77 protein-coding genes are annotated in these 81,549 nt (G+C 64.5%); 45 read left to right on the forward strand and 32 right to left on the reverse strand.

Annotated features, from left to right (window positions below; genetic code table 11):
• Positions 1-258: 258 nt before the first annotated feature.
• The 11 genes from XF30_RS19710 (at position 259) to fabZ (ending at position 12,195) form a co-directional block, all read left to right on the forward strand.
• On the forward strand, positions 259-1,254 hold the full coding sequence (locus tag XF30_RS19710; protein WP_036010040.1) for a 30S ribosomal protein S2: 996 nt from the start codon (positions 259-261) through the stop codon (positions 1,252-1,254).
• A 133-nt stretch (positions 1,255-1,387) separates the two neighbouring features.
• On the forward strand, positions 1,388-2,311 hold the full coding sequence (gene tsf, locus XF30_RS19715; RefSeq protein WP_109143611.1) for a translation elongation factor Ts: 924 nt from the start codon (positions 1,388-1,390) through the stop codon (positions 2,309-2,311).
• A 59-nt stretch (positions 2,312-2,370) separates the two neighbouring features.
• On the forward strand, positions 2,371-3,087 hold the full coding sequence (pyrH, locus tag XF30_RS19720) for a UMP kinase (protein ID WP_109145781.1): 717 nt from the start codon (positions 2,371-2,373) through the stop codon (positions 3,085-3,087).
• Positions 3,088-3,152: 65 nt separating this feature from the next.
• Positions 3,153-3,716, forward strand: a complete 564-nt coding sequence (gene frr, locus XF30_RS19725; RefSeq protein WP_025036556.1) for a ribosome recycling factor — start codon at positions 3,153-3,155, stop codon at positions 3,714-3,716.
• Between the two features lie 104 nt (positions 3,717-3,820).
• Positions 3,821-4,579 carry an isoprenyl transferase gene (locus XF30_RS19730; protein ID WP_036010029.1) on the forward strand — a complete coding sequence of 253 codons (759 nt, stop codon included), beginning with the start codon at positions 3,821-3,823 and terminating at the stop codon, positions 4,577-4,579.
• Positions 4,576-5,418 carry a phosphatidate cytidylyltransferase gene (locus tag XF30_RS19735; RefSeq protein ID WP_109143612.1) on the forward strand — a complete coding sequence of 281 codons (843 nt, stop codon included), beginning with the start codon at positions 4,576-4,578 and terminating at the stop codon, positions 5,416-5,418. Before XF30_RS19730 ends, XF30_RS19735 begins: the two co-directional genes overlap by 4 nt.
• 4 nt (positions 5,419-5,422) lie before the next feature.
• A complete protein-coding gene (gene dxr, locus XF30_RS19740; RefSeq protein WP_109143613.1) occupies positions 5,423-6,646 on the forward strand; it encodes a 1-deoxy-D-xylulose-5-phosphate reductoisomerase in 1,224 nt (407 codons plus the stop codon).
• 44 nt (positions 6,647-6,690) lie between these two features.
• Positions 6,691-7,842, forward strand: coding sequence for an RIP metalloprotease RseP (rseP, locus tag XF30_RS19745; protein WP_036010021.1), 1,152 nt, complete (start codon positions 6,691-6,693; stop codon positions 7,840-7,842).
• 176 nt (positions 7,843-8,018) lie between these two features.
• A complete protein-coding gene (gene bamA, locus XF30_RS19750) occupies positions 8,019-10,544 on the forward strand; it encodes an outer membrane protein assembly factor BamA (protein WP_036010019.1) in 2,526 nt (841 codons plus the stop codon).
• Positions 10,545-10,669: 125 nt separating this feature from the next.
• The gene (gene lpxD / locus XF30_RS19755) at positions 10,670-11,737 is read left to right on the forward strand and encodes a UDP-3-O-(3-hydroxymyristoyl)glucosamine N-acyltransferase (protein WP_109143614.1); all 1,068 of its coding nucleotides are present in this window, start codon (positions 10,670-10,672) and stop codon (positions 11,735-11,737) included.
• A complete protein-coding gene (gene fabZ / locus XF30_RS19760) occupies positions 11,734-12,195 on the forward strand; it encodes a 3-hydroxyacyl-ACP dehydratase FabZ (RefSeq protein WP_036010015.1) in 462 nt (153 codons plus the stop codon). Before lpxD ends, fabZ begins: the two co-directional genes overlap by 4 nt.
• 12 nt (positions 12,196-12,207) lie before the next feature.
• On the opposite strand, the gene XF30_RS19765 is transcribed toward fabZ, so the two are convergent.
• Positions 12,208-12,528: a KTSC domain-containing protein gene (locus XF30_RS19765; protein WP_109143615.1), complete on the reverse strand. Its 321-nt coding sequence runs from the start codon at positions 12,526-12,528 to the stop codon at positions 12,208-12,210.
• 176 nt (positions 12,529-12,704) lie between these two features.
• On the opposite strand from XF30_RS19765, the gene lpxA reads away from it, so the two are divergent.
• Genes lpxA through lpxB form a run of 3 tightly spaced genes read left to right on the forward strand, consistent with a single transcriptional unit; the run spans position 12,705 to position 15,574 of the window.
• Positions 12,705-13,496 (forward strand): acyl-ACP--UDP-N-acetylglucosamine O-acyltransferase, encoded by a 792-nt coding sequence (gene lpxA / locus XF30_RS19770; protein ID WP_109143616.1) that lies wholly within the window; start codon positions 12,705-12,707, stop codon positions 13,494-13,496.
• A gap of 18 nt (positions 13,497-13,514) precedes the next feature.
• Entirely contained in the window at positions 13,515-14,384 is an 870-nt protein-coding gene (locus tag XF30_RS19775) for an LpxI family protein (RefSeq protein ID WP_109143617.1), read from the forward strand.
• Positions 14,384-15,574, forward strand: coding sequence for a lipid-A-disaccharide synthase (gene lpxB, locus XF30_RS19780; RefSeq protein ID WP_109143618.1), 1,191 nt, complete (start codon positions 14,384-14,386; stop codon positions 15,572-15,574). The genes XF30_RS19775 and lpxB overlap by 1 nt, the downstream gene beginning before the upstream one ends.
• A gap of 103 nt (positions 15,575-15,677) precedes the next feature.
• Here lpxB and XF30_RS19785 read toward each other — a convergent pair whose 3' ends face one another.
• The 5 genes from XF30_RS19785 to XF30_RS19805 all read right to left on the reverse strand — a co-directional run bounded on the left by XF30_RS19785 (position 15,678) and on the right by XF30_RS19805 (position 18,905).
• Entirely contained in the window at positions 15,678-17,213 is a 1,536-nt protein-coding gene (locus XF30_RS19785; RefSeq protein WP_158284393.1) for a PAS domain-containing sensor histidine kinase, read from the reverse strand.
• Positions 17,214-17,521: 308 nt separating this feature from the next.
• The gene (locus XF30_RS19790; RefSeq protein ID WP_036010004.1) at positions 17,522-17,848 is read right to left on the reverse strand and encodes a GcrA family cell cycle regulator; all 327 of its coding nucleotides are present in this window, start codon (positions 17,846-17,848) and stop codon (positions 17,522-17,524) included.
• Between the two features lie 39 nt (positions 17,849-17,887).
• Positions 17,888-18,073, reverse strand: a complete 186-nt coding sequence (locus XF30_RS38175; RefSeq protein WP_036025247.1) for a hypothetical protein — start codon at positions 18,071-18,073, stop codon at positions 17,888-17,890.
• Between the two features lie 148 nt (positions 18,074-18,221).
• The gene (locus tag XF30_RS19800; protein ID WP_057030484.1) at positions 18,222-18,533 is read right to left on the reverse strand and encodes a hypothetical protein; all 312 of its coding nucleotides are present in this window, start codon (positions 18,531-18,533) and stop codon (positions 18,222-18,224) included.
• Positions 18,534-18,689: 156 nt separating this feature from the next.
• A complete protein-coding gene (locus tag XF30_RS19805; protein ID WP_035699963.1) occupies positions 18,690-18,905 on the reverse strand; it encodes a dodecin family protein in 216 nt (71 codons plus the stop codon).
• A gap of 258 nt (positions 18,906-19,163) precedes the next feature.
• Here XF30_RS19805 and XF30_RS19810 point away from each other — a divergent pair, with 258 nt between their 5' ends.
• The gene (locus XF30_RS19810; RefSeq protein ID WP_057030485.1) at positions 19,164-19,826 is read left to right on the forward strand and encodes a phytochelatin synthase family protein; all 663 of its coding nucleotides are present in this window, start codon (positions 19,164-19,166) and stop codon (positions 19,824-19,826) included.
• A gap of 313 nt (positions 19,827-20,139) precedes the next feature.
• Here XF30_RS19810 and XF30_RS19815 read toward each other — a convergent pair whose 3' ends face one another.
• From XF30_RS19815 to gltX, 9 genes are all read right to left on the reverse strand, one after another.
• Entirely contained in the window at positions 20,140-20,457 is a 318-nt protein-coding gene (locus tag XF30_RS19815) for a hypothetical protein (RefSeq protein ID WP_141697647.1), read from the reverse strand.
• Between the two features lie 130 nt (positions 20,458-20,587).
• Positions 20,588-21,355 carry an SDR family NAD(P)-dependent oxidoreductase gene (locus XF30_RS19820; protein ID WP_036025234.1) on the reverse strand — a complete coding sequence of 256 codons (768 nt, stop codon included), beginning with the start codon at positions 21,353-21,355 and terminating at the stop codon, positions 20,588-20,590.
• Complete coding sequence (locus XF30_RS19825) at positions 21,352-22,461, reverse strand: ABC transporter ATP-binding protein (RefSeq protein ID WP_109143620.1); 1,110 nt, start codon at positions 22,459-22,461, stop codon at positions 21,352-21,354. The genes XF30_RS19820 and XF30_RS19825 overlap by 4 nt, the downstream gene beginning before the upstream one ends.
• Positions 22,462-22,471: 10 nt before the next feature.
• Complete coding sequence (locus tag XF30_RS19830) at positions 22,472-23,329, reverse strand: carbohydrate ABC transporter permease (RefSeq protein ID WP_036010046.1); 858 nt, start codon at positions 23,327-23,329, stop codon at positions 22,472-22,474.
• Complete coding sequence (locus XF30_RS19835) at positions 23,322-24,227, reverse strand: carbohydrate ABC transporter permease (protein ID WP_085972169.1); 906 nt, start codon at positions 24,225-24,227, stop codon at positions 23,322-23,324. The genes XF30_RS19830 and XF30_RS19835 overlap by 8 nt, the downstream gene beginning before the upstream one ends.
• A gap of 14 nt (positions 24,228-24,241) precedes the next feature.
• Positions 24,242-25,528 (reverse strand): ABC transporter substrate-binding protein, encoded by a 1,287-nt coding sequence (locus XF30_RS19840; RefSeq protein ID WP_109143621.1) that lies wholly within the window; start codon positions 25,526-25,528, stop codon positions 24,242-24,244.
• Between the two features lie 60 nt (positions 25,529-25,588).
• Entirely contained in the window at positions 25,589-26,767 is a 1,179-nt protein-coding gene (locus XF30_RS19845; protein ID WP_192893426.1) for an ROK family transcriptional regulator, read from the reverse strand.
• Positions 26,768-26,945: 178 nt separating this feature from the next.
• A complete protein-coding gene (gene gltA / locus XF30_RS19850) occupies positions 26,946-28,247 on the reverse strand; it encodes a citrate synthase (RefSeq protein ID WP_036009984.1) in 1,302 nt (433 codons plus the stop codon).
• Positions 28,248-28,391: 144 nt separating this feature from the next.
• Positions 28,392-29,819 carry a glutamate--tRNA ligase gene (gltX, locus tag XF30_RS19855; protein WP_109143623.1) on the reverse strand — a complete coding sequence of 476 codons (1,428 nt, stop codon included), beginning with the start codon at positions 29,817-29,819 and terminating at the stop codon, positions 28,392-28,394.
• A gap of 165 nt (positions 29,820-29,984) precedes the next feature.
• Here gltX and XF30_RS19860 point away from each other — a divergent pair, with 165 nt between their 5' ends.
• The 3 genes from XF30_RS19860 (at position 29,985) to XF30_RS19870 (ending at position 34,468) form a co-directional block, all read left to right on the forward strand.
• Positions 29,985-31,661, forward strand: coding sequence for a glutamine--tRNA ligase/YqeY domain fusion protein (locus tag XF30_RS19860; protein WP_109143624.1), 1,677 nt, complete (start codon positions 29,985-29,987; stop codon positions 31,659-31,661).
• 17 nt (positions 31,662-31,678) lie between these two features.
• Positions 31,679-32,065 carry a nuclear transport factor 2 family protein gene (locus XF30_RS19865; RefSeq protein ID WP_109143625.1) on the forward strand — a complete coding sequence of 129 codons (387 nt, stop codon included), beginning with the start codon at positions 31,679-31,681 and terminating at the stop codon, positions 32,063-32,065.
• Between the two features lie 123 nt (positions 32,066-32,188).
• On the forward strand, positions 32,189-34,468 hold the full coding sequence (locus XF30_RS19870) for a ComEC/Rec2 family competence protein (protein ID WP_109143626.1): 2,280 nt from the start codon (positions 32,189-32,191) through the stop codon (positions 34,466-34,468).
• 6 nt (positions 34,469-34,474) lie between these two features.
• Here the strand turns inward: XF30_RS19870 and XF30_RS19875 are convergent, their stop codons facing one another.
• The 4 genes from XF30_RS19875 to XF30_RS19890 form a co-directional block, all read right to left on the reverse strand.
• Positions 34,475-35,416, reverse strand: coding sequence for a GAF domain-containing protein (locus tag XF30_RS19875; protein WP_109143627.1), 942 nt, complete (start codon positions 35,414-35,416; stop codon positions 34,475-34,477).
• A 217-nt stretch (positions 35,417-35,633) separates the two neighbouring features.
• On the reverse strand, positions 35,634-36,068 hold the full coding sequence (locus tag XF30_RS19880) for a hypothetical protein (RefSeq protein ID WP_025036527.1): 435 nt from the start codon (positions 36,066-36,068) through the stop codon (positions 35,634-35,636).
• 385 nt (positions 36,069-36,453) lie between these two features.
• Entirely contained in the window at positions 36,454-37,155 is a 702-nt protein-coding gene (gene lexA, locus XF30_RS19885) for a transcriptional repressor LexA (RefSeq protein WP_036009965.1), read from the reverse strand.
• Positions 37,156-37,331: 176 nt separating this feature from the next.
• Entirely contained in the window at positions 37,332-38,540 is a 1,209-nt protein-coding gene (locus XF30_RS19890; protein ID WP_109143628.1) for a molybdopterin molybdotransferase MoeA, read from the reverse strand.
• A 131-nt stretch (positions 38,541-38,671) separates the two neighbouring features.
• Here XF30_RS19890 and XF30_RS19895 point away from each other — a divergent pair, with 131 nt between their 5' ends.
• Together XF30_RS19895 and XF30_RS19900 are read left to right on the forward strand one after the other, a co-directional pair.
• Entirely contained in the window at positions 38,672-38,899 is a 228-nt protein-coding gene (locus XF30_RS19895; protein WP_109143629.1) for a hypothetical protein, read from the forward strand.
• Complete coding sequence (locus XF30_RS19900; RefSeq protein WP_109143630.1) at positions 38,896-39,189, forward strand: type II toxin-antitoxin system RelE/ParE family toxin; 294 nt, start codon at positions 38,896-38,898, stop codon at positions 39,187-39,189. Before XF30_RS19895 ends, XF30_RS19900 begins: the two co-directional genes overlap by 4 nt.
• A 102-nt stretch (positions 39,190-39,291) precedes the next feature.
• On the opposite strand, the gene XF30_RS19905 is transcribed toward XF30_RS19900, so the two are convergent.
• From XF30_RS19905 to XF30_RS19915, 3 genes are all read right to left on the reverse strand, one after another.
• Positions 39,292-39,495, reverse strand: coding sequence for a hypothetical protein (locus XF30_RS19905; protein ID WP_109143631.1), 204 nt, complete (start codon positions 39,493-39,495; stop codon positions 39,292-39,294).
• 158 nt (positions 39,496-39,653) lie between these two features.
• On the reverse strand, positions 39,654-40,277 hold the full coding sequence (locus tag XF30_RS19910; protein ID WP_036044305.1) for an HAD family hydrolase: 624 nt from the start codon (positions 40,275-40,277) through the stop codon (positions 39,654-39,656).
• Positions 40,278-40,305: 28 nt separating this feature from the next.
• Complete coding sequence (locus XF30_RS19915) at positions 40,306-41,439, reverse strand: alpha-hydroxy acid oxidase (protein ID WP_109143632.1); 1,134 nt, start codon at positions 41,437-41,439, stop codon at positions 40,306-40,308.
• A 304-nt stretch (positions 41,440-41,743) separates the two neighbouring features.
• Here XF30_RS19915 and XF30_RS19920 point away from each other — a divergent pair, with 304 nt between their 5' ends.
• On the forward strand, positions 41,744-43,078 hold the full coding sequence (locus tag XF30_RS19920) for a S41 family peptidase (protein WP_036009952.1): 1,335 nt from the start codon (positions 41,744-41,746) through the stop codon (positions 43,076-43,078).
• 81 nt (positions 43,079-43,159) lie between these two features.
• Here the strand turns inward: XF30_RS19920 and XF30_RS19925 are convergent, their stop codons facing one another.
• The 5 genes from XF30_RS19925 to XF30_RS19945 form a co-directional block, all read right to left on the reverse strand.
• Positions 43,160-45,892, reverse strand: a complete 2,733-nt coding sequence (locus XF30_RS19925; protein WP_109145782.1) for a bifunctional diguanylate cyclase/phosphodiesterase — start codon at positions 45,890-45,892, stop codon at positions 43,160-43,162.
• Positions 45,893-46,069: 177 nt separating this feature from the next.
• Complete coding sequence (gene moaC / locus XF30_RS19930; protein WP_109143633.1) at positions 46,070-46,603, reverse strand: cyclic pyranopterin monophosphate synthase MoaC; 534 nt, start codon at positions 46,601-46,603, stop codon at positions 46,070-46,072.
• A gap of 1 nt (position 46,604) precedes the next feature.
• On the reverse strand, positions 46,605-47,426 hold the full coding sequence (gene trpC / locus XF30_RS19935; RefSeq protein ID WP_109143634.1) for an indole-3-glycerol phosphate synthase TrpC: 822 nt from the start codon (positions 47,424-47,426) through the stop codon (positions 46,605-46,607).
• Positions 47,427-47,434: 8 nt separating this feature from the next.
• Positions 47,435-48,448: an anthranilate phosphoribosyltransferase gene (trpD, locus tag XF30_RS19940; protein WP_036025193.1), complete on the reverse strand. Its 1,014-nt coding sequence runs from the start codon at positions 48,446-48,448 to the stop codon at positions 47,435-47,437.
• A 14-nt stretch (positions 48,449-48,462) separates the two neighbouring features.
• On the reverse strand, positions 48,463-50,361 hold the full coding sequence (locus XF30_RS19945) for a SurA N-terminal domain-containing protein (RefSeq protein WP_109143635.1): 1,899 nt from the start codon (positions 50,359-50,361) through the stop codon (positions 48,463-48,465).
• Between the two features lie 224 nt (positions 50,362-50,585).
• Here XF30_RS19945 and tpiA point away from each other — a divergent pair, with 224 nt between their 5' ends.
• The 3 genes from tpiA to pyrG all read left to right on the forward strand — a co-directional run bounded on the left by tpiA (position 50,586) and on the right by pyrG (position 53,663).
• Positions 50,586-51,341, forward strand: coding sequence for a triose-phosphate isomerase (gene tpiA, locus XF30_RS19950; RefSeq protein ID WP_109143636.1), 756 nt, complete (start codon positions 50,586-50,588; stop codon positions 51,339-51,341).
• A 140-nt stretch (positions 51,342-51,481) separates the two neighbouring features.
• Positions 51,482-51,865, forward strand: coding sequence for a preprotein translocase subunit SecG (gene secG / locus XF30_RS19955; protein WP_036009912.1), 384 nt, complete (start codon positions 51,482-51,484; stop codon positions 51,863-51,865).
• A gap of 166 nt (positions 51,866-52,031) precedes the next feature.
• Positions 52,032-53,663, forward strand: a complete 1,632-nt coding sequence (gene pyrG / locus XF30_RS19960; RefSeq protein ID WP_109143637.1) for a CTP synthase — start codon at positions 52,032-52,034, stop codon at positions 53,661-53,663.
• Positions 53,664-53,705: 42 nt separating this feature from the next.
• Here pyrG and XF30_RS19965 read toward each other — a convergent pair whose 3' ends face one another.
• Complete coding sequence (locus XF30_RS19965; protein WP_204524512.1) at positions 53,706-55,121, reverse strand: tetratricopeptide repeat protein; 1,416 nt, start codon at positions 55,119-55,121, stop codon at positions 53,706-53,708.
• A 458-nt stretch (positions 55,122-55,579) separates the two neighbouring features.
• Here XF30_RS19965 and XF30_RS19970 point away from each other — a divergent pair, with 458 nt between their 5' ends.
• The 3 genes from XF30_RS19970 (at position 55,580) to XF30_RS19980 (ending at position 58,076) form a co-directional block, all read left to right on the forward strand.
• Positions 55,580-55,906 carry an NIPSNAP family protein gene (locus XF30_RS19970; RefSeq protein ID WP_057030503.1) on the forward strand — a complete coding sequence of 109 codons (327 nt, stop codon included), beginning with the start codon at positions 55,580-55,582 and terminating at the stop codon, positions 55,904-55,906.
• A 113-nt stretch (positions 55,907-56,019) separates the two neighbouring features.
• Positions 56,020-56,868: a 3-deoxy-8-phosphooctulonate synthase gene (gene kdsA / locus XF30_RS19975; RefSeq protein ID WP_109143639.1), complete on the forward strand. Its 849-nt coding sequence runs from the start codon at positions 56,020-56,022 to the stop codon at positions 56,866-56,868.
• Positions 56,868-58,076, forward strand: coding sequence for an MFS transporter (locus XF30_RS19980; protein WP_057030505.1), 1,209 nt, complete (start codon positions 56,868-56,870; stop codon positions 58,074-58,076). Before kdsA ends, XF30_RS19980 begins: the two co-directional genes overlap by 1 nt.
• Positions 58,077-58,133: 57 nt before the next feature.
• On the opposite strand, the gene XF30_RS19985 is transcribed toward XF30_RS19980, so the two are convergent.
• A complete protein-coding gene (locus XF30_RS19985; RefSeq protein ID WP_109143640.1) occupies positions 58,134-59,207 on the reverse strand; it encodes a CobW family GTP-binding protein in 1,074 nt (357 codons plus the stop codon).
• A gap of 116 nt (positions 59,208-59,323) precedes the next feature.
• Here XF30_RS19985 and XF30_RS19990 point away from each other — a divergent pair, with 116 nt between their 5' ends.
• Together XF30_RS19990 and XF30_RS19995 are read left to right on the forward strand one after the other, a co-directional pair.
• A complete protein-coding gene (locus XF30_RS19990) occupies positions 59,324-60,412 on the forward strand; it encodes a cyclase family protein (RefSeq protein WP_036025182.1) in 1,089 nt (362 codons plus the stop codon).
• Positions 60,413-60,472: 60 nt separating this feature from the next.
• Positions 60,473-60,718, forward strand: a complete 246-nt coding sequence (locus XF30_RS19995; protein WP_225140012.1) for a cyclic nucleotide-binding domain-containing protein — start codon at positions 60,473-60,475, stop codon at positions 60,716-60,718.
• Positions 60,719-60,917: 199 nt separating this feature from the next.
• On the opposite strand, the gene XF30_RS20000 is transcribed toward XF30_RS19995, so the two are convergent.
• A complete protein-coding gene (locus tag XF30_RS20000) occupies positions 60,918-61,805 on the reverse strand; it encodes a helix-turn-helix domain-containing protein (RefSeq protein WP_109143641.1) in 888 nt (295 codons plus the stop codon).
• Between the two features lie 312 nt (positions 61,806-62,117).
• On the opposite strand from XF30_RS20000, the gene XF30_RS20005 reads away from it, so the two are divergent.
• Positions 62,118-63,758, forward strand: a complete 1,641-nt coding sequence (locus XF30_RS20005; RefSeq protein WP_036009884.1) for a flavin-containing monooxygenase — start codon at positions 62,118-62,120, stop codon at positions 63,756-63,758.
• A 55-nt stretch (positions 63,759-63,813) separates the two neighbouring features.
• Positions 63,814-65,007, forward strand: coding sequence for a methyl acetate hydrolase AcmB (acmB, locus tag XF30_RS20010; protein ID WP_109143642.1), 1,194 nt, complete (start codon positions 63,814-63,816; stop codon positions 65,005-65,007).
• Between the two features lie 78 nt (positions 65,008-65,085).
• On the opposite strand, the gene queF is transcribed toward acmB, so the two are convergent.
• Both queF and XF30_RS20020 read right to left on the reverse strand, forming a co-directional pair.
• Positions 65,086-65,562, reverse strand: a complete 477-nt coding sequence (gene queF / locus XF30_RS20015) for a preQ(1) synthase (RefSeq protein ID WP_192893427.1) — start codon at positions 65,560-65,562, stop codon at positions 65,086-65,088.
• A 110-nt stretch (positions 65,563-65,672) separates the two neighbouring features.
• Entirely contained in the window at positions 65,673-66,650 is a 978-nt protein-coding gene (locus XF30_RS20020; RefSeq protein WP_109143643.1) for a Vgb family protein, read from the reverse strand.
• A gap of 174 nt (positions 66,651-66,824) precedes the next feature.
• On the opposite strand from XF30_RS20020, the gene eno reads away from it, so the two are divergent.
• The 14 genes from eno to XF30_RS20090 all read left to right on the forward strand — a co-directional run bounded on the left by eno (position 66,825) and on the right by XF30_RS20090 (position 81,460).
• Positions 66,825-68,108: a phosphopyruvate hydratase gene (eno, locus tag XF30_RS20025; protein ID WP_109145783.1), complete on the forward strand. Its 1,284-nt coding sequence runs from the start codon at positions 66,825-66,827 to the stop codon at positions 68,106-68,108.
• Positions 68,109-68,154: 46 nt separating this feature from the next.
• Positions 68,155-69,288 (forward strand): zinc-binding dehydrogenase, encoded by a 1,134-nt coding sequence (locus XF30_RS20030; RefSeq protein ID WP_109143644.1) that lies wholly within the window; start codon positions 68,155-68,157, stop codon positions 69,286-69,288.
• Between the two features lie 203 nt (positions 69,289-69,491).
• Entirely contained in the window at positions 69,492-70,043 is a 552-nt protein-coding gene (locus XF30_RS20035) for an NADPH-dependent FMN reductase (RefSeq protein ID WP_036009870.1), read from the forward strand.
• Positions 70,044-70,221: 178 nt separating this feature from the next.
• Positions 70,222-70,539: an FtsB family cell division protein gene (locus XF30_RS20040; RefSeq protein ID WP_025036496.1), complete on the forward strand. Its 318-nt coding sequence runs from the start codon at positions 70,222-70,224 to the stop codon at positions 70,537-70,539.
• 220 nt (positions 70,540-70,759) lie between these two features.
• Positions 70,760-71,719: a helix-turn-helix domain-containing protein gene (locus XF30_RS20045; protein WP_192893195.1), complete on the forward strand. Its 960-nt coding sequence runs from the start codon at positions 70,760-70,762 to the stop codon at positions 71,717-71,719.
• Between the two features lie 267 nt (positions 71,720-71,986).
• Positions 71,987-73,504: an aldehyde dehydrogenase gene (gene adh, locus XF30_RS20050; protein ID WP_036009864.1), complete on the forward strand. Its 1,518-nt coding sequence runs from the start codon at positions 71,987-71,989 to the stop codon at positions 73,502-73,504.
• A gap of 265 nt (positions 73,505-73,769) precedes the next feature.
• Positions 73,770-74,792 carry a pyruvate dehydrogenase (acetyl-transferring) E1 component subunit alpha gene (gene pdhA / locus XF30_RS20055; protein WP_036009862.1) on the forward strand — a complete coding sequence of 341 codons (1,023 nt, stop codon included), beginning with the start codon at positions 73,770-73,772 and terminating at the stop codon, positions 74,790-74,792.
• A gap of 30 nt (positions 74,793-74,822) precedes the next feature.
• Positions 74,823-76,205: a pyruvate dehydrogenase complex E1 component subunit beta gene (locus tag XF30_RS20060; RefSeq protein ID WP_036009859.1), complete on the forward strand. Its 1,383-nt coding sequence runs from the start codon at positions 74,823-74,825 to the stop codon at positions 76,203-76,205.
• Positions 76,206-76,208: 3 nt separating this feature from the next.
• Positions 76,209-76,511 carry a DUF5076 domain-containing protein gene (locus XF30_RS20065; RefSeq protein ID WP_008547332.1) on the forward strand — a complete coding sequence of 101 codons (303 nt, stop codon included), beginning with the start codon at positions 76,209-76,211 and terminating at the stop codon, positions 76,509-76,511.
• A 2-nt stretch (positions 76,512-76,513) separates the two neighbouring features.
• Positions 76,514-76,966, forward strand: coding sequence for a nucleoside deaminase (locus XF30_RS20070; protein ID WP_109143645.1), 453 nt, complete (start codon positions 76,514-76,516; stop codon positions 76,964-76,966).
• 63 nt (positions 76,967-77,029) lie between these two features.
• On the forward strand, positions 77,030-78,379 hold the full coding sequence (locus XF30_RS20075) for a pyruvate dehydrogenase complex dihydrolipoamide acetyltransferase (RefSeq protein WP_036009848.1): 1,350 nt from the start codon (positions 77,030-77,032) through the stop codon (positions 78,377-78,379).
• Between the two features lie 49 nt (positions 78,380-78,428).
• Positions 78,429-78,635 (forward strand): hypothetical protein, encoded by a 207-nt coding sequence (locus XF30_RS20080; protein WP_225150577.1) that lies wholly within the window; start codon positions 78,429-78,431, stop codon positions 78,633-78,635.
• A 17-nt stretch (positions 78,636-78,652) separates the two neighbouring features.
• Positions 78,653-80,074, forward strand: coding sequence for a dihydrolipoyl dehydrogenase (lpdA, locus tag XF30_RS20085; protein ID WP_109143646.1), 1,422 nt, complete (start codon positions 78,653-78,655; stop codon positions 80,072-80,074).
• A gap of 144 nt (positions 80,075-80,218) precedes the next feature.
• Positions 80,219-81,460 (forward strand): threonine synthase, encoded by a 1,242-nt coding sequence (locus tag XF30_RS20090; RefSeq protein WP_109143647.1) that lies wholly within the window; start codon positions 80,219-80,221, stop codon positions 81,458-81,460.
• Positions 81,461-81,549: the final 89 nt, after the last annotated feature.

Consider the following 81,549-nt stretch of genomic DNA (forward strand, 5'->3'; position numbering starts at 1 on the left):
CCGGCCCGCCACCGAAGAGCTGCCCCCCGGGCCAGCCCAGGTGTTAGGAGGCGCGAGGGGCAGGAGATGCCGGGATGCGACAGCAGCCTAGAGGCGTCCCCAAAGGCCGTTATTTCCTTGCTTCTGGCCGAAATGGCGCTATATAGCGCGCCATCTCACACGGAAACATGGCTCACAAGGCCGTCCGGTGGCAACCGGGGCGTGAACGCTCCGTTTTGCTCACACGTTTCCGGAGGAACCAACCGGAGAATTAGAACGATGGCACTGCCCGATTTCACTATGCGTCAGCTGCTCGAAGCTGGCGTGCACTTTGGTCACCAGTCTCACCGCTGGAATCCGAAAATGGCTCCGTTCATTTTCGGCACCCGCAACAACATCCACATCGTCGACCTCGCCCAGACCGTGCCGATGCTGCACCAGGCCCTCCAGGCCGTCAGCGACACGGTGGCCAAGGGCGGCCGCATCCTGTTCGTCGGCACCAAGCGCCAGGCGCAGGACGGCGTTGCCGACGCGGCCAAGCGCTGCGCGCAGTATTTCGTCAATTCGCGCTGGCTCGGCGGCACGCTGACCAACTGGAAGACGATCTCGGCCTCGATCAAGCGCCTGCGTCACCTCGACGACGTGCTCTCGGGCGGCGAAGCCAATTCCTACACGAAGAAGGAGCGCCTGACGCTGCAGCGCGAGCGCGACAAGCTCGACCGCTCGCTCGGCGGCATCAAGGACATGGGCGGTCTGCCCGACCTGATCTTCGTGATCGACACCAACAAGGAAGACATCGCGATCCAGGAAGCCCAGCGGCTCAACATCCCGGTCGCTGCGATCGTCGACACCAATTCGGACCCGAAGGGCATCACCTATGTGGTGCCGGGCAATGACGACGCCGGCCGCGCCATCTCGCTGTACTGCGATCTCGTCGCGCGTGCGGCGATCGACGGCATCTCGCGCGCGCAAGGCGATTCGGGCATCGACGTCGGCGCCTCGGCCCAGCCGGTCGCCGAAGAGCTGCCGGCGGCGTCTTCGAGCGGCTTCCAGGGCCTTGCGGGTCCCCGCGGCACTGCCGACGACCTCAAGAAGCTCCCGGGCGTGTCGGGCGCGATCGAGAAGAAGTTCAACGACCTCGGCATCTTCCACTATTGGCAGCTCGCCGAGCTCGACCACGACACCGCGCACACGATCGGCGAAGAAGTCGGTCTGCCGAGCCGTGCGGATGCCTGGGTGGCCAAGGCCAAGGCGCTGACCGCGGAAGCGGAATAGTCAAAAAGAGCGATGGGTTGGCCGGATGGGATCCGGCCACCATTTCAGTTGACGCGAATTCCTGAGATGGACCGCGGCGGGGCGATTCGATGCCGCGCCGCGGCAAACCGGCAGGCACAAAGGATTTTCAACGATGGCAACGATCACAGCTGCGATGGTCAAGGACCTGCGCGAATCAACCGGCGCGGGCATGATGGACTGCAAGGCCGCGCTCACCGAAAACGACGGCAACATGGAAGCGGCGCAGGACTGGCTGCGCAAGAAGGGCCTGTCCAAGGCCGCCAAGAAGTCGGGCCGCGTCGCCGCCGAGGGCCTGATCGGCGCGCTCACCAAGGGCACCAAGGGCGTCGTGGTCGAGGTCAACTCCGAGACCGACTTCGTTGCGCGCAACGGCCAGTTCCAGGGCCTGGTCAAGATGATCGCCCAGGTCGCGTTCGACGTCGGAGCGGACGTCGAGAAGATCAAGGCCGCCAAGGTCGGCGACGTCACGATCGAAACCGCCATCAATGATGCGATCGCCACCATCGGCGAGAACATGACGCTGCGCCGCGCCGCCCAGCTCGAGGTGAGCCAGGGCGTGGTCTCGCACTACGTCCATGGTGCCGTCATCGAAGGCGCCGGCAAGATGGGCGTGATCGTGGCGCTGGAATCGCCGGGCAAGGCCGATGAGCTCGCAGCGCTCGGCCGTCAGATCGCGATGCACATTGCGGCCGCCAACCCGCTGGCGCTCGATCCGTCCGGCCTCGATCCGGCCGTGGTCAAGCGCGAGAAGGACGTACTGGCCGACAAGTACCGTCAGCAGGGCAAGCCCGAGAACGTGATCGAGAAGATCGTCGAGTCCGGCCTCAAGACCTACTACAAGGAAGTCTGCCTGCTCGAGCAGGCCTTCATCCACGACACCGGCAAGTCGGTGGCGCAGGCGGTGAAGGAGGCCGAGGGCAAGGTCGGCGGGGCTGTGAAAATCGCGGGCTTTGTGCGCTATGCTCTCGGCGAGGGAATCGAGAAGCAGGAAAGCGACTTCGCGGCCGAGGTCGCCGCGGCCAGCGGCAAGAAGTAAGCGCCGGAAGTTCCTTCCGGCGTGCCGCCGGAAGCGGCGCCCGGACAAGGAAAGTGCTCATGACTGATCCGGTCTATCGTCGCGTCGTGATCAAGTTGTCCGGCGAGTATCTCGCGGGACGGCAAGGCTTTGGCATCGATCAGCCGACCGTCGACCGGGTTGCGGACGATCTGATCGCGGCCCGCCATCTCGGCACTGAGGTCGCGGTCGTGATCGGTGGCGGCAACATGGTCCGCGGCGTCGAGGTCTCATCCCGCGGGGTGTCGCGCACCACCGGCGACACCATGGGCATGCTCGCCACCATGATGAATTGCCTCGCGCTGGAAGCGGCGATCGAGCGCAAGGGAACGCCGGCGCGGACCCTGTCGGCCTTCGTCATGCCCGAGATTTCCGAGCTGTTCACCCGCACTGCGGCACACAAATACCTGGCCGAGGGCCGCATCGTGCTGCTCGGCGGCGGGACCGGCAATCCGTTCTTCACCACCGACACGACCGCGGTACTGCGGGCCGCCGAGATCGGCGCGCAGGCGGTCCTGAAGGCGACGAATGTCGACGGGGTCTACTCGGCCGATCCGAAGCAGGATCCGACCGCGACGCGGTTCGACCGCCTGACGCATTCGCAGGCGATCGAGGGCGGTTACAAGGTGATGGATGCGACCGCCTTCGCGCTTGCCCGCGAGACATCGCTGCCTATCATCGTATTCTCGATCGCGGAGCCGAGCTCGATCGGCGCGATTCTGCGTGGCGTCGGCCACGGAACCATCGTCGCCGGCTGACGGCTCATCTGGCGCGCCGAACGGACGGTGCGGAGCGGTCGCCGGGATTTTGAAGGAGAAACGTGATGGCCACGGGTAATTTCGATCTCAACGAAGTGAAGCGTCGCATGCAGGGCGCCGTCGCCTCGCTCAAGCACGAGCTCGGCGGCCTACGCACGGGACGCGCCTCCGCCTCGATGCTCGATCCGGTGCAGGTCGAGGCTTATGGCAGCCACATGCCGCTCAATCAGCTCGCCACCGTCAGCGTGCCGGAGCCGCGGCTGATCTCGGTGCAGGTCTGGGACAAGTCGATGGTCAAGGCCGTCGAGAAGGCGATCGTGGATTCCAATCTCGGCCTGTCGCCCGCGACCGAGGGCCAGGTGCTGCGCCTGCGCATTCCCGAGCTCAACGAGGAGCGCCGCAAGGAGCTGGTGAAGGTCGCGCACAAATATGCCGAAGCCGCCAAGGTCGCCGCGCGCCATGTCCGCCGCGACGGTCTCGACGTGCTCAAGAAGCTCGAGAAGAATCACGAGATGTCGGAGGACGACCAGAAGCGTCACGCCGACGAGGTGCAGAAGGCGACCGACGGCACCATCGCCGAGATCGACCAGTTGCTGGCCGCCAAGGAAAAAGAAATCCTCACCGTCTAAAGCGCGATGAGTATCATCATCGCGCTTTAGACTATTGTTCGCGCATGATCTTGTCGGAAAACCGCTTCGCACTTTTCCGGATCATGCTTTAAGGCATCGCCTTCATGTCCAACGCCGCCGCGCCCGCAACGGAAGGACCCGACAGGTCCGAGGCGCCTGCGCATGTCGCCATCATCATGGACGGCAACGGGCGTTGGGCGGCCGCGCGCGGTCTGCCGCGTGCGGAAGGGCATCGCCGCGGCGTCGACGCGCTGCGCCGCGTGGTGCGCGCCTCGCACGAGCTCGGCATCCGCTATCTCACCATCTTCTCGTTCTCGTCGGAGAACTGGTCGCGCCCGGCAAGCGAGATCGGCGACCTGTTCGGCCTGCTGCGGCGCTTCATCCGCAACGACCTGGCGAGCCTGCATCGCGACGGCGTCAAGGTCCGCATCATCGGCGAGCGCGAGGGGCTCGAGAGCGACATCTGCGCCTTGCTGAACGAGGCCGAGGAGCTGACGCGCGACAACACGCGCCTGACGCTGGTCGTCGCCTTCAACTACGGCTCGCGGCAGGAGATTGCGAAGGCGGCGCAGAAGCTGGCCCGCGAGGTCGCCGAGGGCAGGCGGGATCCTGCCACGATCGACGCCGAGACGCTTGGCGCGCATCTCGATGCGCCCGACATCCCGGACCCTGATCTCATCATCCGCACCAGCGGCGAGCAGCGCCTGTCCAACTTTCTGATGTGGCAGGCCGCCTATAGCGAGCTCGTGTTCGTGCCGATCCATTGGCCCGACTTCGACAAGGCGGCGCTGGAAAGCGCGATCGCCGAATTTGCCAGGCGCGAGCGCCGTTTCGGCGGCCTGGTTGCGAAGACCGCCTCGTGAACGAACCCGATCCTGCATCGGCGGGCGCCAAGCCTGCCCCGAGCAATCTGGTGATGCGGGTCCTCGCAGCGCTGGTGCTGGCGCCGCTGGCCATCGCGATCGCCTATGCCGGTGGCTGGTTGTGGGCGCTTCTCGTCACCCTGGTCTCGATCGGGCTGTTCGCGGAATGGCTGATGGTGGTGGGCGCAGCATCGGCCGCGCTGACCGGGGCAGGGACGGTCGTGATCGCCATGATGGGAGCCTCCGTCGCTTTCGGCGCGCTCAAGACCTCCGTCGTCACCGGCCTCATTGGCGGTGCCATCGTGACGCTGATCGCCCGGGGCAAGTTCTTGTGGGCGGCGAGCGGGTTTGCCTATGCGGCGGCGGCGCTGCTGGCCTCGATCCTGGTGCGCAAGGATCTCGTCAACGGCTTCTCCGCGCTGATGTTCGTGCTGCTCGTGGTGTGGGCGACCGACATCGGCGGCTATTTCGCCGGACGCAGCATCGGCGGCCCGAAATTATGGCCACGCGTGAGCCCGAAAAAGACCTGGGCCGGCGCGCTCGGCGGCTTTGCGGGGAGCCTTGCGGTCGCGGCCGGCTTCGCCGCCTGCGGGATCGGAAAGCTGGTTCCGCTGCTGCTCGTCGGCGCCGTCCTGTCGGTGGTGTCGCAGCTCGGCGATCTCTTCGAATCCGCCGTGAAGCGGCGCTTCGGTGTCAAGGATTCCAGTCACTTAATTCCCGGCCATGGCGGGCTTATGGACCGCCTGGACGGTTTTGTCGCCGCCATCCTGGCGGCCTGGTTTATCGGCTTTTTCCGCCATGGTGTGCATAGCGCCGGAAGCGGTCTTATGGTTTGGTGAGGATATGAGCGCCGTTCCCTTGCGTAACAACAGGCTTGCTGCGTCCGAGATTCGCAGCGTCACGGTCCTCGGTGCCACCGGCTCGATCGGCGACAGCACGATGGATCTCTTGCGCGCCTCGCGCGAGCGCTACCGTGTCGAGGCGCTGACGGCGAACGGCAATGTCGCGGCGCTCGCCAAGCTCGCCAAGGAATTCAATGCACGCTATGTCGCGATCGCCGACACCTCCAAGCTCGCCGAGCTCAAGGCTGCGCTCGCGGGCACCAGCACCGACTGCGGCGCCGGCGAAAGCGCCGTGATCGAGGCCGGAGCGCGTCCGGCCGACTGGGTGATGGCCGCGGTCAGCGGCGCTGCCGGGCTGAAGCCGGCGCTCGCCGCGGTCGATCGCGGCGCGCATGTCGCGCTCGCCAACAAGGAGTGCCTGGTCTGCGCCGGCGACTTCTTCATGCAGCGTGCGGCAAAAGCCGGCGCCTGCATCCTGCCGGCCGATTCCGAGCACAACGCGCTGTTCCAGGCGCTGAGCTCAGGCAATCGTGACGAGCTCGTCCGCGTCATCATCACCGCCTCCGGCGGCCCGTTCCGGACCTGGAAGCCCTCAGACATCGAGCAGGCGACGCTCGAGCAGGCCCTGAAGCATCCGAACTGGAGCATGGGCCAGAAGATCACGATCGATTCGGCCTCCATGATGAACAAGGGGCTCGAGGTGATCGAGGCGTCCTACCTGTTCGCGCTCTCACCGGACGAGATCGACGTGCTGGTTCATCCGCAGTCGATCATCCACGGCATGGTCGAGTTTTCCGACCGCTCGGTGGTGGCCCAGCTCGGCGCGCCCGACATGAGGACGCCGATCGCCCATTGCCTCGGCTGGCCCGATCGAATCAAGGGCCCGGCGGCCAAGCTCGACCTTGCCAAGATCGGCCAGCTGACCTTCGAAGCGCCGGACTTCGAGCGCTTCCCCGGACTGCGGTTGGCCTACGAATCGCTCCGGACCGGGAAGGGCGCGACCACCGTCTACAATGCCGCCAACGAGGTCGCGGTGGCCGCCTTCATCGGCGGCAAGATCCGGTTCGGGGCGATTGCCCGGCTGGTCGAGGCGACCCTCGAGGATTGGATCAAAGGCGGCAACCAGGCGCCCCTGACCTCCGCAGACGATGCAATCTCTGTTGACCATGTTGCGCGAAATAGGGCTGCCGCCCTATTGCCTCAAATTGCCTTAAAGGCATCCTAGTTGGTTCGGGACCAGGGCCTTGCGGCGCTGGGTGAGGGAATTCGATGATCGACTTTTTCGTCCATAGTTTCAATACTTTGAGCCATGGGCTCCTCGGCTACGCGGTTCCCTTCCTGTTCGTCCTGACCATTGTCGTGTTCTTCCACGAGCTCGGCCATTTCCTGGTCGCGCGCTGGGCGGGCGTACGCGTGTTAACCTTTTCGCTCGGCTTCGGCCCCGAGCTGGTCGGCTTCAACGACCGCCATGGCACCCGCTGGAAGATCTCGGCGATCCCGCTCGGCGGCTACGTCAAGTTCTTCGGCGACGAGAGCGAGGCCTCGACCCCGTCGGCCCAGACGCTGGCGGCTATGTCGGCCGAGGAGCGCGCCGGCAGCTTCCACCACAAGAAGGTTGGTCCCCGGGCGGCGATCGTCGCGGCCGGACCAATCGCCAATTTCATCCTGGGCGCGCTGATCTTCGCCGGAATGGCGCTCTATTACGGCAAGCCCAGCACGATCGCCCGGGTCGACGGTGTCGTCGCCAACGGCGCGGCGGCTGCCGCCGGCTTCAAGGTGGGCGACGTCGTCATCCAGATCGACGGCAAGCCGATCGAGAGCTTTGCCGACATGCAGCGAATCGTTGCGATGAACGCCGGTTCGGCTCTTACCTTCCAGGTGAAGCGCGACGGCGCCGTCGTCTCGCTGACCGCGACCCCGGCGCTGCTGGAGCGCAAGGACCCGTTCGGCAACAGCCACCGTCTCGGCGTTCTCGGCATCGAGCACAAGTCGCAGGCCGGGGAGGCCTCGACCACCCCGGTCGGCGTCGGCGAAGCGCTCAAGATCGGCGTCGAGCAGGTCTGGTTCATCATCACCAGCACTTTCAAGTTCCTGGGCTCGCTGTTCGTCGGCCAGGGCAATCCGAACGAGGTCAGCGGCGTCCTGGGAATCGCGAAAATGTCGGGGCAGGCGGCCAGCGCCGGGTTCCAGTTCGTGATCAATCTCTGCGCGGTGCTGTCGGTGTCGATCGGCCTTTTGAACCTGTTCCCGATCCCGCTGCTCGATGGCGGCCACCTGATGTTTTATGCGGCCGAGGTGGTCCGGGGCCGGCCTTTGTCCGAGCGGACCCAGGAAATGGGGTTCCGAATCGGGCTTGGCCTGGTGCTGATGTTGATGGTGTTTGCGACCTATAACGACATCCTGCGGATGGCAGCTTCCTGATAGGGGCTTTTTTGTGGCGTTGCTGTTGAGCAACGTCTTGGAATGAAATTGAAATTACGGCGCTTTCGGCCGTTTGCGGCGTCGGCGAAATTGGCTACAAGCGGCCTGAACTTGGGGAATCTCCGGACCGGCGTTGGGGTTGGGTCTGGCAGGGAATGATAAGGGCGCGTTGCGCGATGAAGTTTGGACTGCGACTCCGGGGGGGCTTGCTCGCGACCCTGATCTTGTTCGGCGCGCCGGTGGTTGCCCCGGTTGGGGCTGTTTTCGTGTCTTCGTCTGCGCTCGCCCAGACCGTGCAGTCGATTTCCGTCGAAGGGAATCGCCGCGTCGAGGTGGAGACGATCCGCTCCTATTTCAAGCCGGGTCCCGGCGGCCGGCTGGATCAGGCCGCCATCGACGACGGCCTCAAGGCGTTGATCGAGACCGGCCTGTTCCAGGACGTCAGGATCAACCGCGGTTCCGGCGGCCAGCTCATCGTCTCCGTGGTGGAAAACCCGGTGATCGGCCGTATCGCCTTCGAGGGCAACAAGAAGATCAAGGACGAGCAGCTCACTGCTGAAGTCCAGTCCAAGGCCCGCGGCACCTTCTCCCGCGCCATGGTGCAGTCGGACACGCTCCGTATCGCCGAAATCTATCGCCGCTCCGGCCGCTACGACGTGCGCGTCACGCCCGAGATCATCGAGCAGCCGAACAACCGCGTCGACCTGATCTTCACGGTCGAGGAGGGCGTCAAGACCGGCGTCCGGTCGATCGAGTTCGTCGGCAACAATGCCTTCTCGTCCTACCGCCTCCGCGACGTGATCAAGACGCGCGAGACGAATCTGCTGAGCTTCCTCGGCAGCGGTGACGTCTACGATCCCGACCGCGTCGAAGCCGATCGCGACCTGATCCGCCGATTTTACCTCAAGAACGGCTTCGCCGACGTGCAGGTCGTCGCGGCGCTGACCGAGTACGATCCGGAGAAGAAGGGCTTCAACGTCACCTTCAAGATCGAGGAAGGTCAGCAATACCGCGTCGGCGCGGTGGATTTCCGCAGCAGCATTCCGAACTTCGATCCGAGCTCGATGCGCGCCTATTCGCGCCTCAATGTCGGCTCGCTCTACAACGTCGAATTGGTCGAGAAGTCGGTCGAGGAGATGCAGATCGAAGCCTCCCGCCGCGGCTATGCCTTTGCCGTGGTCCGGCCCGGCGGCGACCGCAACTTCGAAGCGCACACCGTGTCCGTCGTGTTCAACATCGACGAGGGCCCGCGCACCTATATCGAGCGCATCAACCTGCGCGGCAACACCCGCACGCGCGACTACGTGATCCGCCGCGAGTTCGACATCTCGGAAGGCGACGCCTACAACCGCGCGCTGGTCGACCGTGCCGAGCGGCGCCTGAAGAACCTCGACTATTTCAAGAGCGTGAAGATCACGACCGAGCCGGGCTCGTCGAGTGACCGCGTCATCCTGATCGTCGACATGGAAGAAAAGTCGACCGGCGACTTCTCGGTCTCGGGCGGTTACTCCACCACCGACGGCGCGCTGGCCGAAGTCTCGATCTCCGAGCGCAACCTGCTCGGTCGCGGCCTGTTCGCCAAGGCTGCGGTGACCTATGGCCAGTATGCGCGCGGCTACTCGCTGTCGTTCGTCGAGCCGTACCTGCTCGACTACCGCGTCGCGCTCGGCCTCGACCTCTATCAGCGTGAGCAGAAGTCCAACAGCTACATCTCCTACGGCACCAAGACGCTCGGCTTCTCGCCGCGCCTCGGCTTCTCCTTGCGTGAAGATCTCTCGCTCCAGGTGCGCTACTCGATCTATCGGCAGGAAATCACCCTGCCGGGCTACCTGGCGAACTGTAACAACGTGGTTGGTTCGGCGGCCTTCAATCCCAGCCCGGCCTTCTCTGCTGCCACCGGTATACCTCTGGATCCGTCCACCAACGGCCTCGGCTGCTACAACGATGGCGAAGCCTCGCTGCCGGTGCGCAAGGAGCTCGCCAACGGCAAGACGCTGACTTCGGCGCTCGGCTACACGCTGACCTACAACACGCTGGACAACAACAAGAACCCGACCGACGGTCTGCTCGTCGACTTCCGGCAGGACTTCGCCGGCGTCGGCGGCGACGTCTCCTATCTGAAGTCGGTCGTCGACGCGAAGTACTACACTCCGCTCGTGTCCGACATCGTCGGCCTCGTCCGCTTGCAAGGCGGCATGCTGAACAAGATCGGCACCGATCTGCGCATGCTCGACCACTTTCAGATGGGCCCGAACCTCGTCCGCGGCTTCGCCCCGAACGGCATCGGTCCGCGCGACTTGAACCCGTTCGGCACGCAGGATGCGCTCGGCGGCACCCAGTATTGGGGTGCTTCGTTCGAATTGCAGATGCCGTTCTGGTTCCTGCCCAAGGAAGTGGGTCTGAAGGGCGCCGTCTATGCCGACGCCGGCGGCCTCTACGACTACAAGGGACCGACGAGCTGGACCACCACCAACGAGGTCAATGCGCCGGGATGTATCCCGTCGAGCATCAATCCCTCGAGCACGGGGACCTGCACCGGTCTCGTCTATGACGACAGCAAGGTCGTTCGCTCGTCGGTCGGTGTCGGCGTGATCTGGCAGTCGCCGTTCGGACCGCTGCGCTTCGACTACGCCGTGCCGCTCAGCAAGGGCAAGTACGACCGCACGCAGGAATTCCGGTTCGGCGGCGGCACCACGTTCTAATTCGATCAGCACGGCACGATCCGGATCACCGGAACCGGTTTCGGAAAGGGATCGTGCCGATCCAGGACATGAGGCATGATGCGGCCTGACCGCTTCATGCCGAAGCCGGACCGCGACGGGGTGGAATGGCGCAGCCGATCTTCTTCACAAAGCCGCCTGCCGCAGCGTTGGCCGACATTGCCACGCTGACAAAGGCGCAGCTGGTCGACCCCGCGAGGGGCGGCCACGTCATCACGGGCCTTGCTTCGCTCGACGAAGCTGGCCCGATGCATCTGGCGTTCTTCGACAACCTCAAATACGCCGATCAGCTCAGGGCGACCAAGGCGGGGGCCTGTCTGGTCAGTCCGCGCTTCGAGGCCGAGGTGCCCGAACATGTGGCCGTGCTGCGGGTGGCGCAGCCATTCCGCGCCTTTGTCCGGATCGCGCGGGAATGGCACGCCGACGCGCTGCGGCCGCAATCCTGGGTCGGCAACGACGGTATCGCGCCATCGGCCATCATCGATCCCACGGCCCGGCTCGAGGACGGCGTGGTCGTCGACCCCCTGGCCGTGATCGGCCCGGACGTCGAGATCGGCAGTGGCACTGTGATTGGCGTCGGGGCGGTGATCGGTCCCGGCGTCAAGATCGGCCGGGATTGCAATGTCGGCGCCCGGACCGCTATCCAGTGCGCCCTGATCGGCAACAACGTGCTGATCCATCCCGGCTGCTCGATCGGCCAGGACGGCTACGGCTTCATCTTCTTCGGCCCGGAGGGCCATCTGAAGGTGCCGCAGACCGGGCGCGTGCTGATCCAGAACGACGTCGAGGTCGGGGCCAACACCACGATCGACCGGGGGTCCTTGCGTGACACCGTGATCGGCGAGGGGACCAAAATCGACAATCAGGTCCAGATCGGCCACAATGTGACGATCGGCCGGCACTGCCTGCTCGCGGCCCAGATCGGGCTCGCCGGCAGCCTGACCGTCGGCGACAACGTGGCGCTCGGAGCGAAGGTTGGCATCAACAATCACCTCAAGATCGGCGACGGGGCGCAGGTGACGGCGATGAGCGCGGTCAAGGACGACATCCCGCCGGGCGGCCGCTGGGGCGGGCACTTCGCCAAGCCGACCAAGCAATGGTTCAAGGAGATCATCGCGGTGGAGCGGCTGGTACGCGACAGCAAGGCCGATCCGAAGGACGAGGGACGGGAATGACGGCGGAATCACCTGTTAAGTTCGAGTTGGTGGACATCAACGCGATCCTCCAGACACTGCCGCACCGCTTTCCGATGCTGCTGATCGACCGCGTGATCAACATCCGCGCCGATTACAGCGGCATCGGCATCAAGAACGTCACCTTCAACGAGCCGGCGTTCCAGGGACATTTCCCCGAGCGTCCGGTCTATCCCGGCGTCATGATGATCGAGGCGATGGCGCAGACCGCGGGCGTGATCGGCATCAAGTCGGTCGAGGGCACCGAGAAGCCGCGGGCGGTCTATTTCCTCACCATCGACAAGTGCAAGTTTCGCAAGCCGGTACTGCCGGGCGACACGATCGAGTATCACATGCGCTCGCTCGGCCGCCGCAAGACCATGTGGTGGTTTCACGGCGATGCAAAGGTCAACGGTCAGGTCGTTGCCGAAGCCGACGTCGGCGCCATGCTGACCGATTGAGCGGCACTGGGCTCAGGTGCAATCGTAGCGGCTGCCGGTCGTCTCCCGCCTGATAGTCCGGTTGAAGAACTGGCCCATGGAGGGCGCGCCGAGGAGGCGCTCGACGGTGTCGGCCGTCACGCCGCAATAGCGGTGATAGGCGCCGTTGCTCGCGACGATCAGGTCCTGCTGCGCGCGATCGTAACAGACCCGCTGAAGCATCGTGCTGCGGGTGATGTCCCGGCACTCGAATGTCCGCAGATCGACCAGGCGGTGTTCGCCGGTCTCGACCGCCTCCGACACGATCGGAGTATCCGCGAGCTGCGCCAGCAGAAGGATCAGGGCTCTGACCACGATCGTTGAAGCTCCGCATGAACCTGACGACGGGACGGGAAGGCCGCCTCATCCGGCACTTGAAACACGGCGAGATGATACGTCACTGGACAGATCGGGCATAGTCGCGCTAACCAGCCGAAAACCGAGCGACTTCAATACATAACCCGACCTTCTTGACGAGTAAGATTGGCTTGATGAGCAAGATTGATCCCACCGCGCGGATCGCGGACGGCGCCGTGATCGGCGAGGGCACCGAGATCGGACCCTATTGCATCATCGGCCCGAACGTCGTCATCGGCGCGAACTGCAAGCTGATCGGGCATGTGCACATCACGGCGCAAACCACGATCGGCGACGACTGCACCATCTATCCGTTCGCTTCGCTGGGCACGCCGCCGCAATCGCTCAGCTATCGTGGCGAGCTGACGCAGCTCAGGATCGGCGCGGGCTGTACCATCCGCGAATCCGTCACCATGAACGCGGGTACCGTCGCTGGCGGGGGCGTCACCTCGGTTGGCGACCGCGGCTATTTCATGAACTGCAGCCACGTCGGCCACGACTGCCATCTCGGCAACGACGTGATCTTCGCGACCTCGGCAACGCTCGGCGGCCATTGCGAGATCGGCGACTTCGTCTTCATCGGCGGGCTGTCCGCCGTGCATCAGTTCACCCGTATCGGACCGCAGGTCATGGTCGGCGGCGTGTGTGGCGTGCGCGACGACATCATTCCGTTCGGTCTCGTCAACGGCCAATATGCCGTGCTCGAAGGCCTCAATCTGATCGGCATGAAGCGTCGCAAGTTCACCAAGCAGCGCCTCGCCACCGTGCGCGCCTCCTACCAGAAGCTATTCCATGGCGCCGGCACCTTCGCCGAGCGGCTGGAGGCGGCGCGGCCGCTCGCGGGCGAGGACCCCGCGATTGCCGAAATCCTCGACTTCATCGGCAAGGGCAAGCGCCCGCTCTGTCTTCCCGCCATCGCGAAGTGATCTTGGAGTGATCTTGGGATGGCCGCGGGCACGACATCGGCGGCTTTGCAGGTTTCGTCACCGGTCGGCATCGTCGCCGGCGGCGGTGCCATGCCGTTCGCGGTCGCCGAGTCGCTCGCCGCGCACGGCATCACGCCGGTGCTGTTTCCGCTGCGCGGGGCCTGCGATCCCCAGCGAGTGGAGAAGTTCCGGCATCGCTGGATCTCCGTCGGCCAGCTCGGACGCGCGATGCGGCTGTTCCGCGAGGAGGGCTGCCGCGACCTGATCTTCATCGGCACGTTGGTGCGGCCTTCGCTGTCCGAGATCCGGTTCGACTTCACGACGCTGCGCCTGCTCGGCAATGTCATCCGCGCCTTCCGCGGCGGCGACGATCATCTGCTGTCGGGTGTCGGCCGCATCCTCGAGCAGGACGGCTTCCGGATGGTCGGCATCAAGGACGTTGCGCCGGATCTGCTGATGCCCGAGGGCTGCATCAGCCGCGCCTGGCCGAGCGATGCCAGCAAGGCCGACATCGCACGCGGCCGGGCGGTGCTGACCGCGCTCGGCCCGTTCGACATCGGCCAGGCCGTGGTCGTGATCGATGGCCACGTGGTGGCGGTCGAGGACATCGAGGGCACCGACGCGCTGCTCGCCCGCGTCGCGAGGCTGCGCGAGGAGGGCCGCATCCGCGCCGCCACCGGACGCGGTGTGCTGGTGAAGGCGCCGAAGAGCGGCCAGGACCTGCGCTTCGACCTGCCGACGATCGGTCCGCGCACCATCGAGGGCGTCGCGGCTGCCGGCCTTGCCGGCATCGCCGTCATCGCGGGCAACACCATCGCCGCCGAGCCGCAGACGATGATCGCGCTTGCCGATGCCAAATATCTCTTCGTCATCGGCCTGCCCGCGTGATGTCGCGTGATCCCAAGCGGAAGATCTTCCTGATCGCGACGGAGGAGTCCGGCGACAGGCTCGGCAGCGCCTTGATGAAGGTGCTGCGCCAGCGCCTCGGCGACGGCGTGCAGTTCGTCGGCGTCGGCGGCCGCACTATGGCGCGCGAGGGCCTGGAATCGCTGTTTCCGATCGAGGAGCTCTCGATCGTCGGGTTTGCCGCGGTGGTGCAGCAATTGCCGAAGATCCTGCGGCTGATCCGGCAGACCGCCGACGCAGTGACCGAGGCCGCGCCCGACGTGCTCGTCATCATCGACAGCCCCGACTTCACCCATCGCGTCGCCCGCCGCGTGCGCGCGCGCAATCCCGCGATCCCGATCGTCGACTACGTCTCGCCGCAGCTCTGGGCATGGCGGCCAGGACGGGCGCGGACCATGCTCGGCTATGTCGACCACGTGCTCGGCCTGCTGCCGTTCGAGCCCGAGGAATACCGCAAGCTCGGCGGCCCGCCCTGCAGCTATGTCGGCCATCCCCTGATTGAGCAATTGGGCTCGCTGCGGCCGAGTGCGGAGGAGCAGGCGCGCCGCGACAGTGAGCCGCCGGTGCTGCTGGTGCTGCCCGGCAGCCGCCGCAGCGAGGTCAGGCATCATCTCGACGTGTTCGGCGCAACGCTCGGTCGCTTAAGGGGTGAGGGCTGTGCGTTCGAACTGATGCTGCCGACCATGCCGCATCTCGAAGCCACCATCCGCGAAGGCATCGCGAGCTGGCCGGTCAAGCCTCAGATCGTGATCGGCGAGAACGAGAGGCGTGCGGCCTTCCGCATCGCTCACGCCGCGCTGGCGAAATCCGGCACGGTGACGCTCGAGCTCGCGCTGTCGGGCATTCCGATGGTGACGGCCTATCGCGTCGGCGCGATCGAGGCGTTCATCCTGCGACGCGCGATCCGTGTCTCCTCGGTGATCCTTGCCAATCTCGTGATCGGCAAGGATGTCATTCCCGAGTATTTGCAGGAGGAATGCACGCCGGAGAAGCTGGCGCCGGCGCTTCGGGACGTGCTGACGGAGTCTCCGCTGCGCCGGCAGCAGGTCGAGGCCTTCGCCAGGCTCGATCAGATCATGTCGACCGGCAACACATCGCCGAGCGTGCTCGCCGCCGACATCGTGCTCGCAACGATGCGCCAGGGTCGGCGAACGAGCCAGGGTGTTTCATAGAAGTCTGCTTGAGCCGCCCCCTCCAAAGCGTGAGCTGCCCTCCAAAGAGCAGACGCCAAGAAACGCAACAGCGAAGGCGTGAGTTACGCTAAAGCGACGTGGATCACTCCTGTTGCGAAGGCAGACTAAAGTGAAACGCCGCCCCCTGTGGTTCATTGGCACCAGTCCAAAGTCGTCCTCCGTGCGCCTCGATGATCGATTGGCAAATCGACAAGCCCATGCCGGTTCCGTCCGGCTTGGTGGTGTAGAAGGGCTCGAACAGGCGGTCAACGATTGCGACGTCAAGTCCAGGTCCGGTATCCCGTACGGCGACAACAACGAGATTTGAAGCATCTGCAGCCGTGCTGATCCGCAGCTCTCGTCCGCCAACGTCGACACAGTTCATTGCCTCGATCGCGTTGAGGATCAAATTGAGAACCACCTGTTGCAGCTGAACGCGATAGCCCTTCACGAGCGGCAAGCCCGGAGCGAGGTCGGTCTGGATCGAGACATCATGTTTGAGCAGCTCGCTACGGGCGATGGTGATCACGTCCAGGATTGCACCATTGACATCGACGCTCTCCTTCGGCGCCGGAGCTTTCTTGATCAAGGAACGGATCCAACTGATGATCTCGCCGCCTCGCTTGGCTTCTGTGACGATGGATACGAGCGCCTGCTGTGCCTTTTCGAAATTCGGAGATTGTGTTCCTAGCCAGTTCAGTGCGGCCTCTGCGTTGCAGAGCACCGCGGTGATTGGTTGGCTTAGTTCGTGTGTCACCGAAGCCGTGACCTGGCCCATTGCCGCCGCGCGATTGGCGTGTGTTAGTTCAGCTTGCATCTCGCGGAACGTCTCGGCGGTTCGCTTGCGTTCGGTGATGTCGCGGCTCAGACAAATGATTCGTGACTGTCCGACTTCGCAGAACTCGCGCATACGAACTTCGACGGGAAACACAGTGCCATCCTTTCGGCAATAGCGCCTCTCGAGCGTAGCGATGCCGCCGGCCTTGAGACGCTCGCGGTTGCGACGCCAAGTCGCTTCATCCATCTCCAGATCGAACAAGGCCGCAGTTGCCCCAACCAGTTCGGTCCGGCTGTAGCCGAGACTTTCGCAGGCATTCCGATTCACATCGAGAACGTGACCATCTTCACTGTGCAGCATGAACGTATCGGTCGCGTGGTCCACGAAGGTACGGAAACGGGCCTCGCTCTCGATCAGCGCCTGTTCGGCGCGCTTGCGCTCCGTGATGTGGCGCCCCACACCTCGGTAACCCACGAAGTTCCCTGTCTTGTCAAAGATGGGCAGCCCAGAGACGGAAATATAGCGCTTGCCGCCGTCGGGCATCGGCCGCGCGAGCTCGAAATCGCGAAACGGGAGGTGAGCGTCGAGTATCTCCCGGTGTTTGTGCCAGCCATCTGCGTCAGGTTCGAGATACGGGATCTCCCATCGTGTCCTGCCGATCTCGGAGACCGGCGGCTCGGGAAGCGTCTCGGCGAACTCTTGGCGGATGAAGCGATGCTCCGCGTCCGTTTCCCAGTACACATCGAAGGAGAATTGCACCAGCGTGCGAAAGCGCTCCTCGCTCTCGCGCAGTGCCTCCTCGGGGCGCTTGCTCTCATTCGAATCGAGGGCGACCGACGGCACTTCAATCGCATGTTGCATGATCATCTCTTGCTCACGCGTGATGGATCAATCGACAGATTTCTCGTGCCGGATCGCGTCCCCCCCCGGAGCCGATCAAGATCGATCGGGAGTATGCCTTTGGCGACTATACTCCCGTATACAGGGCTTCTCTATAGCGACATGGCTGTGACGACCCCGAGCCGAAACAACGCGAGCTAAAACCCGGTTCCATCAACGTATGCGTGTGAGGTGGGCCCTGTTTCTGGCTCGCGGGTGGCCGACGCTCATTTGCAAAGTAACGACGCGGCCGACATGGACGGGAGGGCAAGGACGTTCGTGGTGAGCTCTTAACCAGTGTTTCTGACCGCCTCAGCCAGAATGGCGTAAAGCTGCTGCCGGCTGAATTCCTTTGGCAGCTCCCTCTCTGCTGTACTCGGCGACACCCTCCGCGCGATGGGACGGGCGCAGGCGGCCGACGACGGCCTCAGCTTCGGGGCCGGCCTTATCTGGGGCTGCGCTGTGGGCGGCTTGTGGCCGCGCTTCAGGCCCAGACGGTTCAGCATACCGCATACCGCGTTACGACTGCAGCCGAGATGGCGCGCAATCTGCGCCGCGCTCTGCCCCGCGGACCAGAGCCTTTTGAGAAGCGCTATGTCTTTCGCATCCCAGCCCATGAGAGATAGTATAACGGCGACTGCCAGACACCGGCTAGTCTAGTCTTCGTCCGGCTCGCGCACGACCGCCGGTTCATCGGCATCATCTTGCTCATCCTCGTCTTCGTCCTCCTCGTCTTCATCCTCCTCGTCTTCATCGGGATCCCTGGGTGGCATCACGATGCGCATCCGCATGAGCAGTTTCCTGGCTGTGGTGGAAAATGCTTCGGAGGTGTGTTGCTTCATGGCATTGTGCTCCTCGAAAATTAGCGCAGTCGCCAGATTCTTGGCCGGCATATGCCGGTGCCGGGGCGCGACCGCCGCAAACGCGATGCAGGTCGGGTAGACTGCACGATCAGCGGGCGGCGGGCCATGCAACAGGCAGCGTTTTCGGCTACTTGATGCCCGAGGACCCATTGGGCTCTAAGTTCACCAAAACCTCGCCGGCAGCGATTTCAGGAACTCCAAGATCGAGGTCGGGTAGACTGGCTTGAACAAATGCCAGTATCTTGGCGTTCGCTGCGTTGGCGCTTTCGCGGTCGTCAAATATCATCACCGCGATACCGACACCGTCGCCCGCATCCAGCACATGGTAAGATTTGAATCCCCGCGATTGTCTTAGGATCTCACCGACGCCGCTCTTGGCGCGACGAGCGGCGTCGGCGACCGAACGAACCTTACTGTACTTGCGAATGACCATGTACATGGGGCCACCACGCGCCATACGCTCCTTCGCATCAAAGCATTTCGGTCCCGCTCGGACTAGTGCCAACTTCCGGGATGGGCCACAGCGTCCGGCTGGCGGACCGCAACGCGCCTGTCCAATGAGCCGTCCTCGCCCGAAGCGGCGAGGTGCTGAGGCTCAGGAGCCCTCGAACTTGAACGATACGTTGAGCTTGGCGCGATAGGCCTCAACTTTTCCCTTGTCATCCAGTTGCATATCGAGCTTGACGACCTCTGCAATGCGCAGATCTCGGAGAGATTTAGCAGCTTGCTCGACTGCGTTAGCGGCCGCCTTCTCCCATGAGTCGCTGCTGGTACCGACCAGTTCAATGACCTTGTAGACGCTATCGGGCATGTCCGTCCTCCCAATCGCTAGGAGCAGGAAGTCTAGCACTGGGATCTCGACGCTGATACATCTCGGGATGCCGCGGAAAGGGTCCGATTGGCTGTCACTTTCCTGTTCGACCCAAAAGAAGAACTCGGGTCGTCCTGTCGGAAATTATGTTCGCATTTTCAGCCCGAACGAACGCGGACAGGTATCTTCTTCGCGCTCTCCGGCTTCCGAGTATAATTTTGCGCGCCTAAGTCGTCATTGCCGCCAAGGTTCCGATCCATGAAGCGATGGCACCGCGTAAGCATCAGCAGCTTGGTGATTGCCCTGAGTCTGGTGTGTGCCGGGGCCCTGGTGGTCAATCAATCGCACGTGCCATCAGAAGCCATAGCCTCATCGGTCACACGTACTCCGGAGCTTATTGAGCGTGCGTGGCACCTGCCCGTGGCAGCAACATTTGAACGACACGTTGATTGGCAGTCAAATGGCTCTCGCTGCGGACCTGCCGCTGTTGCTAACGCGTATCGGTCCCTTGGCGAGGCGGCAAGGACGGAAGGCAAGGTGTTGGCCGGGACGTGGAGTTGCTGGACAGGCGTATGCATCATGGGGCTCACGCTTGACGAACTGGCCAACGTCGCCCAGTCCAACACCAGCCGGAAAGTTACTGTCTTGCGCGATCTCAGCGAAAACGAGTTTCTGGAGCATCTCCGTCGCTCCAACGATCCGCGGCGACGCTACATCGTGAATTTCGATCGCGCTCATATTTTTGGTGCTGGTAGTGGACACCATTCCCCAATTGGGGGCTATTTCGAAGCCGAAGACCTCGTTTTCGTGCTCGATGTCAATTTCGATTTCCAGCCGTGGCTAGTCGAACGGAAGCGGCTGTTCGACGCTGTAAATACGTTTGACGGCGATAAGAAGAGGGGACTGCTGTTCATAGAGTAACATCCCGCTCCAGGTCTCGCACCGTGGCCCTTAGCCGGATAATTTGAGGCAGCTTGGATGTCGGCTATCGGCGGTGGACAGAACGCGGAGGCCGTCCTTGCCTCGACTGACGCTTGTGCGCCCTATGACGGCCCGCCACTTGCCCCCGGGGTCTCGCTCCACGCGTACACTGAGCGCGACATACTGACCCCGGGAGGACATTTGGGCGGCAACCAGGCGGACGACACGCTAACCCGGGACCGCATGCGACCCGTGAATTGGCCACTTCCGGCGCCCGCGCAACTCGCCGTAGACGCAGAGCAGGCTGAGTGTTCTATTTCGGAGTGCCGGTCTGGCTACCCGAACCCGTGGTCTGCTCACTTCCCGGTCGGCCCGGAGGATGCGCCGAAGCGGCCGGCTTGTCTTGATCGGCCACGTATCCGGACTCTCCGGAGTTGCGGGTCTTGATCCCTTTGTCCGCATCGCGCTGCATCTGCTCGTTGGGCTGGCCAGCCTTGAGCTCCCGGTCCACGTCGCGCTTCATCTCCTCCTTGGTTTGCTCACTGGGTGCGGCCTTTTGCTGTTGGGCCGTTGCTTGGAAGCTCATTGCGCTTCCGGCAACTACAATCAATGCGAGAATTGCTGTTCGCATGCTTCTCCTCCACGGCTTGCTCCGGCCCCTAAACGCGCGAACCTCCCAAGGTTTCCTAGTTCCAATCACTATTGTCGAACGTCACGTAGGGCTAAGCAAAGGGCACTCGAACGGTCTTATGCGCACCGGCCTAGGCGAGTCCGCCATCAACCCTGAAACACTGGCTGGTGATGCGCTGGCTTTCGTCGGAGGCGAGGAACAGTGCCATATTGGCAATGTCTTCGGGCGTTACCGCATCGGGCACCGCCTGGCGCGAGCGTATCTCGGCGATGACCCGATCGTCCGGATACCACAGCCTGCGCTGGCGCTCGGTGATGACCATGCCCGGCGCGATCGCGTTGACGCGAATGCGGTCGGGACCGACGGAGCGCGCCAGCGAGTTGGTGAAGCCGACGATCGCCGCTTTCGCCGCGGCGTAGACCGGCAGTGCCGGCGCGCCGCGCATCCAGGCGATCGACGACATGTTGATGATCGAGCCGCCGCCGCGCGCCTGCATCTGTGGCACCACCGCTTGCGCCGCGAAGAAGACGTGCTTGAGATTGACGCCGATCATCCAGTCGAACTCGGACGGCGTGACCTCGGCGAGAGCCTGGCGCTGATCGTTGGCGGCGTTGTTGACGAGAACGGCGGCGTCGCCAAGCGAGCGGCGGGCCTCTGCCATCGCGCTGCGCAGGGCATCGATGTCGAGGAGATCGCAGGGCACGAACAGCGGCGCGGGCCCGGACGAGGCCGCTATTTCCCGCACCAGGGCTTCGCCGGCGTCCTTATCGATGTCGAAGAAGGCGACCCGGGCGCCTTGGCCCGCGAAGGCCCGGACGAAGGCGGCGCCGATGCCGCTGGCGCCTCCGGTGATCAGCACCACGCTGCCGGCTAGGCTGGAATAGGTCGTCTTCGTCATGCGATCAGGCGCTCCGTCTCGGGGTCGAACAGGCAAATGCGGCGGGTGTCGAGCGCGAAGGCGGCGGACGTGCCGGGCGCGGGGCGGATATCCGGCGAGACTCGTGCCATCGCGGGCTCGCCGCCGAGCCGCAGGAGCACCATCGTCTCGGCGCCGGTGGGCTCGACCAGCTCCACCGGCGCCTCGACGAGGACAGGCGCTTCGCTGGAAAACGTGCGGCTCCCCTCAGCGATGCATTCCGGCCTGATTCCGAACACCACCTTGCGCCCGACAAAGGGTGCTGCGGCGTCGTACCCCGTAAGGCGCAGACGAAGCTCGTCGGGCCTTCCCGCGCCGATCACGACGACCGGACCGTCATTTTCGGCCTCGAGCCGCGCCGGCATGGTGTTCATCGGCGGCGAGCCCATGAAGCGTGCGACGAACAGATTGGCGGGATAGCGGTACACGGTGTCGGGATCGGCGAATTGCTGCACGCTGCCCTGATGCATCACGGCGATCCGCGTCGCCATCGTCATCGCCTCGATCTGGTCGTGCGTGACATAGACGATGGTGGCGCCGATGCGCTGATGCAGGCGCTTGATCTCCATCCGCATCTCGACGCGCAGCTTGGCATCGAGATTGGAGAGCGGTTCGTCGAACAGGAAGAGCAGGGGATTGCGCACCAGCGCGCGTCCCATCGCCACTCGCTGGCGCTGGCCGCCGGACAATTGCGAGGGCTTGCGGCCGAGCAGCGGCTCGATTTGGAGCAGTTTTGCGACATTGCTGACCGCAGCGTCCTGCTCGGCTTTGGGAACGTGACGGCATTCCATGCCGAAGGTGATGTTCTGGCGCACGGTCATCGAGGGATAGAGCGCGTAGGATTGGAACACCATGGCGATGTCGCGGTCCTTCGGCGCGACGTCATTGACGACGCGGCCGCCGATTTCGATCGTTCCCGCGCTCGGGCGGTCGAGCCCGGCGACGATGTTGAGCAGGGTGGACTTGCCGCAGCCGGACGGGCCGACCAGCACGGTGAACTCGCCGCTCTCGATGTCGAGCGCGATGTCCTTCAGCACCTCCAGATTGGCGTAACGCTTGGACAGGGCGCGAATGCTCAGTGCTGCCATGACAACTCCATCATTTCACGGCCCCGGCAGTCAGGCCGCGGACGAAGTACTTGCCGCCGAGCAGGTAGATCAACAGCGTGGGCAGCGCGGCGATGATCACCGCTGCGCTCTGCACGCCATGCTGCGGGATATCCGCGACGGCGGCGGACAGCGCGATAAGCGCTGCGGTGACGGGCTGCTGCTGGCCGGTGGTGAACGTCACGCCATAGAGGAACTCGTTCCAGATATGGGTGAACTGCCAGATCACCGTGACGATCAGGATGGGACCTGAGAGCGGCAGGATGATGCGCCAGAAGATGCGGAAGAAGCCGGCGCCGTCGATGCGGGCGGCCCTGATCAGTTCATGGGGAATGGCGACATAATAATTCCGGCAGAACAGCGTGGTGAATGAGAGCCCCTGAATGGTGTGAATCAGCACGAGGCCGGTCAGGGTGTTGATGAGGCCGACGTCCCGCAGCACGATGGTCCAGGGCAGCAGGCGCATCTGCTGGGGGAGGAACAGGCCAAGCGTCACGATGCCATAGATCCAGTTGTCGCCTCGGAAGCGCCAGAGCGACACGGCGTAACCGGCGATTGCGCCGAGCAGGGTGGAGAAGATCGTGGCGGGAATCGTGACCAGCGCGGAGTTCAGCATGTAGGGCCGGATGCCGGCGCAGGTCTCGGCGACACAGAAGCCGCTCCAGGCTGCGGCGTAGTTGCTCCAGGCCAGATGCTGCGGCCAGCCGATCATCGATCCCTGCGCGATCTCCTCGTTGGTCCGCAGCGAGTTCAGCACCACGACCACGAGCGGCGCGAGCCAGGCCGCGGCGATCAAGAAGACGGCGAGATAGATCAGGATCCGGGTCGGTGCGAAGCTGCGGTCAGGCATGGGCGCCTCGCCGTCGCTGGATGTATCGCCACGCCGCATAGGGCAGCAGCACCGCGAGAAGAATGAGCAACATCAGCACGGCCGCCGCCGCGCCGCGGCCGAGCAGGCTGCGCTGGAACATCAGGTCGTAGACGACGAGTGCCGGCAGCTGGGTCGCGATTCCCGGTCCGCCGTTGGTGAGCGCGCGCACGAGGTCGAAGGTCGAGATCGCGAACTGCAACTGGATCACCACGACGGTGACCGTGATCGGCCACAGCGACGGCAGGATGATACGCCGGTAGGTTCGGACCGGTCCCGCGCCGTCGATCTGCGCGGCCTTGATGATGTCGGGATCGACCGAGCGAAGGCCGGCAAGGAACAGCGCCATGGCAAAGCCGCAGGATTGCCAGATCGCGGCGATGACAATGGTCCAGATCGCCATGTCGCGGTCGATCAGCCAGTCGAACTTAAAGGAGGTCCAGCCGAGGTCGTGCACCAGCTTCTGGATCCCGAGACCGGGATTGAGCAGCCAGCTCCAGACCGTGCCGGTGACCACGAAGGACACCGCCAGGGGATAGAGGAAGATGGAGCGCAGCACGTTCTCGCCACGAATGCGCTGATCGAGCAGGATCGCGAGGATGAGGCCGGTCGCTGCGCTCAGCAGCACGAAAGCGCTGCCGAACAGCAGCAAATTGTCGAAGGCGATTTGCCAGTTGCGCGATGCCGTGACCGCCGTGTAGTTGCGCAAGCCGACCCAGCCCGCAACGGGAACGAGGGTGGACGGCGTGAACGAGATCCAGATCGTCCAGAGCGAAAACGAGACGAGGTGCGCCGCCGACAGCAGCAGCGGCACCCAGATCGTCAGATATTCGGGCAGCCGGCGCACCCATTCGGGAAGCGCCGGCCGGCCCGGTCTCATCGTGGCGGCATTGCTCAACGCGCGCCCTCGACGGCCTCGGCGAGGCGGGTGGCTGCCTGCTCCGGCTTGATCGTCTTGTTCTTCACGTACTCCGTGATTACGTCGATCATCGCCGCGGTCATTCCGTTTTCCTGCGCCATGTTGTGCGCCATGCTGAGGACGGCCTGATTGCTGGCGATGGCCTCCTTCAAGGCCTTCGAGGTTGTTCGTTGCCCGTCCGACCAGCCTTCGCCTGATAGATCGACGTCAGTGCGCACGGGGATAGAGCCGGTGATCTGCGAGTACATGGTCTGGATCGCCGGATCCATGACGAGCTGAGCCATCAGGGTCTGGCCGGCTTGCAGGTCCGCCTCCTTGCGCTGCCAGAAGATGAAGGCGTCGGCATTCAACAGGAAGACCGGCTTGCCGTTGTCGCTCGGGCCTGGCGCAATCATGAAGTCCTCGAGCTTGAATCCGGCATTGCGCAATACGCCCTGCGCCCATCCGCCCATGATCATCATGCCCATGTCGCCGTCGATGAAGCGCTTCAGGTTGGTCGAGAAATGCTGGGCGCCGACGTTGGGGTCCATCCAGTCGGCGATCTTGCGCACCTGGGCGAACGCGGCCTTGATCTCCGGACCCTCGAGGGCCTTCTTCTCGAGATTCATGATGGCCGCGCGATAGGCGAGCGGACTGATGCCCGCGAGAGCCGCCTCGAATTTCTGTCCGTCGTCCGGGCGGGTGCCGCCATTGGCGATGGGAGAAGCGACTCCGCCCGCCTTCATCTTTTCGGCGAGGTCGTTGAAGTCGGCCCAGGTGACGGGGACCTTGTCCGCCTTCGCCTTGTCCATCGCGCGCTTGGACAGGAAGAGCATGTTGGTGCTGTAGATCTGTAGCGGCAGCGCAATCCATTTGCCGCCGGGCTTGTGCAGCTTTGCAAGATCCGGAGCGACAACCTTCTCGTAGCCGGCGGCCGCGACGAGGGCATCGAGATTTACGGTGGGCGCAATCTTCGACCAGGCCGCAATCTCGGGCCCCTTGAGCTGCGAGCAAGCCGGCGGATCGCCGGCCATGATCTGCGCGCGCAGCTTGTTCATCATCTCGGTGGTGAAGCCGGGGACGGGCGAGTGCTGCCAAACGCCGCCCTTCTCCTCGAATTTCTTGCCGAGCGCCGTAATGGCCGCCCCGTCGCTGCCCGCCGACCATTGCGAGATCGCGGTCAGTCGCGGCTTGGCCGCGCCTTGCGCGCGGGCAAGGTGCGGAAATGCGAGCGCGGCAGCAGAGCCAGCGAGCAGACGACGCCTTGTTGTTGTGATCGGCATGGCAGTTCCTCCCGGTGTGAAATCGTTCGCGCTTTATAGGCCGTTTGGGCTCAGCGCATGTCAGGCCGCCTCCGTCGATGCCGCGGGCATGCCGCCACGACTGGCGAGACAAAAGGCGGCGAAGGCGAGCGCAGCCTGCGGATCGCTGCCGGTCGACGGCGGCACGAAAGCGAGGGAGACCTGCGCCAGTTTGCGTCCGCCCAGCAGGCAGGCATCGATGCCATCGACCAGTGCTTGCCGATCCTCTTCAGCGAGAAGCGACGGCCAGCCGCTGATCGCAACGCCGCCGCACGGCTTGACGTTCAGCGTATTGCCGATCGCAAGGCCGAGCCGGAACAGCCGACGGCGCAAATCCTGCCGCACGCGCGATGAGATCGGGACCGTGTTGACCCATTCGTTGCCGAGCTGGAGCAGCTCGGTCTCGGAAACGCCGAGAAGCGCAGCCAGCGCGGGAATCGACGTATAGGCCTCGACGCAGCCGTGATGTCCGCAGCGGCAGCGCGGTCCGTCAGGCCCGAACACCATGTGGCCGAGCTCGATCGGCTGCAGAGCATCGGTCTCGGCCGGATCATCCATCCAGGCGCCGGCGACGCCGTGGCTGACGAGCACGAACAGATGCGTGTCGTTGAACGGGTAGTTTTCCGTGCGGCAGCGGTGAAAGGTGGCATGCGCGACGACCGAATTGGTGAATTCGAGCGGCACGCCGGCGAACATCTCGCCGAACATGTCGCTGATGCGAGCGACGTCGCAGGGAATGATCGGATTGGCCGATATGCTGAGACGGCCGAGGCCGGGAATCGAGACGCCGATCTGCGAGAGGGTGATCCGGCGGCGCCGCGTCCAGTCGCGCAACAACGTCATCGCTTCGCGAAATGCCCGGCCGACGGTCTCGACGTCAGGCGTCTTCGGGAGCGGCACACGCTCGGTGTAGTGCAGCTCACCCGACAGGCCGCCGACCCCGACGCTGAGCCGCTGCGTCGTCAGCTCGAAGGCTGCCAGCGCCACCGCGCCGTCCAGCGACACGAGACCGGTCGGGCCGCCGACGTAAGGGGCAGGGCGCCGCACTTCCTCGATCAGACCCTCGGCCTTCAGGTCGAGCAGGATGCGCGACAGGCTCGCTTCCGACAGACGCACGGCCTTGGCCAGCGGCGGACGAAACGAGCCGCCCGACTGAAGCAGATGAGTCAAAATGGCAGCGCGCGTCTGCCGCCGACTTCTCGGCTGCTCCGGCATTTCCATCCCTGTCGTCATTCTTACTTAGAGTAAGAATGCGCGCGGAGCATTTAGGCTGTCAAGGCGCTTGCCGCCGTGAGCATGGACTTGTTGTTGTGCGTGGCAGCACGAGGGAAAGTGCGGGCGCAAACAAAACGGCGCCATCTTGCGATGGCGCCGCTGCGAAAGGCGTGATGGCCTGACGTTAGCGCTTGTCGATCGGCACGTAATCGCGCTTGGCGACGCCGGTGTAGAGCTGGCGCGGGCGGCCGATCTTCTGCTGGGGATCCTCGATCATCTCGCTCCACTGGCTGATCCAGCCGACGGTGCGGGCGACCGCGAACAGCACGGTGAACATCGAGACCGGGAAGCCCATCGCCTTCAGCGTGATGCCCGAATAGAAGTCCACGTTCGGGTAGAGCTTGCGGTCGATGAAGTACTGGTCGCTGAGCGCGATCTTCTCGAGCTCCATCGCCACCTTCAGCATCGGATCGTCGCCATGGCCGGTCTCCTTGAGCACGGCATGACACATCTTCTGCATGATCTTGGCGCGCGGATCGTAGTTCTTGTAGACCCGGTGGCCGAAGCCCATCAGGCGGACTTCGGAATTCTTGTCCTTCACCTTGGCGATGAACTCGGGGATCTTGTCGACCGTGCCGATCTGATAGAGCATGTTCAGCGCGGCTTCGTTGGCGCCGCCATGGGCCGGGCCCCAGAGGCAGGCGATGCCGGCCGCGATGCAGGCGAACGGGTTGGCGCCCGAGGAGCCGGCGATGCGCACCGTCGAGGTCGAGGCGTTCTGCTCGTGGTCGGCGTGCAGGATGAAGATCTTCTCCAGCGCGTCGGCGAGCACCGGGCTGACCTTGTAGTCTTCGCAAGGCACCGCGAAGCACATGTTCAGGAAGTTCTCGGCAAAGCCGAGGGAGTTCTTCGGATAAACGAAGGGCTGGCCGACGGTGTATTTGTAGGCCATCGCAGCCAGCGTCGGGATCTTCGCGATCATGCGCATGGAGGCGATCATGCGCTGCTTCGGATCGTTGATGTCGGTGCTATCGTGATAGAACGCGGCGAGGGCGCCGACGGCGGCAACCATGATCGCCATCGGATGGGCATCGCGGCGGAAGCCCTGGAAGAAGCGGGCCATCTGCTCGTGCACCATCGTGTGATGGGTCACGCGGTAGTCGAAATCCTTCTTCTGCGCGGCGGTCGGCAGGTTGCCGTAGAGCAGGAGATAGCAGGTCTCCAGGAAGTCGCCGTGCTCAGCGAGCTGCTCGATCGGGTAGCCGCGGTATTCCAGCACGCCCGCGTCGCCATCGATATAGGTGATCTTGGACTGGCAGCTCGCGGTCGAGGTGAAGCCCGGATCGTAGGTGAACAGGCCGGATTGGCCGTAGAGCTTGCCGATGTCGATGACGTCAGGCCCGACGCTGCCGCTGAGGATCGGAAGATCGAAATTCTTGTTTCCGACCGTCAGCGTCGCGGTCTTTGGGCTTTCTTTTGCGTCCATCAGAGGTCCCCGATGTGTGGTGAGACGGGCCGGAGCCGGAGACCCCCAGGGCGACCATGGGGGCAGGCCGGATGTTCCAGAATGTGGGGGAGATGGGTATATTATTGCTATGTGCGCTGCAAGATCGCCGCACGCATGGTCGACTTACGTCGTAGACTGATCCCTAAGCCGGCCGAGGCTTTCCTGGCGTCCAAGCACCTCCAAAACCTCAAATATACCAGGGGACGTCGTCCGTCCGGTGAGCGCCGCCCTAAGCGGCTGGGCGACCGCGCCGAGCTTGAGACTATTTTCCTCGGCAAAGGCGCGCAGCGCCGCTTCCGTGGTGGCGCCGCTCCACGTCTCGACTTTCTCCAGCGCGGAATGAAGCTGGCCGATCAGCTTGCGGTTCTCGGGCGTCAACAGCGCCTGCGCCTTGGGATCCGGCGCCAGCGGCCGGTCGGCGAAGATGAAATGGGCGCCGTCGATCAGCTCGATCAATGTCTTGGCGCGCTCCTTGAGCGCCGGCATGGCCTTGAGCAGCTGCGCGCGCGTGGTGTCGTTTAACTTGGCCTTGATCTCGTCGCGGCTCGGCACGACGTGGTCGAGCACGTCCTCGAACATCTTCACGAGCGATTGATCGTCGGCGTGGCGGATGTAGTGGCCGTTGAGGTTTTCCAGCTTGGCGAAATCGAAGCGGGCGGCGGCGCGGCCGACGCTGCCGAGATCGAACGCGTCGATCATCTCCTCGGTCGAGAAGATCTCCTGGTCGCCGTGGCTCCAGCCGAGCCGGACCAGGTAGTTGCGCAGCGCAGCCGGCAGGTACCCCATCGCGCGGTAGGCATCGACGCCGAGCGCGCCGTGCCGCTTGGAGAGTTTCGAGCCGTCCGGGCCGTGGATCAGCGGAATATGGGACATGCTGGGCAGCTCCCAGCCCATCGCATCGTAGATCTGCTTCTGGCGCGCGGCGTTGATCAGGTGGTCGTCGCCGCGGATCACATGGGTGACGCCCATGTCGTGGTCGTCGACCACCACGGCGAGCATGTAGGTCGGGTTGCCGTCTCCGCGCAGCAGGACGAGATCGTCGAGGTTCTCGTTCTGCCAGACCACGCGGCCCTGGACCTGGTCCTCGATCACGGTCTCGCCGGTCTGCGGCGCGCGCAGGCGGATGGTGGGCTTGACGTCGCTCGGAGCCGTCGCCGCGTCGCGGTCGCGCCACATGCCGTCATAGAGGCGGGTGCGCCCCTCGCTGCGCGCCTTCTCGCGCATGGCGGCGAGCTCTTCGGCGGTGGCGTAGCAGCGGTAGGCCTTGCCATCGGCGAGCAGCTGCTCGGCAACCTCGCGGTGCCGGGCGGCGCGGGCGAACTGGTAGATGACCTCGCCGTCCCAGCCGAGCTCGAGCCACTTCAGCCCGTCGAGGATGGCGCCGATCGCCGCCTCCGTGGAGCGTTCCCGATCGGTATCCTCGATCCGCAGCAGCATCTTGCCGCCGTGCTTCTTGGCATAGAGCCAGTTGAACAGCGCCGTGCGGGCGCCCCCGATATGGAGGAAGCCGGTCGGCGAGGGAGCGAAGCGCGTGACGACGGAATCGGACATTCTTGGCAGGGCCTATGCATTGGAGGCGGTGGTGTATAGCAGGAACGGGACATAACTAAAGGGCGACGGCGGACCCGGCAGGCCTTGCTTAAGCTCTTGTAAGCTCTTGGCGCGGCCACGCGAATTTGGCAGAAGGACCGCTGATTTCCCTACAGGATTTTCGTAATGACAGAACCGGTGGCATCTGAGGTTGGGCGCGATTTCATTCGTGACATCATCCAGGCCGACCTCGATCAGGGCAAATACAAGGAGATCGTGACCCGGTTCCCGCCGGAGCCGAACGGCTACTTGCATATCGGCCACGCCAAGTCGATCGCACTCAACTTCGGCGTCGCCCAGGAGTTTCCGGGCCGCTGCCACCTGCGCTTCGACGACACCAACCCGGTCAAGGAAGAGCAGGAATATATCGATTCAATCCAGGCCGACGTGCGCTGGCTCGGCTTTGACTGGGGCAAGAACCTGTTCTTCGCCTCGGACTATTTCGACCGCCTGTACGAATGGGCGGAGCAGCTGATCCGCGACGGCCTCGCTTATGTCGACGACCAGACCCAGGAGGAGATCCGCCTCTCGCGCGGCACGTTGACCGAGCCCGGCAAGAATTCGCCGTTCCGCGAACGCTCCGTGGAGGAGAACCTCGACCTGTTCCGCCGCATGAAGGCGGGCGAATTCCCCAACGGCGCGCGCGTGCTGCGGGCCAAGATCGACATGGCCGCGGGCAACATCAATCTGCGCGACCCAGTGCTGTACCGCATCCTGCATGCGCACCATCCGCGCACCGGCAACGCATGGTGCATCTACCCGAGCTACGACTATGCCCACGGCCAGTCGGATGCCATCGAAGGCATCACGCATTCGATCTGCACGCTGGAGTTCGAGGACCACCGACCGCTCTACGACTGGTTCATCGAGAAGCTGCCGGTGCCCTCACAGCCGCATCAGTACGAATTCGCGCGGCTGAATCTCACCTATACGCTGCTGTCCAAGCGCGTGCTGACCCAGCTCGTCCGCGACGGCCATGTCGCGGGCTGGGACGATCCGCGCATGCCGACCATGGCGGGCATGCGTCGCCGCGGCGTGCCGCCGGCTGCACTTCGCGAGTTCGTCAAGCGCATCGGCGTCGCCAAAGCCAACAGCGTGGTCGATGTCGGCATGCTGGAGTTCTGCATCCGCGAGGAGCTGAACCGCACGGCGCAGCGGCGCATGGCGGTCTTGAAGCCGCTCAAGGTGGTGATCGAGAATTATCCGGAAGGGCAGACCGAGGAGCTCGAGGCGATCAATCATCCCGACGATCCCTCGGCCGGCACGCGGAAGATCACGTTCGGCCGTGAGCTCTATATCGAGCAGGACGACTTCATGGAGAACCCGCCGAAGAAGTTCTTCCGCCTGTCGCCTGGCAACGAGGTGCGGCTGCGCTATGCCTATTTCGTCAAGTGTACCGGCGTGATCAAGAACGACAAGGGTGAGGTGGTGGAGCTGCGCTGCACCTATGATCCCGCGACCAAGGGCGGCAACGCGCCCGACGGCCGCAAGGTCAAGGCGACCATGCACTGGCTGCCGGCGGCGGCCTCCAAGCCGGCGGAGATCCGCATCTACAACCAGCTGTTCGCCAATCCGAGCCCGGATGCCTCGAACTTCGCGACCGATCTCAACCCGAACTCGCTGGAGATCCTCGCCGATGCGCGGGTCGAGGCGTCCGTTGCGGAGAGCAATTCGACCGAGCCGATGCAGTTCGAGCGCCAGGGCTATTTCGTGCGTGACAAGGACTCGACGCCCGGCAAGCCGGTGTTCTCGCGCACGATCGGTCTGCGCGACACGTTCGCGAAGGAAGTCGCCAAGGGTTGAGAAGGGCTGAGCAGGACATGAGCAGCGAGGCCGACGCCATCGTTTCCGCCATCATCGCGAAATGGTGCGCCGGCTTCGCGGCGCTCGATGCGGCCGCGCTGTCCTCGCTCTATGCGAGGAACGCGTTCTTCTTCGGCTCCAATCCGAAGCTCTATCGCGGCCGAGATGGCGTCGCCGACTATTTCAACGGCCTGCCGCGCTGGGGGAGGCCGAGCGCGACCTTCTCCGACGTGCACGCCGCGCAGGCCGGCCCTGATCTGATCAACATGGCCGCGACCATCACGTTCGATCTCGCGGGCGAGCGGGATGATCTCGTCGTCAAGATGAGCTGGGTCATCATCCGCGAGGACGGCGGCTGGAAGATCGTCAATCACCACGCCTCGTCGCAGGCGCCGCTGATCTAGCAACGGGCGCCAGCCCGGAGAAAAGTAGGGCGCTCTTCGCCTGTTCCCGATCCGTACCGCTATTCGTGCAGCCGCACGGTCCGGTAGCCTCCGCAGCCGTCGCGTATCGTAAGGTGCAGGGGAATGGCGGAGCCGGGCCGGCCAGGACGGTCCCAGGGAGTTGCCGGGACGTGGCCGGTCGGCCGCGCCGCCCCGGCCGGCGGCTTGGCGCCAGCGGGCCTCGGCATCTGGCCGGCGATCATCGAGACGCTGCGCCAATGGGCTCGGGGCGAGGCCGGGCCTGGCCGGCTGTTGCCGTGGGTGCCGGTCGCCTTCGGCGGCGGCATTGCGCTTTATTTCGCCGCCGATCATGAGCCGGTGCTGTTGGTGGTTGCCGCCACAGCCATCGCGCTGATGCTCGGCGCGGTGCTGCTCCGGCGGAGCCGGCTGTTTGCGCCCGCCATCATGCTCGCGGCGGTCGCGGCTGGTTTTGCCGTGGCGACCTGGAAGACCGCGCGTATCGCGCACACCGTTTTGGCAAAACCGCTCTATTCGGTGTCGCTGTCGGGCTTCGTGGAAGCGCGCGACATCCGCGAGCGCACCGATCGCTTCGTGCTGCGCGTCAGCGCGATGGAGGCGCAGCGCAGCGACGTCAAGCTCGAGCGCGTCCGCCTCTCGGTGCGCAAGGGCACGGCGCCTGAGGTTGGCAGCTTCGTGCAGCTGAAGGCGCGGCTGCTCCCGCCGATCTCGCCGGTGCGCCCCGGCAGCTATGATTTCTCGCGCGACATGTTCTTCCAGGGCATCGGCGCCTCCGGCTTCGTGATGGGCGCGATCACGGCGTCCACACCGCCGGATGGCGGCGGCCTGCGGCTGCGCTATGCCGCCTTCATGCAGGGCCTGCGCGACGCGATCGACGCGCGCATCCGCGCAACGCTCGAAGGCGACAACCGCGCGATTGCGACGGCGCTGCTCACGGGGCGGCGCGATGCGATCACCGCGCCCGTGAACGATGCCATGTTCGTCTCGGGACTCGGCCATGTGCTGTCGATCTCCGGCTATCACATGGCGGTCGTCGCCGGCGTCGTCTTCTTCGCGGTGCGCGCGCTGCTGGCCTTGATCCCGGGGCTGGCGGCCGGCTCTGCCATCAAGAAATGGTCGGCCGCCGCGGCGCTGGTCGCGGCCGCGTTCTACCTGTTGCTGTCGGGCGCGGAGGTTGCGACGCAAAGATCGTTCTTCATGACGGCGGTGGTGCTGATCGCAGTGATGGTCGACCGCCGCGCCATCACCTTCCGCACGCTGGCGGTTGCCGCGCTGATCGTGCTTGCGGTCGCGCCGGAGGCGTTGGTGCATCCAAGCTTCCAGATGTCGTTTGCGGCAACGCTCGGGCTGGTGGCGCTGGTGCAGATCGGCATGCCGAACCTGCTCGCCTCGCCCGATCATTCCGCGACGGCGCGGATCGCGTTGTGGGGCGGCCGCGAGATCGCGATGCTGTTCCTGGCCTCGCTGATCGCGGGGCTCGCGACCACGCCGTACGCCGCCTTCCACTTCCATCGCGTGACCCCATACGGCGTGCTCGCCAATCTCGGCGCCATGCCGGTGGTCTCGGCGCTGGTGATGCCGGCCGGGCTGTTGGGGCTGCTCGCGGCGCCCTTCGGGCTCGACGGCGTGTTCTGGTGGTTGATGGGGATCGGCATCGAGTGGATGGTCCTGGTCGCGCGCTGGGTGGTGGCCCTGCCGGGCGCCGTCGGCCGCATTCCCGCCTTCGGGATCGCGCCGCTGATCGCAGCGAGCCTCGGGCTCATCGTGATGGGCCTGTTGCGCACGCCCTTGCGCTGGTCCGGCGCCCTGGTGCTGCTGGCAGCGATCCTCTGGGGACTGTCGGTGCGGCAGCCCGATATCCTGATTGCCGGGGATGGCGCGAGCGTCGCCGTCCGGGGCGGGGATGGGCGCTTGCAGGTGATCCGCGCCAGCAAGGACAGCTTCCTGCTGAAGGAGTGGTTGGCTGCCGATGCCGATCCGCGCGATGCCGGCAACGCCTCGTTGGCGAGCGGGGTGTCGTGTGACGAGTCCGGCTGCGTGGCGCCGCTCGCGGACGGACGACTGATCGCGTTGGCGACGCGTATCGACGCGCTGGCCGATGATTGCAGCCGCGCCGCGCTGGTGGTGACGGCGCGGCCTGCGCCACCCGATTGCGCGGCGATGGTGGTCGATCGGGCGCGTCTTGCCAGTCAGGGCGCACTGGCTCTGACGAGACGCGGCGAGGGCTTTTCGGTGCAGGCGGTGAGGACGAGGGGAGCAAGCCGTCCCTGGCTGCCGGCCGGCGCCGGCGAGGGAGATTTCGACGGCAGCCTCGTGCCGAAGGCGGCCGTGCCCCGCAACCGGGACGCAACGCCATCGGAGGCCGACTTGCAGGCCGACGATTGACGCGGATCACAAATACCAGGCCAGCACGGCGTCAAGCCTTCCGTTGCCGATAACCGGCAGGGCCACCATTCGGCTCAGCCCGGCTGCGCAGGCTTCGGAGCCGGCGATCGAGCCGTCAGAGGTGAGATCGTCGTTGAGCGCGGGCATGCCGGCGGCCCAGGCGCCGCCGATGCTGCCTTCGCCCCTGGCGATGGACTGCGCCGCATAGCGTGCGGCGAGGTCGGTCTGCGCGCTGCAATCGCCGGCGCGAAAGACCAGCGCCGAACGGTCCTCGTTCGGGACCCAGATCTCGAAGCGTCGTGCAATCGGCGTTGCCTGCGCGGAGAGGAATGTCAGAACCCAGGTCTGGTCGGTACCGGTTCGGTAGGGCACGCCGACGCCGAGATTGATCCCGACCTTGGCGGCGTCCTCCCAGCGCAGGAAACTCTTGGCGTCGTGCAAGTCCTTGATGATCAGCGGCAGGCCCGCCTTCCAGGTGCGTCCGGGCAGGCCGAAGCCGCGTGGAAATCTGGTGTGGCGGGAGTTGAATTCGAACATGTCCGCGGTGCCGTAATAGCCATCGACGAGCCCCATCTCATGCGAGAGATCAGGATCGTTGTGCCAGAGTTCGATCGCGCCGACGTGCGCCTCGTCGTCGCCACAGAACAGCACCAGCACGGCTTGCAGGAATTCGCCCGCGAACACCGGCACCGCCACGCCGCAGGTGAGGCCGGCCGCAGCGGCCTGATCGGTCCGCTTGAAATAGGAGTTGGCGAATTTCGTGAGGATGACGGGGTGGCCACAGGTCCAGGCCTTGCCGGGAAGTCCCTCGTCATATCCGAAGTGCAGCTCTTCGCTGACGGCTTTGAACGCGGACAGCCCATCGTCGTAGAGGCCGCCGCCGAATTCCAGCCGCATGCGCGTCCGGTCGGGTACCCAAAGTTCAACGACGCGAATGAAGGTCTTCATCGAGCGTGTCCGCCGCCTCAAACCACGACAGCATCGGTCATTTGGCTGCGGAGCGGACGTTCAAAATGCGGGCAGCACGGCCCAAACTTCGTGCGACGACGAGGCGCGGCGGTGGGCTCGCCGATCGAATGTCCTGAAACACAAACTTACCGGGCTCGCCGGCCTCGGCCGGCGACGGCAATTTCAATCCCGGGCTCGGCCTGTCGGCCGAAGGGCGTCAGCCGATCGGCAGGCGCGTGATCGTGGGCCGCGTGTCGGCGACGATCTGCGGCTTGTGCTCGCGCTCGGGGGCTGGCTGCGTCACCGGCAATTGCAGCACGGTCGCGCGCTGGCCTTCGACGAGCTGCGTCACCAGCACGTATTTGCCGTCGGGGAATTCGATCGCGTCATGATGGCGATCGGGAATGTGCGGGTCGATCTTGCCGAACTTGCCGACGCGAGAGTTCACGGTGCGCGTCCAGATCCAGCGGTTGTCGTAGCGGACGTTGTCGGCGAAAGCGAGCTCCGTCCCCGGCAGCAGACAGACCGCGACGGAGGGATCGGCTTCGGAAGCGAAACCGCGCGTCGAGGTGCCGCGGAAGGTTGTCGTGACGATCGTCTCGCCGACTTCGGCGGGGCGCGTCGCGACGGCATGCAGGCTGTAGTCACACATCGGGTGCTCCTCATGCTGGGATAGCGACCCGCGTCTCTTTCGAGGCGCAGGCCTCTATCAGAGTGGAAGCATACAACGCTCTGCTCGGTTATGGGCAAATCTGCGGCTCGCGTCCGCAGCGCGCGATCACATTATCTTTCCCGGATTCGATAGGAACAAACCTCGCGTCCTTGCATTCGGCCGGAGCTATCAGCACTGCCGGCACAACTCTACCGGCGAAGCAGAAATGGCTGCGCGCCTGCGCGGGGGAATGTCGCGCGGGAAGATGGACCGGACAGCCGGCGCAGAACCAGAGAAACCGTCCAGCCGGAGCGGACAAGTATCCGCTCCGATCCTGGATCGCCGATGCCGATCGAAACGCGCGCGGCGCTTGATGTTTCCCGTATCAGTACTTCCGGTAAAGCCCGATCAGCTTGCCCTGGATCTTCACGCGGTTCGGCGGAAGAATGCGGACCTCGTAGGCGGCATTGGCGGGCTCGAGCGCGATCGAGGCGCCGCGGCGGCGGAAGCGCTTGAGCGTGGCCTCCTCGTCGTCGATCAATGCCACCACGATGTCGCCGGTATTTGCGGTCTCGTTGCGCTGGATCAGCGCCATGTCGCCGTCGAGGATGCCGGCCTCGACCATCGAATCGCCGCGCACTTCGAGCGCGTAGTGTTCGCCCGAGCCGAGCATGTCCGGCGGTACGCTGATGGTGTGGCTGCGGGTCTGCAGCGCCTCGATCGGCGTGCCTGCTGCGATGCGGCCCATCACGGGCACCGCGACCGGGCGCTCGCCCTCGTCGGCGGGCGGGCTGGAGCTCGCGCGCACCTTGCCGAGGTTGCCCTCGATCACGCTCGGGGTGAAGCCGCGGCGATTGCCGGCGGCGGCCTGCAGCTCGGGCAGCTTGATCACCTCGATGGCACGGGCGCGGTTGGGCAGGCGGCGAATGAAGCCGCGCTCCTCGAGCGCAGTGATCAGGCGATGAATGCCTGACTTCGAGCGCAGGTCGAGCGCATCCTTCATCTCGTCGAAGGACGGCGGCACGCCGCTTTCCTTCAGACGTTCGCTGATGAACCGCAGAAGCTCGTATTGTTTGCGCGTCAACATCTCGACCAAAGTCCCCCGGTTGATGTCGTTCGATTCCGACACGATGAAGCCGGCACTAAGCCGCTACATCCTCGAAACAAATCATGAACGGACACTATATGTTCGATATGTGTTCCGCAACTGCTTAATTTATGGTGAACGCGGCCAAGCTCGCGGAATGCGTGTGGCTGGGCGGCTCAGACGGGCAGCCGGAGCACCTCGCAAGGCGTGCCGGCCTCGGCCTTCGGCGCGAACGGTGCGCGCAACAGAAGTACCTGTGCCGCAGCGAGATTCGCAAGAAGGGAGGAGTCCTGATGGCTGACCGGAAGGGCGACGCGCGTGCCGTCGTCGCGCTCCTCCAGCCGCGCACGCAGATAGTCCTCGCGCTGGTCGTTGGCGGCGAGATCGCGGCCCAGCACGGCGCGCTCGCGCCGATGATGAATCGCTGAACGGCCCGACAGGGCGCGAATCAAGGGGACCATGAACAGGAAGGCGCACACGTAGGACGACACGGGATTGCCGGGCAGGCCAATCACGCGCATCGCGCCTATCCGACCGTGCATCATCGGCTTGCCCGGCCGGATCGCGATCTTCCAGAACGCCATCGCGATGCCTTCGCCCTTGAGCGCCTGCTGGACCAGGTCGTGGTCGCCCACCGAGGCACCGCCGGTCGTGATCAGGATGTCGGCGCCGCTCTCGCGCGCGCGGCGGATGCCGGCGGACGTCGCCTCCAGCGTATCGGCGGCAATTCCGAGGTCGATGGTCTCGGCGCCCTCGCTGCGGGCGAGCGCATGCAGGGCATAGCCGTTGGAATAGACGATCTGGCCGCGACCAGGCGTGGTGCCCGGCATCACGAGCTCGTCGCCGGTGGCGAGAACGGCAACCCTCGGGCGGCGGATGATGGCGAGATGCGGATGATTCATTCCGGCGGCGAGGGCGAGATCGCGCTCGGTGAGGCGGATTCCCTTGCGCAGCAGCACGTCGCCTTCGCGGAAGTCGACGCCTGCAGGGCGGATGTGCCGGCCGAAAATGGCGGCTTCCTTGATCGTGACATGTTTGCCGTCGGCAGCCGTGTCCTCCTGGATCACGACGGCATCGGCGCCGTCGGGAACGACGCCGCCGGTGAAGATCCGCACGGCTTCGCCGGGGCCGACGCTTCCCGCGAACGGCCGGCCCGCCGCGACCTCGCCGACGACGGTCAACCTCGAATCGTATGCCGCGTCGGCCGTGCGCACGGCATAGCCGTCCATCGCCGACATCGCCTCCGGCGGCTGCGTGCGCCGCGCCGCGACATCGCGGGCGAGCACACGATGGTAGGCCTCGTCGAGGCAAACCATCTGTTCAGCCAGCGGCTCGACGCCGGCCAACACCGCAGCAAGCGCGTCAGAAACCGGCATCAGGGCCACGGGCGAACTCCGCAACAAATCAGGACTGGGTCGGCAAGTTCTAGCCGAGCGGAGGAGCTGAAGCAAAAGGCCTCCCTTGCCAGCCAGGAATCACACTTCCTTTTGGTCTCGACCCGGCTTATCTTCTGCCAATGACAGAACTGCTCGAAAAGGCGCTGAAGGCCGTGCGGCGGCTTCCTGCGGATAGCCAGGACGAGATTGCACGCGCCATGTTGGCGTTGAGCGACGCCGGAGAGGAGGCTGAGGAAGTCGATCCCGGTCATCTTGCGGCGGTCCTCGAGGGGCTCACGCAGGCGAACCTCCGGCAATTTGCGTCTGACGCCGAGATCGAAGCCGCCTTTCGCCGCTTCGAGCGATGAAGCTCAGATTTACGCAACGCGCGGCCAAGGATCTGATTGAGATTGCCGATTATGTTAGGGAGCACAGCCCCAAAGGCGCATTGCGCGTGCGCGCTGCGATCCTTGAATCCCTTCGAGATCTTGTTCGCTTTCCGCAACTTGGACGACGACAGGAGGTCGAGGGCGTGCGCAAGCTGGTAACGCGGCGGTACCGTTACCTGGTTTACTACCGGCTGGAGGTAGAGGCCGGCGAAATCGTCGTTCTTGCGATCAAGCATCCCGCACAGGAACGCGAGCACTCTGACGTCTGAGCGGGCTCAACTCCGCCGCGGCATGATGCGGAAGGCGAGACAGACCGGAACGAGGATTGCCATGGCAAGGACGAGAATGACCAGCGCCACGGCCAACATCGTTCAACGCCCCGTCGGATCGCCCGGACTGAAATCCGCGACGTCGGGCGGCTTGGGACCCTGATCCTTGTCCGGCAGCGGGTCCGCCTGGGATTTCAGGTCGGCGGCCTTGCTGATCAGCTTGGCGGAGAGGTCAGAATCCGAGGTGGTTCTGGCGAATTCGAGCAGGAGAGAGGCTTGCTTGGTGAGATAGGTCTTGCCCAGCACGTCGATCAGTCCAATGTAGAAGTCCCAACGGACTCATGAGTCCGAAGGGTGGTATTCCGTTCCCGGAACTCTGTATAAAAATGCACAAAGTGATCAGGTTCCACATCTTCAGCAGTTTTTGTTCCGGCAAGTGAGCGCGCTCCGGGCTTTCCCGCGGCTCAGATCCCCAGTGCTTTCAATGCGTTCCCGACATCACGCGGCGAGGTGACATGCACGGCGGTCAAGCCGCGCGCCCGTGCTCCCTCGATGTTCTCGGCGAGGTCATCGAAGAACACGATGCGCTCGGCCGGCACGCCGATCGCCGCCACGACATGGTCGAAGGCCTCGGCATCCGGTTTGCGCAGGCCGATGCTGGAGGACAGATACAGCTCGCGGAAATGGCCGAGCAGACCGGCATATTCCTTCGAGAAATGGTCGACGTGCGGCCGATTGGTGTTGGAGAAGGCGTAGAGCGGCATCTGCTTCGCCGCGCGCGGCAGCAGCTCGGCGATATCAGGCATCTCGCCGGCGAAAATCGCGTTCCAGCCTTCCAGGAATTGCGCATCCGAGATGCCGATCCCGAGCGAGGACCGCAGCGAGGCGAAATAGTCCGCATCGCTGATCTTGCCCATCTCATGCAACCGGTAGGCCTCGTCGCGCACATAGCGCGCGATGATGGCCTCGGGCTGGCAGCCGGCATGTCCCGCCCAGCAGGCGATCGCCTTGGAGAAGTCGATGTCGAGCACAACGCGCCCGAGGTCGAACAGCAGCGCATCCGCGCTGCCGGGAGAGAGCGATGTCATTGCGTCCTTTTCACTTCAGTATGGCGCGTCAGTAACGATAGGGCTCGTGGTCGAACAGCGGGAACGCGCTGAACACGCTGGGCGCGTTGGTGGCGGCCGCCGGATGCAGGCAGGATTTGTCGAGCTCGGCGAATGAGGTGGCGCCCAGGAGGCCGAGGCAGCGCAGCACCTCGTCTTCGAGCAACTCCAGCATCCGCGCGACGCCGGCTTCGCCGGCTGCCGCCAGCGCCCAGCATTGCAGCCGGCCGATGCCGACGAGGTCGGCGCCCGCCGCGATCGCCTTGACGATGTCGGTGCCGCGGCAAAAGCCGCCGTCGACCATGATCCTGGCGCGGCCCTTCACGGCGTCGACGATCTCCGGCAGCACGTGCATGGCGCCGCGGCCGTGGTCGAGCTGGCGTCCGCCATGGTTGGAGACGTAGATCCACTCGACGCCGTGATCGAGCGCGATCTGCGCATCCTCGGCCGTGGCGATACCCTTGAGGATCAGCGGAATTTTGAACGTGTCCTTGATCATCTTCACGGTCCGCCACTCCAGGCCCTTCTGGAAATCGCCGCCGGTGGCGCGCAGGCGGCTCTCGCGAACGTAGCGCTTGGCGATGTCACGTTCACGACGGCTGTAATGGGCGGTGTCGACGGTCAGGCAGAAGGCGGCATAGGCGTTCTTCTCGGCCCGGCTGACGACGTCGGCGACGAAGGCATCGTCGCCGCGGACATAGAGTTGATAGAGACGCAGTGCATCGGGGGCAGCCTCGGCGGTCGTCTCGAGGCCGGGCTCGGACACCGAGCTCAGCATGTGCGCCGCGCCGAACCTGCCTGCAGCGCGCGCGACGCTCGCCGCGCCATCCGGATCAAAGATCTCGAGTGCGCCGACGGGAGCCAGCACCACCGGCAGACGCAGCTTGCGGCCGAACTGCTCGACGCTGCCATCGATCCTGCGCACGTCGCGCAGCACGCGCGGGCGGAAGGCGATCTCGTCGAGCGCCATGCGGTTGCGCCGCATCGTGGTCTCGGTCTCGGCGGCGCCGACGATGTAGTCCCAGGCATTCTGGTTGAGGTTGGCGCGCGCCTTCTGGATGAATTCGTGCAGGTTCTGGAACGGCTCGTCGCTGGCGCCGAGCTCGACGTTCCGTTCCGGCCGGATGCGGGGCGCTTCATTCATTGTTGTCCTCCCGAGAATTTGAAGTCTTGTCGCCATCGCCTATCGCGTCCGGCCCTCCAAAACCATCCTAAAATCGCATAGCTGCGAGGCGTGGGCGGCCTGGACCGGTGTCGTGTTGCTTCGAAACAGTTTCGGAACGTTGCCAAAAGTTTAGGTCAAGGCGAAGGGATTTCTTCGGTGTACCCGCCAGCGCGGCATCCCGGCCTTGAAGAAACCAGAATGGTATTGTGAGAGATGGACTGGATCGCCATTTGCATGGCGTCTCCCAGCCTCAAGAGAAACGCCAAGCACAAAAGGCACCTTCATGCGGAAAACCCTGCTGTTCCCCCTGGGCGCGCTCACGGGAGCGTGCCTGACCCTTCTGGTAGCCAGCCCGCAGGGCGGCGTATGGGCAGCGCGGGCGGCAGTGAGTGCGGGTGATGCTTATTCCCAGCTCAATCTGTTCGGCGCGGTGTTCGAGCGGGTCAAGGCCAGCTATGTCGAGAAGCCGGACAATGCCAAGCTGATCGAGGGGGCGATCACCGGCATGGTGACCTCGCTCGACCCGCATTCGCGCTACATGAACGCCAAGGCCTGGACCGAGATGCAGGAGACCACCTCCGGCGAGTTCGGCGGGCTCGGCATCGAGGTCACGATGGAGGATGGCCTCGTCAAGGTCGTCTCGCCGATCGACGACACGCCGGCTTCGAAGGCCGGCATCATGTCCGGCGACCTCATCGGCAAGATCGACGGCGAGGCCGTGCAGGGCATGACGCTCGAGCAGGCGGTCAACAAGATGAAGGGACCGGTCGACACCAAGACCAAGCTGACCATCATCCGCAAGGGTGCGGATGCGCCGCTCGAGGTTGCGATCACGCGCGAGATCATCCATGTGCGTCCGGTGCGCTTCCGCGTCGAGAACGGCGACATCGGCTATATCCGCATCACCTCGTTCAACGAGCAGACCGCCGACGGCCTGAAGAAGGCGATCGCCTCGGTCTCCAAGCAGGTCCCGCCGGAGAAGCTCGCCGGCTACGTGGTTGATCTGCGCAACAATCCGGGCGGCCTGCTCGACCAGGCCGTGTCGGTGTCGAGCGCCTTCTTGCAGCGCGGCGAGGTCGTTTCGACCCGCGGCCGCAGTCCGGAAGAAACCCAGCGCTTCACCGCCCATGGCGGTGATCTCACCAAAGGCAAGCCGATCGTGGTGCTGATCAACGGCGGCTCGGCCTCGGCCTCGGAGATCGTTGCCGGTGCGCTGCACGACCACAAGCGCGCGACGTTGATCGGCACGCGATCGTTTGGTAAGGGCTCGGTGCAGACCATCATTCCGCTCGGCTCCGGCAATGGCGCGCTGGCACTGACCACGGCGCGCTACTACACGCCGTCGGGCCGCTCGATCCAGGCCCAGGGCATCGCGCCCGACATCGAGATCCTCCAGGACGTGCCGCCCGAGCTGAAGGGGCGGATGGACACCATGGCGGAATCCCAGATGCGCGGGCATCTGTCGGCCGACGGCACCGAGCAGACCGGATCGCAGTCCTACGTTCCGCCGGAAGAGAAGGACGACAAGGCTCTGCACGCAGCCTACGACTTCCTCCACGGCGTTACGGCAAATGCGGTCGCCGCCAAGCGCGCGACGAAGGCTGCAGTGCCGAACTAGATCTTACGACGTTCCGGATCATGTTTCGCCCGGGAGCGGAGGACCGCTTCCGGGCGATTTCGTTTGCAGCGCCGTTTCGACCTAACCGACCTCGCGGCGGCGGCTCTCGCTGCCTTCGCGCCGGGCGAGCCGGCTGCGATGCAGCGCGAACAACTCCAGCATCTTGTCGGCGGGCTTGGCGGCGCTGAACAGATAGCCTTGCATCTCGGAGCATCCGAGCGTGCGCAGCAGGCGCTGCTGCTCCTCGGTCTCGACACCCTCGGCCGTCGTTGTCATGCGACGGGCGGCCGCCAGGTTGACGACGGCTTGAACGATGCTGGCGGAGCCGTCGGGACGGGCGATGTCCTCGACGAAGCAGCGGTCGATCTTGATCTTGTCGAACGGGAAGCGGTGCAGATAGCTCAGTGACGAGTAGCCGGTGCCGAAATCGTCGAGCGCGATGCGCACGCCGATGGCGCGGAGCTGGTGCAGGATGGCAAGCGCGGCATCGTCGTCGCGGATCAGGACCGCCTCGGTGATCTCGAGCTCGAGTCGGCTCGCCGGCAGGTTCGACGTGGCGAGCGCCGCCATGATCTTCAGCGCCAGCGTGCCGCTCTTGAACTGCACCGGCGAGACGTTGACGGCGAGACGGATGTCGTCGGGCCAGCTTGCCGCGTCCCGGCACGCGGTCGCCAGCACCCATTCGCCGATCTCGTTGATCAGGCCGGTGTCCTCGGCGATCGGGATGAAATCGGCGGGAGAGACCCAGCCGCGCTCGGGATGGCGCCAGCGCACCAAAGCCTCGCAGCCGGTGATGCGGTCGTCCTTCAGGCCGAGGCAGGGCTGGTAATACACCTCGAGCCCGCCTTCGCGATCTCCTTGCGCGATGGCGTGGCGCAGGTCGCCCTCGAGCTGGCGGCGTTCGCGGACCTTGGCGTCCATGTCCGGCTCGAAGAAGCGGTAGGTGTGGCGTCCGGCGGACTTGGCCGCGTACATTGCCATGTCCGCGTTCTTCAGGATCTGGTCGAGCGCCGTGCCGTGCTCCGGCGCGAGCGCGATACCGATGCTGGCGTCGCTGGTGAGATGATGGCCCATGCAGTCGACCGGCGTGCGGATGGTTTCGAAGACGCGCGCGACGAGCTCGTTGACCTGATCCAACGACGTTACCGCGCCCTGCACGATGGCGAATTCGTCGCCGCCGAGTCGCGCCACGAAGTCTGCGGGACCCGCACAGCGGCGGAGGTTGGTCGCGATCGATTTCAACAGCTCGTCGCCGACGAGATGGCCGAGCGCGTCGTTGACGCCCTTGAACTCGTCGATATCGATGTAGTGCACCGCGGTCTGCTCGCCGTCGCGCGCCGTGGCCAGCTCCTGCCGCAGATGCTCGTGGAACATAGCGCGGTTGGGCAGGTCAGTCAGTGCGTCGTAATGGGCGAGGTGGGTGATGCGCTCCTCGATGCGCCGGCGCTCCGTGATGTCCTCGTGGGTTGCCACCCAGCCGCCATCCGCGAGCGGCTCGTTGAGGATGTGGATCGAGCGGCCGTCGGCGGTATCGACCACCATGGAGTTGCGGAGATGAATGTCCTTCAGGACGCGCGCGGCGTAGGCATCGACGTCGCCGGTAAACGAGCCGGTCGTCTTGCGATGGGCGATGATGTCGCGAAAGCTCAAGCCGGGCTTCACGATCTCGGCCGACAAGCCGTACATCTCGATGTAGCGCTGATTGCAGACCACGAGCCGCTGCTCGGAATCGAACAGCAACAGGCCCTGCGTCATGTTGTTGACGGCGCGGTCGAGCCGCTGCTTCTCCAGCGTCAGCTGTTCGCGCGAAAGGCGGTGCTGCTCCAGCAGCTTGCGCACGACGGCAATCAGCACGCCTGCGATCGCGAGCGCGGAAGAGGCTGCGATCGAGATCAGAATGCCGATCTGCTCGCGCCAGTCAGCCAAGGCCGCTGCGCGCGTCGTGGTGGCCATCACCAGGATCGGGAAGTGGGGCAGGGCACGGGAGGAGATCAGCCGGTCCTCGCCGTCGACGGGGCTGTTGAAGCGGCCGGCGAAATGATCGAGCCCGAACACCCTTTGATGCTCGAACGGTCCGGTCTTGAAGTTTCGCCCCATCAATTCGCCGGACTGCGGATAGCGGGCGAGCAGTGTGCCGTCGCGATGCAGCATCGAGATCGTCGCGCCTTCGCCGAGCACCACGGAGGCGAAGAATTTCTCGAAATTGGCGGGCTCGATCCCGCGTCCGACCACGCCGAGGAACTCGCCGCGTGGCCCGACGACCCTCCGGGCCACCAGAATGGTCCACGCACCGGAGACGCGGCTGTGCAGCGGCTCGATCAGGACATCAGGTGCATTGGGATCGTACTTGAAAGTGCGGAAGTAGGCGCGATCGGCGACATTCACCTTGGGCGTCGGCCATGCGGTCGACGAATTGATCAGATTGCCTTCGGCATCGATGATGTTGAGACCGCCCATATAGGGCAGCGCCTCGATCTTCGACCGCAGCATCCGGTGCACGTCCTCGCCCGAGAGGCGCTTGCGATACTCCTCTCCGGTGGTAATTCCGGTGGTGCGGACGTAGTCGACGAAACCCTTCTGGATGACGGCGAAATCCTGCAATTGCTGATCGAAATGATGAGCAAGCAGCAGCACGGTGTTTTCCAGCTCGCGACCGGAATTGCGCAGCGCCCGCTCCCGGAAGTTCTGCGCCATCAGGACCGAGCCTATGGCGATGGCCGCGATCAGCAGCGTGCCGCCAACCACAAGCCAGCGGATCGGGCCGCTGCGCACGAAGACCTGGTCAAAGAGACGACTGCCGAATTTCATCTTCATGCTGGATTCGTTGCCGCGCACACGTCAGGATCAATTCAGGACCCTGAGAACATCCGTTGGTTTACGGTGACGGTGTGGAAGTAAAGTTAGGAAGCGCGGTTAACGAGACGTGAATACTCGCGCGCAAAAGCAAACCATGCGCGCGGCGCGAAAGTGGGGCGCTAACGCAAGCCCGCTTCAGGCGCGGTAATGGCCGGATTTGCCGCCGAGCTTCTCGACCAGATGGATGCCCTCGATGCGCACGCCGCGCTCGACGGCCTTGATCATGTCGTAGATGGTGAGGCAGGCGACCGACACCGCCGTGAGCGCCTCCATCTCGACGCCGGTCGGTCCCGTCACCTTCACGGTGGCCCGTACCACGCAGCCCGGCAGCTTGGCGTCAGGCTCGATACCGACAATGACCTTCGACAGGGCGAGCGGATGGCAGAGCGGGATCAGCTCCGAGGTGCGCTTGGCGGCCATGATGCCGGCGATGCGCGCGGTGCCGAGCACGTCGCCTTTCTTGGCGTTGCCGGACACGATCAGATCGAGCGTCGTCTTGGTCATGACGACGCGGCCCTCGGCGACCGCCAGCCGCTCCGTCGCTGGCTTGTCCGAGACGTCGACCATCCGCGCCTCGCCGGAGGCGCCGATATGGGTGAGGGCGGGGCCGGCCTTTGCTTTGGCCTGCTTCGTCTTGGCTGAAATGGTCTTCGCCGGCTTGCGCGCCATGTCAGCGCGTGCCCGCCGCGCGCGCCGTCGCCTCGCGCACGAGCAGCGCGCGCGTCGCCGCCGTGACGTCGGCCTGCCGCATCAGGCTCTCGCCGACCAGGAACGTCGACATACCGACGCGCTCGAGCCGGGCGAGGTCGGCGGGCGTGAAGATGCCGCTCTCGCCGACCATCAGCCGGTCCGAAGGGATCAGCGGCGCCAAGGCCTCGCTGGTCGCGAGCGTGGTTTCGAAGGTCCGAAGATTACGGTTGTTGACCCCGATCATCGGCGAGCGAAGTCTCAGCGCCCGGTCGAGCTCGGCGCGGTCATGGATCTCGATCAAGACGTCCATGCCGTAGGCGAGGGCGGCGTCTTCGAGGTCTCTTGCCGCGGCGTCATCGAGCGCCGCCATGATGATCAGGATGCAGTCGGCGCCGTGTGCGCGGGCCTCGACCACCTGATAGGGATCGAACAGGAAATCCTTGCGCAGCACGGGGAGCGAGGTTGCTTCGCGCGCGGCTACCATGAAGTCGAGATGGCCCTGGAACGAGGGCGTGTCGGTCAGCACCGACAGGCAGGCAGCGCCGCCGGCTTCATAGGCCTTTGCGAGTGCCGGCGGGTCGAAATCGGCGCGAATGAGTCCCTTGGAGGGCGAGGCCTTCTTGATCTCGGCAATCAGCGCGTAGCCGCCGTTGGCGTGCTTTGCCTTGATCGCGCGCAGGAAGCCGCGCGGCGCGGAGGCGGCCTTGGCCTGCGCCTCAACGGTGGAGAGCGGACGCGCTCGCTTCGCCGCCGCGATCTCCTCGCGCTTGTAGCTCTCGATCTTGGTCAGGATGTCGGACATGCGGGAGTTCAGCTCTTGGAGACCGTGACCAGGTGCTTCAGCTTCGCGTTGGCTGCGCCGCTGTCGATCGAGCGGACGCCGATCGCGACGCCCTCCTTGAGGTCCTTGGCGCGGCCGGCCACGACCAGCGCGGCGGCTGCGTTGAGCAGCGCCACGTCGCGATAGGGGCTCGGCTTGCCGTCGAGCACGCTCTGCAACGCGATCGCGTTGGCATCGGCGTCACCGCCTTTGAGCGCACCGGCCTCGCAACGCGGGAGCCCGGCTTCCTCCGGCGTCACCTCGAAATTCCGGATCTCGCCGTTGTGGAGCGCGGAGACGAAGGTCGGGCCGGTGAGGGTGATCTCGTCGAGACCATCGGACCCGTGCACCACCCAGGCGGAGTCGGAGCCGAGATTCTTCAGCACCTGCGCCAGCGGCTGTACCCATTGCCTGGAGAACACGCCGACCATCTGCCGTTTCACGCCGGCCGGATTCGACAGGGGACCGAGCAGATTGAAGATCGTGCGCGTGGCGAGCTCGACCCGGGTCGGGCCGACGTTCTTCATGGCGGGATGGTGGGCGGGGGCAAACATGAAGCCGATGCCGCATTCGCGCACGCAGCGGCCGACCTGCTCCGGCTTGAGATCGATCTTCACCCCGAGCGAGGCCAGCACGTCGGCGGCGCCCGAGCGCGACGACAGCGCGCGGTTGCCGTGCTTGGCCACGGGCACGCCGGCGCCCGCGACGATGAAGGACGCGCAAGTCGAGACGTTGACCGAGCCGGAGCCGTCGCCGCCGGTGCCGACGATGTCGACTGCCTCCGGCGGCGCCTGCACGGTCAGCATCTTCGCGCGCATCGCCGCGACCGCGCCGGTGATCTCGTCCACGGTCTCGCCGCGCACCCGCAGCGCCATCAAGAGCCCGCCCATCTGCGAGGGCGTGGCCTCGCCGCTCATCATGGCATCGAAGGCGGAAGCGGCTTCGTCACGCGACAGGCTGGCGCCGGTCGCCACTTTTCCAATGATCGATTTCAGGTCGTCCATCGCGTGCTTTCAACTCACTGGTTCGCGCCGGTCACCTGCGCGAAGGCGGCCTGATTAATGGTGGTCCCGATGTCGGTTTCAAGCTTGTTGACGTAGGAAGCGACCTGCTCCTCGGTTTGGGCGCGGTCGAGGCTCTCCTTCAGCTTCTTGACCGCGTCGGAGGCAAAGTCGACCGCGGGATCGACGATGTCGGTGACGCGGAACACGATCACCTCGCTGCCGCCGCTCACGGCCGTCTGTCCGATGCCGTCCTTGGCGGTGCGGAAGGCCGCCGCCACGACGGTGCCGGGCACGCCGGCGGGCGAGTCGTCGCGCTTGAAGCCCGTCGCGGTCTCGACCTTGGCGCCGACGGCGGTGGCCTCGTCGGCGAGCTTGCCGCCCGCATCGAGCTTTTGCACCATCTCGGTCGCCTTGGCCTTCAGCTTGGCGGCGATCTGGTCCTGGCGCCAGCGCGCCTCGACCTGGTCGCGGACCTCGTCGAGATTGCGGTCCCGCGAGGGCGTGATGGCGAGCACGTCGTACCAGACATAGCCACCCTTGAACGATATCGCGTCGTTGTCGACGCCGACGTCGGTGTTGAAGGCCTGCGAAACCACGTCGAGGCCCTGCGGGATGTTGGCGACCGGCTGGCCGTTCGGGGCGCGGCCGGAGCGGTCGACGGCCTCGATGGTCACGGCGGTGAGGCCGAGCTTCTGCGCCGCGTCGATCACGCTGGAGCCGCCGCCACGCTCGTCTTCCATCTTGTCGCGGAGGTCGGCGACCTTGACGCGTGCACGCTCAGTCGCGATCTCGCGCTTGATGTCGCCGGCAAGCTTGGCGTAGTCGGCCTCGGCGCCCGGCTCGATCTTGTCGACCCTGACGATCGCAACGCCGAGCCCGCTCTGGATCGGCTGGCTGATCTCGCCGGCAGGCAGCGCGAACGCGGCATCGCCGACGGCGGGCGCGAGCGAAGACTTAGTCACAAGCCCCAGGTCGACGTCGGAGGCGCTCAGCCCGCGTTCCTTGCCGATGTCCTCGAACGACGTGCCGCCGACGAGGCGCTCGCGAGCGGCCTGCGCTTCGGCAACGTTCGGAAAGACGATCTGCTGGATCTGGCGCTTCTCAGGCGTGCCGAGCCGGTCCTTGCGCTGCTCGAACATCTTCCGGGCATCCTCGTCCGAGACCTCGGTCCATTTGCCGATTTCTTCCGGCGAGACCACGACGAAGGAGATCTTGCGATATTCGGGCGCGCGGAACTGGACCTTGTGATCCTCGAAATAGGCGGCAAGCGCCTCGGGCGAGGGCGGGTCGATCGGACCGGCCTGCGCGGCGTCGAGCCGGACGAATTCAATCGAGCGTTGTTCGTTCTGGTAGCGCGTCAGGACGTCGACCATGGCCTTCGGGGGCTCGAGGCCGGCGCCGACCGTGCCGGTGATCTGCCGGCGCAGCGATACCTTGCGCTGCTCGGCGACATAGCGCTGCTCGGTGTAGCCGAAATTGCGGATCAAGGCTTGGAAGCGATTGGGGTCGAAATTGCCGCCGATACCCTTGAAGTTGGGGTCGTTCATGATGAGCTGGCGGATCTGCTCGTCGGATTGGCCGAGGCCGAGCCGGCGCGCCTCTTCGTCGAGCGCGGCCTCGGCAATGGTCTGCTGCAGCACCTGGCGGTCAAGGCCGAACGCGCGCGCTTGGTCGGGCGTCAACGGACGGCCGAACTGGCGGCTGATCTGTTGCAGGCGGTCGGTGTAGATCTGGCGGAACTCGTTGAGCGAGATCTCGGTGCTGCCGATCTTGGCGACCGTGGACTGGCCGAAGCCCTTGAAGATGTCGGCAATGCCCCAAATGCCGAAACTGATGATCAACACGCCCATCACCACGGCCATAACGATCTTGCCGAGCCAGTTCGATGAGGCCTTGCGTATTCCTCGGAGCATTTGGTCCAACTTGTTTGGTCAGGAGGGGAACGGGAGCGCGTCTTAATGCAGATTCCGCAAAAGCGCGTCACCAAATTGATAGATCATCATAAAGTGGCGGCTTTCCCCCCGCAACCTCGCCCCGGGCGACCACTTGAGGCTGCGGCGAAAGGGCCTCTGGTCTCTGGAACTGCAGGAGCACCTCTGCTAGCGCATGAACAAACCTCATTCTGCTGGACATTGACATGACCGACGCCATCCGACCGCTGATCGCGGGCAATTGGAAAATGAACGGCCTGAAAGCCCAGGCTGCTGAATTCGACGCCATGCTCAACGGGGCGGCAGACGTGGCTGGCAAGGCCGACCTGCTGGTCTGCCCGCCGGCGACCCTGGTTGCGGCGTTCGCCGAGAAGGCGCGCGGCAAGAAGGTCGCGGTCGGGGCCCAGGACTGCCACCCCAAGGCCTTCGGCGCCCACACCGGCGATATCGCCGCCGAAATGCTCGCCGATGCAGGCGCGACCGCCATCATCGTCGGCCATTCCGAGCGCCGCGCCGACCACGGGGAGGGAGACGCGCTGATCCGGCAGAAGGCCGAGGCGGCCTGGCGCGCCGGGGCCGTTGCGGTCGTCTGCATCGGCGAAACGCAGGGCCAGCGCGACGCCGGCCAGACCCTGGACATCCTGCGCGGCCAGCTCGACGGCTCGCTGCCAGAGGGCTCGACGGCGGCCAATCTGGTCGTGGCCTATGAGCCGGTCTGGGCGATCGGCACCGGGCTGACCCCCACAGCCAAGGATGTCGAGCAGATTCATGGGTTTATCCGGGAACTCCTGACCATCAGGTTCAAGGCTGAGGGCGCGACGATGCGAATCCTCTACGGCGGCTCGGTCAAGCCCTCGAACGCGGCCGAACTGATGGCGGTGAAGAACGTCAACGGGGCTCTGGTCGGCGGTGCCAGCCTGAAGGCGGCCGATTTCCTTGCGATCGCTAAGGGCTGCCCCTAGCTAAGTCCAAACCGCGGGACCGGGCCCGATCGGGGGTGGCAATGCCACCTCCGATCGTGTAACACCGCGCAACTTCAGGAAAACCCGCGAAGCGCGATCGGCCGCCGTCAGGCGCCGCCCGCTTGTGACGGAAGGATATCATGCAGACCGTTGTCATCGTCATCCACCTCATGATCGTCGCCGTCATGATCGGTGCCGTCCTGCTCCAGAAGTCGGAAGGCGGCGGCCTCGGCATGGGCGGCGGCGCGGGCTTCATGTCGAGCCGCGGCACGGCGAACCTTCTGACGCGGACCACCGCGATCCTGGCCGTCGGCTTCTTCCTCACCAGCCTGTTCCTGTCCTGGTATGCCGGTTACGACCGCAAGCCGTCGTCGATCATCGGCCAGCCCTCGCAGACCCAGCCGGCCGGCGGGTCGCCGATCGCGCCGCCGACCTCGGGCGGCATCCTGGATTCACTGAAGAAGGCTGACGAGCAGCAGCAGGCACCGGCTCCGACCGGTCCTCAGGTGCCGCGCTCGCAATAAAGCAGGGGGGCCATGCAGGGCAGTAGCTACCGTCCTGCATCAACAATCCCCATCAAGGCACTGTCATCACTCTTCGTTTCGGCTCACCCACAGGCCCGCAAAATCTTTGGGGCGGAATACGAATCGCTTTGGCGAATCGTATTTAGGGGATTAGAGGTTAAGTCCCATGGCGCGGTACATATTCATCACCGGCGGCGTGGTTTCTTCGCTCGGCAAGGGTCTGGCTTCGGCGGCACTGGGTGCCCTGCTGCAGGCCCGAGGCTACAAGGTCCGCCTCCGCAAGCTCGACCCCTATCTCAACCTCGATCCCGGAACGATGTCGCCGTATCAGCACGGCGAAGTGTTCGTGACCGATGACGGCGCGGAGACCGATCTCGATCTCGGTCACTACGAGCGCTTCACCGGCCGGCCGGCGACCAAGGCCGACAACATCACGACCGGACGCATCTACCAGGACATCATCTCCAAGGAGCGCCGCGGCGATTATCTCGGCGCGACCATCCAGGTTGTTCCGCACGTCACCAATGCCATCAAGGAATTCGTCCTCGACGGCAACGACGATTACGACTTCGTGCTGGTCGAGATCGGCGGCACCGTCGGCGACATCGAGGGCCTGCCGTTCTTCGAGGCGATCCGCCAGCTCAAGAACGAGCTGCCGCGCGATCACGCCGTCTACATCCATCTGACGCTGCTGCCCTATATTCCCAGCGCCGGTGAGCTGAAGACGAAGCCGACGCAGCACTCCGTGAAGGAGCTGCGCTCGATCGGCATCCAGCCGGACATCCTGCTCTGCCGCACCGACCGCGAGATCCCGAAGGAAGAGCGGCGCAAGCTCGGGCTGTTCTGCAACGTGCGCGAAAGCGCCGTGATCGAGGCGCGCGACGTCGACAACATCTACGCGGTCCCCGAGGCCTACCACAATGCGGGCCTCGACGACGAAGTGCTCGCTGCCTTGGGCATCGCCTCGCGGATTCCGCCGGAGCTGCGCAGCTGGCAGGAGATCAACGAGCGCATCCGCAATCCCGAGGGCAACGTCACCATCGCCATCGTCGGCAAGTACACCGGCATGAAGGATGCGTATAAGTCGCTGATCGAGGCGCTCTCGCATGGCGGCATCGCCAACAAGGTGAAGGTCAATCTGGACTGGATCGAGAGCGAGATCTTCGAGAAGGAGGATCCGGCGCCGTTCCTCGAGCACGTCAACGGCATCCTGGTGCCCGGCGGATTCGGCCAGCGCGGCGCAGAGGGCAAGATCAGGGCGGCGCAGTTCGCGCGCGAGCGCGACGTGCCGTATTTCGGCATCTGCTTCGGCATGCAGATGGCGGTGATCGAGGCCGCGCGAAACCTCGTCGGCATCGAGGACGCCAACTCCACCGAGTTCGGCCCGACCAAGGAGCCGCTGGTCGGCCTGATGACGGAATGGCTGCGCGGCAACGAGCTGGAGAAGCGCTCGCAGGCCGGCGATCTCGGCGGCACGATGCGGCTTGGCGCCTATCCGGCAACGCTCAACCGCGGCAGCCGCGTCTCGCAGGTCTATGGCGGCGCAACCGAAATCTCCGAGCGTCACCGCCATCGCTACGAGGTCAACACCGCCTACAAGGACCGCCTCGAGCAGCACGGCTTGAAGTTCTCAGGCCTCTCGCCCGACGGCGTGCTGCCTGAAATCGTCGAGTACGAGGATCACCCCTGGTTCATCGGCGTCCAGTTCCACCCCGAGCTGAAGTCGCGCCCCTTTGAGCCGCATCCGCTGTTCGCTTCGTTCATCGAGGCGGCGGCGAAGCAGAGCCGGCTGGTGTAGCCGGCTCGGTCTGCCCTGACAAAGTCTTGCTCGCACGTCCGGCTACGCGGCCGCGATGTCCATCCTGCGGCAGAAGCAAGATGCCTTGATCGGCACCTCCGCCCGCGACTGGGCGAGGTCAAGTCGCTGCTTGATCAGCGGCCTCTCGGCCTTGTCGCCACGCCGCATGAGACATTCGTGCAAGCCGTGAAGCGACCACAGATTGTCGGGATGCTGGCAGGCCCGGCTCAGCTTTCCATCCAGGCCGAGATCGGAACGGTACACTGCCTCGGCTTCCTCGATTCGTCCCTGCTCCAGCAGCAGCGCGCCGAGTGCGTGACGCGGTGGCTGCATCCATCCCCACGGCTCGTCATAGGGCAAGGCGTCGCTGAGTGCGACCGATCTGCGCAGCTCAGCGAACGCGAGGTCGTAATTGGCTTTGCGATATTCCAGTTCGCCATTCAACATGGCTTCGGCCACGCCGAGCAGGGCGACGACCTTGTTGTTGTGCACGAGCCGGCTCTCCGGCACGCGTGTCTTCGCCTGAGCGAACAACGCTTTCTCGGCTTCGGCCTCAGTGACGTGGCCAAGCGCTGAATGAGCCACCGCCTTGGCGTAGTGGATCATTGCCGTCACGGAGCAGTATAGCTCGCGATCCTCCGGTAGCTGTTGGGCAATGATGTCGTGCCATTTGCCGAAACGCACGAGAACGTGCTGCTTCATCGTCAAGTAGCCTTCCAGGAAGTCCGCCATGGGGGGCGATTGAATGCGCAGCACTGGCTCGGGCACGGTGGCAATGAGTTCCTCGGCCGCTGCGATAGCGGGGGCGTATTGACCCAGGAACATCGCGCCGTAGATGGCGAAGTGGAAGTTGTGGATGACATAGACCAGGTAGACACCCGGATCGTCCGAATAAGCGAGGAATCTGCGGTCGGTCGCCAGCGCCTTCTGATTGTAGAGCAGGACGTCGTTGTACTGCCCGCACAGCACGTCGAGATGCGTCGGCATGTGGATCAGATGGCCGCTATCGGGGGCGATCCCGCGCAGCCGGTCCCCAGCCCGCATCGCCTTTTGCGGGAAGGGCGACATCTCCATGAGGTGGACGTAGAGATGGAGCAGCCCCGGATGATTCCACGCAGCCGGCCATCGATCGAAAGCTTGTTCGAGCACGGCCCTGCATTCCTCGGTGCCAGCGCCCTTGGTGGGTTCTCCAGACTCAAGGTCCCACATCAGCCACGGCGTCTCGTTCATGATCGATTCGGCAAAGATGGCTCGGACCTCGAGATCTTCGGGATACGTGGCGAAGACCTTTCGCATCTCTCGCGTGAAGGCCTTGTCCCACGGCGCCATGTCCTCGATCGCTTCACGCTGCGGATAGCGCGCCGACAAGGCGCGGATCAGCGCTTGCTCGACCGGGCTCGCCCTCTCCGCCTGCGCGAGGGCGTCCTGCGTCGCATCGTATGATCCCGCCAGCGCCAATTGACGGCCTTGTGCGTCATAGCGGACCCAGGGCAGGTTGTAGTTGGGACCCGCGGCGTAGCCGATGCCCCAATGCGCCATCGCGCAGCTGCTATCGAACTCGAGCGCCTTGCGAAAACATTTGATCGCCTCGCCGTGGTTGAATCCGAACACCCAGTTGAGCCCTCGGTCAAACCAGAGCTGCGCATCGGGCGAAGTCGTGGTGATTTTGCGGCTGTAGGGTCCGAGATCAAAATAGGTCATTGCCTTCGCCCCCTTTGATCGCTTCGGTCGTTTTGCCGATTGCTCTCGGGCCGTCGGCGGCTGATGCGCCCTGACCGAGCCTGCACATTATCAAGAGCGCCGGCCCCGCGCTATCGAGCTATGCGCGGAACGCCATGAGGGGGCCCCGGGTGAGGCTCAAGACAGAGTTGTGGCCAGCGGGTATAACCGCCGCTCCTGCCAGGGAGGGAGCAAGAATGATCTACGAAATGCGCGTCTATCGTTGCGTGCCCGGCCGCCTACCGGCATTGCTCAAACGGTTCGAGACCGCCACGCTCAAGATTTGGGAGAAGCATGGCATCAAGCAGGCCGGGTTCTTCACCACCCTGATCGGCGAATCCAACCAGGAGCTGACCTATTTCCTCGCCTGGGACTCGCTTGCCGAGCGCGAGAAGAAGTGGGGCGCGTTCATGACCGATCCGGACTGGATGAAGGCGCGCGCCGAGAGCGAAGCCGACGGCCAGATCGTCGCCAACATCGTCAGCCAGATCCTGGCGCCGACCGCCTTCTCGGCGGTGAAGTAGCAGGCAGCGGACAGGGAACCCTGGCGCAACCCTGATATTCGGACCGTCCGGGCGGAAGAGGGTTGATCCGACCCTCGTGGCGGCTATGGTCGCGCCGAAACGAGGGATGTGCCTTGAGCTCTTCGAATTCGGCGGCGCCGGTCGTCACCATCGGCAGGGTCAAATTCGGCAATGATTTGCCGATCTCGGTCATTGCTGGGCCCTGCCAGCTCGAGAGCCGCCAGCATGCGCTGGAGGTCGCCTCCGCGCTGAAGGAGATCGCGGAGCGGCTGAACATCGGCCTCGTCTACAAGACCTCGTTCGACAAGGCCAATCGCACCAGCGCGGCGGCGGCGCGCGGGCTGGGTCTTGCGCCGTCGCTGCCGATCTTCGCGGAAATCCGATCCTCGCTCGGCTTGCCTGTTCTGACCGACGTGCACGAAGCCACGCAATGCGCCGAGGTGGCGCAGGCTGTGGACATCCTGCAGATTCCAGCCTTTCTGTGCCGGCAGACCGATCTGCTGCTGGCGGCGGCCGCGACCGGCAAGGTCGTCAACGTCAAGAAGGGCCAGTTCCTGGCACCCTGGGACATGGCCAACGTCGTGACCAAGATCACCAGCGCTGGCAATTCCAACGTGCTCGTCACCGAGCGTGGCGCCTCGTTCGGCTACAACACGCTCGTCTCCGACATGCGCGCGCTGCCGATCCTGGCGCGCACCACCGGCGCGCCCGTGATCTTCGACGCCACTCATTCGGTGCAGCAGCCGGGCGGGAAGGGGACGTCCTCGGGCGGCGAGCGCGAATTCGTCCCGGTGCTGGCGCGTGCAGCTGTCGCGGTCGGCGTTGCCGGCGTCTTCATCGAGACCCATCCCGATCCCGATCGCGCGCCGTCCGACGGTCCCAACATGGTACCGCTGCGCGACTTCGAGGGGCTCATCGCCCGGCTGATGGCGTTCGACGCGCTGGCAAAGAATCCGCGCTGATGCAGCAGAGCGAGGCGCGGCCGCAAGATCACGGCTTGCCGACGGCGCTTTACGTCATCTCAGGCGCAAGCTTTGCCGCTGCCTTGTCGGCCCGCGCGCTCGATCCGGTGCTGCCGCACGTCGCCGAGGATTTTGGCGTCAGCATCGCGACCGCCGCGGGCTTTGCCGCGGTGTTCGCCTTCACCTTCTCGATCATCCAGCCGATCATCGGGGCCGCCGCCGACCTGTTCGGCAAGACCCGGCTGATGATCGGCTGCCTCGCGCTGCTCGGCTTCGCGAACATCCTGGGCGCATTCTCGACGTCGTTCTCGGTTCTGTTCGCAACTCGCATCCTCGCGGGCATCGGCTCCGGCGGCGTATTTCCGGTGGCGCTCAGCCTGACCAGCGATCTCGTCGGTCCCGAGAAACGCCAGGTTGCGATCAGCCGCACGCTCGCCGGCGCCATGACGGGCAATCTGCTCGGCGCCTCGGCCTCAGGCCTGATCGGTGATTTCCTCGGCTGGCGCGGCGTGCTGGCGGTGCTCGGTGTCCTCGTGATCATCGCATCGATCGCGGTCGCGGCCGGCTTTCGTGGCGCCAAGGTCAAGCATCCGCCGAAGACGAGCCTGTCGGCGTTGAAGGCCGGCTATCGCACTATCTTCACCAACCCGAATGCCTATGTCTGCTATTCGGCGGTGTTCATCGAAGGCTGCTGCGTGCTCGGCCTGTTTCCTTACATCGCTTCGTTCCTGTTCGAGCTCGGCCAGACCTCGCTATCGATCGCCGGCATCGTCATCGCCGGCTTTGCGGTCGGCGGCCTGTTCTACACGCTGACGGTGTCGCGCCTGCTGCCTTGGCTCGGCGTGAAGGGCATGATGATCGCAGGGATGACGCTGGTGGCCTCACAGCTCATCGCCGTCGCCTTCGGTCCACGCTGGGAAGTGCAGGCGCTGAATCTCGTCGTGATGGGCTGGGGCTTCTACATCGCCCATGGCTGTCTCCAGGTCTTCGCCAGCGAGCTCTCGGTCGAGGCGCGCGCCACGGCAATGTCGCTGCATTCGTTCTTCTTCTTCATGGGACAGACGGTGGGACCGCTCGCCTATGGCTTCGGGCTTCAGCATGCCGGCAAGATGGCGACCCTGTCTTCGAGCGCCGCGATCATGGTGCTGCTCGGCCTCGTCTGCGCGCGGCTGCTCAAGCAGCGGGCGCCGTCAGACGCCCGCGTCTGAGGCCGCGTCCGGAAGAAGCGCCCTCTCAAAAAGCTTCGCGAGCGGTCTTTGTGGCGCTCAGGCGCCCGCGTGGGCCTCCTGCCAGAGGTCAAGCACCTCGTGACGCGTAATGCCACGGGTGATGAACACGATGCGCGAACGGCGGTCGGCAGCATGGGGCCATTTTGCAAGCGCCACCGGCGGATGGAAGACGTGGTGGACGCCATGAACCGCGACCGGCGTCTCTTCATCGCGAAGATTCAAGATGCCCTTGACCCGCAAGAGGTCCTCGCCCCGGGTGGCGCGCAGATGCGCGAGCCAGCGCGATACGGCCATCCAGTCAAGGGGATCGTCGAATGCGATCATGAAGTTAAGGATCGATGCATCGTGGCTATGATGCTCGTGATGGGCATGACCGTCATCATGATGGGGGCCGCTCTCATGTGCAGCCTTGGCGGCGTCGGCGAACGCCTGCTCGTTGAGCCAGCGCTCGATATCGGCTGTCTTCTTTTCGGGGTCAATGAGGGCTGCGCCGAACAGCTGAGCCGGATCGACATCGCCATGCGCCACGTTCTCGATCCTGGCGCTGGGATTGAGCCGACGAAGCCGCAAGTCCAGTGCGTCAGTATCATTGACCAAATCGCGTTTGGTGATCAGCAGCCGGTCAGCGAGCGCGACCTGCTTCACCGCCTCGTATTGGCGGTCGAGCTGCCGCGCAGCATTGACCGCGTCGACGGTCGTCACCACGGTGTCGAGCCGCAGGAAATGCGAGACCAAGGGGTTGTTCAGCAGCAGCTGAGCGATGGGAGCGGGATCAGCCAACCCCGTCGTCTCGACCAAAATCCTGCGGAACGCCGGTACCTCGCCACGATCGCGGCGCACCAGCAGCGCGCGCAGGGTTTCTTCCAGATCGCTTCGAATAGTGCAGCAAATACAACCACTCGCAAGCACGGCGACTTCGCCGTCCACGCGTTCCACGAGGAGGTGGTCGAGGCTGACCTCGCCATATTCGTTGATGACGACGGCGCTGTCCTTCATCGCGTCGTGGCGCAGCAGGCGGTTGAGCAGTGTGGTCTTGCCGCTGCCAAGAAAGCCGGTGATCAGTGACACCGGAGTCCGCTCGGCGGATTTGTCGCTCTCGAACAGGCTCATCGGCGTCCTCAACCCTGGTCTTATTTTTGTCGCTGGACAACAGCCTAATGGAGGACGAGCATTCCGAAAACAGGATCTTAAGCCCGATCTTAGCGGGCACACCCCGGGAGGAAGCGATGGACGATACCAAAGGCGATGAAGAGAAGGGCGGTGCGGCGACCGATCGGCGGACCTTGCTCCGCACGGCAGGCCTTGCTGGTGCGGCCGGGGCGGCATTCGCAGGTGCGATGCACGGCAAGTTCTCACTTGCACCGATCACCGCGGCCCAAGCCCAAACCCCGGCGATGCCAAAGGGCGTGGACAAGCCTTGGTGGCCCTCGAAATGGGGCAAGGACGACGAGGCTGGCGCGTCGAACCACATCACGCCGGCGAAGGTTCTCGATGCCGTGAAGTGGATCAAGGATGGCAAGATCTACAAGATCGGCCGCGTTTACGAGCAAGGCATGCCGTTGTTCGGCGCCCGCGCATTCTCGTTGCGCATTCCCGGCGGGCCGACTGGCGGCCCGTTCGGCGACAACAAGCTCGTCTATCACGACGAGTTTCTCGCCACCGAAATCGGCCAGACCGGCACACAATTCGACGGACTCGGCCATATCGGTATCCAGTTGGGCAAGGACGGCGACAAGAGCGAGATGCGCTTCTACAACGGCTTCACTGCCGCTGAGATCGGCGACGCCTACGGCCTGAAGAAGCTTGGCACCGAGAAGCTCAAGCCGCTGTTCACACGCGCCCACCTGATCGATATGGTCGCGCTGAAGGGCGGCATGATGGATGCGGGCCAAGAGATCACCTCAGCCGATATCAAGGCGGCGCTAGCGAAGCAAAGCATCGCGGAGAGCGACATCAAGCCAGGCGATGCGATCATGTTCCACACCGGCTGGGGCTCCCTGTGGATGAAGAACAATGATCGCTACAATAGCGGCGAGCCTGGGATCGGCCTCGATGCCGCGAAGTGGATCATCGAGAAGGATCTCGCGCTGACTGCGGCCGACACTTGGGCGGTCGAAGTGGTGCCCAATCCCGACAAGTCGCTCGCTTTCGCGGTTCATTCCGAATTGCAGACCAAGCACGGCATTCTCAACCACGAGAACCTGATCTTCGACGAGTTGATTGCCGACAAGAAGTACCAGTTCGTCTACTGCTTCACGCCATCGCCGATCAAAGGCGCGACCGGCAGCAATGGCTGCCCGATCGCGATCACCTGAGGCGGATGAAAAAGCGTGTGGGCGGGACGTCCCCGCCCACCGCGCGAGCTGCGGAGCGGCGTGCGGCTCGCCTCGCATGGTCCCGGCATGGAATTCGGCGAGATGGCGATCCTGGAGCACAGCCGCAGCGCCGACGTCTTCGCCGACACGCCCGTCACCTGCCTCGAACTGCCGCTCGACAGCTTTGCCGATTACCGCCGGCTGCACCCGGAAACGTCGTTGAAGATCGTGCGCAATCTTGCCGCCATCCTGGCGCGGCGGCTGGTGCTTGCGAATGCCAAGGTGGATTTGCTGAGCGCCTACTGACTATACCGAGACATTGTTTTTCGTTCCCCTGATGCGACGCAGCGCGCCGCACTTGCGGCGTGGTGCGTTGCTGATCCGGGGTCCGGAATTCGTGGCGCTCGGTCCCGGCTGTGCGGGGCGCAGCGTTTCGCGCTGCACCTTGCGCGGAACACGGGTGGGGGCTGTCTCACTTCGTCCACGTCACACTGGGCGGAGGAGGCTAGCTCGCGCAGCTCCTGCGATACTCAGCCGGCGTGACGTTCATGTGTCTGCGGAAAATCCGATTAAGATGGCTTTGATCGGAAAATCCGCTCAAGAGCGCAATTTCCTTCAGGGCGAGCCGATCCTTGCGCAGATGTTGGCGGGCGCGCTCCACCTTGCGGCTCAGGACATAGGCATGCGGCCGCATGCCATAGTGCACCTGGAACTTGCGCGCGAACTGCACCGGCGAGCAGTTGCAGATGTTGGCTAGCTCCTCGAGCGTAATGTTCCTGGAGATGTTCTGTTCGACATAGTCCTCGATCAGCCTTGCATGCGCTGGCCTGAAGCGCCCCTGCGAGCAGGGCAGCTTGAATTCAACCGAGGCGCATTTTCGCAAGATGTGCACGCTCGCCTGAAGTGCCAGCGCATCGTAGCAGAGCCGGCCGCCCGGGCCGCCTTCGGACACTTCCTGCACCATCCGGTCGCCGATCCAGGTCAGCACCGGATCTTCGATCCTGAGCAGATCGTGGAGTTCGACGCCTTCTGACTCGCGGTCGAATGCCTCGCTCGCGGTCTTCGTCATCAGGCTCGGCGAGATGTAGAAATGGCTGACTTCGAGGTCGTTGCTCCAGCGCCAGTTCGAAGGCTCCGCACGTGTCAGCAGGGTTGTGACACCGCGTCCGACGTGATCCTGCTTCCACGCGCCGGTCACACGGCGGTTCATTGACGTGGTGCCTTCGCGATAGACGACGATCAGGAAATTCTCGGACGGCGGCACCCAGATGTCGGACGGCGCATAGCGGAAGACGCGCAACCGAAAGTCAGCCTTGCCCACGGCGGAACTGTCCAGCATCAATTGGCCGGGAGCGTAGCGGGGGAGCTCCTCAACCGTGATTAATTGGCCCATCGCGCGCGACTCCTTCCCTGATTCTAAGGCGCGGTTGACCGCTTCTGCTTCTCATTGGCCGAACGGCGGAGACGAGCATAAGCCGGTTTTGCCATTTGCCAAGCGAGCCGCGTTGCCGAACTGCAGAACCGGCAACGGACGTCCGGCTTCGTTCAAAGAATTGTCCGATTTGTTCAAGCTCCAGCCGCCGGAATACTCATAGCTTCCCCCGTCCCGCACTGATGGGATCAACAATGACGCGCTGCACCACCATCCGATCGTATGACGGATGGGGAAGGTCGTGCGCACTCAAAAATCACCGAGGAGGAAGAAATGGCGGAAGCCCTGACCAAATCCAATGGAAGCAACGGTTCGCATGGACCAGCGAGATTCGATGCCGTGGTTGTCGGAGCCGGCGTCGCCGGGCTCTATCAACTCTATCGTCTGCGCGAGCAGGGATTGAGCGTCAGGGGGATCGACGCCGCGTCAGGCGTAGGCGGCACGTGGTATTGGAATCGATATCCCGGCGCGCGCTTCGACTCCGAGGCCTACATCTATCAGTATCTTTTCTCCGAGGAGCTCTACAAGGATTGGAGCTGGAGCGAGAAGTTTCCGGGCCAGCCCGAAATCGAGCGCTGGATGAACTACGTCGCCGACCGTCTCGATCTGCGCAAGGACATCCAGTTCAGTACGACGGTCAAGAGCGCGCACTTCAACGAGGCCACGCAGCGCTGGCTGGTCACGACCGACCGGGGCGACGTGATCGACACCCAGTTTCTGGTCACCTGCTGCGGCATGCTGTCGGCTCCCTACGTATCCTTTCCTGGGCAGGAGACTTTCAAGGGACGGTTGTTCCATACGGCGCGCTGGCCGGAGCAGCCTGTCGACCTCGCAGGCAAGCGCGTCGGAGTCATCGGCAACGGTGCGACCGGCATCCAGGTCATCCAGACGATCGCCGGCGATGTCGGCCATCTCAAGGTGTTCATCCGGACGCCGCAATACATCATCCCGATGAAGAATCCGAAATTTGGGGCCGCGGAGGTCGAGGACTACAAGTCGAGATTCAAGTCACTCACCGAACGCCTGCCGCGCACATTCACCGGCTTTGAATACGACTTCGAGCACGCCTGGGCAGACCTCACGCCGGAGCGCCGCCGCGCGGTGATCGAGGCCTGCTGGAATGACGGTTCTCTGAAGCTATGGATATCCTCGTTCGCCGAGCTGTTCTTCGACCCGGAGGTCAATGCCGAGATCTCCGAATTCGTGCGCGGGAAGATGCGCGAGCGGCTCGAGGATCCGAAACTGTGCGATGCGTTGATTCCTGCCGATTATGGCTTCGGAACGCACCGTGTGCCGCTCGAGCAGAACTTCCTCGAGGCCTTCCATCGCCCCAACGTCGAGATCGTCAGCGTCAAGAGCAATCCGATCGATCGCGTCACGCCCACTGGTATTCAGACCGCTGACGGTACGGTCCATGAGCTGGATGTCATTATCCTAGCGACCGGCTTCGACGCCGGCACCGGTGCCTTGACGCGCATCGATATCAGGGGCCGCGACGGCCGATCGCTGAGGGAGGACTGGGGCAGGGACATCCGCACCACGATGGGCCTGCAGGTTCACGGCTATCCCAACCTGTTCACGACCGCCGTTCCGCTCGCTCCATCGGCTGCGCTGTGCAACATGACCACGTGCCTGCAGCAGCAGGTCGAATGGATCGATGACTGCATCAAGTACATGCGCAGCAAGGATCTGAAGGTGGTCGAGCCGACAAAGGACGCCCAGGACAGCTGGGTGGCCCATCACGATGAGATCGCAAACGCGACGCTGATCGCGAAAACCAATTCCTGGTACCTGGGCTCGAACGTCGAAGGCAAGCCGCGCCGTGTCCTGTCGTACTGCGGCGGCGTCGGCGCGTATCGACAGAAGTGCGACGAGGTCGCGGTGAACGGTTACGAGGGCTTCGCGATGCAATGAGCGCTCGCGACGCGAGCGTCGACCACATCAAACAATCCAGCACGGGAGGACGATCATGATCATGAATTTTGGCGCGACGGCAGATGCCGTTCTCGACGGCGTCGTCACATCCACGCCGCGCGTGCCCGGCGTTGTCGCGATGGTGACGGACCGCCGGCGCAACATCTATGAAGGCGCAGCCGGCAAACGCCGTCTCGATCGGCCGGCGGACATGACCACCGACAGCGTCTTTGCCCTTTTCTCCACCACCAAGGCGATTACCGGCACGGCCGTTCTGCAACTCGTCGAGGAGGGCAAGCTCGATCTCGATGCGCCCGCGAAGCGTTACGCGAACGAGATCGGAAAGCTGCAGGTGATCGAGGGCTTCGATGCAGCGGGCGAGCCGATCCTGCGTGCACCGAAGCGCGATATCACCACGCGCATGCTGATGACCCACACGGCGGGCCTGAGCTACGATTTCATCAACCACATCTACAACCGGCTGGCGCAGGAGAAGGGGCAGCCCAGCGTGATCACCGCGACCAAGGCCTCCCTGATAACCCCGCTGCTGTTCGATCCCGGCGAGCGCTGGGACTATGGAACAAATCTCGACTGGTGCGGCCAGATCGTCGAGGCCATCGCGGGCAAGCGACTCGGTGAAGTCTTCAAGACACGCATCTTCGAACCGCTCGGGATCGAGGACATGACCTTCGAGCTGACCGATGCGATGCGCCAGAAACTGGCCGGCATCCACGCGCGGAATGCCGACGGGTCCCTGGCGCCGATGGATTTCGAGCTTCCAGCAAAGCCCGAAGTCCATATGGGCGGCCACGGCCTGTACGGCACGGTCGGCGACTACATGCGTTTCATCCGCATGTGGCTGAATGAAGGGGTTGGCGAACACGGCCGCGTGCTGAAAGCCGAAACCGTTCGGATGGCGGAAAAGAACCATCTGGGCGACAGGAAGGTAACGCCGATCACGGGTGTCATCCCGTCACTGTGCAATGATGCGGAATTCTTTCCGGGCCAATCCAAATCCTGGGCGTTGAGCTTCATGGTCAACGACGAGGAAGCCCCGACAGGACGTCCCGCCGGCGCGCTTGGCTGGGCCGGGCTTGCCAACCTGTTCTACTGGATCGATCGGCAGAACAACGTCGGCGGGTTCTGGGCCACCCAGATTCTGCCCTTCGGTGATCCGACATCGTTCATCGGCTATATGAACTTCGAGACGGCGCTCTACCAGAGCCTGAGGCAGCGCTTGGCAAGCTAGGACCGTGCTGCGAGAGCGGCCTCGTCGCTGTCGACCGAGGCCGTTTTCTCTTGATGGTCACACGTGACCGAGCATGCTCTAGCCCCGCCCGCGATAGGGCGCCACGCCTTGCTCCGGCACCCACAGGCCCTTCGGCACGCGGCCGGTCTGCCAGAACACGTCGATCGGGATGCCGCCGCGCGGATACCAATAGCCGCCGATGCGCAGGAATTTCGGCTTGATCTCGGACGCGATACGCTTGCCGATCATCACGGTGCAGTCCTCGTGGAAGGCGCCGTGATTGCGGAAGCTCGCGATGTAGAGCTTGAGCGATTTCGACTCCAAGAGCCACGCCCCCGGCGCGTAGTCGATCATCAGATGCGCGAAATCCGGCTGGCCCGTAACCGGGCAGAGCGAGGTGAATTCCGGCACGGTGAAGCGCACCAGATAATCCGTGCCTTTCTGCGGATTGGGCACGCGGTCGAGTTGGGCCTCTTCCGGCGTGTGCGGCCATTCGACCGCGCGGCCGAGCTGGAGGGACTTTTTCGCCATCGTCGTCAACATCCTGTGGAGCATGATCCGGAAAAGTGGGCCGGTTTTCCGAAAGATCATGCTCAATTAAGCAATAGGAGCGCGATAAGATCGCGCTCCAGAGGATGCCGGGATGGACGCAAACGGGCTCGTCGTCAACCGGCGGCGATTGTCTGGATCATGACGATCCGGTCGTTGCCGGACTCGCAGCCCCATAGCTCGCCCGGACGGCCGTCGAGCTGGCGGACATTGGCGTTGGCCTTGTCGCTGGCGAAGACATTGAACTTTTCTGTGGCGGGATCGAAGCGCACGATGGCGTTGGCGGAGAAATCGGTCAGCCAGACCTTGTCCTTATCGTCGACATAAACGGCATAGGCGCGGGGACGTTCGCCCGGCAGCTTCCAGGTCTTCCACGAGCCGTCGGCGGGATCATGCACCGAGACGTGGCCGCTGTTCCACTCGCTGACCCAGATCCGGCCCTTCGAATCCGACCAGACACGCCGCGACCCCTGGTTCGGGGTCGGCGGTTCGACCACGGTCGCATTGCCGCCCGCGCGGTCGATCTTCGCGATATGGCTGCCGCCGAGGGAGGCGTACCAGATATCGCCCTTGGGCGTGACCGTGATGCCGTAGGGGCCGACCCCCTTCGGTGCCTTGAACACGTTCATCTCGCCGGTCTTCGGAGACAGCCGGCCGTAATAGCCGGACTGGCCGGTGAACCAGTAGGTGCCATCCCTGTCGAACACGCCGGTGTTGAGATTGGCGGAGGCTAACTTTTCCGGCAGGCGGAACAGCGTCACCTTGAGATCGGCAGGGTCGACCCGCGCAATCGCGTTCTGGCCGCCTTCGGTGATCCAGGGCGCACCGTCGGGCCCGACGGTTACGCCGTGTGGGGCTGCGCCCTGGCCTAGGCTGACCGTCTTGAAACGGCCATCGCGTGGATCGAGGCTGCCGAGCAGGCCCTTGCCCTGCGCCGTGAACCAGATCGTGCCGTCAGGGGCGGGCGTGAGATCGTGCAGGCCGATGCCTGGGCTGATCGGGTAGTATCTCGTCCGGAACGGGCCTTCCTGCGCAAAACCTGGGCGGGCGGCGAGCAGCGCGGCGCTCGAAGCAAGAAATTGGCGGCGATTCATGGCGTTACCCCGACTGTTTGAGATTGAGGTTGGGCACGCGGACCAGATGCGGTCGAGCATATTCTGAGGCGCCTTTCGCGTCAGTCGGAGCCGTGCGTCCAAGCGTTCACATTTGCTTGCGGCCCGTGTAAGACCCGCGGCACCGATCAGCCCCAACGAACGGAAGTGGACATCATGACCGCCATCATCGACATCATCGGCCGCGAAATTCTCGATAGTCGGGGCAATCCCACCGTCGAGGTCGATGTCGTGCTGGAGGACGGCGCGCTCGGCCGCGCCGCGGTTCCGTCCGGCGCCTCCACCGGCGCCCATGAGGCCGTGGAACTGCGCGACGGCGACAAGGCCCGCTATCTCGGCAAGGGCGTGACCAAGGCGGTCGGCGCCGTCAATGGCGAGATCTTCGAGGCCCTGAGCGGCCTCGATGTCGAGCAGCAGGCCCAGATCGACCAGATCATGATCGACCTCGACGGCACGCCGAACAAGAGCCGGCTCGGCGCCAACGCCATCCTCGGCGTCTCGCTGGCCTGCGCCAAGGCGGCCGCGAATTCGCTCGACATGCCGCTCTATCGCTACGTCGGCGGCACCTCCGCGCGCCTGCTGCCGGTGCCGATGATGAACATCATCAATGGCGGCGTGCACGCCGACAACCCGATCGACTTCCAGGAATTCATGATCCTGCCGGTCGGCGCCTCGAGCTTTGCCGAGGGCCTGCGCTACGGCGCGGAAGTCTTCCATACGCTGAAGTCCGAATTGAAGAAGGCCGGCCACAACACCAATGTCGGCGACGAGGGCGGTTTCGCTCCGAACCTGCCGTCGGCGGACGCCGCGCTCGACTTCGTCATGAATGCGATCGGCAAGGCCGGCTTCAAGGCGGGCACCGACATCATGCTCGGCCTCGACTGCGCCTCGACCGAGTTCTTCAAGGACGGCAAATACGTCTATGAAGGCGAGGGCAAGACCCGTTCGATCACCGAGCAGGCGAAGTATCTTGCCGACCTCGTCGCGCGCTATCCGATCGTGACCATCGAGGACGGCATGTCGGAAGACGACATGGACGGCTGGAAGGAGCTCACTGACCTGATCGGCAAGAAGTGCCAGCTGGTCGGCGACGACCTCTTCGTCACCAACGTCAAGCGCCTTGCCGAAGGCATCAAGACCGGCCGCGCCAACTCGATCCTGATCAAGGTCAACCAGATCGGCACGCTGACCGAGACGCTCGCCGCGGTCGAGATGGCGCACAAGGCCGGCTACACCTCGGTGATGTCGCACCGCTCCGGCGAGACCGAGGATTCCACCATCGCCGACCTCGCGGTCGCCACCAATTGCGGTCAGATCAAGACCGGCTCCCTTGCAAGGTCCGACCGGACCGCCAAATACAACCAGCTCTTGCGCATCGAGCAGCAGCTCGGCAAGCAGGCGCTCTATGGCGGCAGGGCGGCACTGAAGGCGCTGGCGTAAGCCGGCGTCTCGATCCGCGCGAACAGAAGGACAGGGGAGGATCGACATGAGTGACGGCAAGACCGGACTGGAATTGCGTTCGCTGCTCAAGAAGAGCGGCGAGCTGGAATTGTCTCTCGTGACGGTCCCGACCCCGGAGCCGGCCGACGATGAGGTCGTGGTTCGCGTCGAGGCCACCCCGATCAACCCGTCCGACCTCGGGCTCCTGATCGGTCCCGCCGACATGTCGGCCGCCAAGGTCTCCGGCAGCAAGGAGATGCCGGTCATCACCGCCACGATGCCGGAGGCGGCGATGCGGATGATGGCGGCGAGATTCGATCAGTCGCTGCCGGTCGGCAACGAGGGCGCCGGCACGGTGATACGGACCGGATCGTCGGATGCGGCCAAGGCCCTGATGGGCAAGACGGTGTCGATGATCGGCGGCGGGATGTACACGCAGTACCGCGTGCTCAAGGTCCGCGACGTCATGGAGCTGCCGCCGGGCACCACGGCGGCGGACGGCGCTTCCTGGTTCGTCAATCCGCTAACTGCACTCGGCATGACCGAGACGATGCGGCGGGAGAACCACAAGGCGCTCGTGCACACGGCCGCAGCCTCCAATCTCGGTCAGATGCTCAACAAGATCTGCATCAAGGACGGCATCGGCCTCGTCAATATCGTCAGGAACAAGGAGCAGGCCGACATCCTGCACAAGATCGGCGCAAAGTACGTCGTGGATTCCAGCGCGCCCAACTTCATGGACGATCTGACCAACGCGCTGGTCGAGACCGGCGCCACCATCGCCTTCGACGCCATCGGCGGCGGCAAGCTGGCGAGCCAGATCCTGACCGCGATGGAGATCGCAGCCAACAAGACCGCGAAGGAATACAGCCGCTACGGCTCCAACGTGTACAAGCAGGTCTACATCTATGGCAGCCTCGACACGCGGCCGACGGAGCTGAACCGCTCGTTCGGGCTCAGCTGGGGCGTCGGCGGCTGGCTGCTCACGCCATTCCTTCAAAACATCGGCCCGGCCGAGATCGGCCGCCTGCGCCAGCGCGTGGCATCCGAGCTCAAAACCACCTTCGCCAGCCATTACACCAAGGTTGTCTCGCTCGCCGAGGCGCTCGATCCCGCCAATATCGCAGTCTACGCCAAGCGGGCCACCGGCGAAAAATTCCTCATCAACCCGAACAAGTGATCGCTTCGGTCGGTTATCGACACGCATCAGGCCGCCGCTTGGCGGCCTGATTGCTTTTGATCGTGGCCTGGACGGATCGCAACCGGACCCATTTCCAGAAACGCAGCGTTTCCAAATCGGACCGGTTCATGCACTTGCATCTATTGACCCGGATGGCTTAAGTGCCGTCCCGGCATTTCCGCTCGAGCCTTCAAGGACACCCAATGGCCTACAACATCGTCACGATCGCTGGCAGCCTGCGCAAGGACAGCTTCTCACTCAAGATCGCCAATGCGCTCGCCAAGCTTGCGCCTGCCTCGCTCAAGCTCGAGGTGATCACGCCGGCGGGCATCTCGTTCTTCAACCAGGACCTAGAGGGCGCGCCGCCCGCGGACTGGCTCGCCTTCCGCGAGAAGCTCAAGACGTCGAATGGCGTCCTGTTCGTCACGCCCGAATACAACCGCTCGATCCCGGGCGTCCTGAAGAACGCCATCGACGTCGCCTCGCGCCCCTATGGCAAGAGCTCGTTCCTCGGCAAACCGGTCGGCATCATCTCTAATTCGCCGGGGCTGCTCGGCGGCGTCAGCGCGGCCAAGCATCTGCAGAACATCCTGCCGGGCATTTCCGGTCCGGTCCTCCAGCAGCCGGAAATCTATCTCAGTAGCGTCGGCGATGCCTTCGATGCGGACGGCAATCTGACCAAGGACTCCCTCAAGACGGTGCTGCAGCAATACATCGACGCCTTCGCCGCGCATGTGGCGAAGAATCAGGGCTGAGCTTCCGGCCAAGCCGACGCTCCGTCATGCCCGGGCTTGTCCCGGGCATCCACGTTCTTCGTTATCGCCGGCAAAGCACGTGGATGGCCGGGACAAGCCCGGGCATGACGCGTCATGGAGATAGTGCCTCGTTCTGGCAATTAGCACTTCCTTAACCAACCTGTCCCATCTTCCAAAGATGGTCTCCCGCGCGCGCCTGAAATCGATCCTGACCGGTCTTGCCCTCTATGCGATGGCGGCGGCGATCGTCGGCTATTTCGGCGTCAACGCCTACACCGGCAAATACGGTCTCAACGCCCGCCAGGAGCTCGACCAGGAGATCATCGCTCTGACCAGCGAGCTGGCTCAGCTCAAGCGCGAGCGCGCCAGAAGCGAACAACGGGTGTCGCTGCTGCGGTCCGAGAAGATCGACCCGGACATGCTGGACGAGCGGGCGCGCTTCCAGCTCGACTATGTCCATCCGCGCGATCTCGTTCGAATGATCCCGGCGAACTAGCGGCATCCGCAGCTTTCGAACGCCGCAGGGAAAGTCGCTGCTGACATCCGACCACCACAACTTTGCCTCCTCCTGCGAAGGTCGTAACCCCCGAACCGGGCGGTTCCCTTGACGGCGGCGCCGCGGCGGGCTCATGCCTTTGCTGGCGCGCGCTGAAGTTGACGCAGATCAACCGGGGAGCACCGGCGCGTCCTACAATCGATATCCGGAGGAAACTGTGATGAATGGGACAATGCCCCGGCATCACGCGGCCCGCGTCGAGGCCGCCATAGCGTCAGGCCAGGCGGCACGGTCCGCGCTCGTGGCCTCGTGGCGCCGTTCCTCCCGGTTGCACCATCTCGATCCCGGCGGCCACGCCGCGCCGATGCGGCTGACCGAGGCCGAGCTGCAGCAGGCGCGCGAGCGCATCGCGCCGCTTCTGGCGGCCGCCCAGGGCGCCATGGACCGGCTTTATCAGGCTGTCGGCGCTGCGGGCTGCTGCGTGCTGCTCGCCGATCGCGAGGGCGTGCCGGTCGATCGCCGCGGCACGGTGGCGGACGATGCGACGTTTCAGTCCTGGGGCCTTTGGACCGGTGCACTCTGGAGCGAGGAGCACGAGGGCACCAACGGTATCGGCACTTGCCTCGTCGAGCTGCGTCCGCTGACCATCGATCGCGACCAGCACTTCTTTGCGCGCAACACGCTTCTGAGCTGCACCGCCGTTCCGATCTACGATCACGAGGCGGCGCTCGCGGGCGTGCTCGACGTCTCTTCCTGCCGCGCCGACCGCACCGACGCCTTTGCCAGCCTGATCGCGCTCGCGGCAGGCGAGGCGGCCAGGCGGATCGAGGCCGACCTGTTTCGCAAGGTCTTCGCCCATGCCCGCATCGTGCTGACACAGGCGGCGGATGGAAGCTGCGGCGGCCTCGTTGCGGTCGATGCGGACGATCTCGTGATCGGCGCAACGCGCTCCGCCCGGCTGGCGCTCGGCATCGCGCCCGGCGGTGCGTTGCGGCCGGTGCCCGCGGCCGATCTTCTCGGCGGCGATGCCGCGCGCGATCATCTTGCCGGCGGCCAGCGCGCGGTGCTGCAGCGGGCGCTGCTCCGCGCCGGCGGCAATGTCTCCGCCGCCGCCAAGGCCCTCGGCGTCAGCCGCGCCACGCTCCATCGGAAGCTGAAGCGGTTCGAGCTGAACCACTGAGCTCATCCGTCATTGCGAGCGCAGCGAAGCAATCCAGAATCTTTCCGCGGAGGGACTCTGGATTGCTTCGCTGCGCTCGCAATGACGGTAGGGTGGCCGTGAGCGCTCCATCTCACGCTTACCTCGTCCACGACTGTCGCAGTTCTGCGACAGGTCCGCCCCACCATCGCTTCCGCCCGGGCTGACAGAAAACACCTCCCGCATCATCGTCGGCGCAAGTCGCGAACAGGCGACGACAAGCGCAAACAGCAACATCGGGAGTGATCAATGAACAAGGTGGAATTCCTCAGCGTCACCAAAGTGCCCTTTGCCGAACGCTACGACAATTTCATCGGCGGCAAGTTCGTCGCGCCGATCTCCGGGAAATATTTCGACAATGCCTCGCCCCTGACTGGCCAGGTGGTCTGCAAGATCGCGCGGTCCGACGCGCAGGACATCGAGGCAGCGCTCGACGCGGCGCATGCCGCCAAGTCCGCCTGGGGCCGCACCAGCGTCGCCGAGCGCGCCGCGGTCCTGAACCGGATCGCCGACCGCATGGAAGAGAACCTCGAGCGCCTCGCGATTGCCGAGACCTGGGACAATGGCAAGCCGATCCGCGAGACGCGCGCCGCCGACCTGCCGCTCGCGATCGACCATTTCCGCTATTTCGCCGGTGTCGTCCGCGCCCAGGAAGGCTCGATCGGCGAGATCGACCACGACACCATCGCCTATCATTTCCACGAGCCGCTCGGCGTGGTCGGCCAGATCATTCCCTGGAACTTCCCGCTTCTGATGGCCTGTTGGAAGCTCGCGCCGGCGCTGGCCGCCGGCAATTGCGTGGTGCTCAAGCCCGCCGAGCAGACCCCGGCCTCGATCATGGTCTTCGCCGAGATCATCGCCGACCTGCTGCCGGCCGGCGTGCTCAACATCGTCAACGGCTTTGGCCTCGAGGCCGGCAAGCCGCTGGCGTCGAGCCCGCGCATTGCCAAGATCGCCTTCACCGGCGAGACCACGACGGGCCGGCTGATCATGCAATATGCCAGCCAGAATCTTATTCCGGTCACGCTAGAGCTCGGCGGCAAGTCGCCCAACATCTTCTTCAAGGACGTCACCGCCGAGGACGACGATTTCTTTGACAAGGCGATCGAGGGATTCGTCATGTTCGCGCTGAACCAGGGCGAGGTCTGCACCTGTCCGAGCCGGGCGCTGGTCCACGCCGACATCTATGACCGCTTCATGGAGCGGGCGCTCAAGCGCGTCGCTGCGATCAAGCAGGGCGATCCGCGCGATCCCACCACCATGATCGGCGCGCAGGCCTCCAGCGAGCAACTCAGCAAGATCCTCTCCTATATCGACATCGGCAAGCAGGAGGGCGCCAAGGTGCTGGCCGGCGGCGGACGCGCCGATCTCGGCGGCGATCTCACCGGCGGCTTCTACGTCCAGCCGACCGTGTTCGAGGGCCACAACAAGATGCGAATCTTCCAGGAGGAGATTTTCGGCCCCGTCGTCTCGGTCACGACCTTCAAGACCGACGAAGAGGCGCTCGCGATCGCCAACGACACGCTCTACGGCCTGGGTGCCGGCGTTTGGAGCCGCGACGCCAATCGCTGCTACCGCTTCGGCCGGGAGATCCAGGCCGGCCGGGTCTGGACCAATTGCTACCATGCCTATCCCGCCCATGCGGCGTTCGGCGGCTACAAGCAGTCGGGCGTCGGGCGCGAGACCCACAAGATGATGCTCGATCATTACCAGCAGACCAAGAACCTCCTGGTCAGCTACAGCCCGAAGAAGCTCGGCTTCTTCTGATCGGATCGGAGAGGGCGGCGCCGCTTCGGCGCCGTCCGCTCCGCATGTCGGGATTGGCGTCGTGCACTGTTCTTGATCCGGTCACGAATCTGCGCGCGCGATGGCACTCATAGATTTGTTGCCCGATCAGCGCCAAAGATTTTGCAATATTTCGATCACGTTGCAGTGCGGCATAATGAAAGTCGTGCCATGCCGCCGCGGTGCTTTCCAAGGGCGTTTGACTTGGGTTAGAGAGGGCGAAAGTTTTCTCTGACCCGGAATTCCCATGGCCGCACCCAAGAAAGCCGCCGCAAGCGCTCCACAGGACAAGACCGACGGCGGTTCGCCCCCGGAATTCACGCAGGAGCAGGAACTCAAGGCGCTCCGCGACATGCTCCTGATCCGGCGCTTCGAGGAAAAGGCAGGCCAGCTCTACGGCATGGGTGCCATCGGCGGCTTCTGCCACCTCTATATCGGCCAGGAGGCCGTGGTGGTCGGCATGCAGATGGCCCTCAAAGAGGGCGATCAGGTCATCACCGGTTATCGCGACCACGGTCACATGCTTGCGACCGGCATGGATGCCAACGGTGTCATGGCCGAGCTGACGGGACGCCGCGGCGGCTATTCCAAGGGCAAGGGCGGCTCCATGCACATGTTCAGCAAGGAGAAGCACTTCTACGGCGGTCACGGCATCGTCGGCGCCCAGGTCTCGCTCGGCACCGGCCTTGCCTTTGCCAACCACTATCGCGGCAACGACAATGTCAGCGTCACCTATTTCGGCGACGGCGCGGCCAATCAGGGCCAGGTCTATGAGAGCTTCAACATGGCGGAGCTCTGGAAGCTGCCGGTGATCTACGTCATCGAGAACAACCGCTACGCCATGGGCACCTCGGTCTCGCGCGCCTCGGCACAGCAGGATTTTTCCAAGCGCGGTGCGTCCTTCAACATCCCGGGCAAGCAGGTCGACGGCATGGACGTCCGCGCCGTGAAGGCGGCGGGCGAGGAGGCGGCGGCCTGGTGCCGTGGCGGCAAGGGTCCTTTCATCCTGGAGATGCAGACCTACCGCTATCGCGGCCACTCGATGTCCGATCCCGCAAAATATCGTACGCGCGAGGAGGTCGAGAAGGTTCGCCACGACCAGGATCCGATCGAGCAGGTTCGCAATCGGTTGCTCGCCGCCAAGGTCAGCGAGGCCGATCTCAAGGCGATCGACGCCGAAGTGCGCGACATCGTCAACGCCTCCGCCGATTTCGCCCAGCATGATCCCGAGCCGGATGCCGCCGAGCTCTGGACCGACGTGTACCGCTGAACGCGCGCGCAAGCTTTCTTTGGAGAAGATATGCCAATTCAAGTGCTGATGCCCGCGTTGTCGCCCACGATGGAGAAGGGCAACCTCGCCAAATGGCTGAAGAAAGAGGGCGAGACGATCAAGTCCGGCGACGTCATCGCCGAGATCGAGACCGACAAGGCGACCATGGAGGTCGAGGCGACCGACGAGGGCACGCTCGGCAAGATCCTGATCCCCGAGGGCACCGCCGACGTCGCGGTGAACACCCCGATCGCGACCATCCTCGCAGACGGCGAGAGCGCGGCTGATCTCGCCAAGGCACCCGCAGCGGCGGCGAAGGCTGCGGAGTCCGCGCCGCCGGCCGCAGCAAAGGCCGAGGCGCCCACGCCGAAAGCCGCTCCTGCTCCGCAGGCCGTCGCCGAGCCGGATCCGGAAGTCCCCGCTGGCACCGAAATGGTGACGCAGACCATCCGCGAAGCGCTGCGCGATGCCATGGCCGAAGAGATGCGCCGCGACGCGGACGTGTTCGTGATGGGCGAAGAAGTTGCCGAATATCAGGGCGCCTACAAGGTGACCCAGGGCCTGCTCCAGGAGTTCGGTGCCAAGCGCGTGATCGACACGCCGATCACCGAGCACGGCTTCGCGGGCGTCGGCGTCGGTGCCGCGATGACCGGTCTCAAGCCGATCGTCGAGTTCATGACCTTCAACTTCGCCATGCAGGCGATCGACCAGATCATCAACTCCGCGGCCAAGACGCTCTACATGTCGGGCGGCCAGATGGGCTGCTCCATCGTGTTCCGCGGTCCGAACGGTGCGGCCGCGCGCGTCGCCGCCCAGCACAGCCAGGACTATTCGGCGTGGTATTCGCACGTCCCGGGCCTCAAGGTGGTGGCGCCGTATTCGGCCGCGGACGCCAAGGGCCTGCTCAAGGCTGCGATCCGCGATCCCAACCCGGTGATCTTCCTCGAGAACGAGGTGCTGTACGGTCACACCGGCGAAGTGCCCAAGCTCGACGATTTCATCATCCCGATCGGCAAGGCGCGCATCGTCCGCGCCGGCAGCCACGTCACCATCATTTCCTGGTCGAACGGCATGACCTATGCGCTGAAGGCCGCCGACGAGCTCGCCAAGGACGGCATCGAGGCCGAGGTGATCGACCTGCGCACGCTGCGCCCGATGGACACCGAGACCATCATCAACTCGGTCAAGAAAACGGGCCGGGCCGTCACCGTGGAAGAGGGCTGGGCCCAGAGCGGCGTCGGCGCCGAGATCGCCGCGCGCATCATGGAGAACGCCTTCGACTATCTTGATGCGCCGGTGACGCGCGTGTCTGGCAAGGACGTGCCGATGCCCTATGCCGCGAACCTGGAGAAGCTCGCGCTGCCCTCGGCGGCGGACGTCGTCGAGGCCGCTAAAGCCGTCTGCTACAGGTAGACCATGGCAGGCCCCAAGGAGCAGCCACTGCCGCCAGACGTCATGACCCGCGACGACGCGGTCGAGATCCTGCGCGTGTTCGTCCTGGACGGTGGGCTGTCGATGGCGTTCCAGCGCGCCTTCGAGGAGCCGGACATGTGGGGCCTCCTGCTCGTCGATCTCGCACGTCATGCCGCGCGCGCCTATGCGCGCGAGAGCGAATATACCGAGGAGGACGCGCTGAACCGGATCCTCGACATGTTCCAGGCCGAGATCGAGCGCCCCACCGACACGGGCACCACCACGCCGCGCGGCAAGGGGCACTGACCATGGCGATCGAAGCCTATCATTACGATTTGATGCTGGAGGCGATCCGCGAGGCGGAAGCCTCGATCGCGCAGGGCGGCTTGCCGATCGGCGCGGTGCTGACGCGCGACAACAAGATCATCGCCCGCGGCCACAACAACCGCGTGCAGGAGAACAATCCGATCCTGCATGGCGAGATGAGCTGCCTGCGCGAGGCCGGCGCGATCTCGTTCCACGACACCGTCATGTACACCACGCTGTCGCCTTGCTCGATGTGCGCCGGCGCGCTCGCGCTGTTCAAGGTCAAGCTGGTGGTGATCGGGGAATCCGTCACCTTCGAAGGCTCCAAGGACATTCTCGACAAGTTCGGGATTCCGTGGATCGACCTTGCCGACGACCGCTCCATCACCATGATGAAGAATTGGCGTTCCATCCCTGCCAATGAGCGCCTGTGGCAGGGCGACATCGGCAACTAAACCTGGTCTGTTCGTCGCCGCTGTCGGATGACGACGTTTTGCAAAGTTCTTCTTGAGGTCAGCATGCCCATCAACATCCTGATGCCCGCTCTCTCGCCGACGATGGAGAAGGGCAACCTCGCCAAGTGGCTGAAGAAGGAGGGCGACAAGGTCAAGTCCGGCGACGTCATCGCCGAGATCGAGACCGACAAGGCGACCATGGAGGTCGAGGCGATCGACGAGGGCACGATCGCCAAGATCCTGGTGCCCGAGGGCACGCAGGACGTTCCGGTGAACGACGTGATCGCGGTACTCGCCGGCGAGGGTGAGGACGTGAAGGCTGCAGGGAGCGCCAAGCCCAGCGCTTCGGCCGCGCCGCCGAAGGCTGCTGAGGCTCCTGCTTCGCCGGCTCCCGCGCCTGCGCCTGCCGCACCGAAAGCTGCTGCGCCCGCCGCGGCACCCGCGCAGCAGGCTGCAGCTCCGGCAGCGCAAGCCAATGGTCATGGCGGCCGTGTATTCTCGTCGCCGCTGGCGCGCCGTCTCGCCAAGGAGGCCGGCATCGATGTCGCCCTGGTCGCCGGCACCGGTCCGCACGGCCGCGTGGTCGCCCGCGACGTCGAGCAGGCCAAGTCCGGCAAGGGTCTGAAAGCGCCCGCCGCGGCACCGTCAGGCGCGCCTGCGATCGCGCCGACCATGTCGGACAAGCAGATCCTGTCGCTGTTCGAGCCCGGCTCCTACGACATCGTCCCGCATGACGGCATGCGCCGCACCATCGCCCAGCGCCTGACCGCATCGATCCAGAACGTCCCGCACTTCTACCTCACCATCGACTGCGACATCGGCAAGCTGCTCACTGCCCGCGAGGAGATCAACACCGCCGCGCCGAAGGACAAGGAGAAGAAGCCGCTCTACAAGATCTCGGTCAACGATTTCGTCATCAAGGCGATGGCGGTGGCGCTGCAGAAGATCCCGAACTGCAACGTCAGCTGGACCGAAAGCGGCATGGTCAAGCACCACCATTCCGACGTCGGCGTCGCCGTCGCGATGCCCGGCGGCCTGATCACGCCGATCATCCGGAAAGCGGAGACCAAGACGCTCTCGACCATCTCCAACGAGATGAAGGATTTTGCCGCGCGCGCCCGCTCGCGCAAGCTCAAGCCGGAGGAATACCAGGGCGGCACCACGGCCGTTTCCAACCTCGGCATGTACGGCATCAGCCACTTCACTGCGGTGATCAATCCGCCTCATGCCACGATCCTTGCGGTTGGCACCAGCGAGGAGCGTCCCGTGGTGCGCGGCGGCAAGATCGAGATCGCGCACATGATGAGCGTGACCTTGTCCTGCGATCACCGCGCCATCGACGGCGCGCTCGGCGCCGAGCTGATCGGCGCGTTCAAGCAGCTGATCGAAAACCCCGTGATGATGATGGTCTGAAGCGGCGGCAGAGGGGGCGACCTTGAATGTCCGGACCCGCTGGCCATGGATATCGCTATTGCTCGGAGTCATCGTCGCGCTCCACCCCGTCGGGCTCGATTTTCTTCACTCTGCGTTCTTTGCCGGCGAGCAGCTGGCACGGAACATCGCCCAGCCGATCGTGCTCACTGCGCTTGCCATCATAGTCCTGGTGGTGCTGCTCGAATGGCTGGTGAGGTCTTTTCTGGTCAAGCGCCGCGCCCGCGGCGCTTCTTGAGTTGAACGGGAGCCGCTATGGCCGACACATCCTTCGACGTCATCATCATCGGCTCCGGCCCCGGCGGCTATGTCACCGCCATCCGCGCCGCGCAGCTCGGCTTCAAGACCGCGATCGTCGAAAAATCCTATCTCGGCGGCATCTGCCTCAACTGGGGCTGCATTCCGACCAAGGCGCTGCTGCGTTCGGCCGAGATCTACCATTACATGCAGCACGCGAAGGACTACGGGCTCTCCGCCGAGAGGGTCTCGTTCGATCCGAAGGCGGTGGTGCAGCGTTCGCGCGGCGTCTCCAAGCGCCTCAACGACGGCGTCGGCTTCCTGATGAAGAAGAACAAGGTCAGCGTGATCTGGGGCGCGGCCTCGATCGATGCGCCCGGCAAGGTCACGGTGAAGAAGTCCGACGTCGAGGGCCCGAAGGGCGCGCTAGGCGAGGGGACCTACCAGGCCAAGCACATCATCGTCGCCACCGGCGCGCGGCCGCGCGTGCTGCCCGGCCTCGAGCCGGACAAGAAGCTGGTCTGGACCTATTTCGAGGCGATGGTGCCGGAGCGGATGCCGAAGTCGCTGCTGGTGGTCGGCTCCGGCGCGATCGGCATCGAGTTCGCCTCGTTCTTCCACACCATGGGAAGCGACGTCACCGTGGTCGAGGTGCTGCCGCAGATTCTGCCCGTCGAGGACGCCGAGATCGCGGGCCTCGCCCGCAAGCGGCTGGAGAAGCAGGGCATCAAGATCATGTCCTCGACCAAGGTCACCAAGCTGGAGAAGAAGGCCGACAGCGTCCTCGCCACCATCGACGACGGCAAGGGCAAGCCTGTCACATCAGAGTTCGAGCGCGTGATCTCGGCGGTCGGCGTCGTCGGCAACATCGAGAATCTCGGCCTGGAAAAAGTCGGCGTGAAGACCGACCGCGGCATCATCGTGGTCGACGGCTACGGCAAGACCAACGTCCCCGGCATCTACGCGATCGGCGACGTTGCCGGCCCCCCGATGCTGGCGCACAAGGCCGAGCATGAGGGCGTGATCTGCGTCGAAGCGATCAAGGGCCTCAATCCGCATCCCCTCGACAAGAACATGATCCCGGGCTGCACCTATTGCCACCCGCAGGTTGCATCGGTCGGCTTGACGGAAGCCAAGGCCAAGGAGAACGGCCGCGAGATCCGCGTCGGCCGCTTTCCCTTCGTCGGCAACGGCAAGGCGATCGCGCTCGGCGAGGATCAGGGCCTGGTCAAAGTCATCTTTGACAAGAAGACCGGCCAACTGCTCGGGGCCCACATGGTCGGCGCGGAGGTCACCGAGCTGATCCAGGGCTACGTCGTCGCCATGAATCTGGAGACGACGGAAGAAGAGCTGATGCACACGGTCTTCCCGCATCCGACCCTATCGGAGATGATGAAGGAAGCCGTGCTGGATGCGTATGGACGGGTGTTGAACATTTGAGGGGCGAGCGCGTCGCCCGCCGCCGTCATTGCGAGCGAAGCGAAGCAATCCAGACTGCTGCTGCGGAAAGATTCTGGATTGCTTCGCTTCGCTCGCAATGACGAGCAGAGAGAGCTGTTTGCAGAACAAGAAGGAAATCATCCCATGAACGACAACGACAATCTCACCATCGAACGCCCGACCTTCGTCACCCATCTCGAATGCGCGATGAAGGGCGATCATTACGCGGCCGACGAGGTTCACAACCTCTCCAAGGCCGGCAAGCCGCTTCTGGTCCGCTACGACCTCGCGGGCGTGAAGAAGGCGCTGACCAAGGATGCGCTCGCCCAGCGCCCCGGCGACATGTGGCGCTATCGCGAGCTGCTGCCGGTGCGCAAATGCAAGGACATCGTCTCGCTCGGCGAAGTCACGACGCCCCTGATCCGGCTGCCGAAGCTCGGCGCAAAACTCGGCGGCGGCGAGATCATCGTCAAGGACGAGGGACGGCTGCCGACCGGCTCATTCAAGGCGCGCGGCCTCGTGATGGCGGTGTCGATGGGCAAGGCGCTCGGCATCAAGCACATGGCGATGCCGACCAACGGCAATGCCGGCGCGGCGCTGGCGGCCTACGCCACGTCCTGCGGCATCAAGACCACGATCTTCTGCCCGGCCGATACGCCCGAGGTGAACGTCAGCGAGATCGAGCTGCAGGGCGCGACCGTCTACCGCGTCAACGGCTATATCGACGATTGCGGCAAGATCGTCGGCGAGGGCAAGGCGAAAGTCGGCTGGTTCGACACCTCGACCTTGAAGGAGCCGTACCGCATCGAGGGCAAGAAGACGATGGGCCTCGAGCTCGCCGAGCAGCTCGGCTGGGACGTGCCTGACGTGATCTTCTATCCGACCGGCGGCGGCACCGGCCTGATCGGGATGTGGAAGGCGTTCGACGAGCTGGAGAAGATCGGCTTCATCGGCTCAAAGCGCCCGCGCATGGTCGCGGTGCAGGCCTCCGGCTGCGCGCCGATGGTGCGCGCCTATGAGGCCGGGACCGAGCATGCGACGCGCTGGGAGGACGCACACACCATCGCCTCGGGCATCCGCGTGCCGCAGGCAATCGGCGATTTCCTCATCCTGCGTGCCGTGCGCGAGAGCAAAGGTTTTGCCATTGCCGTCGATGACGACAAGATCTCGGCGGCGCTGAACGAGGTCGCGCGCGAGGAGGGGCTCTTGCTCTGCCCCGAGGGTGCCGCGACCTACGCCGCCTACAAGGAAAGTCTCGCCGACGGCCGGGTCAGCAAGACCGATCGCGTCATGCTGTTCAACTGCGCGACCGGCCTGAAATATCCGCTGCCGCCGGTCACCCGCACGCTCGATCGCCACAAGTCGATTGACTATTCGAAGTTCTAACTTGCTTCTCCCTCTCCCCGTTCTTACGGGGAGAGGGTCGGGGTGAGGGGCTGCTTCCGCAAACACAGTGACAGTTGAGTTCGCGGAGA

Source organism: Bradyrhizobium sp. SUTN9-2 (assembly GCF_003122645.1).
Taxonomy (GTDB): Bacteria; Pseudomonadota; Alphaproteobacteria; order Rhizobiales; family Xanthobacteraceae; genus Bradyrhizobium; species Bradyrhizobium yuanmingense.

Excerpts from the sequence above, each read along its gene's own strand:
- XF30_RS19845 (WP_192893426.1), bottom strand. The coding sequence starts at position 26,767 with ATGGAAATGCCGGAGCAGCCGAGAAGTCGGCGGCAGACGCGCGCTGCC.
- lpxB (WP_109143618.1), top strand. The coding sequence starts at position 14,384 with ATGTCGCGTGATCCCAAGCGGAAGATCTTCCTGATCGCGACGGAGGAG.
- lpdA (WP_109143646.1), top strand. The coding sequence starts at position 78,653 with ATGGCCGACACATCCTTCGACGTCATCATCATCGGCTCCGGCCCCGGC.
- XF30_RS19915 (WP_109143632.1), bottom strand. The coding sequence starts at position 41,439 with ATGAATGAAGCGCCCCGCATCCGGCCGGAACGGAACGTCGAGCTCGGC.
- XF30_RS20075 (WP_036009848.1), top strand. The coding sequence starts at position 77,030 with ATGCCCATCAACATCCTGATGCCCGCTCTCTCGCCGACGATGGAGAAG.
- XF30_RS19925 (WP_109145782.1), bottom strand. The coding sequence starts at position 45,892 with ATGAAGATGAAATTCGGCAGTCGTCTCTTTGACCAGGTCTTCGTGCGC.
- XF30_RS19805 (WP_035699963.1), bottom strand. The coding sequence starts at position 18,905 with ATGCCCGATAGCGTCTACAAGGTCATTGAACTGGTCGGTACCAGCAGC.
- XF30_RS19730 (WP_036010029.1), top strand. The coding sequence starts at position 3,821 with ATGTCCAACGCCGCCGCGCCCGCAACGGAAGGACCCGACAGGTCCGAG.
- dxr (WP_109143613.1), top strand. The coding sequence starts at position 5,423 with ATGAGCGCCGTTCCCTTGCGTAACAACAGGCTTGCTGCGTCCGAGATT.
- XF30_RS20000 (WP_109143641.1), bottom strand. The coding sequence starts at position 61,805 with ATGGGCCAATTAATCACGGTTGAGGAGCTCCCCCGCTACGCTCCCGGC.
- XF30_RS19895 (WP_109143629.1), top strand. The coding sequence starts at position 38,672 with ATGACAGAACTGCTCGAAAAGGCGCTGAAGGCCGTGCGGCGGCTTCCT.
- lpxD (WP_109143614.1), top strand. The coding sequence starts at position 10,670 with ATGGCGCAGCCGATCTTCTTCACAAAGCCGCCTGCCGCAGCGTTGGCC.
- XF30_RS19830 (WP_036010046.1), bottom strand. The coding sequence starts at position 23,329 with ATGCCTGACCGCAGCTTCGCACCGACCCGGATCCTGATCTATCTCGCC.
- fabZ (WP_036010015.1), top strand. The coding sequence starts at position 11,734 with ATGACGGCGGAATCACCTGTTAAGTTCGAGTTGGTGGACATCAACGCG.
- pyrG (WP_109143637.1), top strand. The coding sequence starts at position 52,032 with ATGGCGCGGTACATATTCATCACCGGCGGCGTGGTTTCTTCGCTCGGC.
- XF30_RS19790 (WP_036010004.1), bottom strand. The coding sequence starts at position 17,848 with ATGGGCTGGGATGCGAAAGACATAGCGCTTCTCAAAAGGCTCTGGTCC.
- XF30_RS19945 (WP_109143635.1), bottom strand. The coding sequence starts at position 50,361 with ATGCTCCGAGGAATACGCAAGGCCTCATCGAACTGGCTCGGCAAGATC.
- XF30_RS20060 (WP_036009859.1), top strand. The coding sequence starts at position 74,823 with ATGCCAATTCAAGTGCTGATGCCCGCGTTGTCGCCCACGATGGAGAAG.
- tpiA (WP_109143636.1), top strand. The coding sequence starts at position 50,586 with ATGACCGACGCCATCCGACCGCTGATCGCGGGCAATTGGAAAATGAAC.
- XF30_RS20090 (WP_109143647.1), top strand. The coding sequence starts at position 80,219 with ATGAACGACAACGACAATCTCACCATCGAACGCCCGACCTTCGTCACC.
- XF30_RS19980 (WP_057030505.1), top strand. The coding sequence starts at position 56,868 with ATGCAGCAGAGCGAGGCGCGGCCGCAAGATCACGGCTTGCCGACGGCG.
- XF30_RS38175 (WP_036025247.1), bottom strand. The coding sequence starts at position 18,073 with ATGAAGCAACACACCTCCGAAGCATTTTCCACCACAGCCAGGAAACTG.
- XF30_RS19840 (WP_109143621.1), bottom strand. The coding sequence starts at position 25,528 with ATGCCGATCACAACAACAAGGCGTCGTCTGCTCGCTGGCTCTGCTGCC.
- XF30_RS19865 (WP_109143625.1), top strand. The coding sequence starts at position 31,679 with ATGAGCAGCGAGGCCGACGCCATCGTTTCCGCCATCATCGCGAAATGG.
- adh (WP_036009864.1), top strand. The coding sequence starts at position 71,987 with ATGAACAAGGTGGAATTCCTCAGCGTCACCAAAGTGCCCTTTGCCGAA.
- acmB (WP_109143642.1), top strand. The coding sequence starts at position 63,814 with ATGATCATGAATTTTGGCGCGACGGCAGATGCCGTTCTCGACGGCGTC.
- XF30_RS20030 (WP_109143644.1), top strand. The coding sequence starts at position 68,155 with ATGAGTGACGGCAAGACCGGACTGGAATTGCGTTCGCTGCTCAAGAAG.
- XF30_RS20070 (WP_109143645.1), top strand. The coding sequence starts at position 76,514 with ATGGCGATCGAAGCCTATCATTACGATTTGATGCTGGAGGCGATCCGC.
- XF30_RS19835 (WP_085972169.1), bottom strand. The coding sequence starts at position 24,227 with ATGAGACCGGGCCGGCCGGCGCTTCCCGAATGGGTGCGCCGGCTGCCC.
- XF30_RS19920 (WP_036009952.1), top strand. The coding sequence starts at position 41,744 with ATGCGGAAAACCCTGCTGTTCCCCCTGGGCGCGCTCACGGGAGCGTGC.
- gltA (WP_036009984.1), bottom strand. The coding sequence starts at position 28,247 with ATGGACGCAAAAGAAAGCCCAAAGACCGCGACGCTGACGGTCGGAAAC.
- gltX (WP_109143623.1), bottom strand. The coding sequence starts at position 29,819 with ATGTCCGATTCCGTCGTCACGCGCTTCGCTCCCTCGCCGACCGGCTTC.
- XF30_RS19815 (WP_141697647.1), bottom strand. The coding sequence starts at position 20,457 with ATGCGAACAGCAATTCTCGCATTGATTGTAGTTGCCGGAAGCGCAATG.
- XF30_RS19990 (WP_036025182.1), top strand. The coding sequence starts at position 59,324 with ATGGACGATACCAAAGGCGATGAAGAGAAGGGCGGTGCGGCGACCGAT.
- XF30_RS19820 (WP_036025234.1), bottom strand. The coding sequence starts at position 21,355 with ATGACGAAGACGACCTATTCCAGCCTAGCCGGCAGCGTGGTGCTGATC.
- XF30_RS20045 (WP_192893195.1), top strand. The coding sequence starts at position 70,760 with ATGAATGGGACAATGCCCCGGCATCACGCGGCCCGCGTCGAGGCCGCC.
- eno (WP_109145783.1), top strand. The coding sequence starts at position 66,825 with ATGACCGCCATCATCGACATCATCGGCCGCGAAATTCTCGATAGTCGG.
- XF30_RS19875 (WP_109143627.1), bottom strand. The coding sequence starts at position 35,416 with ATGAAGACCTTCATTCGCGTCGTTGAACTTTGGGTACCCGACCGGACG.
- rseP (WP_036010021.1), top strand. The coding sequence starts at position 6,691 with ATGATCGACTTTTTCGTCCATAGTTTCAATACTTTGAGCCATGGGCTC.
- XF30_RS19910 (WP_036044305.1), bottom strand. The coding sequence starts at position 40,277 with ATGACATCGCTCTCTCCCGGCAGCGCGGATGCGCTGCTGTTCGACCTC.
- XF30_RS20020 (WP_109143643.1), bottom strand. The coding sequence starts at position 66,650 with ATGAATCGCCGCCAATTTCTTGCTTCGAGCGCCGCGCTGCTCGCCGCC.
- XF30_RS19860 (WP_109143624.1), top strand. The coding sequence starts at position 29,985 with ATGACAGAACCGGTGGCATCTGAGGTTGGGCGCGATTTCATTCGTGAC.
- XF30_RS20040 (WP_025036496.1), top strand. The coding sequence starts at position 70,222 with ATGGTCTCCCGCGCGCGCCTGAAATCGATCCTGACCGGTCTTGCCCTC.
- lpxA (WP_109143616.1), top strand. The coding sequence starts at position 12,705 with ATGAGCAAGATTGATCCCACCGCGCGGATCGCGGACGGCGCCGTGATC.
- XF30_RS19870 (WP_109143626.1), top strand. The coding sequence starts at position 32,189 with ATGGCGGAGCCGGGCCGGCCAGGACGGTCCCAGGGAGTTGCCGGGACG.
- XF30_RS20035 (WP_036009870.1), top strand. The coding sequence starts at position 69,492 with ATGGCCTACAACATCGTCACGATCGCTGGCAGCCTGCGCAAGGACAGC.
- XF30_RS19880 (WP_025036527.1), bottom strand. The coding sequence starts at position 36,068 with ATGTGTGACTACAGCCTGCATGCCGTCGCGACGCGCCCCGCCGAAGTC.
- XF30_RS19775 (WP_109143617.1), top strand. The coding sequence starts at position 13,515 with ATGGCCGCGGGCACGACATCGGCGGCTTTGCAGGTTTCGTCACCGGTC.
- bamA (WP_036010019.1), top strand. The coding sequence starts at position 8,019 with ATGAAGTTTGGACTGCGACTCCGGGGGGGCTTGCTCGCGACCCTGATC.
- XF30_RS19970 (WP_057030503.1), top strand. The coding sequence starts at position 55,580 with ATGATCTACGAAATGCGCGTCTATCGTTGCGTGCCCGGCCGCCTACCG.
- trpC (WP_109143634.1), bottom strand. The coding sequence starts at position 47,426 with ATGTCCGACATCCTGACCAAGATCGAGAGCTACAAGCGCGAGGAGATC.
- frr (WP_025036556.1), top strand. The coding sequence starts at position 3,153 with ATGGCCACGGGTAATTTCGATCTCAACGAAGTGAAGCGTCGCATGCAG.
- queF (WP_192893427.1), bottom strand. The coding sequence starts at position 65,562 with ATGCTCCACAGGATGTTGACGACGATGGCGAAAAAGTCCCTCCAGCTC.
- tsf (WP_109143611.1), top strand. The coding sequence starts at position 1,388 with ATGGCAACGATCACAGCTGCGATGGTCAAGGACCTGCGCGAATCAACC.
- XF30_RS19810 (WP_057030485.1), top strand. The coding sequence starts at position 19,164 with ATGAAGCGATGGCACCGCGTAAGCATCAGCAGCTTGGTGATTGCCCTG.
- lexA (WP_036009965.1), bottom strand. The coding sequence starts at position 37,155 with ATGTTGACGCGCAAACAATACGAGCTTCTGCGGTTCATCAGCGAACGT.
- XF30_RS20005 (WP_036009884.1), top strand. The coding sequence starts at position 62,118 with ATGGCGGAAGCCCTGACCAAATCCAATGGAAGCAACGGTTCGCATGGA.
- XF30_RS19710 (WP_036010040.1), top strand. The coding sequence starts at position 259 with ATGGCACTGCCCGATTTCACTATGCGTCAGCTGCTCGAAGCTGGCGTG.
- moaC (WP_109143633.1), bottom strand. The coding sequence starts at position 46,603 with ATGGCGCGCAAGCCGGCGAAGACCATTTCAGCCAAGACGAAGCAGGCC.
- secG (WP_036009912.1), top strand. The coding sequence starts at position 51,482 with ATGCAGACCGTTGTCATCGTCATCCACCTCATGATCGTCGCCGTCATG.
- pyrH (WP_109145781.1), top strand. The coding sequence starts at position 2,371 with ATGACTGATCCGGTCTATCGTCGCGTCGTGATCAAGTTGTCCGGCGAG.
- XF30_RS19825 (WP_109143620.1), bottom strand. The coding sequence starts at position 22,461 with ATGGCAGCACTGAGCATTCGCGCCCTGTCCAAGCGTTACGCCAATCTG.
- pdhA (WP_036009862.1), top strand. The coding sequence starts at position 73,770 with ATGGCCGCACCCAAGAAAGCCGCCGCAAGCGCTCCACAGGACAAGACC.
- XF30_RS19800 (WP_057030484.1), bottom strand. The coding sequence starts at position 18,533 with ATGTACATGGTCATTCGCAAGTACAGTAAGGTTCGTTCGGTCGCCGAC.
- trpD (WP_036025193.1), bottom strand. The coding sequence starts at position 48,448 with ATGGACGACCTGAAATCGATCATTGGAAAAGTGGCGACCGGCGCCAGC.
- XF30_RS20065 (WP_008547332.1), top strand. The coding sequence starts at position 76,209 with ATGGCAGGCCCCAAGGAGCAGCCACTGCCGCCAGACGTCATGACCCGC.
- XF30_RS19785 (WP_158284393.1), bottom strand. The coding sequence starts at position 17,213 with ATGCAACATGCGATTGAAGTGCCGTCGGTCGCCCTCGATTCGAATGAG.
- XF30_RS19985 (WP_109143640.1), bottom strand. The coding sequence starts at position 59,207 with ATGAGCCTGTTCGAGAGCGACAAATCCGCCGAGCGGACTCCGGTGTCA.
- XF30_RS19900 (WP_109143630.1), top strand. The coding sequence starts at position 38,896 with ATGAAGCTCAGATTTACGCAACGCGCGGCCAAGGATCTGATTGAGATT.